General features: G+C 51.9%; 90 protein-coding genes and 7 pseudogenes. 62 read left to right on the forward strand and 35 right to left on the reverse strand.

Annotation, left to right across the window (positions count from 1 at the left end; genetic code table 11):
* A partial coding sequence (locus AC4IE8_RS17600) for a cadherin-like domain-containing protein (protein WP_490791592.1) occupies positions 1 to 2,120 on the forward strand: 2,120 nt, incomplete at its 5' end.
* Positions 2,117 to 5,116, forward strand: a complete 3,000-nt coding sequence (locus AC4IE8_RS17605) for a bifunctional diguanylate cyclase/phosphodiesterase (protein WP_490791593.1) — start codon at positions 2,117 to 2,119, stop codon at positions 5,114 to 5,116. The genes AC4IE8_RS17600 and AC4IE8_RS17605, both read left to right, overlap by 4 nt.
* Before the next feature lie 368 nt (positions 5,117 to 5,484).
* On the opposite strand, the pseudogene AC4IE8_RS17610 reads toward AC4IE8_RS17605, so the two are convergent.
* A pseudogene (locus AC4IE8_RS17610) lies at positions 5,485 to 5,646 on the reverse strand (trypsin-like serine protease); the annotation flags it as partial.
* Between the two features lie 575 nt (positions 5,647 to 6,221).
* Between AC4IE8_RS17610 and AC4IE8_RS17615 the strand changes: the two are divergent.
* The 11 genes from AC4IE8_RS17615 to AC4IE8_RS17665 all read left to right on the forward strand — a co-directional run bounded on the left by AC4IE8_RS17615 (position 6,222) and on the right by AC4IE8_RS17665 (position 15,165).
* Positions 6,222 to 7,463 carry an HD domain-containing phosphohydrolase gene (locus tag AC4IE8_RS17615; protein ID WP_068987819.1) on the forward strand — a complete coding sequence of 414 codons (1,242 nt, stop codon included), beginning with the start codon at positions 6,222 to 6,224 and terminating at the stop codon, positions 7,461 to 7,463.
* Positions 7,464 to 7,818: 355 nt separating this feature from the next.
* Entirely contained in the window at positions 7,819 to 8,295 is a 477-nt protein-coding gene (locus AC4IE8_RS17620; protein WP_068987818.1) for a Na+/H+ antiporter subunit E, read from the forward strand.
* Positions 8,295 to 8,594 (forward strand): MrpF/PhaF family protein, encoded by a 300-nt coding sequence (locus AC4IE8_RS17625; protein WP_068987817.1) that lies wholly within the window; start codon positions 8,295 to 8,297, stop codon positions 8,592 to 8,594. The genes AC4IE8_RS17620 and AC4IE8_RS17625 overlap by 1 nt, the downstream gene beginning before the upstream one ends.
* Complete coding sequence (mnhG, locus tag AC4IE8_RS17630) at positions 8,591 to 8,893, forward strand: monovalent cation/H(+) antiporter subunit G (protein ID WP_490791594.1); 303 nt, start codon at positions 8,591 to 8,593, stop codon at positions 8,891 to 8,893. The genes AC4IE8_RS17625 and mnhG overlap by 4 nt, the downstream gene beginning before the upstream one ends.
* A gap of 20 nt (positions 8,894 to 8,913) precedes the next feature.
* Positions 8,914 to 9,504, forward strand: a complete 591-nt coding sequence (locus AC4IE8_RS17635; RefSeq protein ID WP_490791595.1) for a DUF4040 domain-containing protein — start codon at positions 8,914 to 8,916, stop codon at positions 9,502 to 9,504.
* Positions 9,494 to 9,913 carry a Na(+)/H(+) antiporter subunit B gene (locus AC4IE8_RS17640; protein WP_068987815.1) on the forward strand — a complete coding sequence of 140 codons (420 nt, stop codon included), beginning with the start codon at positions 9,494 to 9,496 and terminating at the stop codon, positions 9,911 to 9,913. Before AC4IE8_RS17635 ends, AC4IE8_RS17640 begins: the two co-directional genes overlap by 11 nt.
* The gene (locus tag AC4IE8_RS17645) at positions 9,913 to 10,269 is read left to right on the forward strand and encodes a cation:proton antiporter subunit C (protein WP_068987814.1); all 357 of its coding nucleotides are present in this window, start codon (positions 9,913 to 9,915) and stop codon (positions 10,267 to 10,269) included. The genes AC4IE8_RS17640 and AC4IE8_RS17645 overlap by 1 nt, the downstream gene beginning before the upstream one ends.
* Positions 10,269 to 11,744, forward strand: a complete 1,476-nt coding sequence (locus AC4IE8_RS17650; protein ID WP_490791596.1) for a monovalent cation/H+ antiporter subunit D family protein — start codon at positions 10,269 to 10,271, stop codon at positions 11,742 to 11,744. The genes AC4IE8_RS17645 and AC4IE8_RS17650 overlap by 1 nt, the downstream gene beginning before the upstream one ends.
* On the forward strand, positions 11,741 to 13,207 hold the full coding sequence (locus AC4IE8_RS17655; protein ID WP_068987812.1) for a proton-conducting transporter transmembrane domain-containing protein: 1,467 nt from the start codon (positions 11,741 to 11,743) through the stop codon (positions 13,205 to 13,207). The genes AC4IE8_RS17650 and AC4IE8_RS17655 overlap by 4 nt, the downstream gene beginning before the upstream one ends.
* 1 nt (position 13,208) lies before the next feature.
* Entirely contained in the window at positions 13,209 to 13,463 is a 255-nt protein-coding gene (locus tag AC4IE8_RS17660; RefSeq protein ID WP_068987811.1) for a hypothetical protein, read from the forward strand.
* On the forward strand, positions 13,456 to 15,165 hold the full coding sequence (locus tag AC4IE8_RS17665) for a Na(+)/H(+) antiporter subunit D (RefSeq protein WP_490791597.1): 1,710 nt from the start codon (positions 13,456 to 13,458) through the stop codon (positions 15,163 to 15,165). The genes AC4IE8_RS17660 and AC4IE8_RS17665 overlap by 8 nt, the downstream gene beginning before the upstream one ends.
* A gap of 192 nt (positions 15,166 to 15,357) precedes the next feature.
* Here AC4IE8_RS17665 and fabV read toward each other — a convergent pair whose 3' ends face one another.
* On the reverse strand, positions 15,358 to 16,554 hold the full coding sequence (fabV, locus tag AC4IE8_RS17670) for an enoyl-ACP reductase FabV (protein ID WP_490791598.1): 1,197 nt from the start codon (positions 16,552 to 16,554) through the stop codon (positions 15,358 to 15,360).
* 207 nt (positions 16,555 to 16,761) lie between these two features.
* The gene (locus tag AC4IE8_RS17675; RefSeq protein ID WP_068987809.1) at positions 16,762 to 18,843 is read right to left on the reverse strand and encodes an EAL domain-containing protein; all 2,082 of its coding nucleotides are present in this window, start codon (positions 18,841 to 18,843) and stop codon (positions 16,762 to 16,764) included.
* A gap of 444 nt (positions 18,844 to 19,287) precedes the next feature.
* Here AC4IE8_RS17675 and AC4IE8_RS17680 point away from each other — a divergent pair, with 444 nt between their 5' ends.
* Complete coding sequence (locus AC4IE8_RS17680) at positions 19,288 to 19,563, forward strand: ATP-binding protein (RefSeq protein WP_071891721.1); 276 nt, start codon at positions 19,288 to 19,290, stop codon at positions 19,561 to 19,563.
* Positions 19,564 to 20,172: 609 nt separating this feature from the next.
* Here the strand turns inward: AC4IE8_RS17680 and AC4IE8_RS17685 are convergent.
* A complete protein-coding gene (locus AC4IE8_RS17685) occupies positions 20,173 to 20,676 on the reverse strand; it encodes an HIT family protein (protein WP_490791599.1) in 504 nt (167 codons plus the stop codon).
* Between the two features lie 119 nt (positions 20,677 to 20,795).
* Positions 20,796 to 21,134 carry a hypothetical protein gene (locus AC4IE8_RS17690; RefSeq protein ID WP_490791600.1) on the reverse strand — a complete coding sequence of 113 codons (339 nt, stop codon included), beginning with the start codon at positions 21,132 to 21,134 and terminating at the stop codon, positions 20,796 to 20,798.
* Between the two features lie 14 nt (positions 21,135 to 21,148).
* On the opposite strand from AC4IE8_RS17690, the gene AC4IE8_RS17695 reads away from it, so the two are divergent.
* The 6 genes from AC4IE8_RS17695 (at position 21,149) to AC4IE8_RS17720 (ending at position 25,806) form a co-directional block, all read left to right on the forward strand.
* Positions 21,149 to 22,015 carry a hypothetical protein gene (locus tag AC4IE8_RS17695; protein ID WP_490791601.1) on the forward strand — a complete coding sequence of 289 codons (867 nt, stop codon included), beginning with the start codon at positions 21,149 to 21,151 and terminating at the stop codon, positions 22,013 to 22,015.
* A 405-nt stretch (positions 22,016 to 22,420) separates the two neighbouring features.
* A complete protein-coding gene (locus AC4IE8_RS17700) occupies positions 22,421 to 23,440 on the forward strand; it encodes an NAD-dependent epimerase/dehydratase family protein (RefSeq protein WP_490791602.1) in 1,020 nt (339 codons plus the stop codon).
* Entirely contained in the window at positions 23,437 to 23,979 is a 543-nt protein-coding gene (locus AC4IE8_RS17705; RefSeq protein WP_068987805.1) for a peroxiredoxin-like family protein, read from the forward strand. Before AC4IE8_RS17700 ends, AC4IE8_RS17705 begins: the two co-directional genes overlap by 4 nt.
* A gap of 151 nt (positions 23,980 to 24,130) precedes the next feature.
* On the forward strand, positions 24,131 to 24,625 hold the full coding sequence (locus AC4IE8_RS17710) for a hypothetical protein (RefSeq protein ID WP_490791603.1): 495 nt from the start codon (positions 24,131 to 24,133) through the stop codon (positions 24,623 to 24,625).
* A complete protein-coding gene (locus AC4IE8_RS17715) occupies positions 24,622 to 25,188 on the forward strand; it encodes a hypothetical protein (RefSeq protein WP_490791604.1) in 567 nt (188 codons plus the stop codon). The genes AC4IE8_RS17710 and AC4IE8_RS17715 overlap by 4 nt, the downstream gene beginning before the upstream one ends.
* Before the next feature lie 21 nt (positions 25,189 to 25,209).
* The gene (locus tag AC4IE8_RS17720) at positions 25,210 to 25,806 is read left to right on the forward strand and encodes a TetR/AcrR family transcriptional regulator (RefSeq protein WP_490791605.1); all 597 of its coding nucleotides are present in this window, start codon (positions 25,210 to 25,212) and stop codon (positions 25,804 to 25,806) included.
* A gap of 586 nt (positions 25,807 to 26,392) precedes the next feature.
* Here the strand turns inward: AC4IE8_RS17720 and AC4IE8_RS17725 are convergent.
* Together AC4IE8_RS17725 and AC4IE8_RS17730 are read right to left on the reverse strand one after the other, a co-directional pair.
* The gene (locus AC4IE8_RS17725; protein WP_490791606.1) at positions 26,393 to 28,087 is read right to left on the reverse strand and encodes a methyl-accepting chemotaxis protein; all 1,695 of its coding nucleotides are present in this window, start codon (positions 28,085 to 28,087) and stop codon (positions 26,393 to 26,395) included.
* Positions 28,088 to 28,119: 32 nt separating this feature from the next.
* Positions 28,120 to 28,983, reverse strand: a complete 864-nt coding sequence (locus AC4IE8_RS17730) for a type IV pili methyl-accepting chemotaxis transducer N-terminal domain-containing protein (protein WP_490791607.1) — start codon at positions 28,981 to 28,983, stop codon at positions 28,120 to 28,122.
* A 284-nt stretch (positions 28,984 to 29,267) separates the two neighbouring features.
* Between AC4IE8_RS17730 and AC4IE8_RS17735 the strand changes: the two genes are divergently transcribed.
* Positions 29,268 to 29,456, forward strand: a complete 189-nt coding sequence (locus AC4IE8_RS17735) for a hypothetical protein (RefSeq protein ID WP_490791608.1) — start codon at positions 29,268 to 29,270, stop codon at positions 29,454 to 29,456.
* Positions 29,457 to 29,807: 351 nt separating this feature from the next.
* Here the strand turns inward: AC4IE8_RS17735 and AC4IE8_RS17740 are convergent, their stop codons facing one another.
* The 8 genes from AC4IE8_RS17740 to AC4IE8_RS17775 all read right to left on the reverse strand — a co-directional run bounded on the left by AC4IE8_RS17740 (position 29,808) and on the right by AC4IE8_RS17775 (position 41,745).
* Complete coding sequence (locus AC4IE8_RS17740) at positions 29,808 to 32,102, reverse strand: NADP-dependent malic enzyme (protein ID WP_490791609.1); 2,295 nt, start codon at positions 32,100 to 32,102, stop codon at positions 29,808 to 29,810.
* Positions 32,103 to 32,743: 641 nt separating this feature from the next.
* Positions 32,744 to 33,706, reverse strand: coding sequence for an L-histidine N(alpha)-methyltransferase (gene egtD / locus AC4IE8_RS17745; RefSeq protein ID WP_490791610.1), 963 nt, complete (start codon positions 33,704 to 33,706; stop codon positions 32,744 to 32,746).
* On the reverse strand, positions 33,706 to 34,971 hold the full coding sequence (gene egtB / locus AC4IE8_RS17750) for an ergothioneine biosynthesis protein EgtB (RefSeq protein WP_490791611.1): 1,266 nt from the start codon (positions 34,969 to 34,971) through the stop codon (positions 33,706 to 33,708). The genes egtD and egtB overlap by 1 nt, the downstream gene beginning before the upstream one ends.
* 21 nt (positions 34,972 to 34,992) lie before the next feature.
* Entirely contained in the window at positions 34,993 to 35,820 is an 828-nt protein-coding gene (locus AC4IE8_RS17755) for a DUF5996 family protein (RefSeq protein ID WP_490791612.1), read from the reverse strand.
* Between the two features lie 14 nt (positions 35,821 to 35,834).
* The gene (locus AC4IE8_RS17760) at positions 35,835 to 36,776 is read right to left on the reverse strand and encodes an ion transporter (protein WP_490791613.1); all 942 of its coding nucleotides are present in this window, start codon (positions 36,774 to 36,776) and stop codon (positions 35,835 to 35,837) included.
* Between the two features lie 50 nt (positions 36,777 to 36,826).
* Positions 36,827 to 38,125: a cation:proton antiporter gene (locus AC4IE8_RS17765; protein WP_068987791.1), complete on the reverse strand. Its 1,299-nt coding sequence runs from the start codon at positions 38,123 to 38,125 to the stop codon at positions 36,827 to 36,829.
* A gap of 3 nt (positions 38,126 to 38,128) precedes the next feature.
* Entirely contained in the window at positions 38,129 to 40,108 is a 1,980-nt protein-coding gene (locus AC4IE8_RS17770; RefSeq protein ID WP_490791614.1) for a thiamine pyrophosphate-dependent enzyme, read from the reverse strand.
* 17 nt (positions 40,109 to 40,125) lie between these two features.
* Positions 40,126 to 41,745, reverse strand: a complete 1,620-nt coding sequence (locus AC4IE8_RS17775) for a glutamate synthase-related protein (protein WP_068987790.1) — start codon at positions 41,743 to 41,745, stop codon at positions 40,126 to 40,128.
* A 227-nt stretch (positions 41,746 to 41,972) separates the two neighbouring features.
* Here AC4IE8_RS17775 and AC4IE8_RS17780 point away from each other — a divergent pair, with 227 nt between their 5' ends.
* From AC4IE8_RS17780 to AC4IE8_RS17790, 3 genes are all read left to right on the forward strand, one after another.
* Positions 41,973 to 42,950 carry a cupin domain-containing protein gene (locus tag AC4IE8_RS17780; RefSeq protein ID WP_490791615.1) on the forward strand — a complete coding sequence of 326 codons (978 nt, stop codon included), beginning with the start codon at positions 41,973 to 41,975 and terminating at the stop codon, positions 42,948 to 42,950.
* A 128-nt stretch (positions 42,951 to 43,078) separates the two neighbouring features.
* Complete coding sequence (locus tag AC4IE8_RS17785; RefSeq protein WP_490791616.1) at positions 43,079 to 44,794, forward strand: sensor domain-containing diguanylate cyclase; 1,716 nt, start codon at positions 43,079 to 43,081, stop codon at positions 44,792 to 44,794.
* Entirely contained in the window at positions 44,791 to 45,558 is a 768-nt protein-coding gene (locus tag AC4IE8_RS17790; RefSeq protein WP_490791617.1) for a hypothetical protein, read from the forward strand. The genes AC4IE8_RS17785 and AC4IE8_RS17790 overlap by 4 nt, the downstream gene beginning before the upstream one ends.
* A gap of 398 nt (positions 45,559 to 45,956) precedes the next feature.
* Here AC4IE8_RS17790 and AC4IE8_RS17795 read toward each other — a convergent pair whose 3' ends face one another.
* Positions 45,957 to 46,334: a PAS domain S-box protein gene (locus AC4IE8_RS17795; RefSeq protein WP_490791618.1), complete on the reverse strand. Its 378-nt coding sequence runs from the start codon at positions 46,332 to 46,334 to the stop codon at positions 45,957 to 45,959.
* Positions 46,335 to 46,617: 283 nt separating this feature from the next.
* Here AC4IE8_RS17795 and AC4IE8_RS17800 point away from each other — a divergent pair, with 283 nt between their 5' ends.
* The gene (locus AC4IE8_RS17800) at positions 46,618 to 49,929 is read left to right on the forward strand and encodes an EAL domain-containing protein (protein ID WP_490791619.1); all 3,312 of its coding nucleotides are present in this window, start codon (positions 46,618 to 46,620) and stop codon (positions 49,927 to 49,929) included.
* A 170-nt stretch (positions 49,930 to 50,099) separates the two neighbouring features.
* Here the strand turns inward: AC4IE8_RS17800 and AC4IE8_RS17805 are convergent, their stop codons facing one another.
* Entirely contained in the window at positions 50,100 to 50,258 is a 159-nt protein-coding gene (locus AC4IE8_RS17805; protein ID WP_490791620.1) for a CZB domain-containing protein, read from the reverse strand.
* Between the two features lie 222 nt (positions 50,259 to 50,480).
* Here AC4IE8_RS17805 and AC4IE8_RS17810 point away from each other — a divergent pair, with 222 nt between their 5' ends.
* The gene (locus AC4IE8_RS17810) at positions 50,481 to 51,131 is read left to right on the forward strand and encodes a hypothetical protein (protein ID WP_068987786.1); all 651 of its coding nucleotides are present in this window, start codon (positions 50,481 to 50,483) and stop codon (positions 51,129 to 51,131) included.
* Between the two features lie 20 nt (positions 51,132 to 51,151).
* Positions 51,152 to 52,060, forward strand: a complete 909-nt coding sequence (locus tag AC4IE8_RS17815; RefSeq protein WP_490791621.1) for a DUF6279 family lipoprotein — start codon at positions 51,152 to 51,154, stop codon at positions 52,058 to 52,060.
* A gap of 283 nt (positions 52,061 to 52,343) precedes the next feature.
* On the opposite strand, the gene AC4IE8_RS17820 is transcribed toward AC4IE8_RS17815, so the two are convergent.
* On the reverse strand, positions 52,344 to 52,814 hold the full coding sequence (locus AC4IE8_RS17820; RefSeq protein WP_068987784.1) for a hypothetical protein: 471 nt from the start codon (positions 52,812 to 52,814) through the stop codon (positions 52,344 to 52,346).
* A 514-nt stretch (positions 52,815 to 53,328) separates the two neighbouring features.
* Here AC4IE8_RS17820 and AC4IE8_RS17825 point away from each other — a divergent pair.
* The 6 genes from AC4IE8_RS17825 to AC4IE8_RS17850 all read left to right on the forward strand — a co-directional run bounded on the left by AC4IE8_RS17825 (position 53,329) and on the right by AC4IE8_RS17850 (position 61,204).
* Positions 53,329 to 54,330 carry a transposase gene (locus AC4IE8_RS17825; protein ID WP_068987783.1) on the forward strand — a complete coding sequence of 334 codons (1,002 nt, stop codon included), beginning with the start codon at positions 53,329 to 53,331 and terminating at the stop codon, positions 54,328 to 54,330.
* A gap of 1,443 nt (positions 54,331 to 55,773) precedes the next feature.
* Positions 55,774 to 56,757: a polyphosphate kinase 2 gene (ppk2, locus tag AC4IE8_RS17830; protein WP_490791622.1), complete on the forward strand. Its 984-nt coding sequence runs from the start codon at positions 55,774 to 55,776 to the stop codon at positions 56,755 to 56,757.
* 234 nt (positions 56,758 to 56,991) lie between these two features.
* Complete coding sequence (locus AC4IE8_RS17835; RefSeq protein WP_068987782.1) at positions 56,992 to 57,672, forward strand: TIGR00153 family protein; 681 nt, start codon at positions 56,992 to 56,994, stop codon at positions 57,670 to 57,672.
* 117 nt (positions 57,673 to 57,789) lie between these two features.
* On the forward strand, positions 57,790 to 59,055 hold the full coding sequence (locus tag AC4IE8_RS17840) for an inorganic phosphate transporter (RefSeq protein ID WP_068987781.1): 1,266 nt from the start codon (positions 57,790 to 57,792) through the stop codon (positions 59,053 to 59,055).
* Positions 59,056 to 59,137: 82 nt separating this feature from the next.
* Positions 59,138 to 59,749 carry a hypothetical protein gene (locus AC4IE8_RS17845; protein WP_068987780.1) on the forward strand — a complete coding sequence of 204 codons (612 nt, stop codon included), beginning with the start codon at positions 59,138 to 59,140 and terminating at the stop codon, positions 59,747 to 59,749.
* Positions 59,750 to 61,204 (forward strand): metallophosphoesterase, encoded by a 1,455-nt coding sequence (locus tag AC4IE8_RS17850; RefSeq protein ID WP_490791623.1) that lies wholly within the window; start codon positions 59,750 to 59,752, stop codon positions 61,202 to 61,204.
* Positions 61,205 to 61,225: 21 nt separating this feature from the next.
* On the opposite strand, the gene AC4IE8_RS17855 is transcribed toward AC4IE8_RS17850, so the two are convergent.
* On the reverse strand, positions 61,226 to 61,297 hold the full coding sequence (locus AC4IE8_RS17855) for a hypothetical protein (protein ID WP_490791640.1): 72 nt from the start codon (positions 61,295 to 61,297) through the stop codon (positions 61,226 to 61,228).
* Between AC4IE8_RS17855 and AC4IE8_RS17860 the strand changes: the two genes are divergently transcribed.
* The 3 genes from AC4IE8_RS17860 to AC4IE8_RS17870 all read left to right on the forward strand — a co-directional run bounded on the left by AC4IE8_RS17860 (position 61,280) and on the right by AC4IE8_RS17870 (position 62,559).
* Entirely contained in the window at positions 61,280 to 61,429 is a 150-nt protein-coding gene (locus AC4IE8_RS17860) for a hypothetical protein (RefSeq protein ID WP_490791643.1), read from the forward strand. The genes AC4IE8_RS17855 and AC4IE8_RS17860 overlap by 18 nt on opposite strands.
* A 392-nt stretch (positions 61,430 to 61,821) precedes the next feature.
* Positions 61,822 to 62,094: a hypothetical protein gene (locus AC4IE8_RS17865; protein ID WP_068987778.1), complete on the forward strand. Its 273-nt coding sequence runs from the start codon at positions 61,822 to 61,824 to the stop codon at positions 62,092 to 62,094.
* Positions 62,095 to 62,103: 9 nt separating this feature from the next.
* Complete coding sequence (locus tag AC4IE8_RS17870; RefSeq protein WP_068987777.1) at positions 62,104 to 62,559, forward strand: hypothetical protein; 456 nt, start codon at positions 62,104 to 62,106, stop codon at positions 62,557 to 62,559.
* A 19-nt stretch (positions 62,560 to 62,578) separates the two neighbouring features.
* On the opposite strand, the gene AC4IE8_RS17875 is transcribed toward AC4IE8_RS17870, so the two are convergent.
* The 3 genes from AC4IE8_RS17875 to AC4IE8_RS17885 are packed head-to-tail and all read right to left on the reverse strand — an operon-like array spanning position 62,579 to position 63,223.
* Entirely contained in the window at positions 62,579 to 62,860 is a 282-nt protein-coding gene (locus AC4IE8_RS17875) for a DUF1287 domain-containing protein (RefSeq protein ID WP_490791624.1), read from the reverse strand.
* A complete protein-coding gene (locus AC4IE8_RS17880) occupies positions 62,826 to 62,939 on the reverse strand; it encodes a DUF1287 domain-containing protein (protein ID WP_490791641.1) in 114 nt (37 codons plus the stop codon). The genes AC4IE8_RS17875 and AC4IE8_RS17880 overlap by 35 nt, the downstream gene beginning before the upstream one ends.
* Before the next feature lie 11 nt (positions 62,940 to 62,950).
* Positions 62,951 to 63,223 carry a DUF1287 domain-containing protein gene (locus tag AC4IE8_RS17885; RefSeq protein ID WP_490791625.1) on the reverse strand — a complete coding sequence of 91 codons (273 nt, stop codon included), beginning with the start codon at positions 63,221 to 63,223 and terminating at the stop codon, positions 62,951 to 62,953.
* Between AC4IE8_RS17885 and nhaD the strand changes: the two are divergent.
* The 5 genes and pseudogenes from nhaD to AC4IE8_RS17910 form a co-directional block, all read left to right on the forward strand.
* A pseudogene (gene nhaD / locus AC4IE8_RS17890) lies at positions 63,194 to 63,730 on the forward strand (sodium:proton antiporter NhaD); the annotation flags it as partial. The gene AC4IE8_RS17885 and the pseudogene nhaD overlap by 30 nt on opposite strands.
* Before the next feature lie 156 nt (positions 63,731 to 63,886).
* Positions 63,887 to 65,434, forward strand: a complete 1,548-nt coding sequence (locus tag AC4IE8_RS17895) for a metallophosphoesterase (protein WP_490791626.1) — start codon at positions 63,887 to 63,889, stop codon at positions 65,432 to 65,434.
* A 15-nt stretch (positions 65,435 to 65,449) separates the two neighbouring features.
* Positions 65,450 to 66,217, forward strand: coding sequence for a hypothetical protein (locus AC4IE8_RS17900; protein WP_068987775.1), 768 nt, complete (start codon positions 65,450 to 65,452; stop codon positions 66,215 to 66,217).
* 40 nt (positions 66,218 to 66,257) lie between these two features.
* Positions 66,258 to 66,599, forward strand: a complete 342-nt coding sequence (locus tag AC4IE8_RS17905) for a DUF1722 domain-containing protein (RefSeq protein WP_490791627.1) — start codon at positions 66,258 to 66,260, stop codon at positions 66,597 to 66,599.
* A 20-nt stretch (positions 66,600 to 66,619) separates the two neighbouring features.
* Entirely contained in the window at positions 66,620 to 67,564 is a 945-nt protein-coding gene (locus AC4IE8_RS17910) for an AEC family transporter (protein WP_068987773.1), read from the forward strand.
* A gap of 298 nt (positions 67,565 to 67,862) precedes the next feature.
* On the opposite strand, the gene AC4IE8_RS17915 is transcribed toward AC4IE8_RS17910, so the two are convergent.
* Positions 67,863 to 68,843 carry an endonuclease/exonuclease/phosphatase family protein gene (locus tag AC4IE8_RS17915; RefSeq protein WP_068987772.1) on the reverse strand — a complete coding sequence of 327 codons (981 nt, stop codon included), beginning with the start codon at positions 68,841 to 68,843 and terminating at the stop codon, positions 67,863 to 67,865.
* Between the two features lie 490 nt (positions 68,844 to 69,333).
* Positions 69,334 to 69,504, reverse strand: a pseudogene (locus AC4IE8_RS17920) (transposase zinc-binding domain-containing protein); the annotation flags it as partial.
* Between the two features lie 417 nt (positions 69,505 to 69,921).
* Between AC4IE8_RS17920 and AC4IE8_RS17925 the strand changes: the two are divergent.
* Both AC4IE8_RS17925 and AC4IE8_RS17930 read left to right on the forward strand, forming a co-directional pair.
* Complete coding sequence (locus AC4IE8_RS17925) at positions 69,922 to 70,170, forward strand: type II toxin-antitoxin system ParD family antitoxin (RefSeq protein WP_068987771.1); 249 nt, start codon at positions 69,922 to 69,924, stop codon at positions 70,168 to 70,170.
* Positions 70,170 to 70,469: a type II toxin-antitoxin system RelE/ParE family toxin gene (locus AC4IE8_RS17930; RefSeq protein ID WP_068987770.1), complete on the forward strand. Its 300-nt coding sequence runs from the start codon at positions 70,170 to 70,172 to the stop codon at positions 70,467 to 70,469. The genes AC4IE8_RS17925 and AC4IE8_RS17930 overlap by 1 nt, the downstream gene beginning before the upstream one ends.
* 67 nt (positions 70,470 to 70,536) lie before the next feature.
* On the opposite strand, the pseudogene AC4IE8_RS17935 reads toward AC4IE8_RS17930, so the two are convergent.
* The 6 genes and pseudogenes from AC4IE8_RS17935 to guaB all read right to left on the reverse strand — a co-directional run.
* Positions 70,537 to 70,815: pseudogene (locus tag AC4IE8_RS17935) on the reverse strand (GMP synthase (glutamine-hydrolyzing)); the annotation flags it as partial.
* 555 nt (positions 70,816 to 71,370) lie between these two features.
* On the reverse strand, positions 71,371 to 71,610 hold the full coding sequence (locus AC4IE8_RS17940; RefSeq protein WP_083225961.1) for a YbjQ family protein: 240 nt from the start codon (positions 71,608 to 71,610) through the stop codon (positions 71,371 to 71,373).
* A 271-nt stretch (positions 71,611 to 71,881) separates the two neighbouring features.
* Complete coding sequence (locus tag AC4IE8_RS17945; protein ID WP_490791628.1) at positions 71,882 to 72,898, reverse strand: hypothetical protein; 1,017 nt, start codon at positions 72,896 to 72,898, stop codon at positions 71,882 to 71,884.
* A 776-nt stretch (positions 72,899 to 73,674) separates the two neighbouring features.
* A pseudogene (locus AC4IE8_RS17950) lies at positions 73,675 to 75,304 on the reverse strand (transposase).
* 103 nt (positions 75,305 to 75,407) lie between these two features.
* Positions 75,408 to 76,985, reverse strand: coding sequence for a glutamine-hydrolyzing GMP synthase (gene guaA, locus AC4IE8_RS17955; RefSeq protein ID WP_068987766.1), 1,578 nt, complete (start codon positions 76,983 to 76,985; stop codon positions 75,408 to 75,410).
* 46 nt (positions 76,986 to 77,031) lie between these two features.
* Complete coding sequence (gene guaB, locus AC4IE8_RS17960; RefSeq protein WP_068988553.1) at positions 77,032 to 78,495, reverse strand: IMP dehydrogenase; 1,464 nt, start codon at positions 78,493 to 78,495, stop codon at positions 77,032 to 77,034.
* A gap of 650 nt (positions 78,496 to 79,145) precedes the next feature.
* On the opposite strand from guaB, the pseudogene AC4IE8_RS17965 reads away from it, so the two are divergent.
* The 3 genes and pseudogenes from AC4IE8_RS17965 to xseA all read left to right on the forward strand — a co-directional run.
* A pseudogene (locus tag AC4IE8_RS17965) lies at positions 79,146 to 79,511 on the forward strand (transporter substrate-binding domain-containing protein); the annotation flags it as partial.
* Positions 79,512 to 80,048: 537 nt separating this feature from the next.
* A complete protein-coding gene (locus tag AC4IE8_RS17970) occupies positions 80,049 to 82,502 on the forward strand; it encodes a sensor domain-containing protein (protein ID WP_490791642.1) in 2,454 nt (817 codons plus the stop codon).
* Positions 82,499 to 83,860 (forward strand): exodeoxyribonuclease VII large subunit, encoded by a 1,362-nt coding sequence (gene xseA / locus AC4IE8_RS17975; protein ID WP_490791629.1) that lies wholly within the window; start codon positions 82,499 to 82,501, stop codon positions 83,858 to 83,860. Before AC4IE8_RS17970 ends, xseA begins: the two co-directional genes overlap by 4 nt.
* Before the next feature lie 234 nt (positions 83,861 to 84,094).
* Here xseA and AC4IE8_RS17980 read toward each other — a convergent pair whose 3' ends face one another.
* From AC4IE8_RS17980 to nth, 4 genes are read right to left on the reverse strand one after another with little or no spacing between them, the layout of a single operon-like run.
* Positions 84,095 to 84,292: a hypothetical protein gene (locus AC4IE8_RS17980; protein WP_068987763.1), complete on the reverse strand. Its 198-nt coding sequence runs from the start codon at positions 84,290 to 84,292 to the stop codon at positions 84,095 to 84,097.
* Positions 84,289 to 84,720 (reverse strand): DUF1841 family protein, encoded by a 432-nt coding sequence (locus tag AC4IE8_RS17985; protein ID WP_068987762.1) that lies wholly within the window; start codon positions 84,718 to 84,720, stop codon positions 84,289 to 84,291. The genes AC4IE8_RS17980 and AC4IE8_RS17985 overlap by 4 nt, the downstream gene beginning before the upstream one ends.
* Before the next feature lie 7 nt (positions 84,721 to 84,727).
* Positions 84,728 to 85,180, reverse strand: a complete 453-nt coding sequence (locus AC4IE8_RS17990) for a DUF302 domain-containing protein (protein ID WP_490791630.1) — start codon at positions 85,178 to 85,180, stop codon at positions 84,728 to 84,730.
* Positions 85,181 to 85,213: 33 nt separating this feature from the next.
* Complete coding sequence (gene nth / locus AC4IE8_RS17995) at positions 85,214 to 85,846, reverse strand: endonuclease III (RefSeq protein WP_490791631.1); 633 nt, start codon at positions 85,844 to 85,846, stop codon at positions 85,214 to 85,216.
* A gap of 383 nt (positions 85,847 to 86,229) precedes the next feature.
* Here nth and AC4IE8_RS18000 point away from each other — a divergent pair, with 383 nt between their 5' ends.
* The 15 genes from AC4IE8_RS18000 (at position 86,230) to AC4IE8_RS18070 (ending at position 101,488) form a co-directional block, all read left to right on the forward strand.
* Positions 86,230 to 88,089 (forward strand): phosphoenolpyruvate carboxykinase (GTP), encoded by a 1,860-nt coding sequence (locus AC4IE8_RS18000; protein ID WP_490791632.1) that lies wholly within the window; start codon positions 86,230 to 86,232, stop codon positions 88,087 to 88,089.
* 480 nt (positions 88,090 to 88,569) lie between these two features.
* Complete coding sequence (locus AC4IE8_RS18005; RefSeq protein ID WP_490791633.1) at positions 88,570 to 89,490, forward strand: hypothetical protein; 921 nt, start codon at positions 88,570 to 88,572, stop codon at positions 89,488 to 89,490.
* Between the two features lie 11 nt (positions 89,491 to 89,501).
* Complete coding sequence (hemH, locus tag AC4IE8_RS18010) at positions 89,502 to 90,563, forward strand: ferrochelatase (protein WP_490791634.1); 1,062 nt, start codon at positions 89,502 to 89,504, stop codon at positions 90,561 to 90,563.
* Positions 90,564 to 90,720: 157 nt separating this feature from the next.
* Entirely contained in the window at positions 90,721 to 91,113 is a 393-nt protein-coding gene (locus AC4IE8_RS18015; protein WP_490791635.1) for a gamma-butyrobetaine hydroxylase family protein, read from the forward strand.
* Positions 91,114 to 91,121: 8 nt separating this feature from the next.
* On the forward strand, positions 91,122 to 91,574 hold the full coding sequence (locus AC4IE8_RS18020) for an HIT domain-containing protein (protein WP_490791636.1): 453 nt from the start codon (positions 91,122 to 91,124) through the stop codon (positions 91,572 to 91,574).
* A 512-nt stretch (positions 91,575 to 92,086) separates the two neighbouring features.
* Positions 92,087 to 92,413 carry an SPFH domain-containing protein gene (locus AC4IE8_RS18025; protein ID WP_068987754.1) on the forward strand — a complete coding sequence of 109 codons (327 nt, stop codon included), beginning with the start codon at positions 92,087 to 92,089 and terminating at the stop codon, positions 92,411 to 92,413.
* Positions 92,414 to 92,422: 9 nt separating this feature from the next.
* Positions 92,423 to 93,478 carry a V-type ATPase subunit gene (locus AC4IE8_RS18030; RefSeq protein WP_068987753.1) on the forward strand — a complete coding sequence of 352 codons (1,056 nt, stop codon included), beginning with the start codon at positions 92,423 to 92,425 and terminating at the stop codon, positions 93,476 to 93,478.
* Positions 93,479 to 93,532: 54 nt separating this feature from the next.
* Positions 93,533 to 95,413, forward strand: coding sequence for a V-type ATP synthase subunit I (locus tag AC4IE8_RS18035; protein ID WP_068987752.1), 1,881 nt, complete (start codon positions 93,533 to 93,535; stop codon positions 95,411 to 95,413).
* 58 nt (positions 95,414 to 95,471) lie between these two features.
* Positions 95,472 to 95,912, forward strand: coding sequence for an ATP synthase subunit C (locus AC4IE8_RS18040; protein WP_068987751.1), 441 nt, complete (start codon positions 95,472 to 95,474; stop codon positions 95,910 to 95,912).
* Positions 95,913 to 95,916: 4 nt separating this feature from the next.
* Positions 95,917 to 96,240, forward strand: coding sequence for a V-type ATP synthase subunit F (locus AC4IE8_RS18045; RefSeq protein WP_068987750.1), 324 nt, complete (start codon positions 95,917 to 95,919; stop codon positions 96,238 to 96,240).
* 14 nt (positions 96,241 to 96,254) lie between these two features.
* The gene (locus tag AC4IE8_RS18050) at positions 96,255 to 96,884 is read left to right on the forward strand and encodes a V-type ATP synthase subunit E (RefSeq protein WP_490791637.1); all 630 of its coding nucleotides are present in this window, start codon (positions 96,255 to 96,257) and stop codon (positions 96,882 to 96,884) included.
* Between the two features lie 2 nt (positions 96,885 to 96,886).
* Complete coding sequence (locus AC4IE8_RS18055; protein WP_068987748.1) at positions 96,887 to 98,689, forward strand: V-type ATP synthase subunit A; 1,803 nt, start codon at positions 96,887 to 96,889, stop codon at positions 98,687 to 98,689.
* Entirely contained in the window at positions 98,686 to 100,065 is a 1,380-nt protein-coding gene (locus tag AC4IE8_RS18060) for a V-type ATP synthase subunit B (RefSeq protein WP_068987747.1), read from the forward strand. The genes AC4IE8_RS18055 and AC4IE8_RS18060 overlap by 4 nt, the downstream gene beginning before the upstream one ends.
* Positions 100,062 to 100,685: a V-type ATP synthase subunit D gene (locus AC4IE8_RS18065; protein ID WP_068987746.1), complete on the forward strand. Its 624-nt coding sequence runs from the start codon at positions 100,062 to 100,064 to the stop codon at positions 100,683 to 100,685. The genes AC4IE8_RS18060 and AC4IE8_RS18065 overlap by 4 nt, the downstream gene beginning before the upstream one ends.
* Before the next feature lie 371 nt (positions 100,686 to 101,056).
* Entirely contained in the window at positions 101,057 to 101,488 is a 432-nt protein-coding gene (locus AC4IE8_RS18070; RefSeq protein WP_490791638.1) for a hypothetical protein, read from the forward strand.
* Positions 101,489 to 101,575: 87 nt separating this feature from the next.
* Here the strand turns inward: AC4IE8_RS18070 and AC4IE8_RS18075 are convergent.
* Positions 101,576 to 101,999 (reverse strand): annotated as a pseudogene (locus AC4IE8_RS18075) (tyrosine-type recombinase/integrase); the annotation flags it as partial.
* A 968-nt stretch (positions 102,000 to 102,967) separates the two neighbouring features.
* On the opposite strand from AC4IE8_RS18075, the gene AC4IE8_RS18080 reads away from it, so the two are divergent.
* A complete protein-coding gene (locus AC4IE8_RS18080) occupies positions 102,968 to 103,594 on the forward strand; it encodes a LysE family translocator (RefSeq protein ID WP_490791639.1) in 627 nt (208 codons plus the stop codon).
* Positions 103,595 to 103,723: the final 129 nt, after the last annotated feature.

The following is a 103,723-nucleotide window of genomic DNA, read 5'->3' on the forward strand; positions in this document are numbered from 1 at the left end:
CTCTGGTTACCGACGTAACGAACGGCACCCTGATCCTGAATGGGGATGGAACCTTCAGTTATACCCACGACGGCTCGTCGAACTTGCTCGACGCCTTTACCTATCGGGTCACCGACAATGATGGCCAAACCAGTGATGCCTCAGTCTCGATTAGCGTAACCCCAGCTGTCGACGCCATACCAACGGCCAATGCTGACACCATCAGCCTGGCCGAGGGTGGTACAGCCACCACCCTGGTGGGTGGTTCAGCCACAGTATTGAACAACGACACCGGACTCGATGATACCCCGGTGACGGTCTCCCTGGTCACTGACGTAAATTACGGCACGTTGATGCTGAACAGCGACGGCACTTTCAGTTATACCCATGACGGCTCGAACAACCTCACAGACTCTTTTGTTTATCGTGTGACTGATAGTGGTGGTGATGCAAGTGAAACGACTGTGGTTATCAATGTCATCTCAAACAACAGTGCCCCGGTAGCCTCAGATCTCGCAATCACAGTATTGGAGAATGGCATCTACAGCGGCAATCTGCCACCGGCTCTTGATGACGATGGAAACAGGGTTATCTATCAATTGGAGACCATACCCACCCAGGGTAGCGTGACCGTTGAAGATGATGGCCGATTCAACTATAGCCCCGATGCGGATTACCATGGTCCGGACAGTTTTGTCTTCACTGTGCGTGATGCTAGTGGCAATGAGAACAGCTACCTGGTGGAGATTAGTGTAATCTCGGTCAATGATACGCCAGTCATTAGCAGTCATGGTGCCAGCGAACATGCAGTACTTAGCGTGGAGGAAAATTCAACCTTTGTCACCCAGATAACTGCAGACGATCCAGATAACGATACCCTCAGTTTCGCCATCGAAAGCGGGGCTGATCTGGGATTTTTCATGATCGATCCATTAAGTGGAGAGCTTCGATTTAGCGATGCTCCGGATGTAGAGAATCCAGTCGATGCGGATCAAGACAATCTGTATCAGATCAGGGTCTTGGTGTCGGATGGCAATGGCGGTACGGACAGTCAGCTACTTACCATTGAAGTTACCGATGTGGACGAGTTCGATGTTGGCCTGTTGATGGATATTGAACAGACGCCCGATATAATTAATCCAACTGATTCCCTCAGTGCTGGAGTCGGCATCACTGCCTGGGCGGAAGACCCCGACGCCAGTTCAAACAGGATCACATACAGTTTGGACGACAATTCCAATGGCCTATTCACAATCAATCCATCCACCGGTGTTGTGACCTTGGTTTCAGCCGTGGAGGACCTGGATACAACACAATATGAGATTACTGTACGCGCCACCAGCACAGATGGCTCCTACTCCTTGAAGAGTTTCAGCATCACCTTACACAGTTTGATCGAACCACCTCCAGAATCCGAGGAACCCTATCTGGACGATATCATTTACGATCTTGCACCATCAGAAACTACCCCGTCCGACCAGTCCCCACCTGATCACTCCATGGAGCCGACAGAACCGTTACCTGCATCAACCGTAGAAGATGCCCTATCCGATAGCACTCAAGATGTCGCTTTGTCTGATAAATTGATCCTGGTAGCAGATCCGCAACCGAGTGTAAGCGATACCGACAGACAGACCATAGATCGTTTCGATAAAAGTCTCTTTAATTCAGAAGGTCGAAACTCAAACAGCGATGGCTCTATGCGGATACAGGCCACAGCTACTTCTGCTGCTGAACTGCCACAGATTAATACTTTGAATAATGACCTGGTCGAGGTACCAGATACGATCTGGGAACTGCTCGATGCGATGAACCAGGAGATGTCAGACCACCGGACTGAGCAGACATCGAACGACGGCATCGTGCTTAAATCAGCGACTTTCGGCACTCTGACCTTGTCAGCCGGGTATGTCGCCTGGTTACTGCGCGCCGGTGTGTTATCAGCAAGTCTGTTATCGTTTTCACCACTGTGGCGACAGATCGATCCGCTGCCGGTCCTTTCGGCGAATGCCAAGCGGAACAGTGAAAGGCCAGAACATTCAGCGGAGGAGGATCCACAAGATAAAAGAGTGGCAAAGCTCTTTGACCGCAAAAAGACACCCAAATCCGGTCAAGCACCTCAATCCAGGATGGATGTATGAGTTTCAGAATCAGTCCGACGATCAAGATCACTTTTGGGTTAGTGTTGTTGACCTTGAGTATTCTTTTACTCGGACGACTTATCGGCGTCGTACCAGATGAAGACAAAACAGTACTGAAGGCAAGAAAACAGTTCTGTGAATCACTGGCTGTTCAGGTCTCCTCTGCCGCAAGCAAAAATGATTTGGAAATTCTACGTACAACCCTCGAGTCGGTTGTAGGGAGAAACGACGATATTCTCTCAGCCTCATTGAGTAACAACCGGGGTATATCCCTGGTTGTCGGTGATCACGAGAAACATTGGCTGAATGTGCCGCTGGACAAATCAACCTCCACCCATGTGCGGGTGCCAATCATGGCAAATCAGAACCGCTGGGGGACTCTGGAAGTTGCGTTTACCCCGCTGACCAAAGAGAGCGACCTCCCTATGGGTACCCTGGGCGGCTTGCTACTTTTTGTTGCCCTTACCGGCTTTGTCCTCTATCTAATCTTTATCAAGCGGACTCTGCGCGAGCTTGATCCCAAGGCAGTAATACCTGAACGTGTCCGTTCTGCATTCAACGCGCTCTCTGAGGGGCTGATTATCCTTGATGAGAAAGATCAGATCATACTGGCGAACGACTCCTTTACTGAAAAAATCGAAAAACAGGAAGATGCCTTGATCGGTCTTCGGGCGGATGAATTGGCATGGCGTAAAAGGGAGAAAGGCATCAAGGCGGATGTCTTTCCCTGGCGTACCAGTATGCTGAACATGGAACGCAAGACCGGAATTCCCATGCATCTGCAATTGGACAATAGATCCGAACGGACATTTTCGGTCAATACCGCACCCATCTTTGATGGTAAGGGCAAACCCCGTGGTGTGCTTGCAACCTTCGATGATATGACTGATCTGGAGAAAAAACACCGTGAACTCCAATCGACACTCGAGAAATTACGTACCTCCGAAAAGGCACTCAGAGACAAAACAGTGGAGCTCGAATTGCTGGCTACCAGGGATCCATTGACCGGCTGTTACAATCGACGCGCCTTTTTTGAAAAATACAATATCTTGTATGAGACCACTATAAAAGATAGAACCAGCCTGGTCTTCATGATGATCGATATCGATAATTTCAAACTGATTAACGACCAATATGGACATGCCAATGGCGATAAGGTAATCAAGTTCATTGCGGATACCCTGATAATCAACTCACGCCCAGAGGATGTCGTTGGACGATATGGCGGTGAAGAGTTTTCAATTGTAATGCCTCATGCAGACCGGGAAGAGGCGTTAGTACTGGCAGAGCGTTTGCGTAATGAGATCCAGCAGAAAGGCCACGACCTTTTCACCGACAAACGGACAGTCACCGCAAGTTTCGGTCTGGCGCCTCTGGTAGATAATATGGAAGACCAGTTGCAACTCATCAATCATGCCGACGATGCGCTCTATCTAGCCAAAGAGCAGGGGCGTAATCGGGTCGTTTTCTGGAATGATGATTTAACAATCACAGATCGAAAATCAAAACGGAATGAACAGAATCAGCCCCTTGTGATAACTGATGGTCAATCTGACAAGGTACTTCAGGGTGAGCTGCACAGGCTGGAGGATCTGGTACGAAATCTGGAATCAGAACTCGAATACAGTCGGGAAGAGATTAAACGTCGCGAAGGCAAGGATGAGCTCACAGGCCTACCGAACAAAATCATATTTTCCGATCGTATCCTACAGGTGCTAGCCAGATGTAAGCGCTACGAGACGTCAGCCGCTCTGGTCTCCATCGATATCGATGATTTTAGCAGTATCAATGAGGCTTTCGGTTTTACTATTGGGGATCGAATACTCAAGGTCATCTCATCAAGATTGGTCGATTCTTTAAGGATTACCGACACTGTCGCGGTTGTTGATGAACAGGATGATAAGGAGTCGTCCACGATCTCCCGTGTCAGTAACGATGAATTTGCTCTGATTCTGACTGACGTTACAGATATCGAATCGATCACCTGGGTTGTACGACGCATTCTGACCGGTTTAAAGAAACCAATCGAGATTAATGATCAGGAGTTGTTTGTCTCATTCAGCGTCGGTATTGCGCTCTTCCCACATGATGACGACACACCTGCCGGTTTGATGCAAAAGGCGGGTTCGGCCCGGTTTGCCGCAAAACGCGAGGTTGGCAGCAACAATATTCACTTCTTTTCATCAGATATCAACCGGAACGCCTATCACAAGGTGTGGCTAGAGAGCCAGCTGCATAAGGCGATCGTCCGCTCTCATTTTGAACTGGTCTATCAACCGAAATTCGACATTAAGAGCGGCGAGATAGTCTGTATGGAAGCCCTCGCCAGATGGCCTCATAAAAAGGTCGGATTAATCCCTCCGTCTGAGTTTATTCCAGTTGCCGAAAGTACCGGGCTGATCCATAAGCTGGGACTCTGGGTACTGCGACAAGCGATGCTGGATCTAAAACGTTGGCATGAAGCAGGATTTGATAAGTTAAAGGTTGCTGTCAATCTATCTGCTGTACAATTGCGTAAATCAAAATTAACACCAAAAGTTCTAGAGAGCTGTGAAGCAGTTGGTATGGATCCAAGGCACCTGGAGCTCGAGATAACGGAATCAGCATTGATGGAGAATATCAATAAAACCGCACCAGTACTGCAAGCCATGAGCGATGCTGGCATCCAATTCATACTGGACGACTTCGGCAAGGGTTTTTCGTCTCTGAGTTATCTCAGGACCCTACCGATTGATGCAATTAAGATAGACCACTCTTTTATCGAAGATACCCTACCAAGCGAATACGACCAGACCATCATCAACGGTATCATTTCTCTCGCCAGAGGCTTGCGATTAAAGGTAACCGCCGAAGGTATTGAAACCGAGAGTCAAAAAAAGGTCTTAAGCAGGCTGGGGTGTGATGAAATCCAAGGTGAGCTCTATTGTAAACCGGTGTCACACACCGAAGCCATCAACCTGCTGGAAATTTATAACGGTACAACAGATATGGAATAGCCGTTTGGTTCGATGCCGATGACTTTTTTCAGATCAGCTGAAGCAGACAATTCCTTCTTCGTACAATGCCTTCGACACGCACTTACCCCTGCCTGCAGAAGTGGCAACATGATCATTTTCGTATGACTATTGTTCACCGATTGCATTCTCAATGACGCAATACTATCCCATAAGAAATTGTTAGGTACCTAAGCTAACAGAGCTAATGCTCATCAAAATCAGTCTAGTAATGACAAGCACAACCAGTAACAATCAGATCGGTTCCATCAGCCAAACCATCATCAAGTTCTCTTGACGATACACTGATCGGTTGCTTACTTGATGGCTCTGCAAGCAACAGCAGTGCTATATCATGATCTTCATAGTAGTCAGGATGTATATATATGATTGATATCTCGTATCTCACCATCGCTACGATCAGATAAACTGAGACCTCCGATATAGACTTGAATATTGCCTGCAGATACAGATTCCACATAATGCGCGGCCGTTAGAACCCATTGCGCTCCAATCAAACTACCACCATAAAACTGTTCGTTATCAGTTTTACTTAAACAATGCTGTCATTCACAAATAAGCACTACTCTCTGCTGGGTTTCCGCCAATAATACGAGGATTGATGGAACCTATTCTGCTGCTGTACTCTGCCAATATCTGACTGGAACCGATTAACAACAGTGCAATTGTGAGACATTGAATTTATCGAATCATCTTTGTAAACCCCAAATTGACTATTGGAGTATCTATTGAATTATTTAGCCATGTATCTATCCAACAGCTAACTGTATCTTTATGTATCACTTTCTTCAGCCAAAATGTATAAAATGAATAATTGTAGAATACAGACCTTACACAAACGATACGCTTTCTGATTATTCAACAATCCAAACTTCTCTATGGCTGAGATGTTCTTACAATCAACGAAGTCCGTCTCCAAAACAGCATCACTCCAGAGTTGCTCTACCCCCCACTTCCAACAAATCCATACAGTAAAATACAATCGACATCCTCAGCCCCTAAATCAGATACCGCAAATAGTACCCTAGCAAAATTAAAGGTTTTTCAACTCCTGACGCTAACCTTCAATCCGGGGAGGGTAATAATTATGACTGTTTCAATCGATTTGCGTCAGGTCGTCTACGCTTTGGCCGACGCACTGGACCTGGTTGGGGTTGACGAGACTGCCCATGGTAAGCGGGTGGGTTACATGGCATTCAAGTGCGCCGAGATGATGGGTAAGGACAAGCAAGGTCGCGAACGCCTATTCCACATCGGCATGCTGCACGACTGCGGTGTCTCTTCCACGGAGGAACATACACACTTGGTTGAAGAGATGGTTTGGGAGGGGGCCGATGCCCACTCCGCGATCGGAGCAACCCTGCTTGAGAGCTTCTCCTATTTCCACGATTACGCCCAGGTCGTGCGTTACCACCATACACCCTGGGAGTCCCTGGTGGAGTGTGATGTCGACCCTGAAATCGCCCGAGACGCCAACCTGATCTTCATGGTGGACCGGGTCGATGCCCTCTCCGCGGTCCACTACGGCAAGGATCTGCTTCAGCAGACCGGGAATATCCGCAAGGCCATTCAGGAGTATGCCGGAACCCTGTTCAGTCCGGATCTGGTAGATCTTTTTGTGCAGGTGTCACACTCCGAGGCATTCTGGATGATGCTGGAACCACCCCACCTGCAGCGCTTTCTCTTCGACATGGAGCGATTCACAACCCCACAACCGGTCTCATTCGATAAACTGAAACAGCTGGCGCGAATTTTCGCCACCATCGTCGATGCCAAGAGCCACTTCACCTTCGAACACTCTGTCGGAGTTTCACGCCTGGCGCGCCACTTGGCCGAGCGTTCAAGTTTGGCTTCCGATACCTGCGAGCGCATCGAAGTGGCCGGACTGCTCCATGACCTGGGCAAGCTGCGGGTGCCGGATCAGGTTCTGGACAAACCGGGTCCTTTGGACGCCGACGACAAGCTGTTGCTCCACCGACACAGTTTTGAGACCTATCAGGTGCTGCGTGAGATTAAAGGGATCGAGGATATCGCCCTATGGGCCGCCTACCATCATGAGGCGCCGAATGGACAGGGATACCCCTTTCGTCGAACTGGTGAGGAGTTGACCCGGGAGGCCAGGATCATCGCAGTGGCCGATGTCTTTCAGGCACTTGCCCAGGACCGCCCCTATCGGGCCGCGATGGCGCTACAGAAGATTCTTGAGGTGATCGGAGAGATGGCCGAATCGGGCCAATTGGATGCCGATCTGGTCGAACTCGTAAAGGCGGAGCCGGAAGTGTGCTTAAAACTCGCCGTTTCTATATCTGAAGAAATCAGCCCTGAATAACCGGATGTTGGCGCTGAAATCCTCACCTATTATATAGGGTATCTCAAGCGAAAAAGCCGCTTTCCTCAGGCACCCTCAAGCCGCTAAGCATTCAACATCGGCGGCAATAATCATTTAATGTCGGCAACCCTGACCTGACCTCCCAATCAACTAAAAAAGTGGTATATTAGGGGGGTTTGCGCGGTTAGCTCAACTGGATTTTAACCCATCACTGTCATATCATCGCAACGGGTAATCGCCGTAACATTCACTGAGAGACGGGGTCACGACCGTAGGGGAACAGAACCAGAAATCACGCATTAATCTGTCCGGACGCGCGGGTCATTTAAATCACGAACCAACCTAGACCATCGAAATGAGATATTTTAGCTTTATCGCACTGCTGCTTCTGTTCTGGATCTCCTTGTCGGGGCATTTCGAACCCCTGCTGCTGGGATTGGGGGCAGTTTCGATTGCGCTCACGGCATTCCTATCCCACCGTATGAATATCATCGACCACGAGAGCTATCCGCTGCATCTCTCGTTAAAATTCCCTATCTATTACTACTATCTGTTCGGCGAGATCATCAAAGCAAATATCGACGTTATCAAACGGATCCTAAGCTGGGAAAAAACACCGATCAGTCCGCAGGTGATCGAGGTCCCTCAGTCGCAACTGACCGACCTTGGGACTGTGATTTATGCCAATTCCATTACCCTGACCCCTGGTACGGTCACGATCAAGCTATCGGATGAAAGCCTCACTGTGCATGCGCTCAGCAAAGAGGCAGCCGCCGAACTGGCGACCGGCACCATGTCGAAAGAGATTACCAACCGGGTTTTCAAAGAATAATGTATATAGTAGCTTCACTGGCAATCCTGGTCACCATGGGATTGGCCATCGCGCGCGCGCTCGCAGGGCCTACGACCTATGACCGTATTGCTGCGGTCAACATGCATGGCACCAAAACGGTGCTGTTGATTGCGGTTTTTGCTTTTCTATCCGGCAGAACCGATGTACTGGATATTGCGCTGGTCTATGCACTGATCAACTTCATTGGTGTCGTTGCCGCCCTCAAGCTGGTCGCACAGGGTAATTTTCACACCTCGGACAACCTCGATGGTAATGTGAAACAGGGAGAGCCGAAGTGATTATCGATATTCTCAGTTCGATCTTTCTGTTGGTTGGCGCCGGGCTCGGCATCATCGGTGGAATCGGTATTCACCGCTTTCCCGACTTCTATACCCGCCTGCACGCGATCGGAATAACCGATACCCTGAGTGCCTTGATGATTCTGCTAGGTCTTGCACTGCAGGCCGGCTGGAGTATTGCGGCCTTTAAACTGGCCCTGATCTTCGTGTTCCTCTTTTTTTCCAGCCCGACTGCTTCACATGCGCTGGCAAACGCAGCACAGCACAGCGGTCTCAAGCCCAAGCTCGATCAGAAATAGTCCGGGGGGAGTGAAAAATCATGATTGATGTTGTAGTCGATATTATTTTGCTCACCTTTCTGGCGACCACCTCCATTGCGATCATGCGCATCAACAATCTGTTTGCGATCGTGATGCTGTTCGGAATCTTCAGCCTGCTCTCTGCCGGCCTGTTCGTGGTGATGGATGCGCCTGATGTGGCCTTTACTGAAGCTGCTGTGGGTGCGGGTATCTCCACGGTCTTGATGTTGGCGACCCTGGCATTGGTCAAGCGAAAGAAAGAGCCCTACTACGACGAGGCACCTCAGACTCACACCGCATGGCTACCGCTGATCGTCGTGATAGTCACCGGCTCGGCACTGGTTTACGGCACCTGGGATATACCGAGCTTTGGCTCCCCTGATGCCCCGTCACAGACACACGTTGCACGTTTTTATCTTGAAAATTCGATGCTCGACACCGGGGTACCGAATACAGTAACCGCCGTACTGGCAAGTTATCGCGGCTTTGACACCCTGGGCGAAGTCACCGTGATCTTCACCGCCGCGGTGGCGGTACTGCTACTGATCGGCGGCAAGCGCCCGAAACCGGCGCTCAAAGCAAAGGATGAGGAGGCGCAAGATGAAGCCTAATCTGATCCTGCATGTCATAGCAAAGTTCATTATTCCGCTGATTCTCCTGTTTGCACTCTATGTCCAGTTTCATGGGGATTTCGGACCCGGCGGCGGCTTTCAGGCCGGGGTGATATTCAGTGCTGCTATCATCCTCTACAGCCTGGTTTTCGGACTCGAAAACGCGGAGAAGATTATCCCGCATCACTGGTTGCGCATCCTGGCATCACTCGGCGTGGTGATCTATGCCGGAGTGGGAATAGAGTCCCTGTTTTTAGGTGGCAACTATCTCGATTACACATTTCTGGGCAGCAATCAGATTGCCGGCCAGCACCTGGGCATCCTGCTGGTCGAACTGGGTGTCGGCATCACGGTGGCTTCGGCCATGTTGATCCTATTTTTTGCCTTCGCAGGCAGGGGCAGAGAGTAATGGAATTCTTTATTGGCCACTATAATTACTGGGTTGTGATCATCTTGATGATGGTCGGGCTCTACACGGTGATCAGCCGTGGCAATCTGGTGAAAAAAATCATCGGCCTGAACATCTTCCAGGTTTCGGTTTTTTTCCTCTATATCAGCCTGGGCACGGTGGAGGGAGGCGCCGCACCCATTATCGCTGAAGGCGTCAAAGTCTATTCAAACCCGCTACCCCATGTTCTGATCCTCACCGCCATCGTGGTTGGCGTGGCGACGACGGCACTGGCGCTGGCTTTGGTGGTACGTATCAAGGAAACCTACGGCACCATCGAAGAAGATGAAATTCATAATCTGGATCACTCGCTGTAATGGGAAATCATATAAGCCTGCTGCTGGTCATCGTACCGCTGATTGCCGCACCCCTGGTGGCCGTTTTACCCCGTGGCCGGTTGCCCTGGGCGGCCTCTTTTTTCGTTTCCGTCGTGTGTGCCGTGTTTGCCGGAATCCAACTCTGGTCGGTACTTCAAGGTGGGGTCATCAGTTATGAACTGGGTGGCTGGGCACCGCCATGGGGTATTGAGTATCGCATCGATGCAGTCAATGCCTTTGTCGCCCTGATCGTTGCGGTCATCGCTGCACTCACCCTCCCCTATGCACTGCACAGTGTGGAACGGGAGATTCCCGAAGAGAAGATACCGACATTTTACAGTGCCCTGCTACTCTGTCTGACCGGCCTGCTCGGTATCACCCAGACCGGTGACATCTTCAATGTCTTCGTCTTCCTGGAGATCTCATCACTCTCCTCCTATGCACTGATCAGCCTCGGGAAAAGCCGACAGGCGTTCACATCCTCCTATCAATACCTGATCATGGGTACCATCGGCGCCACCTTCTACCTGATCGGGGTGGGCCTGCTCTATTCGCAGACCGGTACACTGAACATGCAGGATATGGCGAATATCCTGCCCTCCGTACTGCACCTTAATACCGTGGAAACCGGCTTTACTTTCATCATGGTCGGTATCGCCCTGAAACTGGCACTGTTCCCCCTGCACCTCTGGCTGCCGAACGCCTACACCTACGCTCCCTCGGTGGTCACCGTTTTTCTTGCCGCAACGGCCACCAAAGTCGCCGTGTATGTGATGCTGCGCATACTGTTCACCGTTTTCCCGCAGACCTTCACCATAGCCACTCCTGCCGATGAGCTATTTATCGTTGCAGGCATGGCCGGCGTGATCATCGCCTCGGTATATGCCATCTACCAGAAAAACATCAAACGACTGTTGGCCTACTCCAGTGTGGCTCAAATCGGTTACATGGTTCTGGGGATCGGATTTGCCACGGCAACCGGTCTGATGGCGACCCTGATTCATCTGTTCAACCATGCCCTGATGAAAGGCGCGCTGTTCATGGCCATTGGCGCCATCATCTACCGCATCGACTCATGCCGTCTTGATCAGATCCACGGCCTTGGCCGGGCAATGCCCTGGACATTCGGCGCGATTGTCCTCGGCGGCCTGAGTCTGATCGGGGTGCCTGGCACTGCCGGGTTTATCAGCAAATGGTACCTGGTGACGGCTGCCCTGGAGCAGTCCGCCTGGCTGCCGGTCGCTGTAATTCTGATCGGCTCCCTACTGGCCGTTGTTTATATGGGCAAATTGATTGAAGCGCTCTATTTCAAACCCGTAACCGATAACGGCAAGGTCGTGACCGAGGCACCGTTAATGTTACTCATGCCGACCTGGTGCCTGGTGCTCGCCAACATCTATTTCGGCCTGGATACAGACCTGACGGTGGGGGTTGCTGAACAAGCCGCTGCAATTCTCGGGGGGATGAAACCATGAGTGCCGAGACATTGTTGCTGACGATCCTGCTGCTGCCACTGGCGGGGGCAGCCGGCATAATCATCACCCGCCACAACCCCGATGTCAGGGAGGGGGTAACCCTGCTCTGTTCGGCATTGATTGCCGTGCTGGTAGTCGTGCTGGCGAACCGCTTCATGGGTGGCGAGACGTTTGCCCTGACCCTGATCGAGCCGATACCCGGCATTGCCATTAGCTTCAAAATCGAGGCGTTAGGCATGCTGTTCGCACTGATTGCCGGCATTCTCTGGCTGGTCACCTCGATCTATGCCATCGGTTATATGCGCGGCCACAACGAACAGAATCAAACCCGGTTCTTCGCAGCCTTCGCAGTCTCTATCGCCGCAACCATGGGTATCGCCTTCTCCGCCAACCTGTTTACCCTGTTCCTATTTTACGAGCTGCTGACCCTCTCGACCTATCCGCTGGTCACCCATGCCGGCACCCCGGAAGCGAAGCAGGGTGGACGGGTCTATCTCGGTATTCTGCTGGGAACATCGATCGCGCTGTTCCTGCTCGGCATACTGGTGACCTGGTCGCTGACCGGCCGCGTCGACTTCGAACCGGGTGGTATTCTCTCCGGCCATATCGATCCCGCCTGGGCCGGTCTGCTCTATGCGCTGTTCCTGTTCGGTATCGGCAAAGCCGCCGTGATGCCTTTTCACCGCTGGTTACCTGCGGCGATGGTGGCACCCACTCCGGTCAGCGCCCTGCTGCATGCGGTCGCTGTGGTCAAGGCCGGTGTCTTCACCATGCTCAAGGTGACGATCTACATCTTTGGCAGTGATTTCATCCTCTCCAATGATGTCACCGGCGGCCTGATCTGGGTAGCCGCCGCCACCATATTGATCGCCTCCATGGTTGCGATGACCAAGGACAACCTGAAGGCGCGGCTGGCCTACTCCACCGTCAGCCAGCTGAGTTACATCGTTCTGGGGGCGATGTTGGCCAGCAAAGCGGGCCTGATCGGCGCCTCGATGCATATTGCGATGCACGCCTTTGCCAAGATCACCCTGTTCTTCGCTGCTGGCGCAATCTTCGTCGCCTGGCATAAAAAGAAGGTCAGCGAACTGAACGGACTGGGACGCGCCATGCCCGTCACCTTTACCGCCTTTTTTATCGGCACCCTGAGTATCATCGGCCTACCGCCTTTCGGTGGCATGTGGAGTAAGTGGTACCTGGCTCTGGGTGCGGTCGAAACCACTCAGCTGTTACTGCTCGCCGTGCTGATGATCAGCTCGCTGCTCAACATCATCTATCTGCTGCCGATCCCGATCCGGGGATTCTTCAGTAAACCGGAAAGCGGCGAACACTACACAGAGATCGCGGAAGCACCGAAGTCGATACTGCTGGCGATGGTGATCACATCGACCGCCTGCATCATCCTCTTCTTCTACCCAGATCCCTTCTATCGACTGGCGAGTTTAGCTGTCGGAGGCTACTGACATGTCAGATGAAAAAGAGAAAATCCATATCTTTGACCGGCAGGAGAATGTTGATCGCCTGCTCAAAGGATTCTATGCCATTTGCATTCTGTTAGTCGTGCTCGACCTGGTCCTGCACCGCCACATCGGCTTTGCCTGGGAGAAACTGCCGGCCTTTTATGCCGTTTACGGTTTTGTCGCCTGCGTTCTGCTGGTCGTGATTGCCAAGAAAATGCGTAATGTCCTGATGCGTGGGGAAGATTATTACGATGAGTGAGCTACCTCCGTTCCTGCTCTTTTTTGCTGCCGCACTGCTGGCTGCATTTACCCGCGGTCTGCCGCGGCAGCTGATACTGCTGGCTACGCCGGTGGTGACCGGGCTCTATCTCTGGCAGGGCATCAACCCCGGCACCGATGTCGCCTACAGCGTGATGGGTTATGAGCTGAGCATCCTGCGCGCAGACAAGCTCAGTCTGCTGTTCGGTTATCTGTTCTGTATCGCCAGTTTCTTTGGCGCCATCTACGCCCTGCATGTGGAGGATACAAAACAGCATATTGCCGGCATGACGTATGCGGGCAGCGCGCTTGGCGCGGTCTTTTCCGGCGACCTGATTACCCTGTTCATTTTCTGGGAGCTGCTGGCCATCAGCTCCGTGTTTCTGATCTGGGCACGAGGCACGGAACGGGCATTGAAGGCCGGCATGCGCTACCTGGTCTACCAGGTTCTGTCAGGGGTACTGCTGCTGGCCGGTGCACTGGTCTACTACCACCAGACAGGTACACTGGAATTCAATCACATCGGCCTGGATGTGGGTGTGGCCGGCTGGTTGATCTTCATCGCCTTCGGCATCAAATGCGCCTTTCCGTTCCTCCACACCTGGCTTACCGATGGCTATCCCGAAGCAACCGTGACCGGCACGGTTTTTCTCTCCGCTTTCACCACCAAGGTCGCCGTCTACTCCCTGGCCAGAGGCTTTGCCGGTGAAGAGATTCTGGTCTATATCGGCGTCACCATGGCCTGCTTCCCGATCTTCTATGCGGTAATCGAAAATGATCTGCGCCGGGTACTGGCCTACAGTCTGATCAACCAGGTCGGCTTCATGGTAACCGGTATCGGAATCGGCACCGCACTGGCACTGAACGGCGCCGTCGCTCACGCATTCAGTGATGTGATCTTTAAAGGTTTGCTGTTCATGAGCATGGGCGCGGTACTCTACCGGGTCGGCAACATCAATGGCTCTGACCTGGGCGGACTCTACAAATCGATGCCCAAAACCACCGCACTCTGTGTGATCGGTGCACTCTCCATCTCCGCATTCCCACTGTTCAGTGGCTTTGTCAGTAAGTCGATGGTGATGACCGCACTGATGCAGGAGAACCATGGTTATTTCTGGCTGCTGATGCTGTTCGCCTCGGCCGGTGTATTCCATCACGCGGGCATCAAGATCCCCTATTTTGCCTTCTTCCACCACGATTCCGGCATACGCACCCAAGAGGCGCCGACGAACATGCTGGTCGCCATGAGCGTGGCCGCATTTCTCTGTCTCTTTATCGGCATGCAACCGCAGTATCTCTATGCGTTGCTACCCTGGGAAGTCGACTACTGGCCCTATGACCTGACCCATGTACTGGCGCAGACACAGTTGCTGTTCTTCTCCGCCCTGGCGTTTGTCTGGCTCAATAAACAGGGGCTCTACCCACCGGAACTGCACTCGGTCAACCTGGATGCGGAGTGGTTCTATCGCAGATTGATTCCTGCCGGCACCCATCGAACCGTGAATTTTCTGCAGCGGGCAAAAGCGTCGATGGTGACAACGGTTACGAATCAAATACAGGGCATGCAAGAGCAGTTCGGCAAATCCCCGCTGGCCAAATATCACCTATCGGAGAGTTGGCCGACCGGCAGCATGGTGTTCTGGATTTCAATCATCCTTGCTTTCCTGTTGCTGGATATCTTCAGCTTGGGTCCGCTGGCCTGAGGCGATTACCGATTCACACGTGGGGGTTGAATGCCAGATTCATCCCCCGCTCGTGTGTGACAAGGTAGGCCGTTCCAGCCAGCGACTCAAAACACCGCCTTTTGTCCATCAAATGATTACCATGGCGCTGCGCAGTTGGAGCCATCTCTGCTGGCGCTGTCCATGCGCTGGCTGACGGCAACTTGTTTGCTCTCAGGCATACTCAAAATCTGCCAGCACAAGTGGTGATACATCGGCATCGTAGTCCACCTTTGAAACACCAAAGCCGAACAGCTTGAGAAAGTCGGCATTGTAGCCGGCAATGTCCGTCATCGCTTCAACGTTGTCAGTGGTTACCTGCGACCAGACAGTCTCCACCTCGGTCTGCAGTTGCGGGTCCAGCTCTTTTTCATCCATACGCAGACGGTTGGCATCATCCACGCGCGGGGTATCGGAGTAGAGACCTTCGGTGAATAAGCGCTGAGCCTGCTCAATACAGCCTTCATGAGTACCCTGCGCCTTCATCAATTTGAATAGAATCGACATGTAGAGAGGCATCACCGGTATGGCGGAGCTTGCCTGGGTTACCAATGCTTTAAGCACGGCCACTTGAGCTTGCCCCTGGATCGGAGCCAGCTGCTTGTTGAGCTCGTTGGCAGTGCGATCCAAGTCCTCTTTTGCCCGGCCGATCGTGGCATGGCCGTAGATCGGCCAGGTGATCTTATCTCCCAAATAGGTATAAGCGGTGGTTTGCACCCCTTCAGCCAGCAGATCGGCCGCTGCCAGTGCCTGCAGCCACATCGCCCAATCCGCACCACCCATCACTTTGACGGTCGCCTCGATCTCCTCATCGGTGGCTGGATCTATGGTGACCTCTCCCACCTGGAGCGTATCGGTATTCAGGTTTTTCGCGGTATGGGGTTTTCCTATCGTCTTCAGTACGGAGCTATGGAGTTCACCGGTCTTGGGATCGGTTCGCTTGGGCGAGGCCAGGCTGTAAACCACCAGGTCGATTTTCCCCATTTCGGCTTTGATGGTCTCGACCACTCGGTCTTTCATCTCATCCGAGAAAGCATCGCCATTGAAGCTTTTGCTGTAGAGCCCCTCCGCCTTGGCCTTCTCCTCAAACGCAGCCGCATTATAAAAACCTGCCGTGCCGGTGCGCTTTTCACTGCCCGGCTTTTCATAGAACACTCCCAGAGTATTGGCGCCATAGCCAAATGCTGCTGTGATGCGTGTCGCCAGGCCATAGCCGGTTGACGCACCGATAATCAATACATTTTCAGGCCCCCGGCCAGCCGGAATAGCGGAACCTTTGATGTAATCAATCTGTTCCTGGACATTGGCTGCACAGCCAGTTGGGTGGGCATTGGTACAAATGAACCCACGAACTCTGGGTTTGATGATCATAGAATCAACCTTTTGATATTCGAACGCGGCCAGGAGCAGACCCGGCAAAAGCGGCCTATTATAGTCGTGGGGAGCAGGAAGATTAAACGTTATTGACCCGGTGACCAAAGAATTCACATTCAGCCACAGTGAGCCTGCCGAGTTACCGTCCGACGACGTTGATCCCGGATTTCGTCATTAGCACCTGATAGCGATTAGACAGACAATTCAGCCTGCCCTCATCATGTTTCGGTGTCTATCCAGATGGTCAGTGAAATCACTTACCGTCAGCGGTTGGCTGAAGTAGTAACCCTGGGCATAGTCACAGCCGCTGTTGCGCAGGAATTGCCATTGCGCCTCTGTCTCCACCCCCTCAGCCACTACCTTGAGGCCAAGATGATGGGCCATGGCGATAATCGCTTCACACAGGGCGGCATCTTCAGGGTCGGTGGTCACATCCCTGACAAATGATCGGTCGATCTTGATCTTGTCCACAGGAAAGCGTTTGAGGTAACTCAGCGATGAGTAGCCGGTGCCGAAATCGTCAATGGAGATACTGATACCCTGTTTACGCAGTTCTCCCAACCGAACACCCGGCTCCCGATGTTCGTTCAGAAAGACGCTCTCGGTAATCTCAAGAAAGAGCCTGGAGGTAAGATGTTGATTGTCTTTCAGAAGATCGGCCATTTTTCCGAGAAATCCCTCGTACTGGAACTGCACCGTGGAGACGTTGACCGAGAGCAGATCCATCTTCAGTCCCGCCTGATCCCATAGTTTGAGATCCAATGTGGCTTGCTGCAGCACCCAATCCCCTATGGGCACAATCAGCCCGCTCTCCTCCGCCACCGGGATGAACTCATCCGGCCGCACACGCCCACGCTCAGGTGAATCCCATCGAATCAATGCCTCAGCACCCACAATCTGGCCATCTGCGATATCCACAATAGGCTGGTAGTGCAGCAGGAACTCATCATTCCGAATTGCATTTCGCAGAGCCGCCCCCATTGAAATTCGACCCTCCGCTTCACGATTCATCTCCCAGGTAAAGAAGCGGTAGGTATTGCGTCCATCCTCCTTGGCCTGGTACATGGCGGTGTCAGCATTCTGTAGTAACATGCCCGTGTCACTGCCGTCCTGCGGATAGATCGTAATACCGATACTGGCGGAGACATGGGTTTCCTGGGCCGCCAGATCGAATGGTCGTGACAACTCATTCAGTATCGAGGCGGCCACTCTGGCAACCGATTGCCCCTCACTGATGGCGGGCAGAATGACGGTAAACTCATCCCCCCCCAGCCGGGATACCGTATCCATCTCTCTGACGCACAACCGCAGCCTGCGTGCCGCCTCCTGCAGCAGTTGATCGCCTGTGGCATGCCCCAAGGCATCGTTGACATACTTGAAACGATCCAGATCGATAAACAGCAGGGCAACCATGGTTTGTTGCCGCTGTGCATAGGCCAGCGCATGATCCAACCTGTCGAGGAAGAGATTACGGTTCGAAAGACCGGTCAGCGAGTCGAAATTGGCCTGCTGCCAGATCTGATCCTCATAATCCTTGCGCTCCTCGAGGCGTTGGTAGCTGCGCCTGGCATAAAAACCGATGGCACTGAGACCCGCCAGCCAGATCAACCCCAGACCCATTGAGATCTCCCGCTTTTGCACGGCAGCCGTGGCGAAATAGTCCTTCATCGGCACAGATATTCCCACACCACCGCGGACATCCCCCACCTGGTAGCCCTGTTTAAGGTGACACTTGAGGCAACCCTTCTGGGTCTGCATGGGACGAATCAGGCGCAAGTATGGCTCACCGTCAATATCAGTAAGCTCGAACTGCTCTTTCTCACCTCGTTCGAAAGACTTCAAGGCCGCCCATTCCCAGTCGTCCGGAGCATTGTCCGGATTGAGCGGTTTGATGCTGGTGATTCTCCCTCTGACACCATAGAGGTCAGCGTAATCGTCCATCATCTGACGCAGCATGAAGGCCGGATTCATCAAGGTCAGTTGACGACCGGAAGGTGTCACCAGATCGCGTTCAGGAATGTGCCTCAGGTGGGGACTTGGCTGGGTACGCTCTGTTACGGGTACGTAGACACCCCCATGGGTGGTTGCCCAGACCCGGAACGCCTGATCCTTGTTGAAATTGTCGATCGCCTCCTGGCGCGCCAGCTCCTGCATTTCCGCATCCTCATTGTTCAACGCCCAGAGGAGCAGCAACAGCACCATCAGTGTCCAACCGAAAAAGACCAGCCAAAGCTGTACCCTTAACCTGGCTTTATCGCTGTGAACATGTGGAAATGTTTGAATCATAGAGCTTCCCAATCCATTTGGATCAACTCGGATTTAGATTATGAATATTACTAGCCACTGAATATAGCGGCAGGTATCGTATTATTCTTAAATTGATCGTTTAATTGTACGGCCTAGGAAACAGAGGTAAGAAATAGGAATTTAACACCCTGCGGCACCTAATAACCCGGCAGCTAAATTTGACGGCACGCTGCAGAAACCCATGCTCAACGGCAATGGATGCGTCCACCAGTTCCAGGTGAATTGATATGAACCCCTGATTGTGCCCCTGTATCGTATCGCTGGGAATGATGTAACCCCGATCTCACCGGCCAGCCCTGACGACTTTTTGAAAATCGGACAGGCCAAAATGCGAATGAGTCTCCTTCTAAGACTCACTCTTGATCTGGGTCATTCTACTTATCGATGCAATCAAGAGTTTTAACTCGCGGCCGATTGTATTCTATGTGCACCCAATCACCAGGCTTGCACCAAGCCCCGATATGTTCAACAGCGACGTCAAACTTTCCCTACTCGTCCGTTTCCTGCGGCTGCGGAATCCCCGAAGAGAACCTGACACGGGTATTCGAGCCTTTCTTCACCACCAAGGATGTTGGCAAAGGTACCGGCCAGGGCCTTGCTTTGGCTTATCGCGCCATCGTGGAACAACATAAAGGTAAGCTTGAAGTCGACAGCCAGCTGCAACGGGGCACGATATTTACGATTCGCCTACCCAGGTAGGCCACAAAGTCTAAGCTCAACAGCATCGGCAGCTAAGACGCTGGACCTTCAACCCGGAAGCAGACTCAATCTGCCGATTTACCCCTCGCTGTAAATATGAGATGGCACAGGCGCTACCGCCATAGTCCGGCCACTTGATGAGTTCTATCGGCAGATAATACAGCTGGCTTCAACAAACCCATTGCTTGAAGCATCAGGGATGGTGTGGCTATGCACTATCCCTCCTTTGCAGTAACTACTATCGATAAGATAACCACAGGTCACCGATATGTTACTCAACCAGGTAAAAATGGATGGAAAGCGCTTTCTTGTCACCCTGAGGGAGGCAATCAAGTTCTCAGCACTACCGCTGAACTCATGATTGCTCCATGATTCATCGGCTCGGAAGTATCAGTGATGCGGATGAGAATATCGATCGCTCTCAGCTCCACCTTGTTAGGGCCTGTTAACACTAATACAGTGTGTCCTCGTATTGTCGTTACTGGCAAATGGGAGCCGTCTACTCAATCCTTGCGGATAGCCAGTCTTACTGACAATAAACCAACGCATTTCCAAGTTCCATCTTATGTTACAGCATAGGCTTGAAGCATAAGCCTTTAAACCTATCACTCAGGTTCTTTGATAGTTTGCCCTGCAGGGAATTACATTTCGAATTCCTCCGCTGGGGTTTTCTACATCCCCTTTGTAGCGCGGTAGAATAATGACATGTAAATGGTCTATGCTTCTTCCCGCTTCTCGTCCGTCGTTATTACCGATCGTGTAGGCATTCGGCTTGTCTAATAAGAAGGGCAATCGTAAAACAGTTTCAATATGATCCTTAGGGCGATTTTGCAGATAACGTCGGTTAAGCATATTTTGATAAAGCTCTATCATATCAGTTGTTTCAACAACATGTTTCACGCCTTTAATCGCATCGAAATAATCCTCCTGCTCGGAATCATTTAGATGAAAAATAGATGCGATATGCCTGCGTGGGATCACCAGGGCATGACCGGGATTGACTGGATTTGTATCAAAGATACCAACAAAAGATCTGTTCTCGAAAATAAAAGGGTCGGCTGTCTGATTAGTTACCTTACAAAAGTAACAGTTTTGTTCTGCTGAAAGGGTCATAGTGGAATCTTTTATAATAATTTGATGATTGGTTTTTACAGAATTCAAAGCAATCGCGCCAATTCAGCGGAAGATAATTTGAAACCTGTCAGTAATTCAGAATGCAATCTTATTTGATATCAAAATAAACTGTAAATACTTCGCCCATCCACAACCCCATGTTCTTCGACTGAAACAACACTATACCACTCTCTATTCAGCCAATTACACTCTATCAAGCCACAGACAGTAAAATTGGATGCAAATACAATTGTTGCACTGAACAAAATCAGGTTAGGCGGCCTATCGCCTTCCCAGAGTACGGCGTCACAGCCTACCTGATAAACCCCAAAGAACGATTCAATAGTAACTACAAATACAAAGCTACCATCAATTTTGATGGATACACATACAATGTGTTGCACTGACACTGCATAAATAACCTTTATTCTTCCATTAAAATAAAAAACGAATTCCATGGTCGAATTAATCCATGATCAAAGCTTATTCGCAACGCCTTATGCCTCCTTACTCGGGATTGGTGCAGATCGTCGAGTCCGAAACTGCCAGGGCGCTGACGCTCGACGTCCGCAGCTGGGAGATCCACTTTCTCTACGATGCCGAAGTCAATTTGAATAAAGCCGGACAAACCGGGCGAAGGCGATTTATTCGGGTTCAAACTCTGGAGCATGAGGCACTGCGCACGATCGCAGAAACAGGATCCTTGCATGGCACAGCCATAGACGACAGGATCGTTCAATTGGCTGAGTTCCTTGTTAATGCGGACTACCCGTTTCCTTCTGACGATCTGTATGAATACTGGATTCTTGACCCGAAAGACGATTCACCCTTAGCACTGGTTTTCAGCTGCAACAACCCTGACAATTTCAGTAACTTTCCAACCAAAACAGATTGGAGAGCACTACCTGCCGCCGTGATGCCAATCGAGTATACGGAATCTGAGAAACAGAATAAGAATCCGCCAGTAAACTACAGAGTTGAACAGATGGTAACCAAAAGAGCCGGTTACTCTCCAAAAGCAAAGTGGTTTAAACGGGGCAACGGCGAAGTGGACTACTTCCCACCTGTGATGATCAGAGAGGATTGGGGAGATGAGCAGAAAAACAGCCTCTGCCAACGCTATATACAAAGGTTGGCACCGCGTTTACTCATGTTGCACGGGTTAGGGTTCGAGTGCCGTAAACAGTTGGAAACATCCGCCGGTATGCACGCTCTAGAAGTAGAAAGATTCCATAGAGTCTATCCTGAAATTGCGGATAAAAAGAGGCTGAACACAATCCTAGTGGAAGCTCGAATCCGCAGATCCACGAATGGGGATTTGCCTCTAAGGCAGCGGTGAGACGGTGACCTGTACATTTCGCTGCCAGATTTTCAACCTGCCAACCCAATAGACAACTTTTCACCGCTGTGTGCCCACCAACCAGACAAACGATGAATGGTCACCATCAAGCATCCAAGGCGCTGTACAGGGAAATAACGCTGCTAAAACTGAATCAAAACACCACCTTTTGACTCAGTTGGAGAACAAGGGCTAGAGATAACTTCCTATCAGGTACCGCTCTTGCCTGGTTATAAGTGGTTCCTCCATCATTCAGAACTAGCTGAAATTCTCAAACCTCTCCTATGTATCCAGCAGAAGGTCATATACGGCTTCATTCCTCATAAATACTGGCTACTTGATTTTACTATACGATCGTACTATTCTGACTTATCAAGTTTACTCAATCAGAAAAGGAAAACGCCCATGCGAATTCTGATAACCGGCGCTACCGGCTTCGTTGGAAGTCACTGCATCGAAGCCCTGGCCAAGCACCGGGATGTGATAACCATCGCTGCCTGTCGTGACCCTTCCAGATTACCGAGTGGATTCAAGGGGGAGTCCCGTATCGGAGATTTACGCGACGTCAACTACCTCGATAAACTGATGCATGGGATCGATACGGTGGTCCATGCCGCTGCCTGGACTTCACTCTGGGATCATCGCGAGCAATCCGATGAGTTGTTTCTCAAGCCATCACTCGCATTGATCGACTTGGCCCGTCGTCAGGGGGTCAAGCGGTTTATCTTTATCAGTACCGTAAGTGCCGCAGCGTCAGGGGATGCATATGACCCTATGAGCCCTGGTATCAAGCGCAACTACTGGCCCCACGAGACGAATGTGGTGCGAATCGAGGATCGATTACGCGAGGTCTCCAGCGATCGTTTCTGTGCAATCAATCTACGCCTCGGTCTGTTCGCCGGTACACGATATGCGCTCGGCTTGTTGCCGATCCTGGTTCCACGTCTGAAAACCCACCTGGTGCCCTGGGTAAACGGCGGCAAAACCGGCATGACCATCACCGACGGTCGTGATATTGGCCACGCCATCGAACTCGCCTCCACTACCCCGGAGCTGAGCGGCTATCAATCCTTCAATATTCTCGGCCCGGAGGTTCCCCGGGTACGGGAAGTGATCGACTATCTGTATCAGCAATATGGACTGCCAAGACCTCATTTCAGCGTCCCTTTCCCAGTCGCCTTTGCCTTTGCCTGGCTGATGGAAAAGCTGAATCCGCTGTTGCCCTGGGAACCGCTCGTGACCCGCAGCATCATCCATCTGTTAGAGGAAACCAATGCCGATAATGAGCGCGCATCAAGACTGCTTGGATACCAGCCAAAGCACCAATGGCGCGAAGCCATTGATATTCAGATGGCCGAGATGGCCAAACACCAGAGCAAGGCGATGTCGATGGCCCGGCCTCTTCCCGGAGGGAGTGGCCATTGAAACAGACCCAACTCAAACCCAGTGGGAGTGCTCCGGCTTTCGAGACCCATGACTGGCAAGGCAACCCGATTGAGCCTTTCGGTTCACATCCAGGTATGACTCTGCTCAGTTTTTATCGCTACGCATCCTGCCCACTGTGCAATCTGCGGGTCAGGGAGCTGATCACCAAGCATCAGCAGTTTCTCAACAAAGGCATCCGTATCCTGGCGGTATTCCAGTCACCATTGGAACGCGTCGCACACTATGTGGGCACCCAATCTCCACCCTTTCCACTGATACCCGATCCAGATCTGAAGCTCTACCGTCTGTATGGGGTGGAGAGTTCCTGGCGTGGATTCGCCCGTGCCTGGACTCTGGGAATACCTCAGGTTTACCGGGCGGTGGTGGCAAACGGATTCCTCCCCGGCACCATGGAAAACGACATACATCGCCTCCCCGCCGATTTTCTCATCGATCGGAATGGTCGCTTGATCGATGTCTACTACGGGCGGGATATTGGAGATCATATGCCGCTGGAGCAACTGTTTTCACATTCGTAGAATCCAGGTTTGAAATGGAGCGTATGAGTAACCAATTAGAAGCATCGGCTTGGGATTTTATTGTACCCACAGGTTGAGATGAAGATAACCCGAATGACGCACCGAAACTGAAAAACATGTCCAAACGAAGTATCACATGGAGTAATCAACAATGAAAAAAAGGGTAAACAGCCTGTCTATACTGGTTTTAGTCACATCACTCTTCTGGCTACCGGCGTGCTTATCACAACAGCCCGGTCCGCAGGAGGTCTACCGTCAATACCGTATGATCCTATCATCAAGTAACAATTTTGACGCTATTTCCAACCTGCTCTCAAGTCGCACACTGAAGGCGAGTCATCACTATATCGAAAAACTCAAATCCAGGGGTATCTCCGAGGCAGAAGCCAAGTCCAATTTGTTCAGAGGCCGGAAACGGGCATTTAAATATGAAAGAAGCAGAAAACAGACCGGTATCCACCAATCGGGTGACAAAGCGGTGATCACCTTTGAAGTTGAAGATGAAGAACTACCTGACCACTTCAAGAACAAACCCTCTGTGGATTCTGTCGTCACCATCGAGAAGACCATTCAAGAGGTTCACCTAGTCAATGAGAAGGGCTGGAAATTGGATCATACTGTGATAAAGCCTGGAAAATCCAAATGACACCAAAACCTCCCGGCATGCTATTTAACAACAGCAATGGCAGTATAATCCGGCAGACGGACCATAAAGGGTCAAGAATGAGACTGACTCTATTGGCTTGCCTGCTTTCGTTCTTGGTCGCCATACCGGCTCAGGCAGCTAACGACTACAATTACTTTTCTGAGGTACTGCAATTGGAGAAGCGATGGGCTAGGCTTTCTGCTAGAACCATACAAAGATACTTGGTCTATCTTGAAAAAAAGGGTTTGTACAAAAACCTGGCTGCCAAGACACAGGACCGGTTCAGAGGTGAAGTAGAGACTCTACTCATGAGCCGACTAACCTGGGACAAGGTAGGCGAGCGGGTGGCGACAAAGATAATATCGGGTTGCAGCGATGAAACTCTGAGAAACTTCGCCGAAGCCTACCAAAAACGAGGAACCGAAGCAGGAGTGGCAGCAGCCTCTGAATACCTGGCGTGTGCAACGGAAGGAGTCAGCCGTGCTATGGTCATCATTCAGGCGGAGTTTAAAAAAGCCGCTCCCTCGCTTAACCGTCTAGCAGAACAATATCGCGACCAATAATCTGTCATCCTGGAGCGAGCCATGAAAACAGAACGCAAGCAATCGGTAAGAAAACCCACCCGCCAGGGTATTATTGATGCTGCACGGAGCCATATCTACCACAAAGGATTTGGCGCCACCTCCTACGCTAACATCGCACAGGAGACAAATCTTCGTAAAGGCAATATCCAGTATCACTTCAAATCCAAGGACGAATTGCTGCAAGCGGTGATCGATCAGCAGATTACCGCGATTAGGCAGCAACTCGAAAGCTGGTCACTGGAGTGCGGTACAACCTACGACTGCGTCGAGCGGTTCATCGCCATGGTTGATGCCAATGCCGACAACCTCTCCCGCTATGGTTGCCCCATGGGCACCCTGAACAGTGAACTCAGCAAGGACCACCGTGAGCAACAACTACAGGCCAAGCTCATGTTTGACCTCTATCTGCGCTGGCTGGAGGCTCGCTTCAGCGCCATACTGCCACGAGAGAGCGCACGAGCACGAGCAGAGCAACTGATGGTAATGGCCCAAGGCGCAAGCCTCATGGCGCATGTACTTGAAGACCCTGAAATCGTTCATCGCCAATCAGCAATGATGCTTGAATGGCTGGCCGATATTTGCGCTACAAGTCATTAATTCTGTAGGTGTTACGCTAGGGCCATTTGACACGAATCCAGTGCGCGAAGCGCGTAGTTTGGCTATTCCAAATGAGCGACGAGCAACACCGAGTGACACTTTTCAGTCGCAACCCCTCCTATGATTTATTTATAGGGGGCTGGATCTGTTTTTGTACCCAGCGGCGTCATTTTTCGCGCATGCAGAATAACTACACTACGCGCTCTATGCCGGAGGTCACTTTGGCACCCTTCCAGAACGCTATTTACGATCGGAGTACCGTTCATGCAATCTGGGATTGCGGCTACCATCTCAAGCAAAGTACTTTGGCAGTTCAACGGGATGGAAACGCCTTGAGGTCACAGCCCCCCTTCCTCACTTTGATAAAACGCTGGCTTTTTATGAACAGGAAGGCTTGGTAGTTACCGGCGGACGAAAGTTAAAAATTGAGCTTTAAAGTTCCGCTTGGAGAATCACCATTTTACATCACCGTAGGAACAAAATCGGCAGCCTTGTTTGATGCCTACTCACTGGCAGTTTTGAGTTGCGCATGGATAACAACCACAACAGTAAATCTTTCGTTGTGAGGTATTGACCTGTACTGATGTCAGACTTGGAACTGCTTAACCGATGTATTCAGCTCCTGGGCCAACTGTGACACCACCTCACCCTGCTTGGTGGTCTGCTCTGCTCTGGTCGCGGTCTGTTCAGCAACCTGATTGATCGTATTTATCCCCTCGTTGACATCGGCTGTAACACTACGCTGATCAACCGTCGATGCGGTAATCTTCGAGTTTACCGATGATATTTCATTGATCGCCCGGGTAATCGACTCCAGCGAGACACCGGCCTGCTGAGCCTGCTCTGCGGTTTCATGACCGCGGGCACGTCCTGAATTCATGGCATTGACTGCCTGTTCCGCTCCCGTTTGCAGGCGAATGATAATCTCCTGTATCTCCTCAGTGGACTCCTGTGTCCGTGTCGCAAGCGTTCTGACTTCATCTGCCACAACAGCAAATCCTCTACCCTGCTCCCCGGCACGCGCAGCCTCGATGGCCGCATTCAACGCCAGCAGATTCGTCTGTTCAGCGATGCCTTTAATGACACCCAGGACACCACCAATATCTTCACTGTCCTTTTTAAAACCATTGATGATATTTGCAGCGGTATCGATCTCTTGCGCCAGTGTGGTAATGCTGTTTATGGTCATACGCAGATCCTCCTTTCCCTTGGCTGACTCTGTCTCAGCTGAATCGGTCGCCTTATCCGCTGCAGACGCATTATTTGCAACATCCTCTACAGTTGACGATAGATTCTGCATCGCATGCACCATCTCCTCAGTCTGTTGCTTTTGGTGCAGCACGCCCGCACTCGACTGCTCTGTCATCTCCAACATCTGGAACGCGGCGCCATTCATTTTTCCGCTGGATTCCTTAACATTTTCAACCAATACCTGGAGCTTATCCATGAACACATTAAACCAGTGGGAGAGTTCACCCAGTTCATTATTTGCATCTTCATTAAGTCGCTTGGTCAGATCGCCCTCTCCTTGTGCTATGTCCTTGATCCTTTCACTCATCAAATTGATCGGGCGGTTAATCACCAGGTTTGTATTGAACGAGGTAATAAAGACGAATATGACAGATACAATTATGATCAAGATCAGCAGCTGAACACTCTTTTCAGCACTTAGCACAGAGGCTGCCGAATCCTGCTCGATAACTTTGGATGCACTCGCCGCCTCAACAGATTTTTCCTTAAACGTCTCGGCGAGTCGTTGCAGATCTTTTGCCACATTTGCTTGAAGCGTACCCTCTTGTGCCGCCTTTTCGAATTCCACGACGATACTTCTTACGCGTGGCAGAGACTCCCGTCTGACCTGCTCATAGATATCCTCGATCTCAAGCATCAGCATGGTCGAATCCTCTTCCCCGCTCTCGATCAACGCATTGAGGTTTTTCACCATTTTTTCGAATGTGGATTGAATCTGCCCCATATCCGACACATTGGTTTTGAGCATGCTCAACAGCTTACTGTTCATATCGTCGCTTAGCTTGGAAGCTGAGGAGGAAGCCACGATGGATCCCTCCTCCACCTCTGCAACAATCACCCTGATATCGGCGGCCTGTTCAGCGGCTTTGGTAAGATTATCGGTAGTACGTCCTAACTGATATAGGGCAAACAGTGTTGAAAACAGCATAAGCAGGATAAAAAACGTCATTCCCATGAATACCAGCGTTCGAATCTTGAAACGTTCAAACAGAAGGTTGACGGCAGCGATATACCAGGATGAGATTGACATAATTCGTCTCCGCTTTCAGGGAGGGGTAACAGCTACTGCTCAAGCTGCTCATACATTTTTACTGCTTTGTTCATCTCTTTCAGCAGTGGCAAATTGAGTTTCGACATTTTGACAAGATCCTCTTTTGATACCCCCTTGCTGTCGATACTGCTTGCCCGTTCCACCAGGGGCTTGAAACCCTTCCACAAATCGGCAACCACCGTCAGTTGAGCGCGAATCGCCTGATCCTTTGTACCCGGGAGCTCAAGATCATTATCGCCATCGAGAAGCCCCTTCAGCGTACGATCAAACAACGATGCCGTACTGCGCAGATTGGTTTTGTTGTTCGCAGTGTCATGATTCAAGGCCACAAGAGACATCTCTTTTGACATCTTCTGGGTTAACATACGTTGCTTACCAGCGAGATTGATCACCACACCGGCACTTTTTCCCGTAACCTTCTTAGCCTCCTTCTCATACAGCCGTACCGCTGTATTCATATTTTTCAATAGGGGAAGATTGAGCTCTGCCACCTTGGCTATATCTACCGAACCGCCCTTCACGACCTCCGTTACAACCGCACTGAACTCAGTCCAGAGTTTGTTAATCTTAGCCAACTGCTTGAGAGTCACTTTACCCTCGGTCGGTGGAAGCCCCATTTCTGCATTTCCATCGCGCAAGCCTGCCAATGTGCTATCAAACAGCTTGGCTGTCTTTTCCAGGTTGGAGCGGTTAGCTTCTGCATCGACATTGTTTGCAATTAGCAGCATCTCCTTGGACATTTTCTGTGTCAGCATCCTCTGCCTTCCAGAGAGATTGATCACCACGGCATATTCACTGGCAGTGATGGCTAACAGGTCTCCGGCAGAGATAACAAAAAGCAGAAAAATGGATAATGGGAGAGAGATTTTTTGCATGACTGTACCCCTTCGCAATGAAGTAGATGGTTTGTTTTCACCCTCAGTATGGAATCGGCACTTTTTGTAATTTACTTTATTTGTTATAGACTACTGAAGATAAAATGCAGTAAATAAAACCTATAGAGTCCGTCTGAACATCAGATTGTTCGTATAAAACCCGCCTATCCCGCCTATCCCGCCTATCCCGCCTATCCCGAAGTGAGTATAGGATCTATCAACAATGGGTAGGTCTTTCCTAAGGATCAGCAAACAAGCTCTGCAGGAGGGAGTTTTGAGACGGCATGCAGCACAATCTTTGTGCTTCGGCAGTGAGCCTGGTCCATGACAAAAATGATAAAAATCGTATCCAGCCTATCGGCTTGCCACTGACCCATCCTATTCGAGACATTGCCTTGCTCGCGCCTGAGCAAAAATTCGAGGATTTAGCTGAATGGAAAAACTTGCCCATGAGCCGTCCGTGGAAAATCTAATGCACTAATTCATGATCTGCAGGATAATTCAGATCAGCCATATTGCTCACTCCGTGGCCGGCCTGCTCCAATACTCTAGCTACTCAAGACAACTACTTGCGTCTGGCATTTTATGAACGAAAGGCTTCGCTAAGACTGGAGGACAAAAAATTAAAATAGACCTGTGAACTTGAAAGACAAGATCTTGGGATCTGCTCAGAGTCGGCACCGGGATATCGACCAGATCATTATCCCAACTGAGGCCAGCAAACTGGGCCAGATTGTCCCGATCATCGGGTGCCAGGTTTTCCAATTCACCAGGCAGCCTAAGCCTCGAGCCGAAGCGTGATAAATCCGCAAAGCTCATTCAAATCAAGTTGAACAGATATTGTTCTCGCAATATCGTTCAACATCGGCCGCTGTAATTGCACTCATATTGAAGATCCCGCGCGCGGTGACCGAAGGAATCACGATGTGGGCTGGCTTGCTGATGCCATTCAGGAACGGTCCAACCAATAGTGCATCGGTCAGCGAGCGGATCAAACCAAGTGCGATATTCGCCGCATCGAGGTTCGGCATGATCAACAAGTTGGCCGCCCCCGTCAGATTGGCACCCGGCAAGATACGTTTGCGGAGCTCCTCATTCATCGCTGTCAACGCATGCATTTCACCATCGACTTCGACATCCGGATGTTTTTGCCTCAGAATTTTGGCCGCCTCGCGCATCTTGTGCGCTGAACCACTGCGTGACGATCCAAAATTGGAATGTGACAGTAACGCCACCTTCGGTTCAATACCGAAATGACGCACAAATTCAATCCCGGATTCTGTAATGGACACAAGCTCTTCAGCATCGGGATCAAGATTGAGGAAGGCATCGGCCAGGAACAGCGGACCGCTGGGCAGCAGCAGTGCGCATACGGTGGAAGCGCGCCGGTTTTTGCTGTCGGTGCCTAACACCTTGTGAATCGTTTTGAAATGACTATCAAAGCGACGGACTTTGCCGCAAATCATGCCCTCTGCTTCACCCATCGACACCATTACCGAGGCCAATGCAGTTGGGTTGTTACGTACCTCGTTGCGTGCCGCCTCCACGTCCACACCATTTCGCCCGACTCGGTCATGATAATGCTGCCAATAACGATCATACTGATCGCAATCGTTGGGATTGAACACCATCACATCCTCACCGAGAGTAAAGCGTAAGCCGAGACGATCCATCTTCTGCTTCACGATATCGGGGCGAGCAATCAGGATTGGCGTAGCAACACCCTCATCGACGATGGCCTGCATCGACATCAACACATCATCGTTTTCTCCTTCCGCATAGACCAGTCGACGCTTGGGTCCCTTTTTGGCAGCTTCGATCATGGGCTGCATGAATAAGCCGGAGGCATTCACAAACTCATGCAACGACTTGCGATAGGCATCCAAATCCTCGATCGGCCGGGTCGCTACACCGCTCTCCATGGCGGCACGAACCACGGCAACCGGCACTTCTTCAATCAACCGGGGATCGAAAGGTTTGGGAATAAGATAATCCGGACCGAACTTGAGCTCTTCTCCTAAGTAGGCCTCGGCAACCACGTCAGTTGCCTCCTTCATTGCCAGGTCGGCTATCGACTTAACACAAGCCTGCTTCATCTCCTCGTTGATCGTTTTTGCACCACAATCCAGCGCACCACGGAAAATAAAAGGAAAACAAAGCACATTGTTGACCTGGTTAGGGTAGTCCGATCGACCGGTGGCCAGGATCGCATCAGGGCGAACTTCCTTCGCCAGTTCCGGCCTGATCTCGGGTTCCGGGTTGGCCATCGCCAGAATCAATGGCCGCTCGGCCATTTTCTTTACCATCTCCTGAGTCAGTACTCCCGGTCCGGAAAGCCCCATGAACAGATCAGCGCCATTGATGGCATCATCCAGCGTACGCATCTCTGTCTCACGGGCATACTTCTCTTTCCAGGGGTTCATGCCAGACTCCCTCCCCTGGTAAATGACTCCACTGCGATCGATCAAGGTGACGTTATCTTTCTGCATACCCATGCTGACCAGCAGATCGACACAGGCAATACTGGCCGCGCCACTTCCAGAGACCACCAGTTTTATCTCTTCGATCTTTTTGTCTACCAGTCGTAAACCGTTGTATACCGCCGCCGCCGCAACAATCGCTGTACCATGCTGATCATCATGAAAAACCGGGATACTCATCCGCTCACGTAACTTTTGCTCCACCAGGAAGCACTCGGGCGCCTTGATATCCTCAAGGTTTATACCGCCAAAGGTTGGCTCTAGGGCCGCAACGATATCGACCAGACGGTCAACATCACTCTCATTGACCTCGATGTCGAATACATCGATATTGGCAAACTTCTTGAACAGTACCGCCTTACCTTCCATCACCGGTTTTGACGCCAACGGACCGATATTGCCCAAGCCCAGCACTGCGGTACCGTTGGATACAACACCCACCAGATTTCCACGCGCGGTCATCTTCGCAGCCTGACTCTCATCCTCGACAATCGCCTCACAGGCATAGGCCACGCCCGGTGAGTAGGCTCTTGAGAGATCACGCTTGTTGGAAAGCGGCTTGGTGGCTTGTATTGCCAGCTTTCCAGGTACCGGACTGACGTGGTATCTCAGCGCACTTTCTTTAAAGTTTTCAGACATTCGGATGTTTCCTGATGAAATGGATGTTCAGATTTCGAAGTAGTATAACGGCCCGGACGCTCGTTGTATCGTCGAATAGAATCTAGCGATCAGACTCCAGAAGCAGATTCGGTTTGGTTATGCCAATGACAGAGTTTTGCGAACGTCTGCAGAGCCCAAATCACCCCACAAAGACAGTGCAATCTTATTGCTTCTGGTAAGCGTTAAGACAATAGATCTTTGGTGCTCCAAGGCGAATTGGGTAACACTCCTGCCCTTAGGTGCTTCAAGGGAGAAGGGTGCTAGGCACATTGCATCAGGAAGTGCTGATATGAATAATATAGGTAAATGAGGATATATCTTGAGGACGGGCACTGTAGGGATATCGCAGCGTTCATGGTGGGTGGCTGTTTCAATCTTGCGTACATTTCTCCAATGCGACTATCGCTCAGCCCGTCGTCCGACATGGATATCTCTATATGGTGCCAGCGAAAATTGCTGCACAGACGCACCGGCACGGATCAGATCCACAAGCAGATCGGCATCTGCACGTCCAGCCGACTACCTATTGAGTCGAGAACCAAATCTGCTCGTCACTGCAAAAAGATAGGATTTGGCTCCCCGTGCAAACAGCATGGGGGGGCAGATTTGAAACCTCATCCCTACCCGAACGCAGCAGTCTCAAGTAGATAGATGCCGAACAAGCCCTCTTCCGCTAACCAGTGGCGTACCTTAACCATGCCGGCCTTTGATGCCAGGTCCAGGAATTCCTCCGGTTCGTATTTGTAGGAATTCTCCGTATGCACTGACTCACCCTGCTCAAATTCAAAGCAAAATCCATTCAGGTGCAATAACTGATCCCGTTTACTGACAAGATGCATCTCGATACGTCCGGCTGCGGCGTTATAAAAAGCATGATGATCGAATGATCTGGGATCGACCTCGATTTTGAGTTCATCACGCATGCGATGCAACAGGTTTTTATTGAATTCAGCAGTCACACCAGCCGCGTCGTTATAAGCAGCATTCAGCACGTACTCGGGTTTCTTGGTATCCAAGCCGATCAGCAGCATGCCCTCTTCGCCCAGTACCTCGCGCACCAGTTTAAGAAATGCTTCCGCTTCAATCATATCAAAATTACCCAGACTCGAGCCCGGAAAAAACACCAACCTTGGGCTGTCCGGCGCCTCATCCGGCAGCAGCAGGGAATGAGAAAAATCCACGCAGGCGGCATGCACCGGCAGCCATGGGTATTCAGCCGCCAGTTGAGTGGCCATGGTTTTGAGATAATCAAAAGAGATATCCATGGGCACAAAAGCCGATGGCTTCAGGTCATCCAGTAACAGGCGCACTTTGGCGCCGCTGCCCACTCCCGGTTCGATCAGCAGACGATTCTGACCAGTCAATGACGCGATCTCGGCGGACAATTCGCACAGCATCTTGCGCTCAACCGATGGCGGATAGTACTCGGGTTGTTCACAGATCCGGTCAAAAAGCTCGGAACCGCGCTCATCATAAAAAAACTTCGGCGGTATGCTCTTATTCTCCTGCGACAGACCTTCGACGACGGCATCCAGGAAACTCAAAGCCTGATGCTTGTGATCATGAAAGGTGACGTTTCGCATCAGACATCCTCCGCCAGACGCAGGCCGGTAAAGGCCCAGCGTTCATTCGGGTAAAAGAAATTACGGTAAGTCGCACGGGGGTGCCCGGCGGGTGTCGCGGCGCTGCCGCCGCGCAGCACCATCTGGTTGGACATGAACTTGCCGTTGTACTCACCCATAGAGCCTTCCAGGGGTTTAAAACCTGGATACGCCGTGTAAGGTGACGAGGTCCAGGCCCAAAGGTCGCCGAACCACTGGCCTTGCTTTGATGCAGGTACGGGGTGTAAAAAATCAGAGTCGGTAAAATTACCTGTAACGGGCATCATCGACAGCGCCTGCTCCAGTTCCGCTTCGAGCGGAAGGCGTTTGCCCGCCCAGCGCGCATAAGCGTCGGCTTCAAAATAGGACAGGTGACAAACCGGTTCATGCTCATTGAGCTCACGCGAGCCACCCAAAGTGAACTGTCGCCAGCCGTCGTCACCTAGTTGCCAGTATAGGGGGTGTGCCCAGTTTTCCTTATTGATCAGGGCCCAGCCGTCTGACAGCCACAATGCCACATCGTCATATCCCCCATCCCTGATAAACTCAAGGTATTCGCCATTGGTAACAAAGCGGTCGGCCAGGCGATAGTCCCGCAGCAAGACCTGGTGGCGCGGTGTCTCGTTATCATAGGCGAAACCCTCACCGGCAAAACCGATTTCATGAATGCCGCCGGCCTGCTCCAGCCATCGCACTGATCGGCTCTGACCCTGTGGTATTTTCAGATCGTCCCGGTAAGCCGGCTTGATCGGATTGACCGAGAAATTGTGTTTGACATCCATGAGCAGCAATTCCTGGTGCTGTTGTTCATGGTTTAAGCCAAGGATCACTCGAAAAGCCAGCTCCTCAAAGCGGGAGTCATCAATGTTATGCATCAACTGCAGCATTTGTTCATTGACATAGGCGCGGTAGTCATAAATCTCAGCCACGGTCGGCCTTGACAGCAGTCCGCGGTTCGGACGCGGATGCATCTGACCGTGCGTGTAATAATAGCTGTTGAACAGAAAATCCATGACCGGGTTAAAGGGTGTGTAAGCCGGATCAAAATGCGGCAAAACAAAAGCCTCAAAAAACCAGGTGACATGGGCAATATGCCACTTGGGCGGACTGGTCTGCACAATCGACTGGATCTGATGATCATCCGTCTGCAACGGACGACACAACGTTTCGGTGTATGTCCGCACTTCGAGGAAGCGGTTGATCAACTTCTCACGAGCAGGGATTTTTGGGTCTACTGCTACTTGCATGTCAACTCCTTGAACACAAACTTACTTCATCAACGCTGCGCCATGGTTCTGCACCTGCTGCAGGAACTCAAGCAGCATGGCCTGCGGATCGTTCACCTCCAACAACCTGGCATACGGCAGAATCGCTCCGACCCAGCCTTCGGTATGCCAATATGCCCCTTGTGGCAATACCAGGCCAGACCAGTTTTCGGGCATGGGATAAGCCGTGATATAAAAATAAGCTTCATCAATTGAAGCGTCACCATTGACAAAACCAAAGTTCATCTGCTCATCCGCATTTTCCTCGTTGGCCGGGTCCACGCCAGGCACCAGCCTGCCGGAAAACCAGTTCATCGAAATGTCGAGGTGATGCGGAAACAACTGCACCGGACTGGTTTCCTGACGCAAGCCGCCTTTGAAAGTCCTGAACACCACATCAATCCAACTGAGGGCACGGCGAAAATCATCCGCGGCATCCGCATCATAAGCCTGTACGCTTTCATCCTCAAAAGCGCTCAGCAGCTGCTCATCCAGATCGACGCCCTGAGTGGCAAGCAGTTGTGTGATCTGCTGACACATCCCGGCGGCACTGCTTCCCTTGAAAGGGATACCGCAACTCCACCCTGTATCGCTAAAAATCGATAACTGATGTGAAATTAGATCAAGTTGCATTTCCAGGTTCCGGCCTTTTACAGGAAAAGGCGTCGTTGTCAGGCCATGTGCATTCACCGTCAGGGTGATATGCCACCAGTGTTTTGCCTTGGACATGTAAAATCCGCGTATCTTGCCTATGATGCGGGCGTATTGATGTATGGCATCACGGGTTTCAAACCAGTCGGCGAGTTTTAAAGTGGGAAGCGTTACTGACACGGTAATATCCTTTTTTAAAAATTATGATCGGGTAATTTTTTTTCGCAATGCGGACAAAAATTAAGTGGCGACTGCAGCGCCTCAATGCTACTGGCGATAATAGAGCGGGCCTCCGCTCGGCTGATGAACAGTTCCTGGCGGCGTTGTTCCACTTGCATCTCATCAACAGCCCCCCGTTTCTCGATTTGTTTTTCAACAAACATGCGGAAAAGATCCTGCTGGCGGTGCATGACCTGGGAAAAACGTGACGCCAGCATGCCGGCCGGCAAGGCCACCATACCCACGCCGAGAATCATGATCACGGCACCCAGCATCCGACCAAACCCTGTTTGTGGAACGGCATCGCCGTAACCGACGGTGGATAAAGTCACCACCACCCACCATAGAGCCGAGGGCAAATCACCAAAGGTGTCCGGCTGGTTCTCTCGTTCAAGCAGGTAAATACCACCTGCGGCAATCAGCATCAGGATCACAATCACCGTCAGAGCCGATAGCATAGGACGGTATTCCTGGCGAATCACATTGCTTAGCAACGCCAGGCTGCGGAAATAGGGACTGAAACGGAACACGCGGAACAGACGCAGCAGTCGCAACAGACGCAGATCGGCATTCAATATAAAACCGAAATAAAAGGGTGCAATTGCGAGGATATCAATTAGGGTGTAGGGGCTGGCCCAGAATTTAAAACGGAAAGATTTTTCCCCTTCAGCACCGGCCATATCCGCCACCCAATAGCGCAATAACAGCTCCAGCGTGAACACAGCCACTGAAAAAATCTCGAACCAAAGAATCAAACGTTCATATTCGACAGCAAAACTGTTGACGGTCGACACAATCACCGCCAGTACATTAGCCAGGATCAACAGTGATAAAAACAGATCAAAAATACGCTGAGCACGACTGTGGCGGGGTACAGCTTCCAGTAACGCATAGAGTTTTGACTTGAATCCTGACATAGCAGTAATCAGTCTCCTTACAGCGCCTCAACAGGATTCAATCACATCGATCATGACCTATCCTCCATCTCCTTGAAGGTGGAAGAGAGTCGCAATGGCATAGCCTCGACACTGGCCTGTTCCGATGAAATGTCATCACCACGACGCTGGCAGGCTTTCAATACCCTGGCATACAGGCTCACCCCGGGCAATGCCGACAGGCCATGCAGCATGATGCTAAGAAATACCGTGACAATCACCGTATCGAACACCAACGTCTGATTCAGCAGTTGAGCATGCTCAAGCACCAACAAGACAAACAGAATCGACGCCAGGCCTCGCGGCCCGAACCAGCCCAAAAAAAGTCCGGTTTCCCAGCGCAGCTGTTTACCCAGTAACGAGATAAACACCGGCAGCATACGGATCACCGTCAGGCTTAACAGGGCATAAACCACCATTTCGCCACTGATGCGCAGCCAGACCTGCGGCAATAGAGCCACACCGAACAGGAAAAAAATCACTAGGTTCAATAACTGGCCTTCGGATTCGGCAAACTCGTAAATCTCCTCATTGACATGCTTGAGCGTATTGCCGGTTACCACACCGGCGACAAAGGCGGCGATAAAACCATTGCCGCCGACCAGGTCGGCCGCCAGGTAGGCAATAAACGTCATGCTCAACAAATAAATATTGCAAAATTCATGTGTGAGAAAGCGATTATCAATCGCCATATTGATGGCTTTGGAACCCGACCAGCCAATAAGCGCGCCAACCAGCGGCCCCAGCGTGAGTTGCAGCAACACGAAGTTCAGCCAGTCGGTATTTTGTTCACCGCCATGACTGCCGGCGGCAAACGAAATCACAAACAGCAGAGCTGGCAAGGCAATACCGTCGTTGAGCCCGCTTTCCACATTAAGCGACTGACGTATGCGTTCCGGCACTTTGGGACTACTGACTACAGCCTGCCCCAAGGCCGCATCGGTCGGCGCCAGGATGACAGCCAGCACCAGCGCCTCAAGCAGCAGCAGTTGCGGCATCACGGCCAGCGCCAGCGCCGTACCCAGACCGATGGTCAGCGGCATCCCGACCAGCAGCAGGCGCATCGGCACATCATGGTCCGACCACAGGCTCTTGAGTTTGATGCGCGCCGCATCGGTAAACAAAACCAGAATCAGAGTGATCTCTGCAATGGCATGAATCACCGCATTGTCCAGTCCGAGATTGATCCAACCCAGCGCAATTGGACTGAGCAGCAGACCCAGGGCAGTAAAGGTCATTGGCGGCGTCAGGCTTCCGCGGCTGATCGGCCCGGAAAACAGTGCGAACAAAGCAATGCCGGCCAACACCAGTAACAGACTGGCTTCATTCATGACTCAAACCAGTTCCGCATCAGTCAACACTTCCACCAGGGCTGGCCCCGGGTGGGCCAGTGCTTCATTGAATGCGCCTTCCAGATCGGCGGCATCGGTCACGCGTAGGCCTTTGGCTCCACAAAGTTGCGCATACTCGGCAAAGTTGGGATTGTGCAGGCTGGTCTGCCAGACCTCCCAGTTGCCGGCGCGCTGTTCCTTGCTGATCTTGCCCAGTTCACCGTTATTCATGAGCACATGAGTGATGTTCATGCCATATTTGACTGCGGTGTTGATCTCGGCCAGATACTGACCAAAACCACCATCGCCAGAGACCGAAATAACCTGACGGCCTTTGAAGCGCGGGTCATCTTCCTGGGTCGCGGCCCAGGCGCCCATGGCTGCCGGGAAGGAGAAACCGATGGAGCCGAGATAACCCGACATCAGCACTGAATGCTCTTCACATTCAAAATAACGACCGAACGCGTAAGTGTTGTTGCCAACATCCACGGCAATGATGGCATCTTTGTCGGCGCTGCTGGCGAGCTTATCAAACAGGATGGCCGAGTTGATGCCTCTGCCACGGTCATCCAGGGTGCGGCGCTGTTTTTCTTCACGCCAGATGGCCCAGCGTGTGGCGACATCATCTGTCTGGTCCTCGCTATCGCTGTAACCGGCCAAAGCCTCAGACAACAGTCTGGCAGTCACACCAACCTCACCCCATACCGGCACATCAATGGCATGGAACTTGGCCAGCGTCATGAGATCGTAGTCCACCTGGATGGTCGGACGTTTTTGTGTGATGCCGGTATGGTTGGAAAAACTCGCACCAAACACCAACAGGCTGTCGGATTCATTCATCAGCCAGCTCGCAATCGGTGTACCACTGCGACCCAGCACGCCACCGGCCAGCGGATGACTGTCGGCGATCTGACCCTTGCCTTTGAAGGTGGTGATGACCGGCGCCTTAAGCTGTTCGGCCAGGGCAATCACGGCATCCATCTGGAAACGCGCGCCATGCCCAACCACAATGACCGGCCTTTTGCGGTTGGACAACAGCTCCACCGCAGCCTGCAGGGCATCGGCCGGCGGTGAGATTTCGCGCGACGGCAAACGACCTTCGGGTGTGCCGGCCGGTGGCGGGTTGTCCAGTTCACGCTTGGGCACTTCATCGGGGAAAATCAGGTGCGACGCGCCGCTGTTGAGAATGGCGCTTTTGCAGGCCAGGTTCATCAGTTCAGTATGTTTGCTGTCATGCATAACGGTTTGTGACCACTGCGCGACGCTGCCGAATGCCCCCACCTGGTCAATCTCCTGGAACGCGCCCGGACCCAGCACCTGGGTCTCGACCTGGCCGGTCAATGCCAGTGCCGGAGCACGATCCACATTGGCATCCCATAATCCGGTCAGCAAATTGGTGGCCCCGGGACCGGCGATCGCCAGACAGGCGGCCGGACGGCCGGTCAGTTTGCCATAACTCGAGCACGCAAATGCGGCGGCGCCTTCGTGACGGATACCGTAATAACTCAGGCGGCCAGCCTTCTCCTGGATGCGCAGGGCATCGGCCACGCCCAGATTGGAATGGCCCACCATACCGAACACCTGCTTGACGCCCCAGTTGGTCATGGTTTCCATCATGAGATCGCCGACGGTACCGATGTGGGTCTCTTCCGGCGGTAAGCCGACATAGATGCCGTCGTCGCGAATTTCCACCGGAAAGGTTTCAACACCGTCGTCAAAACCCGGTGCCTTGCCTGTGAGGGGATGATAATCCCAGCCATGCCAGGGACAACGCAGCAGGCCGTTTTCGATACTACCCTCGCCCAGCGGGCCGCCCTGGTGCGGACATTTGTTGTCGAGCGCGCCGTATTGCCCCTGATGGTGACTCATGCACAGGTTTTTTTTCTTACAGGTAACCGAAGTGACCCGACCTTCCGGCAATTCGTCTTTGCTCAAGACCTTGTGCCAAACGAGATCTTTGTCTGCCATCTGTTTTGCTCCCATGCTTTGGTTTTCTAAAGTCAGCCCAACTTAACACCCGCGTATTCAATACCGGTCAGATGCGCCATGTCCCGGTCAAATGTACTCAGATCATCAATGCAGAACTTATTGATATGATCATAGCCGCAGGCGCGCGCCATGACCTGCATGAGCTCGGTTGAAGCCCTAAAAAAATTATTCAGCTGATTGGCCCCTTTTTCGATTTTGAGGCGTTTGCGCAACTCCGGTTTCTGCGTGGCGATACCGACCGGACAGTTGTTGGTATGACAGGCACGCATGCCCAGACAGCCAATCGCCTGAATCGCCGAATTGGACACGGCAATGGCGTCCGCCCCCAAAGCCATGGCCTTGATGAAGTCTGCCGGCAGGCGCAGCCCGCCGGTAATCACCAGTGACACATCGTTACGCCCTTTTTTGTCAAGATAACGTCGCGCACGCGCCAGAGCAGGAATGGTTGGCACGGAAATATTGTCACGGAAAATCAATGGCGCAGCCCCTGTGCCACCACCGCGCCCATCCAGAATGATATAGTCCACACCGATCTGCAGTGCCGCTTCGATATCACGTTCAATGTGCTGTGCCGACAGTTTTACGCCGATGGGAATGCCGCCGGTGGTTTCACGCACTTCCGCAGCGAAGCGACGATACTCGTCGATGTTGTCCCAGTCGGGGAAACGCGCGGGCGAAATCGCAGACTCACCTTCGTTGAGACCACGCACTTCGGCAATCTTGCCCTTGACCTTGCTACCAGGCAGATGACCGCCAGTGCCGGTTTTGGCGCCCTGGCCGCATTTGAAATGGAAGGCCTGACATTGTTTGACCTTCTCCATGGAGTAACCGAAACGTGCCGAGGCCAGTTCATACAGATAATGGCTGTTGGCCTGTTGCTCGTCGGGCAGCATACCGCCTTCTCCGGAACAGATGCCGGTGCCAGCCATTTCAGCCCCCGTCGCCAAAGCCACCTTGGCTTCTTCCGACAGGGCACCGAAACTCATGTCCGACACAAACAAGGGCCGATCCAGTTTCAGCGGTTTTTCGGCATTGGGACCGATGACGACTTCAGTACCGACCGGATCGTCATCGAGCATCGGCACCTTGTGCAGTTGTGCGGTGAGGATCTGGATCTGCTCCCACTTGGGCAACAGGTCACGCGGAACGCCCATGGCACCAACACGGCCGTGATGACCAACCTTGGACAGGCCGTGTTCGGCCAGATGCTGGATGTATTTGTTATGCGGTTCTTCTGGTGCGCCGTGAATGTCCTGATACAGTCCCTGGTAGGCTTCGCGGTTGTATGGTTGCGGATTGTTTTGCGTCCATTCGCGAATTTCGTCTTCATCCACCCAGACCTGGCCAGCTTCGATCCAGGCATTGAAACGGTGCAGCTTTTCCGATGACTTGTAAGAACTTATCCCGGTTTTGTATTCGTAGTCCCAGTCATGCAGGCCGCAGACAATATTGTTTCCCTCGATTCGGCCGTCCGACATCAGTGCGCCGCGGTGCGCGCAACGGCCGTAGAGCACTGAGATCTGCTCGTCATCAGGCCAGCGCACGATCACCAGATCCACATCGGCCACCAAAGCATAAGCAGGTTTTTCCGGCGCTAGTTCAGACCACTGGGCAATTGGGATTTTATTCATGTAATGGTCCTCTTTTTTTGAATTATTAATGCAGATACAACGTAATCTGTAATAGGCGCGGAAACGTAATTTTTATTCTTGATTTTGTTTGAAACCGTCAACTAATTATTGCGCATAGGATCTTAAGTTGGCTTTATATGATATATTTTCAGTGATGATTTCTACAGATAATTTCGATACCCATCGTCCACTTTATTTAACCAAACGTACATTTAATCAATATGGAAATGCATGACCCCAATAACGACATCAAAGATGATGCATTAACCCATTTTCTGACCAGGACACACCTGCAGGCACGAATTTTCATGCACCGCAGCTATTGCGAAGAATGGGCCATCGATATTGCAGGCACCGGACAGGTTCCTTTCTACCTAGTCGACAATGGTCAGGCATGGATACATATGGACGGCATGCAACCCAGGTTAATCCAGGCTGGTGACCTGGTCATGTTTCCGCATGATTCTCACCATGTACTTGCCAACAGTCAGAAACCGCAGGACAGGAAAAACATCAACCAACCAAAAGACTGTGTAAAACAGGAAAGTTTAACCAGCGTATTATGCGGCTTTTATGAATTTGAATCGGTTGCTGCACAGTTACTGTTAAATGACATGCCCGACATCGTTCTGCTGACTGATGCACGCAACAACCCAACGACTGACGGCATCGCCCATGTCCTAGACACAATCCTTATCGAATTGAAGAATAACAACCCTGGGCGTAATATCGCGCTTCGTGACCTGGCGCGCCTGCTGTTGCTGCACCTGCTGCGCAATTGTTTTTCCGCCAACCTGTCACAGGGTTACCTCAAGGCATTGATCACTCCGCAAATTGGCCACGCCCTGCAATTGATCCATACTCGATTCAATGAGGAGTGGACCCTGGAAGAGCTAGCCCGCACAATTGGCATGAGCCGTACAGCCTTCGCCCAAAAATTTCATGAATACGTGGGAATGCCGCCAGTCAAATACCTGACCTCATGGCGCATGCAGGAAGCCACCAACCTGCTGACAAACACCACGCTCAGTATCGAGAAAATCGCCGGGAAATGTGGGTACCAATCAGCAGCCTCTTTCAGAAAATCCTATAAAAGTTTCACAGGGAATACACCCAGGCAACTTCGCAAAAAAAGCCGGGATTCGTTTATCAGTCGTGCCCGACGGAGAATCCTGAGATCCGAAGACCCTCCATTGAATCAATAAGGGTATTTCAGTCAGGCCGAATGAAACCACAGCAAATAACGGATCATCCGCATGTTGCCATTATTCAAGATATTTCCACATTTTTATGTATAGTTACTATTAAAACACAATCAGAATAGGAGGAGATCGTGCGACTCATTCGGGATCACATCGGAAACAAGATTCTGGTTGTGGTTGGGGTTTCCGCGCTGGTCAGCCTTCTCGGTATGGTGCTGTTCTACACCTGGAGCGAGAAACAGAGCATTCTCGAACAGTACACCAAGGGGCGCCAGGAGCTGTTGAACAGCGTTGACAGGGGCCTGCACTTCATCATGATCACCGGTTCCGCTGAAGCCGCCGAGAAGTATGCCCGTCAATTATTGGAAGCTCCAGATGTCACCGAATTTATAATTCTCCGAACAGACGGCAAGCAGGCCTTCCTCGATAACAACACCATTCACCAGGTCAACTGGAACAAGGGTGAGGAGCTGTTCACCCCCAGGGATGAGGAAACCGAGCGACAGGTTATCAATCCAGGAACCCCTGAATTCCGCAGAACAATTCTGCAAGAACAGATCGTTCTATACAACGAGCAAGTGAGCGATGGGGCTCCCTTGATAACCTTTCTGAAACCACTCATCAATGGCGAGGACTGCCATCGTTGCCATGAGGAGGAGGATCAAGTACTTGGTGTCATCAAACTGACCTCCTCCCTGCAGGCCACCCATGACGAAATAGAGAAGACCTGGCAAACCGCTTTAGTTGTCCTCGGAATTTTTCTGCTGATTATGCTACTGATTACTACGGTACTGATGCGCCGAGCCATCATTGTGCCGGTCCAGTCAGTGACCAAGGCCATGAAGCAGGTTGAAGAGGGTGATTTTACTCAACAGGTGCCTGTGCTTGGCAACGATGAACTCGGCCGCATGGCACTCAGCTTCAACAGCATGATCGAGAGACTGTTACAGACCTATACCGGCCTGCAACGGGAACAGGATAAGCTCACCACTATCATCCTCAGCTCCAGCGAGGGAATCGTGGTTACTGACCACGACGACAACGTCGTGCTGGTCAATCCGGCGGCCGAGCGGTTGCTCGGCAAAAGCATGGGACAGATCATTCGCGAGGGCTTCAAGTATCTTGCGGATCAGCCGGACGTGCTGCAGGAGCTGATGGACGGTAAGGTCGAGGATAGCCAAATCCTCAAATTCAATGACCGGCTACTGCAGGTCTACGCGGCCCGTATACGCCGTAGCGACGGTGAACCCATTGGCTCTGCTGCCCTGATTCAGGACGTAACAGAACAAAAGCGCCTGGAATCCGAGCTTCTTCAACTCTCCTACAATGACCAGCTGACCGGCCTCTACAACAGGCGCAGCCTGGAAAAAACGCTGGAGAATCAGTTGCGCCTGGCAAACCGGCACCATTCCCCGCTGGCCATTGTCTTGTTCGATGTGGACCATTTCAAGCGTTTCAACGACACCTATGGCCACGACCAAGGCGACAGGGTGCTGTCCACCCTGGGTGGTCTATGTATGAACGTCTGCCGTGAAACCGACCATCCCTGCCGTTACGGCGGTGAGGAGTTCTGCATCATTCTGCCGCATACCAACAAGGAGGGAGCCATGGTGTTTGCCGAGAAGTTGCGTCGGCGTGTGGAACAGGCCCGGGTTGACGAACTTCAGGTCACCATCAGTCTGGGTGTGGCCTGCACCCTTGGCCAAAAACCCATCCGCGACATCAATATTTTCATCAAGCAGGCCGACCAGGCGCTCTATGAGGCGAAAAACCAGGGGCGTAATCGTGCTGTCCTCGCATTCTCGAGAGATAGCGATCAGCAACCGGACGATGGAGACAAAACATGACGGACTGGATCAAACTGAGCGCAACACTCTTGTTCTGCATTGGACTGATCATACAGACTATTGCTGTCGCCACTTCCGAGCACGAAGACGAGGAGTATTATCTGGCACTGGGAGGGCGTGCCTACGACAACTGGATGAACCTGATTGATAAGAAAGAACGGAAGCAGCGCGGCCTGAGCATTCAGGAGTTCCACCACAACCATCCCCTCTACCCAGCCGCTGGCAAGAAACGGGGACTGACCACATGGCGTTGCAAGGAATGCCACGGCTGGGACTACCTTGGCAACCAGGGAGCCTATGGCTCAGGTTCTCATTACACGGGCATCAAGGGTATACGAGACATGCAGGGGGCAAGTCTCGACAGCATCGCTGCGATCATCCGTGGCGACAGCCATGGTTACGATCAGCGCATGATTGACGATGGCACCTTATCCGCTTTGGCACTGTTCATCAGCCGCGGCCAAGTGGATATGAACGCCTACATTGACCGTGATACTGGAAAGGCCAAGGGAACACCGGGAAAGGGCAAGCCCCTGTACAACTCCCTATGCGCTATCTGTCATGGTACCAAGGGTAGAAAGATCAATTTCAAGACGTTCAACAAGCCCGAGTTCGTTGGAACCGTGGCCAACAGGAATCCGTGGGAAGTATTGCACAAGATACGTAACGGCCACCCCGGTGAGCAGATGATCTCGGTACTCGCACTCAATATACAACAGCAAGTGGATATCCTCAGATATTCTCAGGAGCTGCCAAAACAGTGAATACCTCGGGGCATTATTCCCAAGGTAGTTGAAAATATAAATCCTGTTTTGTACTTCCAACGCTTGCAGTAGGGCTTATCGGGGACACTTTGAAATACTCAACGAACGCACCAAATCATTAGGAATAGTGCGAAAAGCGGATATTGCAAGTACACCACTTGTTTTAATCCACCGCTTATCCACCCCAGAACCAAACACCGGATTCACAACTTCCGTCTTCCCCAACAAACCGCCACCGAACAGCTTCCCGGCTCTCGTGGCCTCCATGGGGGCGTTGAATACCAGCTGATTGGTCTGCTCAGAGAGCTTATCAATGAATCGCAACACGCTATCGAAACTGCGGAAATTCTCGGTCAACTGGTCGAGGAGGTGACCGCCTGCATCAGAGAATGGGCAACCTATTGAAGCTGCCCCACCACGGAGTTGAGCTTTGACTGCTGCATCAGCAAGAAATGCTCCACTGTGGATGTTTCCTGTCCCCTGCCGGAGTAGTCAAATTCCATGAGATCGTTGTCGGCAAATTGCGTGGCGATTTTTCGTAATGTAGCGAGGTGGCATATGATGTTGTGACTGGAGCCGATAAGGTCTTCGCGGTTGAAGCCGCTGATGCGCGCAAACACGTCGTTGACAGAAATGATGATGCCCTTGAGGTCGGTGGTCGATATGGTTCGCTCATCCTGCCCGTAAGTGACGTCTCTATCGGTGACCGGGAGGTTGGTTTTAGGTTTTAAGGTTGAAAAATCCTCGTTGGTTCGCCCCGGCGAATTGGGTAACACGCCTGTCCTTTGGGGGCTGCAAGAAAGACGTAGGCCAGGTATAGTACATTAGCAAATACTGAAATAAACTGTATCGATTGAAGAAGACTAAACAATATTGATTTCACTCAGGAGAACGTCTGTTAATAAATTGAAGATTCAAACAGTGTCAGGAGGTCTGCTATTATTTAATAACCACATTATTTAAAAGCTTTTCAGTCTTTTCAAAACCCCCAGGCTGAGTCCAGCAGTAACCGGAAATACCGGAACGATTGAAAACATTATTGTTTATTCAGAAACAAAAATGCTATTTTCCCCAAAAAATTTCATGCCAGCTTCTATTTTAGCGACCACTCTTCTATTTTTTTGCCCGATCCTGGCGATAGCAGCGGATGCCAGCCGAATACTTATCATACATTCGTATAGCCAGGAATACCCCTGGACCAAAGGCCAGCATGAAGGTTTTATCGATGGACTGCAACAAGAGCAGCCAGCACAAACCATCGTCAAAACTGAATATCTGGATAGCAAACGCACCGACTACAACAACAGCTATGCCGACTGGTTCGAGCAGTATCTTCAGATTAAATACCAAGACTTCAGGCCGGATATCATTTATGTCACCGATGACAACAGCCTGGATTTCGGTTTGACACACCTGGTGAATTTATTTCCGGAAACGCCCTTGGTCTTTTCCGGGGTCAACGACTATTCGATACAGGAAAGACTCGACCCTGCATTACAGACAGGCGTATTCGAAAAAAAGGAAATCGGTCCCAACCTGGAACTGGTGCAACAGCTGTTCGGCCAGCCTGATCAGATTTTCATCGTTGGGGACAACTCCAACACCTACCAGGCGATCGAGCGTGAACTGCGAAAAAAACTGTCAACAGCACAATTCCCGAAAACGATTTTTTTAGCCGACAACAACATCGATAACATCACCAAACCTCTCAGCTCGGTAGAAAAACCACTGGTGTTACTAACCACGCTCGGTGCCATGCGGGATAGCAGGGGATCAACCCTGAAACTCAACGACACGATAAAAAAGATCGTTACCTCCGGATCAGAGATTGTCATCAGCATGGAAGATGCCTACCTGTTTGATGGCGTACTCGGAGGTTATGTCACCAGCGGAAAGGCTCAGGGAATGGCAGCAGCTTCCCTGGTAAAAGCTTTTATAAACGGGGTAGAGATCACAGAACTGCCGCCAATTACAAAAAGTCCAAACGAATATATTTTTTCCGACCCCACTCTGCAGGCACTTAATCTTAAATTACCCGCAACCATCGCTAACAATGTAACCATACTAAATCCACGAACCGGTTTTTATGGACGTTACAAACAAGTCATTATATCGACCATTGTTATTCTGTTCCTGTCACTGATTGCCAGCCTTATCCTGTATACCTGGCTTACCTCAAAGAAAAACAAAAAATTGCAACAGCAATCAGAATTGCTCAGATTGAAAAAAGAGCAGTTAAGCCAAAGTGAGGAAAAATACCGCTTGTTGTTCGAACGCCCCGAAGAACCCATGCTGGTTATTCGTAAAAACACCTTTGTCATCGCCAATGATTCTGCCGCACGTCTTCTAGGCTACGAAAGCTCACTGGCACTGCAGCAAATACACCCGTCCGTTTTGTCGCCCGAAAAGCAGCCTGACGGCCAGCCATCAGTCGACAAAGCCAATAACATGATGGAACAGGCTTATAAAACCGGCTACCACAGATTTGAATGGCAACATTTAAAGAAAGATGGCACCCCGCTATTGATCGAGGTATCACTGACGCGCATTCCCTTTGAGGATGACTCTGCCCTGTTTTGTATATGGCGCGACATTACTGAATGGCGTAATGCAGAAAATGGGTTGCGTGAAAAAACCACTTACCTCAACAGCGTACTCAGCGCTTCGGTCAATATTGGTTTAATTGCCACAGACACCAGCCTAATGATCAATTATTTCAACGAATCAGCCGCCCGTATTTTCGGAATGGAGCCCAACCAGCTGAAAGATCATAGCATCCACATATTTCATACAGGACACGGCCCTGAAAGCAAACAACGTTTTAAAGCAGCCATGCAGATAGCACAGGAAAAGGGAGAATATCGTTTTCAACTGAACCTGCCAATCAAGGGTGAAACACGAAACCTGGACGCCAGGATATCGCCAATCAGGGAGGATAATCAGGAACTGCAAGGTTATATCCTGATGATAGAAGATGTGACTCGTCAGCGTGAGGCGGAAAGACTGATCAAATTCCAGGCGTCTTATGATCACCTGACCAACCTGCCGAACCGGCGTACACTGCTGACTCGCCTACAACAGACCATCTCTCGTTGCAAACGTCACAATCACCTAGGTGCAATACTTTTCGTCGACCTGGATAATTTCAAACAGGTCAATGACTCGCTTGGTCATTCTGTTGGAGATTCACTGCTGCAGGAAGTTGCTCAGCGAATGCTTAAATATGTCCGTGATGAAGACACTGTAGCACGGCTTGGAGGCGATGAATTTGTGGTATTACTATCCGAATCAGGCAACACGCTGGAAAAAGCAATAGCCGATATCAAACAGGTTGCGGATAAAGTTAATGAGAATATCGCTCAGCCCTATCTAATTGACGGACATGAGATTCGTACAACCACCAGTATCGGTATAAGTGTCTTTCCTACGTCGGATGAAACAGCCGATGACATCTTACGCCAGGCTGATACCGCCATGTACCAAGCCAAGGAAGCCGGACGAAATACATTCAGATTCTTCTCGCTAAGCATGCAGAAAAATATTGAGGCACGCATGTACCTGCTTGATGAACTGCATCATGCTATTAAAGAAGACCAGTTCAAGGTTTATTTCCAACCTCAGTTTGACAGCTCCATGCAATTAGTCGGCGTGGAATCTTTGGTACGTTGGAAAAATGCAGACGACAAAATCATACAGCCGGGAGATTTTATACCCCTGGCCGAGGAAAGCGGTTTAATCCAGCCTATCAACAACTTTGTCCTGCGCCAGTCTTTGCTCAAGCAGTTGGAATGGAAAAAAACCTATGCCGAGAAAGAAGTTCAACGCATCTCGGTCAATATCAGTGCCGTTCAATTCAACCAGAATGATTTTGTGCAAAATATCCTGGATATCATCAGCCAAACAGGCACTGACCCGTCTGTCCTGACACTTGAGGTTACTGAAAGCATGTTATTGCATGATATCAATGCAACGGCATTAAAGATGAAAGAGCTGAAAACGTCCGGTGTACGTTTTTCCATTGACGATTTTGGCACTGGTTATTCATCCCTGGCCTACCTGAAGCGTCTGCCCATCAGTGAAATCAAGATCGATCGCTCATTTATTCATGACATGCTTGATGATCCCAATGATACTGCGGTGGTTGAGACCATCATCAAGCTAGCCACCCAACTCGGCATGGAAACCGTGGCTGAAGGTGTTGAAAACAAGGATGTCCTTGAGCAATTGATCGATTTTGGCTGCCAAACATTCCAGGGGTTTTATTTCAGCCAGCCTGTGGCTGCTAAGGAATTCGAAGAGCGTTTCCTGAATAAGAGTACAAACTGGTCCACCAACCAGAGCACACGTCTTTGGAATGAATTAAAGCCATAAAAATGGCTGGTCAGCGGTATAAATGTTTGTATTGCATTTACCCCGAAAAACCAGCCCGCCAAGGTCGAGTGTTTTTTCTGGAAACTGCTTTCCAAGTTAACCGATCAACACCACAATTTACCGGGGCAGCGGGGCAATTTATCCAAATGTCTTTGTCAGGGCCTTCTACATCACCCTGGTATATCAATTGAACTGATAGGTTTGATCGTATCGTGCAGTTCCTTTTGTGGCGCTTCAATCTTCAAGAAATCAGGCAAATGCTCCAGTTCAGAAACAACCACTGTGTCATACCATTTGCCGAATCTGCATGCATGGTGTGAAAACGCCACTTTTTCATCCAGTGAGACACATCGGTAAAATCAACAATTCTGCAACCATATCTTCAGCGACCACGCTCTGCTAATCATGGGAAGAGCTCATTCTCTGTCTGCGTGCACAGGCTATAGCCCTGGATCACCCTGCCATCCTGCAACTGCACCAGGCACCGGCAAGTCAGTTTTTTACAAGATTCGGTTATACTTGCAGGAAATTTGCAGTTTGGGGATACAGCCATGCACATTCAACGTCAGGGACAGTGGGTCTTCGCGATCGGGCTGGTCGTAGTGTTGACCAGCGTGCTCGCGGGAAACTTCATCCAGGACGAACTTGTCAGCCTGGGAGACCGGGCCTTCCTGGCCAAACACAGCGCGACAGGCTGGCTGGCCTTTATGTCTTTCGCCTTCGGTTTTCCGCTAGGCATGGCGGTCTGTGCCACCGGCATGTTCATGGCGAGTGAACCCGCAGTCGGAAAACGCCTGCTGTTTGCGCTCACCGCACTGCTTGTCGCCCTGTCGGCCATACTGGTGCCGGGAATCGCCGGGCGGGCACCCAGCCCCTATTTTTTCGGCACCGGCGGCTATATTATTCTGGTGCTGGTGCTGGCAACCCTCTGGTTTTGGGGCAGGCATCGGGCCAGCCTGCCACCCGAGGCGCGACTAGGCGCGGACCTGCAGGGCGCCGGCTATCTCTGCTTCGCCATTGTCGCCTGGAACCTGTGCGGCGTTGGCGGCATGCCGTCCTTTGCCCTGGATCCGGAAAAAATGCTGGCCACGGGCAGCCGTGGCTTTGCCATCGGGCAGATGAAAGCGATCATGGCGGCGCTGGTGGCCGGCTGGATACTCACAGCAGCCGGTTATCGCATATCGCTTAAGACCTCGCAATAACCCCGCTCGGAGCAGGTGATATGCAGTACAATCCGTTGCGTATCGGCAACAGCAGCAGACCGGGCCAGCTGTTGCGAATTTTACAAGCACTCCTGCTGGCGCTGCTACTGTCGGCCTGCAGTCGTATCCAGCTGGCTTACAACAACCTCGACTGGCTGTTGCCGCATTACCTCAGCTCTTACATGCCCCTGTCCGATAACCAGGACAGCCTGCTGGAAGCGGGCGTCGAGAATTTCCTCCACTGGCATTGCAGCACCCAGGTCACCAACTATGCGCATCTGTTGCGCGAAGTCGATAGACGCTTCCGAAGCGACGATCTGATCCGAAGCGAACTGATAACCTTCAACGATCGTGTCCAACAGGCCTGGACGGGCATCCTGCAGCAGGGCAGCCCGGCACTGGGTGTTATCCTGCTCACCGCGGATGAAACCCAGATCAGGGAACTCTTCAAAGGCTTTGAGGAACGCAATAGCGAGTGGCTGGAGGAGTTCGAAGCCACCAGTGACGAGGAGTTGCGCGATGACTACCGGGAACGCATGAGCAAGGAGTTGCAGCGCTGGTTCGGCGAACTGGACGAACGGCAGGAACAGCTACTGGTCGTCTGGAGCAGGCGGTTCCAGCCACTGGGCCTGCAGGGATTGGAAGTGCGGCGGCGCTGGCAGTCACGCCTGCAGGAGATCATGAACGCCCGCAATGATCCCGAGGCTTTCCAGCGCGAATTCGCTGAACTGCTGACCAACCCGGGCACACTGCGCACCCCGGTTTACCAACAGCGCCTGGATCATAATCTCGACGTGACGATCGACATGCTCTATACCATTGTCCAACAACTCAGCGATGCGCAAAAGCACCACCTGAAACGGCAGGTCAAAGCCGTGGCAGGCGATTTTGACGGCCTGGCATGCAGTGCTGAACCGGTAGCGTCTTGAATAGATAACTGTGCTATCAGCCGGGCGCTGAATCTCTTGAGCAGCACGAACCTCCGGTTTGGTTGGCCAACTCCTGTATTTGGGCCTGTGTGATGGCGGATCTGCATAGGCGCTGCGGAGCTGAGTGCGCGCCGACCGCTATCGGGAGATGGCACTCAAACTGGCGCCGACCGTGGCAGTTAGTAAGCTGCTACAGCATTGTTTCTTTCATCGGAACCGCTGACCGGCACTGCGGGCGAAGTCGTTGACTCTCTGTCCGCAAGTGCGTTTGATTAACCCTAATTCAGCAAAGATTGCATTGTATACGGATCAATTTGACATTGTTGATATTAATGCTAGTTCCGTTCAAGGTGCCGTGACCTCCGCTGGCATAGTCGATAAAATCCGGCGGATCTGGAAAGGTCATATCATTGGTGGTCAGGATATCACTATTACCAAAGCTGAAACTGCCGTCACTGCTTCTGAACTCGTAACCTTCATTGTGATATTCACCCGGAGTATGCTGCTGAAATTTTAGTACTCCCTCCATTCCTGTAAAGGTTTGACCTAAGCAGTGTATGGTGAATAGACAAACGGGATAGGAGATAAACTCATCGGATTGTGAATCGGCGGTTTTGTTAACGCAGACCGTACCGTAGAGTTCAGAAACACCATCGTCACTCCCTGACTCTCTGACATTTGCAGTTATCGCATAGATATACTGCGGTTCAATAACAAACTTCAATCTATTTTCAAGCGGTGTTGTATTAGGCATGAGAAACTCCTTTGCTCATGATTATTCAAATAAAATATAGAAACTGGGCAGCCCCAGATCAACCTTAGTCAGTGCGCCTATATGTATAAGGAGAATAACCCCTATCACCCATGAATATCAAGGCTGAAACTGGAGCCTGGGTATACTTGAAATATCCGCCTATCTGACATCAATCTATTCACCTCCCTGGATTTCCGCCTGAACCACCCGCTTCCACTGCCTACTTAGACTTCCGGTTTAGTTCAGGCAAAAGGCCACCAAGCAATGCATCCTAATGTTGTATCAGTGTATCAATAGCCGGAATCCTGTTGAGAGCGCCCAAAATCGACCCGAATCAGGAGAGGTCCGTGCTAGCGGAAAAATAAAGTGAAAAAATAAATGAAAAATAAAGGAGAAAAATAAAGGACACCCTAAAAAATAAAAAAATAAATAAAGGACACCCCAACAAATATTGAAAAATCACAGTAAGTGATATAGGGTTTATCGAAAGAAACAAATCAACAAGGAGGTTGATATGACAAGAGCACGTAAAGCGCTTGTGAGCCTGGAATCCACGCCTTACTACCACTGCATCTCCCGCTGTGTTCGTCGAGCATGGTTATGTGGTGAAGATCCCTATACCGGTCAGAACTTTGAGCATCGTCGACAATGGGTGTTGGATCGATTGCGGGAACTATCTGAACTATTTGCAATTGATATCTGTGCCTATGCGATTCTATCGAATCATTATCATGTTGTAGTACATGTAGATAGTAAAAAGGCCAAATCCTGGTCAGAGCGAGAGGTCATTCTAAATTGGACACAACTCTATAAGGGTCACTTATTGGCTGATCGTTATCTATCAGGTGATGCAATGACTACAGCTGAGCGAGTTGCTCTGTCTGAATTGATCGAAGAGTGGCGACTTCGCTTATATGATATCAGTTGGTTCATGCGTTGCTTGAATGAACACTTAGCGCACAAAGCAAATGAAGAAGATAAGTGTAAAGGCAGGTTTTTCGAAGGCCGCTTCAAGAGTCAGGCCTTACTTGATGAGGGTGCAGTTCTGACTTGTATGAGTTATGTAGATCTCAATCCAATTCGGGCGTCAATGGCTGAAACACCAGAAGAATCAGACTTTACGTCCATACAAGAGCGTATCAAGGTCTATATTGAGAAACAGCGATCAGATAACGTAAGCCAGCCTCGTACGAAGCTGTATCCATTTGCAAAAACAAAAGGAAATGAACCACTCAATGGAATCGATTTTGCTGAAGAGGACTACTTTCGGCTGCTGGACTGGACAGGTAGAGCGATACGAAATGATAAGAGAGGTTCGATTCCAGAAGATTTAGCACCAATTCTTGAACGGTTGAATTTAAAACCTGACGTCTGGTTGAAAAGCATCAATAACTATAACAAAGACTATTTCACTGCGGTGGGTTCATTTGAACATATCAAGAGTTATGCTATTGCGCTCAAAAAGCACTGGTTCCAGGGGCAAAATGCAGCGAAAAACAATTATTGTCTCGCATAGGATTTGTAGGGCGGAATATTTCTACGGTTTCTATATACAGTAGATAAGAGCTAATGCAAAGTTGGGGTGTCCTTGATTTGTATTGATTTTGTCGATGCAAAGTTGGTGCAAAGTTGGGGTGTCCTTGATTGCAATTTTGCATTGATTTTGTCGGATTTTGTTTGATCAGAGCCACAATGAGCAATATGATGATCGATACAATCTGCACTTGCTTGCGCGACCTGGTCACAATCACTTCTCCTTTCCACTGAGCGAGATAGCACATGGGCCGAAATATCGCTCAATGGACATGGGGGATATCTCGAATGTATTGCTATTTTCAACCCACGAGAATCGAGGTGCAGGATTTTGTCTCATGTCGATGGAGCTACGTTGAATATAGCCTGGTTCAGGTATAGCTATGTATGGCTCTCCTTTTAAGTGCAACCTCGTTGCGCAGGCAGACGGCCCGTCATCGGCCGTACGGTGGCGTTATTACGAATCCCCCACCCCCCTGATGCCCCCTGCCAACCGGTGCAACCCATCTACGGTCAATTGATCGAGTTCCCGGGGAATGTCACATTCATACATGCCGCATGTCCGATTCATTAAGGGTGATAAAGAGGTTTCATTGAGCCTAGACTGGCCGGTAACAGGTGTATAGCACACATTTGTGTTGCCACATTTGCATAAGGTACCAGGAGAATCACCGCCCCGCTATCGAACTAGACTGAAAACCGCTACCTGAATATATCTGAAACACACGTCTAACTGACCCGAATCCATTCAATCCGCTGGCCCTTGATGCGGTCGATCACCTTGGCTTCACCGCTACACTAACGATATCAACTTAGATCCGTTGCGGATCGAGAACTTGTGAATGCAGCTCTCGGCGTTGCCCATGGCTTGGGGCTTACAGAAGTTGGCGGGTTAACAACATCAAGGACAGGCTGTCTGGTGAACTGTTGCCCGAATAAAATCAGAAGGCCAGGGAGGCCTTGCGGATCTCTGCCCAGGTTGTCATAAAAAAATCGGGAAAAATGCTACGGAAACGGTGAATACTAAGAAGTCGGACCGCGATTGACACCCGTCCTTTTCCGGTTGGCACCGAATGGGGGAAGCCTGGTAATTACCCAGAGCGCAACCAGGTAATAGATCAGGTATTTGACCCAAATCATCTAAAGAGCAATAAACCACAAATCCGCCCGTGAAACATATGTTCCACAGGCGTATGCTGTAACAAATCAGTAACAAAACTGCAACATACCAGGATGGTGGGCAGACGGAATCCGGGTTCAATCAAAGCGTGGCAGAGTCCACCGATCGGCGAGCCAAGACCCGGAGAGCCCCAACCAAGGGCTTCATGCGTAGATGAATATTAGTAATCTCGCATATACATATAATAAAACTGGAGAAAAACGTCCCACCCCTACTATGCAGGGAAAAAAGGACGACCAACGAGTAATGACCAACGACCTACAGTCCAATCTGTTTCATCTAGAGGGGAGTATACCCACCACCCCCTTACTCGCTCCTCCCAGTGGCGATACCCCTGATGTTGAGAAAAACGAAACGGTAGAGATAGCCTCACCGAAGACGCTGGTCGCCGAAATACAAGCGCTGAAGGAAGAGATCAGCAGATCGGAAAATGATGATCAACCCGCTATCCGGCGTTATCGAAACGAACGGGAACTAAAACCCTACCAGGCCGAGCTAATCAAGATGCAGAAGTGCCTGGAAGATCACAACAAGCGCGTGGTTATCCTTTTCGAAGGCCGCAGTGCCGCAGGCAAGGGCGGCGCCATCCGGCGAATCACCCGCTACATGAACGAAAAACACTATCGCACCGTCGCTCTCGGTAAGCCGAGTGATGAAGAACGCAGCCAATGGTATTTTCAACGCTATATCAGTCAACTTCCCCGTGCCGGAGAGGTCGTGCTGTTCGACACGAGTTGGTATAGCAGAGCCATGGTGGAACCGGTGCTTGGTTTCTGCACTGCCAAGGAGTACCGAGACTTCATCAAGGGCGTGAGCGGATTCGAAAACGACCTGGTACGACAGGATACTATCCTGGTGAAGCTCTACTTCAGCATCAGTCGCAAGGAGCAGCAGAAGCGTTTCGATCGACGCAGGATCGATCCATTACGCCAGTGGAAGCTGGACGAGGCCGACATACAGATCCAGGAAAAACGCGACGAATTCACCAAAATGAAATATCGAATGTTGCGCCGGACCCATACGCATCATGCCCCCTGGACGATCATCCGCTCGGACAAAAAGCACCTGGCCAGGCTCAATGCCATCAAGGCCATCCTCAACGCGGTGCCCTACGAGCGCGTAGACACCAATCTGGACCTGACAACCGACCCATCGGTGGTGATATCTGGTGCCCGGGAGCAGGAAATCATGCAGGCGCAACTGCTGAGAAACGGCCGCTTGGAGATCTGAACTATCGATTAAAGATACGCACAATCAAAGCTGTACCCAACGCAACAAACTGCCGTAACGGGGGAGCTTACAACTGGTTTTTTTGCAGGAAGAAGCTAAGGTCTAAGTGTGCTTTGAGTGACTTCCTGAGCTTACTTTGGTGGTTATACCCCAGCAGTCACCACCGGGAACTGGATTTTTTGTCCACATGGGTTAACCACTGGTTACACCACTTACCAATACTTCGGAGGTTTTATGCGATCAACCAACCCCATCGCATCGCTACTCGGGCACTCCCCTTTCAAGCCTATGCAGGAGCACATGCGAATAACGAAAGAGTGTGTCGCTGAGGTTCCAGCTCTATTTGACGCCCTGATCGCCAAGGACCAGGAGAAACTGCTGAGCCAGAAAGACAAGATCTTTGCCAAGGAGCAGGAAGCCGACGACCTGAAAAACAACCTTCGGGCGCACCTGCCAAAGAGCCTGTTCATGCCGGTGGATCGGCGCGACTTGCTGGAACTACTGAACCGGCAGGACAGCATTGCCAATACCTCTCAGGACATTGCCGGACTCATGATGCAGCGGGACATGGCTGTCCCCGCAGGAATGGAAGAGCCTCTGGCCGCCATGGTGCAGCGCTGCGTGGAGACCTGTTACCAGGCCGCCACCATTGTCGAAGAACTTGACGAGCTGATCGAGACCGGCTTCCGCGGAAAAGAGGCAACCCGGGTAGAAGAGATGGTTGCCAAGCTTGGCGAAGCCGAAAATGAAACCGATCAGATGGGCATTGCGCTCACCCGAATGCTGTTCGATAAAGAGGATGAGATAAGTCCAGTATCGGTCATGTTCTGGTACCAGATGATTCAGTGGATCGGCAACCTAGCTGACTCTGCAGAGCAGGTTGGCAACCGAATGAGCCTGCTGATCGCCCGTTAAAGAGCAATCATCTCACGCGGTTCGCCGAATTCCAGGCACATTCCGCATAACTTGATATTTCGAGTTCCAGTGCATTTTATGCGCTTTGGCAGCTCTCGCATGAATAAGGAGTCCGCAATGGACATTATCTCCGAATGGGGTTTCATCTTTCTGATCATGGCCATCATTTTTGGCTTTTACATGACTTGGGGTATTGGCGCCAATGACGTGGCCAATGCCATGGGCACCTCGGTGGGTTCAGGCGCCATCACCGTCAAACAGGCCATCGTCATCGCAGCGGTTTTTGAGTTCGCCGGTGCCTTCATTGCCGGCGGTGCAGTCACCAAGACCATCCGCAAGGGCATCATTGATCCCAGCTCTATCGTGGGGTCACCCGAGCTATTGGTCTACGGGATGCTGGCAGCACTGCTAGCGGCCGCCATCTGGCTGATGATCGCCTCCTCCCGAGGCTGGCCCGTTTCGACCACCCACACCATAGTGGGTGCCATCGTGGGCTTCGCCGCTGTCGGCATCGGCATTGATGCGGTCAACTGGGTCAAGATCGGTGGAATCGTCGCCAGCTGGATCGTATCCCCGCTGGTCGGCGGCTTCTTCGCCCTGCTGCTGATGATCAGTATTCGCAAGCTCATTCTGAACACAGAGAATCCATTCCGGGCAGCACAGAGATGGGCTCCTGTATACGTATTCCTTGTGGGCTGGATCGTCTCACTGGTCACGATGTTCAAAGGATTAAAGCACCTCAAACTGGAGTTGAGCGTAATCGAGAGCCTCATCGCCGCAACCGTAGTTGGCCTGATTGTGGCAGCCATTGGCAAGATGCTGGTCAACAAGGTCAAGGTGGATGACGAAGCAGACAAGGACTACCACTATGCCAGCGTGGAGAAAGTATTTACCCCGCTGATGATATTCACCGCCTGTGCCATGGCCTTTGCCCACGGCTCCAATGACGTGGCCAACGGTATTGGCCCGCTGGCTGCCGTCGTCTCCATCGTGCAGAGTGGTGGTGAGGTGGCACAGAAGGCAACGCTGCCCCTGTGGATTCTGTTCCTTGGTGGTGCCGGCATCGTGGTCGGTCTGGCCACCATGGGCTATAAGGTGATGCAAACCATCGGCACCAAGATCACAGAGCTGACCCCCACCCGAGGCTACGCAGCCACCCTGGCCGCAGCCATCACCGTGGTCGTTGCCTCCAAGACCGGCCTGCCCGTATCCACCACCCAGATTGCCGTTGGGTGTGTCATGGGTGTTGGTTTGGCTCGCGGCGTCGGCGCTCTGGACCTTCGGGTCGTGGGGAACATCGTGGTCTCCTGGCTCATCACCCTGCCGGCAGGCGCCTTTCTTGCTGCAGCCTTCTTCTTCCTCTTCAAGGCTATCTTCAGCTAACCGGGATGATACCCCCCGCTATCACGGGGGGTATCCATTCAACAGGATTTGTCCGGCACAACTCCAGGGATAAGATATCGGAATGTTCTTCTTAAAGACCGAGCCAATAACGGAACTCAAGCTGATCAAGGAGGTTCCTTTCCCCTCCGATGTCACCTTTCGCCAATTGCTGATATCCGGACCACCGGGGGCAGGCAAGAGCACTCTGGTAAGAAAGATTAGCGGCTGGTCCGAAGAGGGCTATGTGGACCTGGCGGTAAACAAGTGGTGGACAGCCCAATGTCTATCTCTCCGCCCCCGGGAGATACATCTCGGGCTCCCGTTCGAGGGCTTCAAACAATCTCTTGCCATCTTCGAAGCGGAGTGGACAGAGGCGGATCCACCGCTAAGACTGGATTTGGATCGCATCCGCATACCCCCCGTCAAACGCCACTTCTGGTCCGTCAACTGGCACAAACGCTATGTGTTTGAATTCATACTTCCTCCCGTGGATACGCTCTACCGACAACGAATGGAGAGGGGCAAACGCGGTACGCACCCGGTGGACAAGGGCGTCACTGAAGAACTGGTGAGAAGGCAGATAATCACCTACAGCACAATCGCACACCACTTACAACAATCAGGGCTCAATGTTTACGTACGTGAAGGCACAGATCAGCCTCCATTGCGGATCGTCGGCCTGGAGAACGACTAAATGGCGATGCAGACCAGTAAACCGAAGAAGAGTTTTCTGAAGCAGATACGGGAGAGCCTTGAGGATCTCGAAGCATGTCAGGACGTGGATCTGAAAGAGTCTTATCGCCTGCCGGAAAAAAAGAAAGTTCGCGTCTCTATCAAGCAATATCCGATTCAGCTTAGTCTCAGGCCTGACGGCAGAGCTCTGCACCTCTATCCGGAAAATCCACTCAACGCAAACCATCACGACGATGATCCGGCCAGCTACATCCTTTTCGATCCGGAACAGTTTTACGACGGCATCAGTGGTTTCCTTCGACTGGAAGGGGGGGATAAAATCACTATCGGACCGAAGGAAGCGGACCATCTCGCCCAATTGGGCATAGACCCGCCATCTGAACGATTACTTAGCATCACCAACCGGGATGGGCAACTTGTTTTCAAGAATCACTCCGGAAAGGTAGGCTCCTGCATATCACCGCTGACCAGTGGCAAAAAAATCAACCGCATCAATAAGTGGCGCTACGATAAGCTGAAGCGCATCCGGGCGATTTTCGGTGGGCCGATAGAGTTGCTGCCTCAAAAAGAGGCACTGGCACTCATCAAGTCCGTAAATGAGCGAAATACAAAGGAAGCCTATCGAGCAAAAGACAAGAAGGGCAGACTCGGCGGCGTGCTCGCCTTACCTAAAAAGCTCAACCCCATATTGGTGGGCGACCTGCATGCCAAGCCTGACAACCTTCTGAGCCTGCTCACCCAGAACAGCTTCCTTGAATCCCTTGAAGACGGCAGTGCCAGCCTGATCATTCTCGGCGATGCGGTACACCGAGAAGACAAGGGGCATTACGAGGAGATGGAGAGTTCTCTGCTGATTATGGATCTGATCTTCAAGATCAAACTCCGCTTCCCGGATCAGGTCTTCTACATCTGCGGAAACCACGACAGTTTTTCCAACGAGATCGGCAAGGCAGGAATCCCGCAAGGGCTGCTATGGAAAAAGGCGATTATCAAGACTCGGGGCAAGGAATATTTCAAAGAGATGGAAAATTTCTATGGACAACTGCCCCTGGTTGCCTATTCAAAACACTTCATCGCCTGCCACGCCGCGCCCCCAGTCTCCGAGATTGACATCGATGACCTGGTGAACGGCATAGGCAACAACAAGCTACACACGGAACTCACCAGCAATCGCTTACGTGCACCACATCGACCAGGCGGCTACGCAAAGGGGGATATCAAGCGGTTACGTAAATGCCTGGACGTTTCCCCGGACACCCCCGTGGTGGTCGGTCATACCCCGCTATCCCTGGATCAAAGCCTGTGGGAGAGAGTTGGCGACATCGAGAATCATTATATCGTATACGGAAGCCACGATGATTGGATCAGCACGCTGACCATGGTAGCCGGCAGACTACGGCCGCTGCTGTACATGGTGGAGCCACTGACCCCTCTGATCAACTCACTCAAAGACTAATCTATCAGTTGTTTAGAGGAGCTACACCCTTACCTCGATAACTGAGCGGGTAGCCGTCTCCATAACCGTGAGGCGATGACCCTCCCCGGTCATGGCATCACCTTCGATTGGAATGTACCGAAAACGATAGACGATCAAACCAGCGAGGGTATTCGACACCTATACCGGGTAGAGTCGCTCGATGATCTGGTAAAGAAGTGTCCGTTCCGGGTGGTGCCAATATGAGTTATGCAACAGCCATGGCTTATCAGACAAATCTGTTGGTCATGCGTGCAGGAAACTATAAATTTTGGGATTTTATGCGGGTTGGTTTGCCGCTCATTCTGATTATGTGGCTTACTTATAGTTGGATTTTACCGGCACTCTATTATTCTTAGAGCTTCAGAATCAGGTTAATAGTGACTGAATTCCCATTAGATGCTTGATCAATCACGTGATTCTCTGCCAACAAGTGAGAACAGTGTCGGCCGAGCCAGGAAGGTCATTGAATATCAATGGACATAGTGTGAAATGGCTTCTATTCTTCACCGATTGGATGGGTTGGGTGTAATATCGCGCTGTAAGTGTTACACCTGACTTTTGATTTACTGAGGATATTCGATAGGGGTTGGAATTTCATGGGAGAACATAAGACAAAACCGGATGTAGAGTGGCTGGCTTGGTCAAAACAGAGAGATAGCCTCAAGACTCGGTGGGTCATTGTCGTGGTTGCTTTTTGGGTGACAGGAATAATTGCTGTTGTCATGTACCTCATTAATAAGGAACTGGATTTCATTCTGACATCCATTGCAATCGGAATGATGGTATTAGGTGTCTGGCTGAAATCACGTTATCAAATCCATATCAGCCAGGAACCTGAAGGAAAACAGATAGACAATACCAAGGATTAACGCTTACATATGTCAAACCTTATCAACCTGGGCTGTGATGTCTCAGACATTCACCGCCGTTATGCAGAAATACACGGCGCACTATTTGGTATTACATCCTATCGTATGGTTCTCTATGCCCTGAAAGGGGAATCACGCTCAATGTATAGCGATTATGAGCGTAGATTAAAGGGTCTCCAGGAAGAGTTGGGCGCGCATATCAGTAGTATCAGGAAAACGGATCTTCCACTAAAGAACTCGGCTGACCTTCACAACTCTTTGATTGAGTATACGCACATATTGAGTCAGGTAATCAGTGCACTCGAATCAATGTGCAGCCAGCTCAAGGATGATGAGGATGAGTATCGCTCCAGTATCAACAATGGCCAGTCCAGATTTCTACAGGATAAGGTCAATTACGACTATTCAATACGGGAACTGGAGCGTATTGGAACCAGACTCAATAAGTTATTCTCAACTTACTAGCATTTGACTATCCAGCGAATCAGTCAATATCAGCTGTTCTGCTTTGCGGCAGATAGTGATAATGCGCGGTAATCTGATGGTGAAATAACATATCTTCAACCACGGGTTCCGAACCAATATTGTGAACGATAAGAGGAAGGCCTGTCTGGGTACTGAGTTTATCAGTGACTATGCCTAAATGTGGGAGATTACCAGGTAACAGCCAAGTTACGATATCACCGGATTTATAGTCACCACCATCGTGACTGACGGATAGCTGTATGGCGTTACGTTCGAAAAAATCCCTGTAGATTGGGAACACGTCGATGATCGATATTGGAATCAGGTCTTGTAAGACCCCATAATCTCTGCGATGGATAGGCTTTGAAGTTCGCAACCATATCCTCATGATTCACTGTTGCAGGTCCGTACCCAATGCTCTGTAAGTACGGATAATCGCATCCGTACTTACACCTATATGATCTGGAACATCACCACCAGGATAGGCAATCGATATATAAGCACCATCGTAGCGAACAGTGTGTTGTGTACGCTGTAACGCGGCAGCTATCAGATCCTTCTCAAATGTTGTAGATATACAGGTTGTAGACGTCGCCAACAGTATCAGTGATAGGGTGAATCTCAGCATGATTTGCCCACGGCCGTTGAACACGCGGTACGGCATAACCTGTTGGAATACTCGGAACTGATACTCTTCCTGTTGGTTTCGATGACCTACATTAATGCAATGAATGAACGGCGAGTATTCGAGGCACTGCGTGTCTGATTGGTACGGAGCGGCTTCGGTTTTCGCTCCCTGTTCTGGATTACCGGTACCCTGGCATTTTTCATATTCCCAATCGCAGACAATCTTAACACTGCACTAATAATGTGTGCCGTGGTGCTGGCCGTAGGTGGTGATAACAGCCGTTTTGTCACTCTCTCATGCATCAATATTGTAGTCGGAGCCAATGCTTGAGGCGCTTTCTCACCTTTTGGTGATATAACAACAATGATGGTCTGGCAAAAAGGAATCGTTGAGTTTTGGACTTTTTTCGCTCTGTTCATCCCGGCAGTTGTTATTTTCCTGGTCCCTGCCGTCATCATGCATTTCGCTGTTCCTGCTGTTAAACCTGATGCATCCGGAGAACAGGTCCTGATGCAGCGTGGAGCAAAACGCATCATCTCCCTGACAAATTCATGTCAGTTGGGGGCTCGCAGGGACCCAAACTACGGACAATTATCTCGATAATGCATGAATATCCGGTCCTCAAGGACTGTCTCAATGCTGGATGTGGTAAAATCACTTTCAGTTTGGAGTATCCTAGCGACCACATTGGCTTTGAAAATGAAACAAAAGGTTACTGCTGACAAAGGTTTTTTTAGCCGACTCAAATCGGTTTTCGGCAATCCCGAACAATGCCCGGAAATTGCCCTGACAGAAGCGTTCCATCTAAGCAAGGAAAGCGCGAAGATTCCGCTGGAAAAATGTATCTCCGGAATCACACTGGACTACGGAGGAAGGACCCTGAGTCTCGTCCGGGAGCAGTTTGTGGGCGACGCACACGGTGGTGACGGGTCCGCATTTCTATTATTGAACCCGAAAAAGTTTCAAACCCGGATCAGTGGCTTTGTGCGGGTTTCTGCAGGCGATCATCTGATTGTGGGGCTCGAAGATGAACACCAACAGGCGATGTTGGATCTTCCCGCTTCTGGGGCGCAAAGGCTCTTTTCCATTGCACACGAAGGTGATGTACTAATATTCAAGGATCTGACCGGAGATCCAGGTACCATCCTGACGCCGATCGACGAAGACGAACTGAATATCACTGCAAGGCGTATAGCGAATCTAAGAGAGATCTACAGAATTTACGGCGGCCCTATCCAGCCGCTGCCGTCAGAACAGGCATTAAAGGACCTCAACAAGGTCAATGACCTGCTCGAGAGAGAACCGCTGCGGCCCAGGGATACCCGGGGGAGACCGGGCGGTGTGGTAAGTCTGCCAAAGAAAATGGTGCCCATTATTGTTGGCGATCTGCACGCCCAGGTAGACAATCTACTCACCCTGCTTACCCAAAATCAGTTTCTCGAAGCGATGTCACAAGGCAAGGCCACTATGGTGATTCTGGGCGATGCCGTCCACTCCGAAATGGATGGACACATGGAAGAGATGGAATCCTCTCTTCTCATAATGGACCTGATTCTACGTCTGAAACTTTGGTTTCCGCAGCAGGTATTCTACGTGCGTGGAAACCATGACAGCTTTGCAGAAGAGATCGGCAAAGAGGGGATTCCACAGGGACTACTGTGGGCCAGGGCATTGCGTGAGGCACGAGGGGATGCTTATAAAAAGGCCATGGACCGCTTTTACGAGTTGTTGCCTTTCGTTGTTTTGTCTAAGAGCTATGTGGCATGTCATGCCGCACCCCCGAGAGGGAAAGTCGATATGGATATGTTGATCAATATACACAAGTATCCGGGTTTGATCCGGGAGGTTACCTGCAATCGGCTTAGCCGGCCGAATCGACCGGCCGGTTACACCAAAGGCGACGTGAAACGCTTTCGACGTACTTTGAAACTGAGTGGTAAGGCGGAGTTGTTCGTTGGTCATACCCCCCTCACACGACATGACACCCTTTGGTCGAATGTAGGCGGTATTGAGCATCACGATGTGGTGTTCAGTGGAAATATTCCATGGATCGGTGTTTATACGAGCGCCAACGGTGAGATGATACCGCTGCGGTATCGTTCCGCAACCCGGAGGGCTGGGGCTATTTTTCCGCCCAGCGGCGTTATCATTCGCTCATGTAGAATAACTACACAGCGCTCATTCTGCCTTGCTGGACGAAAAAATAGCCCCAGCAGGGCCGATTGGATTCGTGTTAACAGGCCCTAGAACGTTAGCCGTAAAGTGAAAGAAAATATCTCATATTTTGCAAAAGGCAGGTCGCTCAAAGATGGTCCGGTTATCTGTCAGTCCGAGGACTTTCTGCTAGAAGACAACAGGGAAAAAAAGGATCTTACCCTGGCCGAACTCAATCATGTCTTCAAGATGTACCTGCAGGAATGCGGTATCCGAAAAAAAGATATATCCATCGTGGGCCAGTTCTCTTTGTTGTTCAATGACCCCAAGTTTTCTGAATGGCACACATTGAGCAAGTCTGAGCAAAGTGATTCACTCTCTGATCAGGTGATATTTCCGCAAGTCTATGATGAACTGATCATGCCTCTTGGTGTAACGGCCGGTGATGCAGAAATTATAAAGGGTGTGGTGAAGGACGCTATTCAGAATGCAATAGATAGTTTTTCACATGCAGCGTTTTTACAGAAAAAGTTCATCAGTCGTTTTCCTGGAGTAAAAATCATCCTGTTGATGGACCAGGCCAACAAGCGGATGATTCTGGCTGTGGTGGATAACGGCTTTGGGGCGAAAATCACAAAACCCAAGAAGTCACACATGGGTGAGGAATATGGCGACGATATCGCCTCCAGATTCGTTGACTGGGTGATACGGCGCTTTGTCGAGAAGGAAGAAGGCGAAATCAGGCATGATATCGCCTATACGGGTGGTCAGGGGATGGCATTCAAGAAGCTCAAGATTGAACTGCGACTGGATGTGGATATTCATTTCCTGGCCTCGGGAGCGGTATTTGAACTTAGATTGAAGACCTTTTTTTGACCGCAGCTGCCCAGGGGTAGCTCCATGCGTTTATAAATAGGTGTGGAGAACCGGGACAGTCATTATTTGTAATATATCAAGCAAAGAAATCAATGCTATATCTGAAAGTGTTATCAATGAACTCATACTGGCGCTCAAACGTGGCGTCAAGCGTAAACGGCACGTGAATGTCCTTCATCACATCAATGGATACCTGAAGCGTGAAATCGACAGTAACGACAACCCGAAGCTGAACGACAGACAGTATCGAGACGAGACGCCGTTGGTGGTTCCGGTCAGCCTGCAGCATCACTACTTTCGGCGCCACCCCGATCCCTACATGGCGAAGCAGGTCTACCTGCAACCCCACCCGGACAAACTGGGTCTACGTAACCACATCTGAGCTGCAGAGTCACACCACCCATGCAATCCATCGTCACCGCCCTACTGCCCATCCTGACGCTGATCCTTTTAGGACTGGCGCTCAAGCAGGTACGCTTTATCCCGGATGAGGCCTGGATGGGGATGGAGCGGCTCACCTACTTCCTGCTCTTTCCCGCCCTCTTGATCCATACCCTGAGTCGCCAGCAGACCGACGGCCTGCCCTGGCTGGCCATACTTGGCGTGGTGGTGGGAGTGCTGCTGTTGAGCGCGCTTCTGCTTGTGATCGGCTATCGCCTACTGCCAAAGGTCTCGGGCCCCACCTTTACCTCAATCTTTCAAGGGGGCGTGCGCTTCAATACCTATATCGCCCTGGCGCTGGCCCAATCCCTGTTCGGGGCCACCGGGCTCGCCCTGGGTGTGGTGGCAGCCGGTTTCATGATCCTGCTGATCAACTTCCTCTGCATCATGGCCCTGTCGATTTGGGGGGAGAGGCACCAGCGACCCAAGGGTGGCCTGGCACGGGATATCCTCGGCAACCCCCTGATCATCGCCTGTCTCATCGGCTGGGCATTGAGCCTGAGCGGCATCGGTCTGCCTGGCCCCAGTGAGGAGATCCTGGAGATCATCGGTCGGGCCGCCCTCCCCTTCGGTCTGCTGGCGGTGGGCGCCGCCCTGCGGCCCAGGGCATTGCACGGTCACCTGGGACCGACCCTGGCTTCTTCCCTGGTGCAGTTTCTGGTCAAACCCCTGGCCGCAGCAGGTTTGGTCCTGCTTACCGGCCTCACCGGGGCCGCCGCCGGCGCGCTGGTGATCGCCTTCATGACACCAACCGCCCCGTCCGCCTACATCCTGGCCCGACAGCTGGGGGGCGATACCGAGACCATGGCCTCGATCATTACCTTGCAAACCCTGCTCGCCTTCGCGGTGATACCGCTGATCGTCTATCTCATGTTGAGCTGGGGCGTTCTGACCCACGTCCTGTAACTACAACTGTTGCCCCGCTATGAGGCCATCCTCTCCGGACAGCTTCGGCCTGATCGCCATTGGCAATGAGATCCTGTTCGATCAAAATTAAAGGGCTCTGACTTTAATCCATATCAGCAGAAACAGGGGCTGGTGCCTGATGGTATTGCTAGTGAATATTTTTTGCTGCATCTTCAGAAATAGATAGATTATCAAAAAGGGCTTTGGGTAAATCCAAAGCCCTTTTTGATTTAGTCAGAAAAGAAACTATCGGTTTTGTGAGACCCTTTATAAAGGGTTAACGAACTGGAGTGGTGGTTTAATCTTCATCATCATCTTCGGTGATATTCATAACAACCGAAACCGGGAAATGATTGCTGTAAGTTTCGCGCCATTCAGCAAACGAATCTGGAGCATTCTCTGGCAGCCAGAGAAATGCCCGATTGCCAAATAGATGCCTTTGAGCTGCTTGACTGACAAGCACGTGATCGACAATGCTGTTCAGGTCGGTGTCCATACGCGTGCTTTTAAAGTCTGCTGGCACGTAATCCATATAACCTTTAAAGGCCATGTGGTAATACATGGCTGGAGAGTATTTCAGAGTGCCTGTTTCGGATACTTTTTGAGGGTTGTCATTAAAGTCACCCAAAATAATCCGGTCCTTCTCATTAATATTCATGGCTGTGAGCGCATCATCCAGACGATATTCAATCAATGTCATGGCTATGAGGTGATTTTCATCATTGTGCTGGCCTGGTGCCAGGTTGACGTTTACCAGGGCAAAGTCATTCAGTTCACTTTCTTCGTCTTTGTCTTTCGCTTCGAAATAACCGATGACTGGAGTACGGGAAAAAAGCGCTGCACCGGCAAGTGATACCTGGGGAACCCTCATGGGAGCGATTGCAATTGCCTTTACTTTCTCTGTGTTCCACAGGTAACCCACATACATGGAATCAGGCGTATGATTGTATGGAACTGGGGGCAAGTAATACTTCCAGCTTGATCCAAGCTTTTTAACGATGGCATCAAGTTGCGTATTCCGAGAAACAGGGCCATAGGCATGGCTAATACCGATTTCCTGCAAGGCAATTACATCAGAACCAAGGTCATCACGGATAAAATCGGCAATATCGTTCAGCTGCTCCTTGGTGCGGAGGGGAAGATCAGCTTCACCATGACCGCCATCAGATCCCCTGCCGTAAGTCCCCAGGTTTTCAATATTCCAGGTCGCGATTCTTAGTTGATCAGCAGAAACGGATGCACTGATGATCAGTGTGAAAAGAGCAAAAAATAAACGCATACCTCCTCCATCAAAAAATTAAGACAGTTATCTATAGAAAAAAGCAAATCATCGTTACTGAAGCTTATAAATTCATAAAGTTTCATGAAACATCGCATGTTTCATTGATCGGGAATGGGTTAAAGGAGTATAGGAAATATTAACACCCTTTTCGCCCTGCCACTGGTATAGCCGAGGGCCAATCCCACCGGCACTGAACCGTCCTCCATCCCGGTAAACCGCCGCGAAACCGCACAAATCACCCGTCTGGCGGGTCGAATCAACCCGTTACTCAGGTACCCGGCAATTACCTGCCCTGCGCTGCCATAAGCGCAGCGAATGCGGAAAAATACTCGTCAACGATCTGATAGAGAAGGGTTTGCTCGGGCTGGTGACGCTGGTAACCACCCGCATCCACGTCCCGGCCGGCCATCCTTGCCGCCACATGAGGTAGGCAATCGATATATAAGCACCATCGTAGCGAACACTGTGTTGTGTGCACTCTAATTTCACCACAACTTGGGCAAAACCCACGTCGTTTGCAACTGATGGCGACAAGTTGTTCGTGGTGACGAGGCGTGCATTGCCCCCTTATGAATCCGTGTTCGAGGCAGCCACATTTCAGGTAATCGGCGAACTCCTGCTGCAGATGCAAGGGCAAGGACTTGCCCTTCATAGCCATAACGTCCCTAAACTCCGGGTATTATCGTTCAATGATCTGGTATAGGAGTGTATGTTCCGGCCGGTGCCGTTTAAAGGTAGGGCTTTGTCGCGACCGGTCCGTGATCGCAACTTGAGGCATATCGTTCTCCATTCCATGGAGTGCACGATGTTCACATATTGTTCTCTTTCCGTATAGATAAATGCTTGATGCCTGCTGTTGCCAGTCAGTGCCTGTCACTCCCACTCGCTTGTAAACAAGCCTTTTATCTTTTATATACAATGGCTTATCTTCTTGGCAAATGGTAACACCATGAAAATACCATGCTCAGAAATTGCTGTATGTGCTCATAAAATCACAAGGATTATTAACCAGTTGCCTTTCATTTTACCCTGACTTATATTCATATTTATTAATTATGAATACTTGGAGGCCAATATGGCAACCACAAGTCTTAGCCTGGGTGAGCACTGGGAAGTTTATATCAAGAATGAAATTGCCAGCGGGCGCTACGGTTCCGCCAGTGAAGTCGTGCGTGACGCTCTCCGCGCGATGGAAGAGCGTAAAAGCAAACTCGATGCTTTACGAAGTCATTTGGCACAGGGTGCTAAACAGGCCACATCCGGCGAATTCGCTGATAACTTCACCATGGATGCGCTGATCAATGATCTGGATAACGAAGCCTGATGTCTGGATACAGAGTCACCCCGAGAGCACTGGAGGACTTGAAAAATATCGGTCGATATACTGAACAGCAATGGAGTAAACACCAACGTAATACCTACCTGAAAGCACTCGAGAAACGCATTGGCTGGTTGGCGGAAAATCCGCAATTGGGCAAACACCGCACGGATGTGGGTCAAGGCTATTACAGTTTCCCCCAAGGCGAACATGTTGTCTTCTACATGATTGGAGAGGAAGGCATAGATATTATCGGCATCCCGCATAAGGAGATGGATATCATCACATATTTTCTCCCTGATTGAACAAGAAGGGAGAAGGTGGAATGCCTGCTGATGCCAACCAGTGCCAGATATTGCCTGCCAGTTCCGGTCACTCCCACTCAATGGTCGCCGGCGGCTTACTGGAGATATCGTATGCCACGCGGGAGATACCCGACACTTCATTGATGATCCTGCGCGAGACCTCTTCCAGAAAATCAAACGGCAGATGAGCAAACTTGGCGGTCATGAAATCGACTGTCTTCACCGCTCTCAGCGTGACCACATATTCATAGCGCCGTGCATCGCCCACAACACCCACTGATTTGACCGGTAAGAACACAGTAAACGCCTGGCTCACCTCATCGTAGAGATTGTGTTTGTGCAGCTCGTTTGATAGTCCATCTATTGTAAATATTCATGTTAAGAACGGAGTTTTAACATCTTGGCCAGTGACACGCTACCGGAAAAGATACGGCTATGAATTATTGCTCAAGACCTGGGGAAGAAGCATCCGACCATCACGCGCTAGCATCGCTATAATTTCACAAACATCTGTGGTTGTGAGTTTCCGCTGTGCCCAGTTTTAACTTGTGAAATATAGCTTGCTGTAGCTGATACGATCAGGCATGAGGATCTGTTTAGAGCACCGCCTGGTCTGGAGGTCAGGCGGCAATCGAGGCAACGGATTCACGCTTAATCACGATGCTTGTTACGAGTGGTGCCCGGGGCCGGCGTCGAACTTATGCATTAACTATTTGATATATATAGTATTTAAAAGAAAAGTCATAGACGCTTACCCCCATACATACCCCTAAAAAATGTCGATGGAAGCCGCATCTCTAATTTCATGCATGTCATTAATACGTCGGCAATACCCTGAATACAACAACTATAGTAGGGATATTTGAGTTTTGCTGGCTAAGTATAAGGAGAATAACCGCTATCACCCATGTATAGCGTTGGCTCCGACTGCCTCCGCCTGTTCAATCATACGGTCCACGGCTTCGGTGCGGGACTCCTGAAGCAGCTCCGTATAGCCTTTCAGTTCACCACCAAAAATGTTTTTAAGACCCGCCATAATATCCCGCCCGACATGTTTGGCGCGAACTGAGCTACCCTGAACTAGCCCCAGGTGTTCCACAATTCGCTTGTCGGGAAGAATCTCAATATTTGTAACAATCATAACCATTCCTTTATTGTCGATAGAGCATGGTGCTCAATGTAACTCAATAGTGTGACTGGTATCCTTCGTAAAAAATCAAAGTCAGAATATCTAAAAGCTAAGATGTTTTGCCGCAGAGTATGCAGGGAAAAATATCAGTTCAACTGATCTATCTTTTTTCTTTTCTATCAAACCCTAGCGAAAAATGATATTAAAAAAACACCGTGGTGAAGGGGCATGCTTCATGACCACGGTGTTTAATACTAAACTGATAGGACGGTAAGGTGCCGGGTTAATAATTACCATCATAGCGCTGTAAGCGATTGTAATTTTCACCCTGGTTGAGATTCATGTTGGGATTGTCCATGGGATCATTGGTTTGGTAGTACATGGTTGAATCATTAGGGTTTACGTAGTTGTTATCATAGTATCCTTCTGTCTCGTACCTGGCGCCTGTAGACGTATCAATCATCTGTTCCCTTTCATGAATGGAATCAATATAGGAACTATGAGAACGATCGGATGCCGCACTGTTATTCATGTAGTTGCTATGGGCGCGATCAGACGCCGCGCTTCTTTCCATGTAGCTGTTGTGGCTTCGATCGAGCGCATCCATATTGGATTGGTGTATCCGCTGTTGATTAGCCATGAAGGCATTTTGTTTTACAGTCTGATTATTGAGAAATTGCTGGTGCTGTGAATTGGCAGACTGAACCCAACCGCGATCAAATTGGTAGGTGCGAGCGAAACGGATCATCTCTCGGCGCACACCAGTAAAGTCACGTGAGCCGGACATAGGTGCAGTAAAGCCAATGATATCCACATTCGTTACTGGAGCGCCATTATTGGGTAGGGAGCTGATCACAATTGCCGCTGAACTTTTTTCATTGCTCTGGGCGTCCAGGATATCAAAAGCATAAGTAACAACTTGCTGTCCATTTTTATAGATCAGTTGAGAATCACGTTGCATCATGTGCTGAGTGATCTCCGGGACTCTGTATTGATTGATGATCTCCGATTCAGGGTTCTCAGCGGTGAGTTGCTGTAATATTGAGTTAAAATACTGCTGAGGGTTGACCGGGTTTTGCAGGAAAGTGCCTGTAAGGTGATAGATACGGTTTCCACTACCGGCACAGAAAGCCGTTGGAACATCTGGAATCTTCACGTTGCAACGAACATCAGCAGGTACTGATACATAAGCTGTAGTTATACCGTTTTCCTGGATCGGTATTGATTTAAGGTTCTGGGCGTGACTGGTATGAGTCAAAATCAAGAGTATAGGTAATAGTGCGGCTGTCAGGCGTTTCATGGCAAGAGTATCCTGTGGTTAGATTTTTTATAACGTTCGTGTTCAGTTTTGTTCAGTAGTTGCTCAAAGCCCGCAATGTCGATTGTATTAAGGTACCGGGTTAATAACTGGATCGTGGCTGTATGATAAGGATAGTTTAAGTTAGATGAAAACAGTTATTTACCTCAATAAGAGTGCAGGTAGTCGAGAAACTGTTGCGCTGTACACTGAGTGATATGCGCCAGCTGACGCAGGAAGCGAACAGGTTATGGGTAAATCATGGGCGAATGTGATGGCCAGTCACATGATTTTATTGAAGTTATACCTATAAATAATTACCAATAGAGAAATCGGTATGATGGGTATGATATTTGCCGGAAGCTATTCCTCTCGACTACTGACCAGCGACTGCCAGGTCTCTAGCCTATCCGTAATGCCGACCTCCTGCAGGTAGTCGTGATCAAGTAGAGTCATAGACGGCATCTCCCTTGCATGTTCATGAACCAGTGCATTGGCAACAGGCACAACGCTGAGAGTACTGAATACCTTCTCAGCCTGCATTGAGAAGTATAAGGAGAATAGCCGCTATCACCCATGTATATCAAGGCAGAAAACTGGGACCTGGATATGCTTGAATCACCCGTCTATCCGGCTCAATCTAATCAATCTACTGGATTTTCGGTTGAATCCGCCCTCTTCCACGGCTTTTCTGGCCTTCCGGCATAGCTCAGGCAACAGGCTTCCAGGCAACCTATCTTTCTGTTGCTGTGCCGTTTAGAGAAGTGTGAAACCCATAACTATGCAAACCAGTCTGAATCTGGTGAGGCCCGCGTTGCCGGCAGCAACTCGGGTGGTGACGGTAATGCACCTTTCTTCATGAGGTGAGCCAGTATCTTGTCGATGACCGCCTGATCCTCAATACAGGCGATCACCCTGGAATCACCGCCACACTTTGGGCACACCGACACATCGATGTTGAATACCCGTTTCAGCCGTTGTGCCCAGGTCATGGCCTGGTGGCGCTGTCCCGACGTTTTGTCTTCGTTTTCCTGTCGGGGTCGCCCCTTGCCGCGTTTGGCCGGCGTCACCTCGACACGGTGTTTGCTGTTGGGGGCAAATACGCCATGACAAAATCATCTGGAATGATTTTGGACAGCTTCAGCTGGCCCACGAAGTGGGTGAGTATCAGGGAAGATACGAACAAACCGGGTCAGGTTCACTCGGGGTTTCGGCACCAGTGCCGCCAGCTTGGCAATGAAATCCAGCGGTTCGAAGATGACGTGCGTCGTGCCATCACTATAGGGCGTTTTGAGCTGATAGCGAATATTCCCTGAGGGTGTCAGTGACAGCCGTTTCTCTGATACCGCCGGCCTCGTGATATATCTCGCAAGCCTCTCCAGCTTCTGCCGTTCCCAGGCTTGTGCCGCGACTCCGGCATGCAGGCTGAAACCGGATTCTTTCGCCACCTGAGCAAAGCGCTCATCATCTTCCCAGGACGGGATGGTCTGCAGCGTGAATACCTTGCGCCCCTGCTGTGGCCCCACGGCAATGCGATAACTGACCGAGCACCCCAATACCTGTTGCATGGGGTCCTCATCCGCATCATCCAGATTCAGGTAACCATTCTCTTCATCGCGCTCGAGGATGCCTTCGCGCTCCAAAAACCTGGCCACGCGGTGGCTGATCGTGTATACCAGCTCTTTCAGTTCCTGCTGTTCCGGCCCGTTGGTTCGCCGAAACCGTGTTCGACCGTGTTTGGTTTCCGTGTAAACCCCATCCAGGAACAGCATATGGAAATGTACATTGAGATTGAGCGCACTGCCGAACCGCTGGATCAGCGTCACCGCACCGGTCTGTGCGGTCTTTCGAGTGAATCCTGCCTTGTGAATCAGATGGGATGATATGGCCCGGTACACGATCCCCAATACCCGCCCCATCAGTTGCGGGCGGCTGGCGAACAGACAAAAGCGAAGCGTTGAACAGCTTTAGCTGGCCCGAAGGGTGAGGAGCGAAGCGACGAATAAACCGTAATTGAAATGGGAAGCTCAGCACCCACTGGCGTATGGGCTGTTCCGGTAACACCACATCGACCAGCAGCGCGGCGCTTTCGGCCATGCGTCTCGCACCACAGCTGGGGCAAAATCCGCGCCGCTTACAGCTGAATGCTACCAGGTGTTCATGATGACATTCGGTGCATTGCACCCGCAGGAATCCGTGTTCCAACCTTCCGCATTTGAGGTAATCCGCAAATTCCTGTTGCACATGCAGGGGCAAGGACTTGCCCTGCATGGCCATCACATCCCTGAACTCCGGATAATGCCGCTCGATGATTTGATAGAGAAGTGTCTGTTCCGGTCGATGACGTTTATATGGTGGGCTTTGTAGCGACCGATCCGTGATCGCGGCTTGAGGCATAGCGTTCTCCATTCCATGGAGCGCTCAATGTTCTCATATTGTTCTCTATCTGCATAGATGACTGCTTGTTGCCTGCTTTTGCCAGTCAGTTCCAGACATTGCCTGCCAGTACCCGTCACTCCCACTCAATGGTCGCCGGCGGCTTACTGGAGATATCGTATGCCACGCGGGAGATACCCGACACTTCATTGATGATCCTGCGCGAGACCTCTTCCAGAAAATCAAACGGCAGATGGGCAAACTTGGCCGTCATGAAATCGACTGTCTTCACCGCTCTCAGGGTCACCACATACTCATAGCGCCGAGCATCCCCAACCACGCCTACCGACTTGACTGGCAGGAACACGGTAAATGCCTGGCTCACTTCATCATAAAGATTGTGCTTATGCAGCTCTTCGATATAGATGTGGTCGGCCTCGCGTAACACGTCTGCATACTCTTTCTTGACCTCGCCAAGTATCCGCACACCGAGCCCAGGTCCAGGAAAGGGGTGGCGGTAGATCATCTCATAGGGCAGCCCCAGTTCGATGCCGATCTTACGCACCTCATCCTTGAACAGCTCACGCAGAGGCTCAACCAGGGCTAGTTTCATGTACTCCGGCAGACCACCCACATTGTGGTGCGACTTGATCACATGCGCCTTACCCGACTTGGCGCCGGCAGACTCGATCACATCCGGATAGATGGTACCCTGAGCAAGAAAGGAGACATCCTCCAGCTTGCTCGCCTCTTCCTCGAAGATATCGATGAACAGATTGCCGATGATCTTGCGTTTCTGTTCAGGATCCGTGACACCGCGCAGCGCTTTGAGGAAGCGGTCTTCCGCATCGACACGGATCACTTTCACACCCATGTGCTCTGCAAAGGTGGCCATCACCTGGTCCCCTTCATGCAAACGCAGCAGTCCGTTGTCGACAAACACACAGGTCAGCTGATCGCCGATCGAACGATGCAACAACGCAGCCACCACCGATGAATCAACCCCGCCGGAGAGCCCCAGCACTACCTGTTGATCACCCACCAGCTCACGCACATGGTGAATACTGTCCTCGATGATCTGACCGGGCGTCCAGAGCACTTCACAGCCACAGATATCAAACAGAAAACGTTCAATGATACGCTTGCCCTGACGGGTATGAGTCACCTCAGGGTGGAACTGCAGACCGTAATAGCTGCGTGATTCATCCGCAATACCCGCTACCGGCGCATTCTCGGTTTCACAGATCACCTTAAAACCTTCGGGCAGGGACTCGACACGATCCCCATGGCTCATCCACACATCCAGCAGGCCATAGCCTTCCGGGCTGGTATGATCCTCGATATCCTTGAGCAGGCGGGAGTGCCCTCTGGCACGTACCTGGGCATAGCCATACTCATGCTTGTCGGAAGACGCCACTTCACCACCAAGTTGTGCGGCCATGGTCTGCATGCCGTAGCAGATACCCAACAGCGGCACCCCAAGCTCAAACACAGTTTGTGGTGCAGCGGGCGCCTCATCGGCGGTGACAGTCTCCGGACCACCGGAGAGAATGATGCCGGCAGGCTTGCTACCGGAGAGCCCTTCATCCGCATTGTCGTAGGGATAGATCTCACAATAGACACCGGCTTCACGCACCCGACGTGCAATCAGTTGTGTGTATTGAGATCCAAAGTCCAGAATCAGGATTCGATGGGCATGAATATCAGTTGTCATTACTAGGGCCTGCTAAGACTTAACCTGGAAAGTGGATCACAAACAATCAATCACGCCGATAGTTGGGCGCTTCCTTGGTGATCGTTACATCGTGCACGTGGGATTCGGTCACACCCGCATTGGTGATCCTTACAAACTCCGGTTTGGTGCGCATCTCGTCGATGTTGGCACAACCGGTATAGCCCATGCTGGATCGAATGCCACCGATCACCTGGTAGATGATCGCCACCACCGGACCTTTGTAAGGCACCCGTCCTTCAATACCTTCCGGCACCAGCTTGTCTTTCTCATTGGACTCCTGGAAGTAACGATCACTGGAACCATCCTTGCCGGACATGGCGCCAAGGGATCCCATACCCCGGTAAGACTTATAAGAACGCCCCTGATAGATCTCCACTTCACCCGGTGCTTCATCGGTTCCGGCAAACATACCGCCAATCATCACTGAGTAGCCGCCGGCGGCGAGTATCTTTGAGATATCCCCGGAATAGCGCAGACCACCATCAGCAATCAATGGCACACCGGTGCCTTCCAGCGCCTTGGCCACATTGGAAACCGCCGTTACCTGGGGCACACCGACGCCCGCAACCACTCTTGTGGTGCAGATCGAACCAGGCCCGATACCCACTTTCACCGCATCGGCACCGGCTTTGACCAGATCGCGAGCGGCATCACCGGTGGCGATGTTGCCGCCGATAACCTGTACTTGAGGGTAGGTCTTCTTTACCCAGGCCACCCGGTCCAATACACCTTGTGAGTGACCGTGGGCAGTATCCACAACCACCACATCGACACCGGCCTGGACCAATGCATCCACACGCTCTTCGGTACCTTCACCCACACCGACCGCCGCCCCAACCCGCAGTCGCTCCTGATCATCCCGGCAGGCGTTGGGATTGTCTTTTGCCTTCTGGATATCCTTGGCGGTGATCATTCCCTGCAATTCAAAGTTGTCATCGACCACCAGAACCTTTTCGATACGGTGCTTATGCAGCAGGCTCATCACCTCATCACGGCTGGCTCCCTCTTTGACCGTCACCAGGTTTTCCTTGCGAGTCATGATATTGCGTACCGGATCATCCATCTTGCGTTCAAACCGCAGATCCCGACCGGTGACAATGCCAACCAACTCTTTACCATCCACCACTGGTACACCGGAGATGTTCCTGGAACGGGTGAGTTCAACCACTTCGCCAATGCTGACGTAGGGACCAACGGTAATCGGATCCCGTATCACCCCGCTCTCATACTTTTTGACCTTCTCCACCTCCTGGGCCTGAGTGACGGCATCCATATTCTTATGGATGATGCCGATACCCCCTTCCAGTGCCAGTGCAATGGCGAATCTGGATTCGGTAACCGTGTCCATGGCAGCAGAAACCAACGGGATATTGAGATCGATCTCGCGGGTCAGTTTGGTCCTTAAATCGACGTCCTTTGGCAGTACCTGTGAGTGGGCGGGTACCAGGAGTACATCGTCAAATGTGAGGGCTTCCTCGATTACACGCATAGCTTTTTTTCCGGCTGGAGGGATGAAGTAGCCGGGCATTATAGAAGTTGCAGTCTAACCGGTAAACCTGCAACAGGCTCAGCACAACGCCGAGCACCCCCTGAGGAGCGGCCAATCTGCAGCCAACCACATGAGCCCCGAAGGCATATTCATTGACATTTCAATATGTTAAAAAAACCGTGCCAAGTCATCATGGCCACAAAACTGGCTTAATTTTCGGCCATTTCCAGATCCACCTGACAGACAGGCAAGCGGTTCGGCAGGCCATATCGATTGATCACTGGCTCTAAAACCCATTTCACATCGTATTTCACGATACTGCGAGTCGACCGGCAGTCGTTTCATTCACCTTTGTGATACAGCCGCTCATCGGTTTGAATGCTTGATGATTCCGCCTCTTACCAATCCTCGCAGCAACCTGCATTGCAGGAGTTCTGGCGCTATGCTAAGGGTTAGGAACTCGGACAATGAAGTCAGGAAGTGCAAATGCACAAATATGTGTTTAATAGGAGTTTTTTCCTCCTTTTTACCATTGGCCTGCTGATCAACTGGGGTGTTGCACTGGGCAATACCCCCATGACCCTGAGAGTGGGCGTCTACAAAAACCCACCCTTGGTCGATACTGATTCAATGGGCCGGCCGGGGGGCTTTTCATCGACATCCTTGAGCAAATCGCCCATCAGGAAGGCTGGAAGGTGCGCTATGTGGTCGGCACTTGGAGTGACCAGCTCTACCGACTCTCTGCCGGAAAGATCGACCTGCTGCCCGCGATTGCGGTCAATGAGTCACGGGAAAAACGCTTCCTCTTCTCAGATCAGACCATCATTGCCAATTGGGGGCAGATTTACGTTCCTGAAAAATCGGATATGCAGGCCATTGACGACCTTCATGACAAAAACATCGCCGTATTGGCCGATGACGTCTACCTGACCTCAAAAAATGGACTGCAGGAGATCTGCAAGTCGTTGAGGATTGAGTGTCGTACCCAGAAATACGCCACCTATGACATGGTGATGAGGGCGATTGCCAGCGGCCGGGCGGATGCCGGCCTGGTCAGTCGCCTGTACGGCTTGAGCCACGGTCATTTCTATAGTCCGGTGGCCAGTCCGATCATTCTGATCCCCCTGGATATCCGCTTTGCCATATCCCAGCAGAGCCCCAAAGCGCACACCATCAAGCAGCGACTCGATTTTCATCTGGCCAACCAGAAGAGCGATGAACTCTCGATCTACCATCAGCGGCTCAAGACACTGTTCGAAACCCACACACCTCCACAGCCACAACCTCCCCTGCTCTACCAGATCATCTTTGCGATTGGCATCCTGGTGGCGGCTCTGGTGTTGATTGCACAAATCCTCAGATGGCGGGTCAGAGTCAAGACCCAGCAACTCGCCGAAACCGAGGCCCAGTACCATAACTTCTTCGATGGGGTCGCCACCGCGTTATGTGAGGGTGACAGCTCAAAAGCGCTGGTCAAACTGGATCAACTGCTGGACTCGGGTGTGGAAGACCTCAGAACCTATTTCGACAACCATCCAGATCAACTGCGTGAGATGCTGTTCCTGATCCGGGTGGTCAACGCCAATCCGGCCACCTTCAGATTATTCGGAGTGAAGAGCCTGAAGACCCTGCAGCACTGGTTGCCGAAAAGCATCACCCCGGAAGTGTTCACCGCCTTCAAAGAGTTTCTGATCGCATCCAGTGAAAAACAGACGGTATTCACATGTGAAGTACCGCTGCTGACTGCAAAGGGCCAACTGATCCAGGTGATGATCAGCTTTCCCCTGTCGGACACCGCCGAAGAGGTACAGCATATGCCGGTAACCCTGGTGGACGTCTCCCACCTGCGAGAAACCGAAAAGCAGCTCTCGCTGGTGGTCAAAGGCGCCTCTCTGGGGTTTTGGGACTGGAACCTGATCACAGATCAATTCACCGTCAATCAACGTTGGCTGGATCAGCTTGGTCTGGAACCATCCGCCATGAAACATAGCATTGATGATTGGCGGGACCGCCTCCATCCCAAGGATAGGGAACGGATCATGCCGATCATCAATCAGCGGATTGAAGAGGGCAAGACCTATAAAGTCGAATTCCGCATGAAACACGCGAATGGCCTATGGGTCTGGATAGAAGGTTCAGGTGGAGCGGTCGAATTCGATCCGATCACCCAACGGCCGACCCGGGCCTGCGGTACCCATCAGGAAATCTCTGAGCGTAAGCGTGCGGCAGAGACCCTCAACACCTTGATGGAGAGTATGGTCGGCATCACCGGTGAGGGTTTCTTTGAACATGTAGCCAGAGAGCTGTGTCGTTGGTTCGGTGCGGATGGGGCGAACATCGGCGAACTGGTGGGCAGGAATCAGATCAAATCCCTGGCCAACATCATCGATGGCCGGGTGATCGAGGATTTCTCCTACCATATCAGCGAAACACCCTGTGACAAGGTCATCCGGCAGGGTGCCTGTCTTTTTCCCCAGGGTGTTCAAGACCTCTTTCCAAAGGATGAGGATCTGGTATTGCTCGATGTCCAGGGCTACGCCGGCTCACCGATTCGGGATCGCAACAATGTAGTCATCGGCATTGTCTGGGTGGTCTCCCGCAAGCCCCTCTTCATGCCGCCTGACTGGGCCGATGTGATGGATATCATCGCAGCCCGGATCAGCGCTGAAATCGAGCGCATGAGAGCCATGGAGCGGCTGGCCTATCAAGCCACCTACGACGCCCTCACCGCCCTGCCCAACCGGCGTTTGCTGATCGATCGTCTGGGACAAGCTCAATCCCGCTGCCGCCGGCATAACCACCGCGGTGCCGTCCTGTTCATGGATCTGGACCATTTCAAAACCATCAATGACTCACTGGGCCACAATATCGGCGATATATTGCTACAGCAGGTTGCCGAACGTCTGACCCGTGAGATCAGGGATGAGGACACCGCATCAAGACTCGGAGGGGATGAGTTCATCGTGCTGTTTACCGAACTCGACGGCAATCCACAGATAGCGGCTCAACAAGCCCGCCAAGGTGCTGAAAAGATTCAGTCGACCCTGTCGAAACCCTACAACATCAGTGACAATGAACTGCATATCACACCCAGTATCGGCATCGTCATCTTTCCCATGGATGATGCCAGTGCCGACGATATACTCAAATATGCGGATACTGCCATGTATCGGGCCAAGGAGGAGGGCCGCAATACCATCCGCTTCTTCCTGCCCGGCATGCAGGACGCTGCAGAACAACAACTCAGGCTGCAAAACGATCTGCGTAACGCTCTGATCAATGATGAGCTGTCGCTCAACTATCAACCCCAGGTCGACCTGGATGGCAACCTGATCAGCGTTGAAGCCCTGTTGCGCTGGTACCACCCCAACCATGGACAGGTTGAACCCCGCCGATTCATAACCGTTGCTGAAGAGTCAGGGCAGATCCTGCAGATCAGTGAGTGGGTGCTCAGCCAGGCGCTGCAGAAGATCAAATACTGGTCTGAACAGCTGCAGGAGCCGCTCAACCTGGCAATCAACATCAGTGCAGTTCATTTCCATCAAGCCAGTTTTGCAGACCAGATTGAAGAGCTGGTAACCAATACCGGGGTCGATCCCAGACGCCTGACCCTGGAGATTCATGAGGGCACCCTGGTGGAGAACTTTGAGGAGGCCACGGAAAAGGTTCTGAAACTGAAAAAACTGGGGGTGAGATTCTCCATCGACTGTTTTGGCATCGGCTACGCCTCGATCGCCTATATACGCCGCTTACCTGTGGATCAGTTGAAAATCGACCGAAGCTTCATTCGCGACATCTCCAGCGATCCGAAAGACGCACAGTTGGTACAGACCATCATCACCATGGCTCAGAACATGGATATCGAAGTGGTCGCCATCGGTGTGGAGACCGATGCTCAATTGAAATTTCTGCGTGACAAAGGGTGTAAGATATTCCAAGGTTACTACTTCAGCCATCCACTGCCGGTGGATCAATTTGAAATCTATCTGAGTAAAGAGACCGCTTGAATCAGCAACCCCCTGCCAATAACAGTGCCAGAGAGATCTTCTCCGTTTCCCGACTGGTACGGGAGACCCGTGCAGTACTGGAAGCCAGTTTCCCGCTCCTCTGGGTCAGTGGAGAGATCTCCAATCTGGCCCAACCCGCCTCCGGTCATATCTACTTCAGCCTCAAGGATGAAGCGGCCCAGGTGCGTTGCGCCATGTTCCGTATGAAACGGCAACGACTGCGCTTTCGACCTGAAAACGGGCAGCAGGTGTTGATCCGCGCCAAGGTCAGCCTGTATGAGGCGCGGGGCGAGTTTCAGTTGATTGCCGAGCATATGGAGCCGGCCGGTGAAGGGGCGTTGCGTTTCGCCTTCGAACAATTGAAACAGAAGCTGGCAGCGGAAGGTCTGTTCGACACTGAGCGAAAAAAACCAATCCCCGTACCACCCAAACAGCTTGGCCTGATCACCTCACCGACCGGCGCTGCCGTGAGGGATCTGCTGTCCGTGCTGAAGCGTCGTTTTCCCGCCCTGCCGGTGATTATCTATCCGGTCCAGGTACAGGGTGAGGATGCAGCAAGACAGATTGTTCAGATGCTGAAGCTGGCTGAGCAGCGCCAGGAGTGCGACCTGTTGATCTTAAGCCGGGGTGGCGGCTCCCTGGAGGATCTGCAGGCGTTTAATGAAGAGCAGGTTGCCAGGGCCATCCATGAGGCCGGCATCCCGGTGGTAACCGGCATCGGCCACGAAATCGATTTCACCATCGCCGACTTTGTAGCGGACCGACGGGCTGCCACACCCTCGGCGGCGGCCGAGCTGGTCACCCCGGATCAATTGGAGTGGCAACAGCGTCTGCATGCTGTCACCAGACGCTTGCAGCAAAACCAGCAGCAACGGCTGCAAAGGCTACAACAGCACTTCTCTGCGCTGGTCAAACGTCTGCAAATCCAACACCCGAAAAGACGTCTGCAACAACAGGCTCAGCGCTTGGATGAACTATCCGACCGTCTTTCACGTCAGTTTCATTTCAATCTGTTGCAAAAGCACCAGCGTGTCGATCGGCTTGACACCCGCCTGGCCAGGCAGACGCCGGAACAGCGACTCAAGCGGCTGATTCAACAAACCACAAATCTGGAACAACGACTGCATCGGGCCGTGACGCTGCGCCTGACCCGGGAACAGACCCGCTTCACACAGCTTGGCCGGGATCTGCACAATCTGAGTCCGCTGAACACCCTCGGACGGGGTTATGCGATTGTCAGCAATCCGACGACCCATGCCATCATCACCGATGCCGCTCAAGTTGAGCTTGGGGATGAATTGCAGGCCAGACTGCATAAAGGAAGTCTTGTCTGTCAGGTGGTGAAGAAAAATCAGTAACACAGACAGCCATTGGCCATAAATGGACTCCAGCCATCGTTAGTACCAAACAGGGTCTGATGGTATTACCTTTGTCATCCCGGCGAATGCGGATCAATCCACGAAGTGTGCTTATGAAAGAGCCTCGTTTGAGGAATGAGTGAAACCAAGCGGATGGCATACTCACTTCCTCACGCTACGGACCGATACTCACCGCAACCACGGATCAGAATCGGGCCTGTTAACAGTAACAGCCTAATCCTGTTTTCGCTTACGTAAAATAAAGACTGTTAACGCGAATGCCCCAAACAATGCATAGTAAACGGCCTCGTTTCTATCAACCCCGAAAAACAGCGCACCATAGCCACCCAGTGCCGCACCGATGCCGCCGAACGCCAAACCGCGCATAACCCGGCAGAGGGTGCAGTTGCTGAAGTTCTGCTGTGTACTCATGATTCGATCAGACGTTTGACACAATCAAAATAGGCCTGTTCATCCGGCATTCTATTCTCAACCTGGGCTTCCCAGAGAATACGCCCCAGACACTCCATCAGTTGGTGTTCGGCTTCATGGGCATCCCCTTTGCGCTGACAGAACCTTTGATATAAACCACTGATACCGGGCGGACGATCCGTGGAGACCTGTTCGATCAAGGTGAGATGCATGGCCATGTGCAGAAAGGGGTTGGTCTCACCCCCCTCCGGCAGATAGTCCCGGTCGAGTCCCTGCTCCCGATCGTTCAGCAATCCGTGGTACTCCGGATGTTGCCGGATCACCGTCGCGACCATCTCTTCCAGAGGTTGCAGGGCATCCCCTGCAGAGTACTTTCGCCAGGCCTCGAAAAAGACCTGGCGCAGCTGGTTGCGATCGTTACTAAACATCAGATTTCTAGGGTTGAGTGGCTTTCTTGGCAAACTTCTGCAAGGCGCCGGTGACTTTCCTTCTAACCTTTTCCCGGTCGTTGATGGCGAACCGGTCAAACAGTTTGTCAGGATGGTTGTAACCCAGCCAGACCTTGGCTTGATCGTCCTCCCACACCAGCGCCTTCATCAGCAGATCGATACCGGCCCGCTGATCGCTGGTCATCAGGGCCGTACCCACTTTTGGGCTGCCAAAGATGATCAACAGGGTGGGACGCAGGGATTGACCAACCTTTTCCGCCCCAGCTCTATGATCGATTTTGCTGAACACCTTCAGTCCAGCCCCCTCCACAGCGGCCACAAAACGATTGACCGTCTCCTCGAAACTGAACTGACTGGGCAGCGTCACCAAACCGCCATCCGCCCGGGCCAGACCAGAAGTAAAAAACAGACTTACCAGCAGGATCGTTAGGGTTTTCATTTTAGGCTCCTTTGTTGGTCGACTGACCAATCTCTATTCCGTCTTCTCTTTATATTCACACAGATCTTCAATCACACAGCTTCCACATCTCGGCTTACGCGCCACACAGGTATAACGCCCGTGTAGAATCAGCCAGTGGTGCGCATCCTGTAAAAAAACATCAGGAGTGAAGCGCAGCAGTTTCTTCTCCACCTCCAGCGGTGTCTTGCCAGGGGCAATCCGGGTTCGGTTCGATACCCTGAATATATGGGTATCCACCGCCATGGTCGGATGACCGAACGCCGTGTTAAGAACCACATTGGCGGTCTTCCTTCCCACACCGGGCAGCGCTTCGAGCGCCTTACGCTGTTGCGGCACCTCTCCCCCATGGGTCTCCATCAGGATACGACAGGTCTCGATAATATTCTTCGCTTTGTTGTTGAACAAACCAATGGTCTTGATGTACTGCTTCAATCCCTCGAGCCCAAGATCGTAGATTTTCTGTGGGGTATTGGCCACCGGAAACAGCTTATCGGTCGCCTTGTTCACCCCCTTGTCGGTCGCTTGCGCCGAGAGGATGACCGCCACTAAGAGTTCGAAAGGGGATTGGTAATTGAGTTCCGTAGTGGGATTGGGATCGGCCGCTTGAAGTCGTTCAAAGATGGCCTGGCGTTTTTGTTTATTCATGAAGCAGGTTAGGCGGCTGGTGGACCCGCGCCATTCTAGATCAAATCGGGGCCATTATTAACCCGGCGACTGAATCGGACGGTTTCGGGGCATGCTTGATGCCCGGTAAGGGGCAGAATGCTGAAATGAAACACCCAAAGACCCTGAAATTTCGCTCCCTGTCAACCGACATCCAACCAAGCCGGAACCTTCGATAACCGAAATAATCAAATCCTATAAATTATATTTATACGTGGATAGCGGATTTCTTGTTGGTTTCCTATACTGGAAAACCTGCTTCATCACCCGATGCAGATCCACCCCCTGTCTGTATCGCAATAAGGCCAAAAGCCTGGACAGTTAACGACTCGTAAACACACGAAAATCTGTGTTGGACAATCACCATGACCAGAAAACATGATGGCGCTTCGCGCACAAGCAATCAAAAACTATTAAATTGGGTTGATGAGATCGCCCAGCTCTGTAATCCGGACCAGATCTACTGGTGTGACGGATCACAGGAAGAGTACGACCGATTGTGCGATGAGATGGTGAAAGGCGGTACTTTTATCCGCCTCAATCCTGAAAAGCGACCCAACAGTTATCTGGCCCGCTCCCATCCAAGCGATGTGGCCCGCGTTGAGGAACGCACCTATATCTGCTCAGAGAAAGAAGAGGATGCCGGTCCGACCAATAACTGGATGGGTCCGAAAAAGATGAAAAAGATCCTCAAGGGATTGTTCAAGGATTGCATGCGGGGCCGGACCCTGTATGTGATCCCATTCAGCATGGGGCCACTCGGTTCCCATATCGCCCACATCGGCGTCGAAATCTCCGACTCACCCTATGTGGCAGTAAGTCAGCGCATCATGACCCGGATGGGGCAAGCGGTACTCGATGTACTCGGGGACGATGGTGCATTCGTACCCTGCGTACATTCGGTCGGTGCCCCGCTGGCGCCGGGTGAAGTGGATGTCCCCTGGCCCTGCGCGGGGAATATCGAGGACAAGTACATTACCCATTTCCCCGAATCGCGGGAGATCTGGTCCTTCGGCAGCGGCTATGGCGGTAACGCCCTGTTGGGCAAGAAGTGTTTTGCCCTGCGCATCGCTTCGGTGATGGGCCGGGATGAGGGCTGGCTTGCCGAGCATATGCTGATCATGGGTGTGGAGACACCCGAGAAGAAGAAGTTCTTTGTGGCCGCCGCCTTCCCCAGCGCCTGCGGTAAAACCAACTTCGCCATGCTCAAGTCGCCCAAAGGCTTTGAGGATTGGAAGGTCACTACCATCGGTGACGACATTGCCTGGATAAAGCCCAACCCTGAAGATGGTAAGTTTTACGCCATCAATCCTGAATACGGTCTGTTCGGCGTCGCCCCGGGAACCAATCAATCATCCAACCCCAATGCGCTCGCCGCCTTGCAGGAGAACTGCATCTTCACCAACTGTGCCCTGACCGATGATGGCGACATCTGGTGGGAGGGATTGACCGAGAATCCCCCGGAACACATGATCGACTGGCGCGGTGATGATTGGGTGATCGGTTGCGGTCGCCCAGCGGCTCACCCGAACGCACGCTTTACCGCACCAGCCTCAGCCTGTCCATCGATCGATCCTGAATGGGAGAATCCGGACGGTGTACCGATCACCGCGTTTCTGTTTGGCGGTCGAGTCAGCCACAACTTTCCATTGGTGTTTCAGAGCTACAACTGGGAACACGGGGTCTATATGGCGGCTACCATGGGCTCGGAGGCTACCGCCGCCTCGATCAATCAGGCCTCGATGCGACGCGATCCGATGGCGATGCTGCCGTTCTGCGGCTACAACATGGCGGAATACCTCAAACATTGGCTGCGAATCGGCCGAAAGAACGTTGCCACACCACCCGCCATCTTCCGCGTGAACTGGTTTCGTAAGGATGAGCACGGTCGTTTCATCTGGCCGGGATTCAGCGAAAACATGCGCGTGCTGAAGTGGGTGGTAGACCGCTGCAACGGCATCGGCCATGCGGTGGAAAGCCCGTTGGGCTGGGTTCCCTCCCATGCCGCGATCAACTGGGAGGGACTCGATTTCAATAAGGATGATTTTTTTGAAATCATGAATATCGATCGGGAGATTGCACGCCACGAAACCGTTGACCAGGAGGAGCTGTTCACCCGTTTTGGCGATCACCTGCCCAGGGAGATGGAGCTTGAGCGGGAGCTGCAACTGGCACGCTTGTACCACTCGCCAAAATACTGGGACCTCTCCGCCAGCTGCGATTAAACCGATAAGCATCGATCAGGGATGCATGGGGCTTACTCACAGTCACCGGCGCCACACCATTTCTGATGCGGTAGGCTACGATCGCGAGAATAGCCGCGAATGGCACTAACTTAACCCGTATTTGGTGGGGCATGGCCCCACCCTACACTCTGAATTCAACCGTAGGGTGGGGCCATGCCCCACCAAAACCCTTTGATCTATTAGATGCGATGCGTGTCTTGGCACGTAAGATAAGTGCCATTCGACCCAGCCGCCTCTTTTGTATCGTTGTGGGGGATTGCGCCTGAATAAGTGCCACGAACTGTTACTCGTCACTCATTTGCAATAACCAAACTACGCTCCTCGTACCTTAATTGTCGCTTTTTCTGGCGCAACAAGGCGCATTGGATTCGTGTTAACCGGACCTAGGGCAAAGGTGATTTGCGGCATTTTGCGGTGATTGGCGTTTATTGGCGGTTAACCTGCTGATAGGCTGTAGTGATGCAAGAGGTTCAGAACAACGCATTCAGTATCCGGCGACTCAACCCGTTCAACGGTTTACTGCAGGTCTTCCAACTTGATACCGCCCGTGCACTCAGTGCCAACGGCCAGGTTTGGGAGATCCAGGTACTCAGCGATTCCCCCCAGGGACTGTGGGCCAACACTCCGCTGGGCGCCCAGCAATATTTCACCTTTGGGCTCTGGTCCGAAACCAGCGGTCTCCAACAGGTGCCCGTCAATCCCTTGTTCGACATCCGCACCATGATCGCCGCCAGCGACAGGCTCATCGAATCTCTGCAACCCGTACTGGGCCAGCTGCCATTCCCGATGGCTGACCGCTATGAACAGTGGCTGCTGGATGAAACCGATCAGCAACCGCTGGCACTGCTGCAGAGCTGTCGCACAGAAAACGAAATGGCACTCAACGACCGACCAGCCAAATGGATCGCGACAGAACCCGACGATTTCAGTTTCATCTCGTCTCATTTGAATCAACGGGATCGGCCCAACCATGACGGTGACAACCCCAGGGTACACGCCTCGATACTTGAGGCTGAGGTTCGGCACAGAGCCGGATCCGAATCCTGCACAGCCTGGTACTATCGGAACGAGGAGAACGAGATGATGCCGTATCAGGAAAGTCAGCCGCGGCATCTCGAATTTCCCGCTCTACTGCTTGCCGAAGCGGGCTATGATGCGGATACCGCCCCATTGATCGAAGATTACATCACCTGGAAGGCGCCACAGCTACTGATGCTCTCTTATATAAGTGGCGGCTGTCGCGAAAGGCTGGAACAATTGGCGGTGAAACAACCGGTAAAGATGGACCGCTTCTGGCCCCTCTATCCGGAAATACACAATAAAGACCTGTTGAAACGGGCACGGGTTGAAGCAAGAATTCGCTCAGCCAACCGGAACTGACCCTGAACACCATGAAATACCTGAATCAAAAACAACAACTCTCGATGCCGGATGGCGGACTGGCTATTCTACTGATCAACTTAGGCACACCGGACGCCCCGACCCCCAGCGCGGTACGACGCTATCTGGCGGAGTTCCTCAGCGATCCGAGGATTGTATCGATTCCGAAACTGATCTGGCGGATCATTCTCCACGGCATCATCCTGCGGGTCAGACCCAAGCGCTCCGCCAAGGCCTATGCCTCGATCTGGACCGACGAGGGATCGCCGCTGCTGGTGATTTCAAAACAGCAGCGGGATGCCATCGAGCAAGCGATCGATCACAGATTTACCGGCCAGGTGAGTGTCGCTCTGGCGATGCGTTATGGCAATCCATCAATCGCCGACACCCTGAAACAGTTGCGTGAGCAGAATATTCAGCGGCTGCTGGTATTGCCCCTCTATCCCCAATACTCGGCAACCACCACCGCCTCGATCTTCGATGCGGTCACCGCCGAACTGCAACAGTGGCGCTGGATACCCGAGGTCAGATTCATTCAACGCTATCACCACGAGTCGGACTATATCGATGCCCTGAGCAGCCAGATCGCCGACTACCGGATGACCCACGGAGGCGCGGACAAACTGCTGTTCTCTTTCCATGGCATTCCTAAAGACTACTATGAGGCAGGGGATCCCTATCCGGATCAATGCCGGGCCACGGCTCAGGCCGTGGTCGACAGGTTGGGACTGAACGAGGAGCAATGGCTGCTCGCCTTCCAATCCCGCTTCGGTGCTCAGGAGTGGGTCAAACCCTACACCGATGAGACCCTCAAACAGTGGGCGGCCGAGGGGATCAAAAGCGTGCAGGTCGTCTGCCCCGCTTTTGCCACCGACTGCCTGGAAACCCTGGAGGAGATCGGAGTGGAGAACCGGGACTATTTTCTTCAAGGTGGCGGTGCGGAATACCGCTATATCCCGGCCCTGAATGATGATCCGAAACATATCGAAATGTTCGCCAATCTGATCCACCGTCACGCCTTGGGCTGGCCGGAGGCCAATCCACTTCCCCCGGTATCAACCAGCAGTGACTGAGTGTTCAGCGGGATGCAGACAAATCCTTGAAACTATCTGTCGGTGACGATCTCAAAACAATCGATAGCACTCCGCACACAAGACGCTCTCCCAGGAATCAGAGCGGTCGAAAGAGCGATTGCAGCCAACAACATACAATTCAGGACCTTATATCAACATGAGTTCTACACCCCGTCCGGTGGATATCAAAGTCCATCAACAGAGCCGCTTTCTCGATATCGCCTTCGATGACGGCGCCCACTTTGCCCTGCCCTGTGAATACCTGCGGGTCTATTCCCCTTCGGCAGAGACCCGGGGGCATAGCCCGGCCACAGCAAAACTGGAGAAAGGGAAAGAGCTGGTCACCATCACCCAGATCGAGCCGATCGGACAATATGCGGTGAAAATCCACTTCGATGACGGCCACAATTCAGGCCTTTACGACTGGCAGTATCTCTACAACCTGGGCAAGCACCAGGATGAGCTGTGGCAGGCCTACCTGGAAAAGCTTGAAGCGGTGGGCCATCAGCGACAGGAACCTGAACTGATTCCCCGTGATGGTGGAGCCTGACAAGAGAGATGCCAGCCGACAACCCAGACTTCAGCCTCGACCCAAGACTGGCGGCAGATTGCCATCTGCTTGCGGAAATGGAATTGAGCCAGCTGCTGCTGATGAACAATGCTCTATTACCCTGGTACATCCTGGTACCCAGGGTCGCTTGTGATGAGTTACACCAACTCAGTCACGAGCAGCAAAAGCAGCTATTTGAAGAGATCAACCAGATCTCCCTTTTCATCAAAACCGACCAGAGCATCGATAAACTCAATACCGCAGCGATCGGCAACATCGTGCGTCAGATGCATATCCATATCATGGGGCGCAAGACCAGTGATCCCTGGTGGCCCGGTACAGTCTGGGGTACCGCGCAACGGCGGGCGTACAAGCAAACCGAACTGAATGAAATTAAACGCAGGTTGAGCCTGGAATTGCCCAAGACAACAAACATCCTACAGGCTACCGCCAAGGCTTGATCAAACCGGCCTTATCTTCAACCGCAACAGCGGTTAATCGTCTGAATTTCCACATACTGACAACAGTTTTCAGATCCGCAAAAAGAAATTCAATGATTAAATCCAAATAGAACAACTCTGAACGACTGTGCCGCAATCCATCGGTTAAGGTTAGAAACACCAAACATCGAAATAGCACAGACAGTGAAAGAGTAGCTCCCCTCTCCCCTCGCGGGAGAGGGGCCGGGGGAGAGGGGGAAGGCGGCCGAGACAACGATCACCACAACGAATTTACCAGCCGACACTCACCAATCGTGCCAACAGAAAACACCATCAGATCCCCCCTCCGGGCAAACAACAAAATCCATAGGGTTCATGATCTAGCTCAACCAAGCCATGACGATATTAGTCCACATGGAACGGTCAAATTGACTACACTATCTATGTGCTTCGGAGACACCCAAAAATGTCTCCCTCACACAACCTCTGAAAACAATTTGCAGTCAAAACAAACCATGGGGGCATAGGGGTTAATGGAAGAGTCACTGCAGCGCTTACTCGAAGCCGAAAACCGGGCACAACAGATCCACAACAAGGCCGAAGAGCAGCGGGAGCGCATCATTCAGGAAGCGTTGCAGGAGGCCAAGACCAAAGAGCAACATTTCGAAGCCCGCATCCCCGAGCTTCACAACAGTTTCATGGAAAAGGCGGAGAGTCGCGCCGAACAGACCATTGCCGAACTGAAAAAACGCTTCGATGAGCGCCACGCCCAATTGCGTGAATACGCCGAGGCGCGGGAAGAGGATGCACTGGACGCCGCCTTTGCCGTCATAATCGACGCCAATGCCGACGAGGACTAAGCCTAACCGATGAACTCACAACGGGATCAGGCCTACCTCAAGACCCGGGTCGGTATCTACGCCTCCAGACTGCTCTCCGCTGAGGATATCCGGATACTGAAGCAGATGTCACTGCATCAACTTGGTGAGCGTTTCGATCTGCTGCCGATCTTCGAACAGGAGATCGAAACCCGCCAGAAGAGCGGCCTGATTGAGCACCAGCTGCTGCAGCAGCTGATGAATGAACTGAAGGTTCTGCTTCGACCTCTGAGCGGTCGCTCACGGGGACTGATCCTCTACTGGCCACGCAAGTATGAGCTCTACAATCTGAAGACCCTGATCCAGGGCAAGTGGAACAACCTGGGCATCCAGGAGATACGCCACAATCTCTACGCCCTGCCGGAGAACATCCGGCTGCCCCATGAAGCCCTGCTGCAGGCGGAAAACGTCCAGGAAATGTTGCGCCAGCTGGAACGGGGGCCCTACTCCCAGATTGCCAGCCAGGCCCGCAACATCTATGAAGAACAGCATGAAAACTTTTCCTTGGGCGCCGCCATCGATCGGCTCTACTACACCGGCATGCTGGCCCAGGCCAACATCACCGACTGCAGCGACAAGCGCGGCTTGAAAAAGGCCATCGGCTGCATGGTGGACCGGCAGAACATTCTCTGGCTGATGCGCTATCGCCTGGTCTATCAGTTCGCACCCAGTGAGGTCTACTACCTGTTGATCCCGTACGGCGGACAGATACAGCGGGATAAACTGATGGAGCTGGCCAATGTGGAGGGGCTGGATACCATTGTCGAGCAGCTGCCCGACCCCTTTCACAGCCTGCTCACCGGCAGCGCCAACATCACCGATGCCAGACAGCGACTCGACTTCTGGGTCTCCGATGAGTTACGCAAACTGATGCTGGGCAGTCGGGACGGGGTGGTCGCTGCGCTCTGCTATCTGATCAGCCGGGACACGGACATCTGGCGTCTCTACGCCATCATCCAGGGCAAGCTGCTGGGTATGACGAACGAGCTGCTGGATGAAGCCGTTTCTGGCATCAAAGGCTCCTCATCCTCTGAGGAGGCGGCGTGATCATCCAGCCGTTAATAAGATATTACCCGCTTCAAGCCGATCGAGGGACCGCTGATGTTTAGCCCCCTGCCGATGAAACAGATCAGCATCAAGGTACTCAACGAGGACCTGCCCGGCGCATCGGTGATCCTGGCCGGTCTCAACAACTTCAGCCCGGACAACCGTCCCTATGCGGAAAACGCCCTGACCGAGATTCCTGGACAGCACTTTCGCGAGCAGTTCAACCAGGCGAAGAGCCGGCTGGACAAGATCAGCGCTCTGGTGAGCTACACCCCGGCCCCCTTCGATGGCGAAGTGACCACCATTACCGAAGCTGAACTGGAGCAGGCCAATCAGTGGCTGGGCGAGGCCTGGGAGACCTGTTCCGACTTTGAAGAACGGCAACGCCGCCTCACCGAAGAGTCACGCAATATCAGCCAGCTCGAGACCAGTCTGGCGAATTTCAGCAATCTGGATGTGGACCTGGGTCAACTGCAGCAGGATCAACCCTTCCTGGAATCCAGTATCGGCATGGTATCCAGCAACCGGGTGGAACAACTCAAGGATGCCATCGGCCTCGACGGCTATCTGCTGTTCCCCTTTCTGCAGAGTGAGAAAGAGAGCCATGTGTTGATCATCGGCGCCAAGCGGACAGAGCATTCAAAGCTGAAATCGGTCCTCGATACCGCCGGCTTTCGGCCACTGGATATCCCACCGGAGCTGCACACCGAGCCGGAGACTGCCAAGAGCCGACTGGCTGAGCGCCACGCAGCGGTCGATGAAAACTCACAACAGCTCAACCTGGAGATCGTTGCCTGGCGAGCCAATGCGCTGGATGGACTGGAGCAAGCTGCCCAGACCCTGCACCTGGCCGCCCCTTATGTAGCACTTGGCGAAGCGGCTCGTAAAAGCGGCAAACTGGCACGCCTGCAGGGCTGGGTACCTGCCGAGGATATGGCTCAGGTGGAAGAGGCTCTACTGCAGAAACTGCCCAATGCCTTCGTCCTGGAGAGCCGTGATCCACTCTCCGAAGAGCGTGCCATCGTACCCTCGGTGATGCGCCACAGCCGCCTCTTCAAACCCTTCTCATCCCTGGTGATGCAGTATGGGGTACCCCGTTACGGCGAGGTCAATCCGACCCATCTGTTCGCCCTCACCTATATCCTGATGTTCGGCATGATGTTCGGTGACGTGGGGCATGGTGCGGTGATCCTCGGTGCTGCGCTGATCTGGCGTCGCAAGTTGGGCAGCTTCACTCCGTTCGGGGTGGCCGCGGGGATCTCCTCAATGGTCTTTGGCGTCCTCTATGGCAGCATCTTCGGCTTCGAACATCTGTTTCACGCCTGGTGGATCGCCCCGCTCAGCGACCCCCTCTACATGCTCACCGTGGCCCTGTTGTGGGGGATCGGTTTCATCGTCATCTCCTCCCTGCTGAACATCATCAACCACCTGGTGCAGGGAGATCGGCTGGGCGCCCTGTTCGGCGACAACGGCCTGCTCTCGCTGCTGCTCTACACCGGTATGCTGGGCACCGGCTATTCTCTCTACGCGGAGGGATCGGTAGGTGGTTTCTGGGCCACCCTGGCGATCCTCACCCTGATCGGCATCTTTGCCCACAAGCTGATCGAGCAGGAGGCCTCCATCGGCGAACGCATTCTGGTCGCCTTCATCGAGACCTTCGAGACCATCACCGGCTACGCCTCCAACACCCTCTCTTTCCTGCGTGTCGCGGCGTTCAGCCTGAACCATGTGGCGCTGGCGATCGCGGTGTTCACCCTGGCCGGCATGATGGGGGATACCGGCCACTGGATCACGGTGATATTGGGCAATGTATTCATTCTGGTGCTGGAGGGGCTGATTGTCGCCATCCAGGTGCTGCGTTTGGAATTTTACGAAGGCTTCTCCCGTTTCTATGCGGGCGACGGCAAGGCCTTCAAACCCCTGACACTCTCCTGAAACCGTGGCTTCGGGAGCGCATGATGATTGAACTGAAAAACAGCAAGAGGAGCACACTATGTACTGGCTTATCGTGGTAATGACACTCGGCATCGTTGGCCTGATCGCCACCGGCATCGTCATGGAGATGCAGCCGGCCAAAGTTACCAAACCCTGGTTCAAGCCCACCATCGCCATGAACCTGGTGATCTTTGTGTGTGCCCAGGCGGCACTGATTTTCATCGGTGCCCAGGATGTCATGGCCGCCGTGGAACCGGCGGTGGAAGCCAGCGGAGAGATCTCCATCGGCCTCGGCCTGGGGATCATCGGTGTGGGTATCCCCACCGCCCTGAGTACCATCGGCGCCGGCATTGCGGTGGGGCCGATCGGCGCCGCCTCGCTGGCGGTACTGGCGGAAAAACCGGAGATCTTCGGCCGAACCCTGATCTATCTGGGGCTGGCTGAAGGTATCGCCATCTACGGCCTGGTGATGAGTATCCTGCTGCTCGACAAAATCTGAAACCATGACAGAGACCAGCAGCCACAGCGTCCGTAACATCTTCGTCGGCAGCCATACCCTAGGCGACGGCTTTCGTCTGATCGGATTCGAGACCCTGACCGAGCCCGACACGGCAACACTGGATGAGCTCCTCTCCGGTCTGTTGCAACAGAAGCAGCGGGCGCTGCTGATCATTGAGCAGTCAGTCAACCGGCTGGAGTCGAAACTGCTGCAGCAGATCCGCAACGAAGGGGGACGCATCGTACTCTCGGAAGTGCCTTCACTGCATGACTCGGACAATTTTCAGTCCGAGCTCGACGAAACCTTGAAACAACTCACCGGCGGTTAACCAGGAGATCACGAGTGAACCAGGTCGAAGCCCTTGAAAAAGCAATCATCGATCGCGCCGAACAGATGGCCAGCGAGTGCCACAGCCGCGCCGATGCGGGACGTAAAAACATCCTCAGGGAAGCCAGCGACAAACTCCAACTGCGGGAAGAGAAGGAGACCCTGCTGGCTAAATCCCAGGCCGACCGGGCCTATCTGCGTAAGGTCCAGGCGGATGAGCTGAAGCTGCACAGCAAGATGGATCACATGCGCTGGAACCTGGTGCAGGTGGTGGTGGATCGGCTGAAACAGCAGATGGCTGAATACTGCAAAGATGAGAAACAATATTTCGAACTGCTGCAGGCACTGCTGAAACAGGCGGCGCAGATCGACGACGATCAATTGCTGGTGAAGGTCAACCCGGAGGATCTGCACCGGCTCAAGCCCGAATGGCAAAAACTGACCGACAACCTGGTGGCCGGTAAACAATTTCAATTGCTGGAGGAGACGCTCAACACCGTTGGCGGATGCCTGGTGACCACCGCGGATCAGCGGGTGCAGATCGACCACACCTTCGAGGGTCGGCTTACCCGTCTGGAGCGTAAAGTGCATCAGGCACTGGTCGAACGGCTGCTGCCCCCAGTTGGTGACGGACAGGCACTCTAATCATGAACACGATATCCAATAAAAAAGGCAAAATCAAAGACATCAACGGCCCGATTGTCACCATTGAGCTGCCCGGTGTGCAGAACGGCGAACAGGTCCGCATCGGCAGTCTCGGACTCTATGGCGAGGTGATCTCGCTGGAGGGGAACGAAGCTCTGGCGCAGATCTATGAGTCCACCGAGATGGTACGCCCCGGTGAGCCGGTGGAAGGCCTTGGCCATCCCCTCTCCGTGGAGCTGGGCCCAGGCCTGATCGGCGGTATCTTCGACGGTGTGCAGCGCCCGCTGGAGGCGATGTTTCTCAAGGCCGGCGATCAGATTCCCAGAGGACTCAGCCCGCTGCCGCTGGATCGGGACAAGACCTGGCACTTCGTACCCTCTGAAAACCTGGAACCGAACATGCCGATCATCAACGGCGCGGTACTCGGCAAGGTCCAGGAGACCGAGACCGTCGAACACCGAATCCTGGTGCCGCCCAACATTTCCGGGGAGCTGATCGAACTCGCTCCGGAAGGCGACTACCACTTGGAGGAGAGCATCGGCCAGGTACGGGACCAACAGGGCGAAATACACCACCTGAAACTCTACCACCGCTGGCCGGTAAGACGACCCCGCCCCTACCAGAGCCGGGACAACGGTATCGAACCCCTGATCACCGGACAGCGTATTCTCGACACATTCTTCCCCTTGTTGAAGGGAAGCAAGTGTGCCGTACCGGGCCCCTTCGGCGCCGGCAAGACAGTGGTTCAGCACCAGGTCGCCCGCTGGGCCAATGCGGACATCGTCATCTATGTGGGCTGCGGTGAGCGCGGCAACGAGCTGGTGGATGTACTCGACAGTTTTCCAAAACTGAAAGACCCCTACACCGGCCGTCCGCTGATGGACAGAACGCTGCTCATTGCCAACACCTCCAACATGCCGGTGGTGGCTCGCGAGGCCTCTATCTACGTGGGCATCACCATCGCCGAATACTACCGAGACCAGGGCTACGACGTGGTCATGCTGGCCGACTCCACCAGCCGCTGGGCGGAAGCGCTGCGCGAGGTCTCCGGCCGTCTCGGCCAGATGCCCGTGGAAGAGGGTTATCCCGCTTACCTGGCCTCCCGGCTTGCGGCCTTCTATGAGCGGGCCGGACGGGTCGACACCATGGACAGCGGCAAGGGATCGGTTACTCTGATCGGTGCGGTATCGCCTCCAGGCGGTGACTTCTCCGAACCGGTGACCAGCCACACCAAAGAGATCATCCAGACCTTCTGGGCGCTCTCCAAGGAGCTGGCGGACGCCCGTCACTACCCGGCGATCGACTGGGTCGACAGCTTCTCCGCGGATGTCAGCACCGCCGCCGAGTGGTGGCACGAGAACATCGACCGTGGGTGGGAGAAAAGACGCTCCCAGGCATTGGGCATGCTGGCCCGGGATGCGGAGCTCTCGCGCATCGTCAACCTGGTGGGTCCGGAAGCCCTCTCCTCCGCCCAACGCTGGGTGTTGGAGGGTGCGGCATTGATCAAGGAGGGTGTACTGCAACAAAGCGCCCTCGATCCGGTGGACACCTTCTCCTCACCGGAGAAGCAGTTCATGCTGCTGGATCTGATCCTCTCGGTCTACGATGCGGGGGCCGACCTGATTGAGCTTGGGGTTCCTGTACAGGAGCTCTCAGAGATGTCGGTCCTGGCCCGCCTGAGGCGTTGCAAGGAGCTCTACGACTCCAACCAGATCGAGCAACTTAAAGCCTTCCGGGAAGAAGCCCTGAACGACTTCAAGGAGATCCATTCCGAATACGCGCAACGAGGAGAACAGCCAGCATGAGCGCCAAGGAGTATCGAACCGCCTCCTCCGCCCGCGGCGGCCTGCTGACCGTGGCCAACGTACCCAACATCGCCTTCGGCGACCGGGTGCATATCCGCGATCAACAGGGTAACACCCGTAACGGCCAGGTCATCCGCAGCTCTGATGAAGAGGTACTGATCCAGGTCTTCGAGGGCACTTCCGAACTCGATCTTGAGAGTACCTGGGTACGCTTTCTCGACGAGCCGGTGGAGATCGCCCTCTCACCGGAGATCCTCGGCCGCATCTTCAACGGCCTTGGAGAGCCTCGGGACTACCGTCCCCCCATCGTCTCAAGCCTGCGTCGCAGCATCAGCGCCGCCGCCTTCAACCCGGCGGCCCGCACCTACCCGAAAGAGTTCATCCAGACCGGCATCTCCACCATTGACGGACTCAACTCCCTGGTCCGGGGACAGAAACTGCCGATCTTCTCCGCCTCCGGCCTGCCCCACAACCGCCTCGCCGCTCAGATCGTCCGCCAGGCCAAACTGCCCGACGACGACAGCCGCTTCTCGGTGGTGTTTGCCGCGATGGGTGTCTCCTATGCGGATGCCCGCTTCTTCCAGGAGGAGTTCGCCTCCTCCGGGGTGCTGGGCAATGTGGTGATGTTCGTCAACATGGCCGATGATCCCCCGGTGGAGCGACTCACCCTGCCGCGCATGGCGCTCACCGCCGCCGAGTACCTGGCCTTCGATCTCGACCGCCATGTATTGGTAGTGATGACCGACATGACCCACTATGCGGAAGCCCTGCGTGAGGTGGCCACCGCCAAGGGTGACGTCCCCGCAAGAAAGGGCTACCCCGGTTATCTCTACTCCGATTTGGCCGAGATCTATGAGCGCTCCGGACGTATCAAGGACCGCCATGGATCGATCACCCTGGTGCCGGTATTGAGCATGCCCAGTGATGACATTACCCACCCGATCCCCGATCTGACCGGTTACATCACCGAGGGGCAGATTGTGCTCAGTCGGGAGCTGCACAATCAGGGCATCTATCCACCGGTACACATCTCACCGTCGCTCTCACGACTGATGAAAGACGGTATCGGCAAGGACTTCACCCGGGAAGACCACCCCCACGTATCGAACCAGCTCTACGCCCTCTATGCCAGAGCCCTGGAGACCCGAAACCTGGCCTCCATCATCGGTGCGGATGAGCTCTCAACCCGGGACCGTCGCTACCTGGAGTTCGCCGACGCCTTTGAAAACCGTTTCGTACGACAGAGTGAGGATGAGGATCGCAGTATCGAAGAGACCCTCAACCTGTCCTGGGATCTGCTCTCCACCTTCCCGTCCCAGGCACTCACCCGGGTCAACGAAACCGAAATCGCAAAATACCATCGGCAGAGCGTATGACCGGAAAACGCATCAAGGCGGCACCGACCAAAAACACCCTGTTGCAGCTGAAGCGACAGCTCAACTTTCTGCAGCAGGGTCATAGCCTGCTGGAGCGCAAACGGGAGTTATTGACCCGCCTGGTCTATCAGCGGATCGGTGAATACCGGGAGATCCGCGACCAGGCCCATCAGGCGGTCAAACTCGCCTACCACTGGCTGAGCCTGCTGCAGATGCGCATGGGCAGCCGGGCAATCAACCAGACGGTGCTGGGCGTACAACAGGTGCTTGAGTTAAAGGTACTCCCGCGCAGAAACCTGGGTGTGGAGTTTCCCTCGGTGAGCGGTGAAGTGAAGCCCCTCAACCCGGTTGGCCTGCTGGGTACCGATCCCAGCTTTGATGACACCCGCCGACACTTCGGCGAAGCCTCCCTGCTGCTGGCGAAAATGGGCGAGGTCTCAATGAGTCTCAACCGACTGATCGCGGAACAGCGGAAAGCCCAGAAGCGGGTTAACGCGTTACGCTACAACATCATCCCCCAATACAAAGAGACCATAAAGTTCATCGAAAACGCACTGGAGGAGGAAGAGCGCAACGCTCTGTTTCAGGTGAAGGTATTGCGGGATCAGAACAGGATTTAGTCATCCAGTCATGCTGGTTTTGTGAAACTGGCATATTTATTCAGTCCGCAAATAATACGGATAATTAAAATCGGTTAGAGAAGAGCAAATATTGCAATCACCCCACAAGCATTCGATTTCAGTCTATCTTCTATTCTATCGGTAGAGAATAAAATCCAATTTGCGTTCATTTGCGGACTAAAAATATAAAAAGGGGAGAAGGATGATCGAACATGCACTCGTCGCAGATGCGAAGATCCGCTGGCAGAAGCCCAACACCGTGGCGCAACAGCAAAATGGCGCCATCGTACAGAGCGTCAGCGCCGCCAGTACCATGCGCTAACCAGCAGCCGCGGCGAGGGCTGTTCAGACGCCCGGCAAGGGTCTATCAAATGCCCCTCAACTCACCAATTCCCCACAATTGGCTCGACTACATTCCTGGACGTACAGCCTATGTCGCCCAGGGTACCGATGTATTGACCGGTTTCATGAGCGGCTGCCTAATCGCCCGGGGAACCTACCAGGGTGGTATGCGGGTCTTTCACATGGGTACCGTTGAAAACCAAGTTGTCAACAATCAGGTAAAGACCACCTTCCGCGCCGCATTGCCAAACGACGCAAGCGGCTTCTATCCCGCTGATGCCTGGACTGTGGCCGAACGAGCCGCGACTAATAAGGCGACGGACATCATCGCCCTGGTCACCTCCGGAGGCGCCTTCTTTTCGATTCTTCTCTGCCATGATGGTGCTGGGTTGTATTTCGTTGGGGGGATCAAGAAAGTGCCGCCGATTCATCGTCCAGCGCTTCTGGCTCGGTTAGCCTAGGTACCTTATCAGTATCTCATTAAATCAATTGAGCGAACACAAGCGGCCATAGAGCCAAACTGTTATTACGTCGTTATCACCCATTTTCTAGTGTTTTGACAAAACACCACCCAGAGGACTGGGAACCGCAAAGCCACCACGATTGATCACATGAGTGTATATATGTGTTGTGCGTACGTCCTTATGGCCGAGTTGCTCCGGAACCGTGCGTATATCCTGCCCCCGTTCCAATAGATCGGTGGCGAAAGAGTAACGTAACGTATGGCAGCTAGCTTTTACTGATTCCCGAAGTGCGTACCGCATATTTAACCGCCTTTTTGACACTGCTTTCATCAAGGTGATGTCGCCGTGTAACCCCTGAGCGAGGATCGACACTAATTTGGATAGCCGGAAACAGGTATTGCCACTTCCACTCCTTGGCGGCATTGGGATATTTTCTGGACAAGGCAATAGGCAGATAAACCGCCCCCTCTGCTAGATCTCGTTCATGCAGGGTACGCACCCTCTCTAGGGCCTGTTAACACTAATCCAATACGCCCTGTTGGGACTGTTTTTGCGTCCAGCAAGGCAAAATGAGCGTAGTGTATTTATTCTACACGAGCGATTGATAACGCCGCTGGGCGCAAAAACAGACCGAGCCCTCCGGGTTGCGCATGAAAAAGCGCCACTCGGCGTTGCTCGACACTCATTTGGAGTAACCAAACTACGCTCCTCGCGCCTTGATTGGCTCATTTTCAGGCGCAACAGGACGTATTGGATTAGTGAGATTTGACGCCCGTATTTTGTTCTTATTTCAATTATAGTATTTTAGATCCTACCCCCAATGTCAATTAGTCAGCGTTTGGAGATATGAGGCATCATTTACGAATTGTTTACCGAAATATATTCTTGTTTTGATGACCTCATACATTCAGTACTGGCAAATCTATGATAATTAGTATAGAAAGTGTATATACAAGGAGGTAAAACCACACCTTTATAACCTCCCTGTTTTTTTAAGATATAAGGAATAATGCCCGTTTTTTCCTGTGCAAACAGCCTGCTATCCTGCGAATATTGCAGGATATAAGGAAGTGTGCACATTGAATTAAGTAATTTATCGTACTTGAAGGCAATGTGCCTTTGAATACATGTTATGGCTAATAAAGATATGGCAACAATGCATATAAAAACTGGTCAAAGGATCGAGCCTGGGTAAGTGATGGAAGCTGGTCTTTTAAGGCTTACTGCGAACGAATCCAAATGTGCACAAACTTGAATGGTACAGAGCTAAATAGAATTGCATGCTAATTATTTATCAAAACTGAATAAACTGGAAATCAATAATAAAGAAAAAGCAGAAGCGTTAAGACATACTTTGGAGTCATCTGGAGTAGAAGTTGAAATCAAATTCAACCATACAAGTACAGTCAGTAGGAAAAACCTACGCTACGCTGCAGTTTTCCTCTGCTGTAGGCATTAGGCTAAAAGAGAACAAAAGTGGATATAAGTCTTTACTCAATATTTCTCGTCACTACGGTGATGTTAATTTTGGTGCCGGGCCCGGCCGCTATCACAATCGCAGCACAGGGGGCGTCGCATAATTCTCAGCGAGCATTCTTTGGCGTGCTCGGGGTGGCAAGCGCCGATGTCCTATTTTTTACTTTATCGGCTACGGGTATCGCCTCGCTAATACTTGCTTCCAACCTAATGTTCTCAGTAATTAAATGGTTCGGTGTAGCCTATTTGCTCTATCTTGGCATCTCGGCCCTATTCAGCAAAACGGGAATAATTAAGCTTTCGACAGAAAAAAAAGAAAGTAATCGAAAAAAACTCTTCTCACAAGGATTAGTAGTCCAGCTAGCTAACCCGAAAGCACTTATGTATTTCACAGCGTTACTTCCGCAGTTCATTGATCCGTCGAAGCCTGTACTTTTTCAAATGCTACTTATGGGCGCGTCTTGCTTAATAGCTGATATTATCGTGTACAGCGTATTCAGTCGGTTGGGCGATCGCATAGCAAAGCAACAACTGAAATCATGGGTCACAACACTTATCAATAAAGCCGCAGGTATCACACTGATATCAACTGGCATCAGAATGGCTTCATTGGAATATGGAAAATAGTCTAATCGGGTAAGGGCGGGTATCTAACCCGCCCTCCCCACACCACCTAGCATGCGGGTCCGCACTAGGCGGTTCATCAAGCGTAGTGAAACTTAATCCATAGCTCTCGCACTGAGACAAGCCCTTGTT

The organism is Candidatus Thiodiazotropha sp. AKAK2 (genome assembly GCF_058244685.1).

Coding starts and splice junctions, on each gene's coding strand:
- AC4IE8_RS17605 (WP_490791593.1), top strand. CDS start 2,117: ATGAGTTTCAGAATCAGTCCGACGATCAAGATCACTTTTGGGTTAGTG.
- AC4IE8_RS17615 (WP_068987819.1), top strand. CDS start 6,222: ATGACTGTTTCAATCGATTTGCGTCAGGTCGTCTACGCTTTGGCCGAC.
- AC4IE8_RS17620 (WP_068987818.1), top strand. CDS start 7,819: ATGAGATATTTTAGCTTTATCGCACTGCTGCTTCTGTTCTGGATCTCC.
- AC4IE8_RS17625 (WP_068987817.1), top strand. CDS start 8,295: ATGTATATAGTAGCTTCACTGGCAATCCTGGTCACCATGGGATTGGCC.
- AC4IE8_RS17635 (WP_490791595.1), top strand. CDS start 8,914: ATGATTGATGTTGTAGTCGATATTATTTTGCTCACCTTTCTGGCGACC.
- AC4IE8_RS17640 (WP_068987815.1), top strand. CDS start 9,494: ATGAAGCCTAATCTGATCCTGCATGTCATAGCAAAGTTCATTATTCCG.
- AC4IE8_RS17645 (WP_068987814.1), top strand. CDS start 9,913: ATGGAATTCTTTATTGGCCACTATAATTACTGGGTTGTGATCATCTTG.
- AC4IE8_RS17650 (WP_490791596.1), top strand. CDS start 10,269: ATGGGAAATCATATAAGCCTGCTGCTGGTCATCGTACCGCTGATTGCC.
- AC4IE8_RS17655 (WP_068987812.1), top strand. CDS start 11,741: ATGAGTGCCGAGACATTGTTGCTGACGATCCTGCTGCTGCCACTGGCG.
- AC4IE8_RS17660 (WP_068987811.1), top strand. CDS start 13,209: ATGTCAGATGAAAAAGAGAAAATCCATATCTTTGACCGGCAGGAGAAT.
- AC4IE8_RS17665 (WP_490791597.1), top strand. CDS start 13,456: ATGAGTGAGCTACCTCCGTTCCTGCTCTTTTTTGCTGCCGCACTGCTG.
- fabV (WP_490791598.1), bottom strand. CDS start 16,554: ATGATCATCAAACCCAGAGTTCGTGGGTTCATTTGTACCAATGCCCAC.
- AC4IE8_RS17675 (WP_068987809.1), bottom strand. CDS start 18,843: ATGATTCAAACATTTCCACATGTTCACAGCGATAAAGCCAGGTTAAGG.
- AC4IE8_RS17680 (WP_071891721.1), top strand. CDS start 19,288: ATGTGCACCCAATCACCAGGCTTGCACCAAGCCCCGATATGTTCAACA.
- AC4IE8_RS17685 (WP_490791599.1), bottom strand. CDS start 20,676: ATGACCCTTTCAGCAGAACAAAACTGTTACTTTTGTAAGGTAACTAAT.
- AC4IE8_RS17690 (WP_490791600.1), bottom strand. CDS start 21,134: ATGGAATTCGTTTTTTATTTTAATGGAAGAATAAAGGTTATTTATGCA.
- AC4IE8_RS17695 (WP_490791601.1), top strand. CDS start 21,149: ATGATCAAAGCTTATTCGCAACGCCTTATGCCTCCTTACTCGGGATTG.
- AC4IE8_RS17700 (WP_490791602.1), top strand. CDS start 22,421: ATGCGAATTCTGATAACCGGCGCTACCGGCTTCGTTGGAAGTCACTGC.
- AC4IE8_RS17710 (WP_490791603.1), top strand. CDS start 24,131: ATGAAAAAAAGGGTAAACAGCCTGTCTATACTGGTTTTAGTCACATCA.
- AC4IE8_RS17715 (WP_490791604.1), top strand. CDS start 24,622: ATGACACCAAAACCTCCCGGCATGCTATTTAACAACAGCAATGGCAGT.
- AC4IE8_RS17720 (WP_490791605.1), top strand. CDS start 25,210: ATGAAAACAGAACGCAAGCAATCGGTAAGAAAACCCACCCGCCAGGGT.
- AC4IE8_RS17725 (WP_490791606.1), bottom strand. CDS start 28,087: ATGTCAATCTCATCCTGGTATATCGCTGCCGTCAACCTTCTGTTTGAA.
- AC4IE8_RS17730 (WP_490791607.1), bottom strand. CDS start 28,983: ATGCAAAAAATCTCTCTCCCATTATCCATTTTTCTGCTTTTTGTTATC.
- AC4IE8_RS17735 (WP_490791608.1), top strand. CDS start 29,268: ATGCAGCACAATCTTTGTGCTTCGGCAGTGAGCCTGGTCCATGACAAA.
- AC4IE8_RS17740 (WP_490791609.1), bottom strand. CDS start 32,102: ATGTCTGAAAACTTTAAAGAAAGTGCGCTGAGATACCACGTCAGTCCG.
- egtD (WP_490791610.1), bottom strand. CDS start 33,706: ATGCGAAACGTCACCTTTCATGATCACAAGCATCAGGCTTTGAGTTTC.
- egtB (WP_490791611.1), bottom strand. CDS start 34,971: ATGCAAGTAGCAGTAGACCCAAAAATCCCTGCTCGTGAGAAGTTGATC.
- AC4IE8_RS17760 (WP_490791613.1), bottom strand. CDS start 36,776: ATGTCAGGATTCAAGTCAAAACTCTATGCGTTACTGGAAGCTGTACCC.
- AC4IE8_RS17765 (WP_068987791.1), bottom strand. CDS start 38,125: ATGAATGAAGCCAGTCTGTTACTGGTGTTGGCCGGCATTGCTTTGTTC.
- AC4IE8_RS17770 (WP_490791614.1), bottom strand. CDS start 40,108: ATGGGAGCAAAACAGATGGCAGACAAAGATCTCGTTTGGCACAAGGTC.
- AC4IE8_RS17775 (WP_068987790.1), bottom strand. CDS start 41,745: ATGAATAAAATCCCAATTGCCCAGTGGTCTGAACTAGCGCCGGAAAAA.
- AC4IE8_RS17780 (WP_490791615.1), top strand. CDS start 41,973: ATGCATGACCCCAATAACGACATCAAAGATGATGCATTAACCCATTTT.
- AC4IE8_RS17790 (WP_490791617.1), top strand. CDS start 44,791: ATGACGGACTGGATCAAACTGAGCGCAACACTCTTGTTCTGCATTGGA.
- AC4IE8_RS17800 (WP_490791619.1), top strand. CDS start 46,618: ATGCTATTTTCCCCAAAAAATTTCATGCCAGCTTCTATTTTAGCGACC.
- AC4IE8_RS17810 (WP_068987786.1), top strand. CDS start 50,481: ATGCACATTCAACGTCAGGGACAGTGGGTCTTCGCGATCGGGCTGGTC.
- AC4IE8_RS17815 (WP_490791621.1), top strand. CDS start 51,152: ATGCAGTACAATCCGTTGCGTATCGGCAACAGCAGCAGACCGGGCCAG.
- AC4IE8_RS17820 (WP_068987784.1), bottom strand. CDS start 52,814: ATGCCTAATACAACACCGCTTGAAAATAGATTGAAGTTTGTTATTGAA.
- AC4IE8_RS17825 (WP_068987783.1), top strand. CDS start 53,329: ATGACAAGAGCACGTAAAGCGCTTGTGAGCCTGGAATCCACGCCTTAC.
- ppk2 (WP_490791622.1), top strand. CDS start 55,774: ATGACCAACGACCTACAGTCCAATCTGTTTCATCTAGAGGGGAGTATA.
- AC4IE8_RS17835 (WP_068987782.1), top strand. CDS start 56,992: ATGCGATCAACCAACCCCATCGCATCGCTACTCGGGCACTCCCCTTTC.
- AC4IE8_RS17840 (WP_068987781.1), top strand. CDS start 57,790: ATGGACATTATCTCCGAATGGGGTTTCATCTTTCTGATCATGGCCATC.
- AC4IE8_RS17845 (WP_068987780.1), top strand. CDS start 59,138: ATGTTCTTCTTAAAGACCGAGCCAATAACGGAACTCAAGCTGATCAAG.
- AC4IE8_RS17850 (WP_490791623.1), top strand. CDS start 59,750: ATGGCGATGCAGACCAGTAAACCGAAGAAGAGTTTTCTGAAGCAGATA.
- AC4IE8_RS17860 (WP_490791643.1), top strand. CDS start 61,280: ATGACCCTCCCCGGTCATGGCATCACCTTCGATTGGAATGTACCGAAA.
- AC4IE8_RS17865 (WP_068987778.1), top strand. CDS start 61,822: ATGGGAGAACATAAGACAAAACCGGATGTAGAGTGGCTGGCTTGGTCA.
- AC4IE8_RS17870 (WP_068987777.1), top strand. CDS start 62,104: ATGTCAAACCTTATCAACCTGGGCTGTGATGTCTCAGACATTCACCGC.
- AC4IE8_RS17880 (WP_490791641.1), bottom strand. CDS start 62,939: ATGGTTGCGAACTTCAAAGCCTATCCATCGCAGAGATTATGGGGTCTT.
- AC4IE8_RS17885 (WP_490791625.1), bottom strand. CDS start 63,223: ATGCCGTACCGCGTGTTCAACGGCCGTGGGCAAATCATGCTGAGATTC.
- AC4IE8_RS17895 (WP_490791626.1), top strand. CDS start 63,887: ATGAAACAAAAGGTTACTGCTGACAAAGGTTTTTTTAGCCGACTCAAA.
- AC4IE8_RS17910 (WP_068987773.1), top strand. CDS start 66,620: ATGCAATCCATCGTCACCGCCCTACTGCCCATCCTGACGCTGATCCTT.
- AC4IE8_RS17915 (WP_068987772.1), bottom strand. CDS start 68,843: ATGCGTTTATTTTTTGCTCTTTTCACACTGATCATCAGTGCATCCGTT.
- AC4IE8_RS17925 (WP_068987771.1), top strand. CDS start 69,922: ATGGCAACCACAAGTCTTAGCCTGGGTGAGCACTGGGAAGTTTATATC.
- AC4IE8_RS17930 (WP_068987770.1), top strand. CDS start 70,170: ATGTCTGGATACAGAGTCACCCCGAGAGCACTGGAGGACTTGAAAAAT.
- AC4IE8_RS17940 (WP_083225961.1), bottom strand. CDS start 71,610: ATGATTGTTACAAATATTGAGATTCTTCCCGACAAGCGAATTGTGGAA.
- AC4IE8_RS17945 (WP_490791628.1), bottom strand. CDS start 72,898: ATGAAACGCCTGACAGCCGCACTATTACCTATACTCTTGATTTTGACT.
- guaA (WP_068987766.1), bottom strand. CDS start 76,985: ATGACAACTGATATTCATGCCCATCGAATCCTGATTCTGGACTTTGGA.
- guaB (WP_068988553.1), bottom strand. CDS start 78,495: ATGCGTGTAATCGAGGAAGCCCTCACATTTGACGATGTACTCCTGGTA.
- AC4IE8_RS17970 (WP_490791642.1), top strand. CDS start 80,049: ATGCTGTTCCTGATCCGGGTGGTCAACGCCAATCCGGCCACCTTCAGA.
- AC4IE8_RS17980 (WP_068987763.1), bottom strand. CDS start 84,292: ATGAGTACACAGCAGAACTTCAGCAACTGCACCCTCTGCCGGGTTATG.
- AC4IE8_RS17985 (WP_068987762.1), bottom strand. CDS start 84,720: ATGTTTAGTAACGATCGCAACCAGCTGCGCCAGGTCTTTTTCGAGGCC.
- AC4IE8_RS17990 (WP_490791630.1), bottom strand. CDS start 85,180: ATGAAAACCCTAACGATCCTGCTGGTAAGTCTGTTTTTTACTTCTGGT.
- nth (WP_490791631.1), bottom strand. CDS start 85,846: ATGAATAAACAAAAACGCCAGGCCATCTTTGAACGACTTCAAGCGGCC.
- AC4IE8_RS18000 (WP_490791632.1), top strand. CDS start 86,230: ATGACCAGAAAACATGATGGCGCTTCGCGCACAAGCAATCAAAAACTA.
- AC4IE8_RS18005 (WP_490791633.1), top strand. CDS start 88,570: ATGCAAGAGGTTCAGAACAACGCATTCAGTATCCGGCGACTCAACCCG.
- hemH (WP_490791634.1), top strand. CDS start 89,502: ATGAAATACCTGAATCAAAAACAACAACTCTCGATGCCGGATGGCGGA.
- AC4IE8_RS18015 (WP_490791635.1), top strand. CDS start 90,721: ATGAGTTCTACACCCCGTCCGGTGGATATCAAAGTCCATCAACAGAGC.
- AC4IE8_RS18020 (WP_490791636.1), top strand. CDS start 91,122: ATGCCAGCCGACAACCCAGACTTCAGCCTCGACCCAAGACTGGCGGCA.
- AC4IE8_RS18025 (WP_068987754.1), top strand. CDS start 92,087: ATGGAAGAGTCACTGCAGCGCTTACTCGAAGCCGAAAACCGGGCACAA.
- AC4IE8_RS18030 (WP_068987753.1), top strand. CDS start 92,423: ATGAACTCACAACGGGATCAGGCCTACCTCAAGACCCGGGTCGGTATC.
- AC4IE8_RS18035 (WP_068987752.1), top strand. CDS start 93,533: ATGTTTAGCCCCCTGCCGATGAAACAGATCAGCATCAAGGTACTCAAC.
- AC4IE8_RS18040 (WP_068987751.1), top strand. CDS start 95,472: ATGTACTGGCTTATCGTGGTAATGACACTCGGCATCGTTGGCCTGATC.
- AC4IE8_RS18045 (WP_068987750.1), top strand. CDS start 95,917: ATGACAGAGACCAGCAGCCACAGCGTCCGTAACATCTTCGTCGGCAGC.
- AC4IE8_RS18055 (WP_068987748.1), top strand. CDS start 96,887: ATGAACACGATATCCAATAAAAAAGGCAAAATCAAAGACATCAACGGC.
- AC4IE8_RS18060 (WP_068987747.1), top strand. CDS start 98,686: ATGAGCGCCAAGGAGTATCGAACCGCCTCCTCCGCCCGCGGCGGCCTG.
- AC4IE8_RS18065 (WP_068987746.1), top strand. CDS start 100,062: ATGACCGGAAAACGCATCAAGGCGGCACCGACCAAAAACACCCTGTTG.
- AC4IE8_RS18070 (WP_490791638.1), top strand. CDS start 101,057: ATGCCCCTCAACTCACCAATTCCCCACAATTGGCTCGACTACATTCCT.